This window comes from Bradyrhizobium sp. CSS354, assembly GCF_029051725.1.
Lineage (GTDB): Bacteria > Pseudomonadota > Alphaproteobacteria > Rhizobiales > Xanthobacteraceae > Bradyrhizobium.
Window position 1 is genome coordinate 1 of sequence record NZ_JAACFU010000005.1, and the last position, 111,639, is coordinate 111,639.

Annotated in this window: 109 protein-coding genes and 5 pseudogenes (1 of these 114 only partly in view); 52 read left to right on the forward strand and 62 right to left on the reverse strand. The window is 62.2% G+C overall.

From position 1 onward, the window contains the following. Nucleotides 1–114, reverse strand: a pseudogene (locus GWG67_RS12910) (dodecin domain-containing protein); the annotation flags it as partial. 468 nt (nucleotides 115–582) lie between these two features. Next, nucleotides 583–705, reverse strand: coding sequence for a hypothetical protein (locus GWG67_RS12915; protein WP_275169710.1), 123 nt, complete (start codon nucleotides 703–705; stop codon nucleotides 583–585). 309 nt (nucleotides 706–1,014) lie between these two features. Here GWG67_RS12915 and GWG67_RS12920 point away from each other — a divergent pair, with 309 nt between their 5' ends. Beyond that, nucleotides 1,015–2,790: an adenylate/guanylate cyclase domain-containing protein gene (locus GWG67_RS12920; RefSeq protein WP_275169711.1), complete on the forward strand. Its 1,776-nt coding sequence runs from the start codon at nucleotides 1,015–1,017 to the stop codon at nucleotides 2,788–2,790. A 209-nt stretch (nucleotides 2,791–2,999) separates the two neighbouring features. On the opposite strand, the gene GWG67_RS12925 is transcribed toward GWG67_RS12920, so the two are convergent. From GWG67_RS12925 to GWG67_RS12970, 9 genes and pseudogenes are all read right to left on the reverse strand, one after another. Then, nucleotides 3,000–3,764: an outer membrane protein gene (locus GWG67_RS12925; protein WP_275169712.1), complete on the reverse strand. Its 765-nt coding sequence runs from the start codon at nucleotides 3,762–3,764 to the stop codon at nucleotides 3,000–3,002. A gap of 3,036 nt (nucleotides 3,765–6,800) precedes the next feature. Further along, nucleotides 6,801–7,016, reverse strand: coding sequence for a hypothetical protein (locus GWG67_RS12930; protein WP_275169713.1), 216 nt, complete (start codon nucleotides 7,014–7,016; stop codon nucleotides 6,801–6,803). Between the two features lie 953 nt (nucleotides 7,017–7,969). Beyond that, on the reverse strand, nucleotides 7,970–8,665 hold the full coding sequence (locus GWG67_RS12940; RefSeq protein ID WP_275169714.1) for a GDSL-type esterase/lipase family protein: 696 nt from the start codon (nucleotides 8,663–8,665) through the stop codon (nucleotides 7,970–7,972). Between the two features lie 301 nt (nucleotides 8,666–8,966). Then, nucleotides 8,967–10,478 carry a tetratricopeptide repeat protein gene (locus GWG67_RS12945; protein WP_275169715.1) on the reverse strand — a complete coding sequence of 504 codons (1,512 nt, stop codon included), beginning with the start codon at nucleotides 10,476–10,478 and terminating at the stop codon, nucleotides 8,967–8,969. Nucleotides 10,479–10,883: 405 nt separating this feature from the next. Then, complete coding sequence (locus tag GWG67_RS12950) at nucleotides 10,884–11,354, reverse strand: hypothetical protein (protein ID WP_275169716.1); 471 nt, start codon at nucleotides 11,352–11,354, stop codon at nucleotides 10,884–10,886. Between the two features lie 820 nt (nucleotides 11,355–12,174). Next, nucleotides 12,175–12,888, reverse strand: a complete 714-nt coding sequence (locus GWG67_RS12955) for an FkbM family methyltransferase (protein WP_275169717.1) — start codon at nucleotides 12,886–12,888, stop codon at nucleotides 12,175–12,177. A 328-nt stretch (nucleotides 12,889–13,216) separates the two neighbouring features. Then, nucleotides 13,217–13,456 (reverse strand): hypothetical protein, encoded by a 240-nt coding sequence (locus GWG67_RS12960; protein WP_275169718.1) that lies wholly within the window; start codon nucleotides 13,454–13,456, stop codon nucleotides 13,217–13,219. Between the two features lie 598 nt (nucleotides 13,457–14,054). Beyond that, nucleotides 14,055–14,310 (reverse strand): annotated as a pseudogene (locus tag GWG67_RS12965) (hypothetical protein); the annotation flags it as partial. A 1,433-nt stretch (nucleotides 14,311–15,743) separates the two neighbouring features. Then, nucleotides 15,744–15,980, reverse strand: coding sequence for a PilZ domain-containing protein (locus tag GWG67_RS12970; RefSeq protein ID WP_275169719.1), 237 nt, complete (start codon nucleotides 15,978–15,980; stop codon nucleotides 15,744–15,746). A gap of 258 nt (nucleotides 15,981–16,238) precedes the next feature. Between GWG67_RS12970 and GWG67_RS12975 the strand changes: the two genes are divergently transcribed. Further along, nucleotides 16,239–16,376: a hypothetical protein gene (locus GWG67_RS12975; RefSeq protein ID WP_342761033.1), complete on the forward strand. Its 138-nt coding sequence runs from the start codon at nucleotides 16,239–16,241 to the stop codon at nucleotides 16,374–16,376. A 267-nt stretch (nucleotides 16,377–16,643) separates the two neighbouring features. Here the strand turns inward: GWG67_RS12975 and GWG67_RS12980 are convergent, their stop codons facing one another. The 3 genes from GWG67_RS12980 to GWG67_RS38945 all read right to left on the reverse strand — a co-directional run bounded on the left by GWG67_RS12980 (nucleotide 16,644) and on the right by GWG67_RS38945 (nucleotide 19,040). Beyond that, a complete protein-coding gene (locus tag GWG67_RS12980) occupies nucleotides 16,644–16,976 on the reverse strand; it encodes a hypothetical protein (RefSeq protein ID WP_275169721.1) in 333 nt (110 codons plus the stop codon). A 142-nt stretch (nucleotides 16,977–17,118) separates the two neighbouring features. Further along, nucleotides 17,119–17,736 carry an NYN domain-containing protein gene (locus GWG67_RS12985; RefSeq protein ID WP_275169722.1) on the reverse strand — a complete coding sequence of 206 codons (618 nt, stop codon included), beginning with the start codon at nucleotides 17,734–17,736 and terminating at the stop codon, nucleotides 17,119–17,121. Between the two features lie 569 nt (nucleotides 17,737–18,305). Beyond that, the gene (locus GWG67_RS38945) at nucleotides 18,306–19,040 is read right to left on the reverse strand and encodes a hypothetical protein (RefSeq protein ID WP_342761034.1); all 735 of its coding nucleotides are present in this window, start codon (nucleotides 19,038–19,040) and stop codon (nucleotides 18,306–18,308) included. A gap of 184 nt (nucleotides 19,041–19,224) precedes the next feature. Here GWG67_RS38945 and GWG67_RS12995 point away from each other — a divergent pair, with 184 nt between their 5' ends. Continuing rightward, the gene (locus tag GWG67_RS12995; protein ID WP_275169723.1) at nucleotides 19,225–19,359 is read left to right on the forward strand and encodes a hypothetical protein; all 135 of its coding nucleotides are present in this window, start codon (nucleotides 19,225–19,227) and stop codon (nucleotides 19,357–19,359) included. A gap of 123 nt (nucleotides 19,360–19,482) precedes the next feature. Here GWG67_RS12995 and GWG67_RS13000 read toward each other — a convergent pair. After that, nucleotides 19,483–19,907, reverse strand: a pseudogene (locus GWG67_RS13000) (hypothetical protein). 881 nt (nucleotides 19,908–20,788) lie between these two features. Between GWG67_RS13000 and GWG67_RS13005 the strand changes: the two are divergent. The 5 genes from GWG67_RS13005 to GWG67_RS13025 all read left to right on the forward strand — a co-directional run bounded on the left by GWG67_RS13005 (nucleotide 20,789) and on the right by GWG67_RS13025 (nucleotide 23,181). Further along, the gene (locus GWG67_RS13005) at nucleotides 20,789–21,118 is read left to right on the forward strand and encodes a PilZ domain-containing protein (RefSeq protein ID WP_275169725.1); all 330 of its coding nucleotides are present in this window, start codon (nucleotides 20,789–20,791) and stop codon (nucleotides 21,116–21,118) included. Between the two features lie 410 nt (nucleotides 21,119–21,528). Then, nucleotides 21,529–21,831: a hypothetical protein gene (locus GWG67_RS13010; protein ID WP_275169726.1), complete on the forward strand. Its 303-nt coding sequence runs from the start codon at nucleotides 21,529–21,531 to the stop codon at nucleotides 21,829–21,831. Between the two features lie 433 nt (nucleotides 21,832–22,264). Continuing rightward, nucleotides 22,265–22,642, forward strand: coding sequence for a hypothetical protein (locus GWG67_RS13015; protein ID WP_275169727.1), 378 nt, complete (start codon nucleotides 22,265–22,267; stop codon nucleotides 22,640–22,642). 51 nt (nucleotides 22,643–22,693) lie between these two features. After that, the gene (locus tag GWG67_RS13020) at nucleotides 22,694–22,957 is read left to right on the forward strand and encodes a hypothetical protein (RefSeq protein ID WP_275169728.1); all 264 of its coding nucleotides are present in this window, start codon (nucleotides 22,694–22,696) and stop codon (nucleotides 22,955–22,957) included. 41 nt (nucleotides 22,958–22,998) lie between these two features. Next, nucleotides 22,999–23,181, forward strand: a complete 183-nt coding sequence (locus GWG67_RS13025; protein WP_247503627.1) for a hypothetical protein — start codon at nucleotides 22,999–23,001, stop codon at nucleotides 23,179–23,181. Nucleotides 23,182–23,959: 778 nt separating this feature from the next. On the opposite strand, the gene GWG67_RS13030 is transcribed toward GWG67_RS13025, so the two are convergent. Beyond that, entirely contained in the window at nucleotides 23,960–24,178 is a 219-nt protein-coding gene (locus tag GWG67_RS13030) for a hypothetical protein (protein ID WP_275169729.1), read from the reverse strand. A gap of 227 nt (nucleotides 24,179–24,405) precedes the next feature. On the opposite strand from GWG67_RS13030, the gene GWG67_RS13035 reads away from it, so the two are divergent. From GWG67_RS13035 to uraD, 4 genes are all read left to right on the forward strand, one after another. Continuing rightward, nucleotides 24,406–24,684: a hypothetical protein gene (locus GWG67_RS13035; protein WP_275169730.1), complete on the forward strand. Its 279-nt coding sequence runs from the start codon at nucleotides 24,406–24,408 to the stop codon at nucleotides 24,682–24,684. Nucleotides 24,685–24,773: 89 nt separating this feature from the next. Next, nucleotides 24,774–25,187, forward strand: coding sequence for a DUF3830 family protein (locus GWG67_RS13040; RefSeq protein WP_007601448.1), 414 nt, complete (start codon nucleotides 24,774–24,776; stop codon nucleotides 25,185–25,187). Further along, nucleotides 25,188–26,123: an allantoinase PuuE gene (gene puuE, locus GWG67_RS13045; RefSeq protein ID WP_275169732.1), complete on the forward strand. Its 936-nt coding sequence runs from the start codon at nucleotides 25,188–25,190 to the stop codon at nucleotides 26,121–26,123. A 7-nt stretch (nucleotides 26,124–26,130) separates the two neighbouring features. Next, nucleotides 26,131–27,018: a 2-oxo-4-hydroxy-4-carboxy-5-ureidoimidazoline decarboxylase gene (gene uraD, locus GWG67_RS13050; protein ID WP_275169734.1), complete on the forward strand. Its 888-nt coding sequence runs from the start codon at nucleotides 26,131–26,133 to the stop codon at nucleotides 27,016–27,018. On the opposite strand, the gene GWG67_RS13055 is transcribed toward uraD, so the two are convergent. Genes GWG67_RS13055 through GWG67_RS13065 form a run of 3 tightly spaced genes read right to left on the reverse strand, consistent with a single transcriptional unit; the run spans nucleotide 27,015 to nucleotide 31,955 of the window. Further along, a complete protein-coding gene (locus tag GWG67_RS13055; protein ID WP_275169735.1) occupies nucleotides 27,015–28,385 on the reverse strand; it encodes a nucleobase:cation symporter-2 family protein in 1,371 nt (456 codons plus the stop codon). The two genes, uraD and GWG67_RS13055, sit on opposite strands and share 4 nt — an antisense overlap. 22 nt (nucleotides 28,386–28,407) lie before the next feature. Then, nucleotides 28,408–31,131 (reverse strand): molybdopterin-dependent oxidoreductase, encoded by a 2,724-nt coding sequence (locus tag GWG67_RS13060; protein ID WP_275169737.1) that lies wholly within the window; start codon nucleotides 31,129–31,131, stop codon nucleotides 28,408–28,410. Then, nucleotides 31,128–31,955, reverse strand: a complete 828-nt coding sequence (locus tag GWG67_RS13065) for an FAD binding domain-containing protein (RefSeq protein WP_275169738.1) — start codon at nucleotides 31,953–31,955, stop codon at nucleotides 31,128–31,130. The genes GWG67_RS13060 and GWG67_RS13065 overlap by 4 nt, the downstream gene beginning before the upstream one ends. Before the next feature lie 153 nt (nucleotides 31,956–32,108). Between GWG67_RS13065 and GWG67_RS13070 the strand changes: the two genes are divergently transcribed. Beyond that, a complete protein-coding gene (locus GWG67_RS13070) occupies nucleotides 32,109–33,458 on the forward strand; it encodes an 8-oxoguanine deaminase (protein WP_275169739.1) in 1,350 nt (449 codons plus the stop codon). Nucleotides 33,459–33,575: 117 nt separating this feature from the next. Here the strand turns inward: GWG67_RS13070 and GWG67_RS13075 are convergent, their stop codons facing one another. The 4 genes from GWG67_RS13075 to GWG67_RS13090 form a co-directional block, all read right to left on the reverse strand. After that, the gene (locus GWG67_RS13075) at nucleotides 33,576–34,652 is read right to left on the reverse strand and encodes a BMP family ABC transporter substrate-binding protein (protein ID WP_275170189.1); all 1,077 of its coding nucleotides are present in this window, start codon (nucleotides 34,650–34,652) and stop codon (nucleotides 33,576–33,578) included. 78 nt (nucleotides 34,653–34,730) lie between these two features. Next, nucleotides 34,731–35,648, reverse strand: coding sequence for an ABC transporter permease (locus GWG67_RS13080; RefSeq protein WP_275169741.1), 918 nt, complete (start codon nucleotides 35,646–35,648; stop codon nucleotides 34,731–34,733). Next, nucleotides 35,635–36,726 (reverse strand): ABC transporter permease, encoded by a 1,092-nt coding sequence (locus GWG67_RS13085; RefSeq protein ID WP_275169743.1) that lies wholly within the window; start codon nucleotides 36,724–36,726, stop codon nucleotides 35,635–35,637. The genes GWG67_RS13080 and GWG67_RS13085 overlap by 14 nt, the downstream gene beginning before the upstream one ends. Further along, a complete protein-coding gene (locus GWG67_RS13090; protein WP_275169745.1) occupies nucleotides 36,710–38,281 on the reverse strand; it encodes an ABC transporter ATP-binding protein in 1,572 nt (523 codons plus the stop codon). The genes GWG67_RS13085 and GWG67_RS13090 overlap by 17 nt, the downstream gene beginning before the upstream one ends. A 571-nt stretch (nucleotides 38,282–38,852) precedes the next feature. Between GWG67_RS13090 and GWG67_RS13095 the strand changes: the two genes are divergently transcribed. Next, the gene (locus GWG67_RS13095; RefSeq protein WP_275169747.1) at nucleotides 38,853–39,962 is read left to right on the forward strand and encodes a hypothetical protein; all 1,110 of its coding nucleotides are present in this window, start codon (nucleotides 38,853–38,855) and stop codon (nucleotides 39,960–39,962) included. 124 nt (nucleotides 39,963–40,086) lie between these two features. Here the strand turns inward: GWG67_RS13095 and GWG67_RS13100 are convergent, their stop codons facing one another. The 6 genes from GWG67_RS13100 to GWG67_RS13125 are packed head-to-tail and all read right to left on the reverse strand — an operon-like array spanning nucleotide 40,087 to nucleotide 45,958. After that, nucleotides 40,087–40,572: a nucleoside deaminase gene (locus GWG67_RS13100; protein ID WP_275169749.1), complete on the reverse strand. Its 486-nt coding sequence runs from the start codon at nucleotides 40,570–40,572 to the stop codon at nucleotides 40,087–40,089. 13 nt (nucleotides 40,573–40,585) lie between these two features. Continuing rightward, on the reverse strand, nucleotides 40,586–42,118 hold the full coding sequence (locus GWG67_RS13105) for an ABC transporter ATP-binding protein (RefSeq protein ID WP_275169750.1): 1,533 nt from the start codon (nucleotides 42,116–42,118) through the stop codon (nucleotides 40,586–40,588). Then, entirely contained in the window at nucleotides 42,115–42,798 is a 684-nt protein-coding gene (locus GWG67_RS13110; RefSeq protein WP_275169751.1) for a cysteine hydrolase family protein, read from the reverse strand. The genes GWG67_RS13105 and GWG67_RS13110 overlap by 4 nt, the downstream gene beginning before the upstream one ends. Before the next feature lie 10 nt (nucleotides 42,799–42,808). Further along, on the reverse strand, nucleotides 42,809–43,735 hold the full coding sequence (locus tag GWG67_RS13115) for an ABC transporter permease (protein WP_007601468.1): 927 nt from the start codon (nucleotides 43,733–43,735) through the stop codon (nucleotides 42,809–42,811). Nucleotide 43,736: 1 nt separating this feature from the next. Beyond that, nucleotides 43,737–44,849, reverse strand: a complete 1,113-nt coding sequence (locus tag GWG67_RS13120; protein WP_275169752.1) for an ABC transporter permease — start codon at nucleotides 44,847–44,849, stop codon at nucleotides 43,737–43,739. Further along, nucleotides 44,846–45,958, reverse strand: coding sequence for a BMP family ABC transporter substrate-binding protein (locus tag GWG67_RS13125; protein WP_275169753.1), 1,113 nt, complete (start codon nucleotides 45,956–45,958; stop codon nucleotides 44,846–44,848). The genes GWG67_RS13120 and GWG67_RS13125 overlap by 4 nt, the downstream gene beginning before the upstream one ends. A 404-nt stretch (nucleotides 45,959–46,362) precedes the next feature. On the opposite strand from GWG67_RS13125, the gene GWG67_RS13130 reads away from it, so the two are divergent. Both GWG67_RS13130 and GWG67_RS13135 read left to right on the forward strand, forming a co-directional pair. Then, the gene (locus GWG67_RS13130) at nucleotides 46,363–47,622 is read left to right on the forward strand and encodes an allantoate amidohydrolase (RefSeq protein WP_275169754.1); all 1,260 of its coding nucleotides are present in this window, start codon (nucleotides 46,363–46,365) and stop codon (nucleotides 47,620–47,622) included. A 96-nt stretch (nucleotides 47,623–47,718) separates the two neighbouring features. Beyond that, nucleotides 47,719–49,092 carry a hypothetical protein gene (locus GWG67_RS13135; protein ID WP_275169755.1) on the forward strand — a complete coding sequence of 458 codons (1,374 nt, stop codon included), beginning with the start codon at nucleotides 47,719–47,721 and terminating at the stop codon, nucleotides 49,090–49,092. A 9-nt stretch (nucleotides 49,093–49,101) separates the two neighbouring features. On the opposite strand, the gene GWG67_RS13140 is transcribed toward GWG67_RS13135, so the two are convergent. Both GWG67_RS13140 and GWG67_RS13145 read right to left on the reverse strand, forming a co-directional pair. After that, nucleotides 49,102–50,421: a dicarboxylate/amino acid:cation symporter gene (locus tag GWG67_RS13140; protein WP_275169756.1), complete on the reverse strand. Its 1,320-nt coding sequence runs from the start codon at nucleotides 50,419–50,421 to the stop codon at nucleotides 49,102–49,104. A gap of 203 nt (nucleotides 50,422–50,624) precedes the next feature. Continuing rightward, nucleotides 50,625–50,846, reverse strand: coding sequence for a hypothetical protein (locus GWG67_RS13145; protein ID WP_275169757.1), 222 nt, complete (start codon nucleotides 50,844–50,846; stop codon nucleotides 50,625–50,627). 351 nt (nucleotides 50,847–51,197) lie between these two features. Between GWG67_RS13145 and GWG67_RS13150 the strand changes: the two genes are divergently transcribed. Then, nucleotides 51,198–51,380: a hypothetical protein gene (locus GWG67_RS13150; RefSeq protein WP_275169758.1), complete on the forward strand. Its 183-nt coding sequence runs from the start codon at nucleotides 51,198–51,200 to the stop codon at nucleotides 51,378–51,380. Between the two features lie 19 nt (nucleotides 51,381–51,399). On the opposite strand, the gene GWG67_RS13155 is transcribed toward GWG67_RS13150, so the two are convergent. From GWG67_RS13155 to GWG67_RS13165, 3 genes are all read right to left on the reverse strand, one after another. Next, nucleotides 51,400–52,776, reverse strand: coding sequence for a VWA domain-containing protein (locus GWG67_RS13155; protein WP_275169759.1), 1,377 nt, complete (start codon nucleotides 52,774–52,776; stop codon nucleotides 51,400–51,402). A gap of 5 nt (nucleotides 52,777–52,781) precedes the next feature. Next, nucleotides 52,782–53,729, reverse strand: a complete 948-nt coding sequence (locus tag GWG67_RS13160) for a MoxR family ATPase (protein ID WP_007601482.1) — start codon at nucleotides 53,727–53,729, stop codon at nucleotides 52,782–52,784. A 147-nt stretch (nucleotides 53,730–53,876) separates the two neighbouring features. Next, entirely contained in the window at nucleotides 53,877–54,077 is a 201-nt protein-coding gene (locus GWG67_RS13165) for a hypothetical protein (protein ID WP_007612817.1), read from the reverse strand. Between the two features lie 224 nt (nucleotides 54,078–54,301). On the opposite strand from GWG67_RS13165, the gene GWG67_RS13170 reads away from it, so the two are divergent. Then, complete coding sequence (locus GWG67_RS13170; protein WP_275169760.1) at nucleotides 54,302–55,276, forward strand: quinone oxidoreductase; 975 nt, start codon at nucleotides 54,302–54,304, stop codon at nucleotides 55,274–55,276. A gap of 40 nt (nucleotides 55,277–55,316) precedes the next feature. Here GWG67_RS13170 and GWG67_RS13175 read toward each other — a convergent pair whose 3' ends face one another. Next, nucleotides 55,317–55,592: a hypothetical protein gene (locus GWG67_RS13175; protein WP_275169761.1), complete on the reverse strand. Its 276-nt coding sequence runs from the start codon at nucleotides 55,590–55,592 to the stop codon at nucleotides 55,317–55,319. Nucleotides 55,593–55,689: 97 nt separating this feature from the next. Further along, complete coding sequence (locus GWG67_RS13180; RefSeq protein WP_007601486.1) at nucleotides 55,690–56,298, reverse strand: S24 family peptidase; 609 nt, start codon at nucleotides 56,296–56,298, stop codon at nucleotides 55,690–55,692. Nucleotides 56,299–56,463: 165 nt separating this feature from the next. Between GWG67_RS13180 and GWG67_RS13185 the strand changes: the two genes are divergently transcribed. Both GWG67_RS13185 and GWG67_RS13190 read left to right on the forward strand, forming a co-directional pair. Next, a complete protein-coding gene (locus GWG67_RS13185) occupies nucleotides 56,464–56,988 on the forward strand; it encodes a GcrA family cell cycle regulator (RefSeq protein WP_275169762.1) in 525 nt (174 codons plus the stop codon). A 46-nt stretch (nucleotides 56,989–57,034) separates the two neighbouring features. Continuing rightward, nucleotides 57,035–57,610, forward strand: coding sequence for a hypothetical protein (locus GWG67_RS13190; protein WP_275169763.1), 576 nt, complete (start codon nucleotides 57,035–57,037; stop codon nucleotides 57,608–57,610). A gap of 46 nt (nucleotides 57,611–57,656) precedes the next feature. Here the strand turns inward: GWG67_RS13190 and GWG67_RS13195 are convergent, their stop codons facing one another. Then, complete coding sequence (locus GWG67_RS13195) at nucleotides 57,657–58,013, reverse strand: hypothetical protein (protein ID WP_007612800.1); 357 nt, start codon at nucleotides 58,011–58,013, stop codon at nucleotides 57,657–57,659. A gap of 641 nt (nucleotides 58,014–58,654) precedes the next feature. On the opposite strand from GWG67_RS13195, the gene GWG67_RS13200 reads away from it, so the two are divergent. Together GWG67_RS13200 and GWG67_RS13205 are read left to right on the forward strand one after the other, a co-directional pair. Continuing rightward, nucleotides 58,655–58,840 (forward strand): hypothetical protein, encoded by a 186-nt coding sequence (locus tag GWG67_RS13200; RefSeq protein ID WP_007612798.1) that lies wholly within the window; start codon nucleotides 58,655–58,657, stop codon nucleotides 58,838–58,840. 141 nt (nucleotides 58,841–58,981) lie between these two features. Further along, nucleotides 58,982–59,323 carry a phasin gene (locus GWG67_RS13205; protein WP_007601491.1) on the forward strand — a complete coding sequence of 114 codons (342 nt, stop codon included), beginning with the start codon at nucleotides 58,982–58,984 and terminating at the stop codon, nucleotides 59,321–59,323. 195 nt (nucleotides 59,324–59,518) lie between these two features. On the opposite strand, the gene GWG67_RS13210 is transcribed toward GWG67_RS13205, so the two are convergent. From GWG67_RS13210 to GWG67_RS13220, 3 genes are all read right to left on the reverse strand, one after another. Beyond that, complete coding sequence (locus GWG67_RS13210; RefSeq protein ID WP_275169764.1) at nucleotides 59,519–59,836, reverse strand: cytochrome c; 318 nt, start codon at nucleotides 59,834–59,836, stop codon at nucleotides 59,519–59,521. Nucleotides 59,837–60,127: 291 nt separating this feature from the next. Next, on the reverse strand, nucleotides 60,128–60,958 hold the full coding sequence (locus tag GWG67_RS13215; protein ID WP_085384826.1) for an alpha/beta fold hydrolase: 831 nt from the start codon (nucleotides 60,956–60,958) through the stop codon (nucleotides 60,128–60,130). Between the two features lie 157 nt (nucleotides 60,959–61,115). Continuing rightward, nucleotides 61,116–62,912 (reverse strand): ShlB/FhaC/HecB family hemolysin secretion/activation protein, encoded by a 1,797-nt coding sequence (locus tag GWG67_RS13220; protein ID WP_275169765.1) that lies wholly within the window; start codon nucleotides 62,910–62,912, stop codon nucleotides 61,116–61,118. 130 nt (nucleotides 62,913–63,042) lie between these two features. On the opposite strand from GWG67_RS13220, the gene GWG67_RS13225 reads away from it, so the two are divergent. Further along, complete coding sequence (locus GWG67_RS13225; protein ID WP_275169766.1) at nucleotides 63,043–64,293, forward strand: FecR family protein; 1,251 nt, start codon at nucleotides 63,043–63,045, stop codon at nucleotides 64,291–64,293. Nucleotides 64,294–64,353: 60 nt separating this feature from the next. Then, entirely contained in the window at nucleotides 64,354–67,095 is a 2,742-nt protein-coding gene (locus tag GWG67_RS13230; RefSeq protein WP_275169767.1) for an EAL domain-containing protein, read from the forward strand. 17 nt (nucleotides 67,096–67,112) lie between these two features. On the opposite strand, the gene GWG67_RS13235 is transcribed toward GWG67_RS13230, so the two are convergent. Further along, the gene (locus tag GWG67_RS13235) at nucleotides 67,113–67,373 is read right to left on the reverse strand and encodes a hypothetical protein (protein WP_275169768.1); all 261 of its coding nucleotides are present in this window, start codon (nucleotides 67,371–67,373) and stop codon (nucleotides 67,113–67,115) included. 269 nt (nucleotides 67,374–67,642) lie between these two features. Here GWG67_RS13235 and rocF point away from each other — a divergent pair, with 269 nt between their 5' ends. The 4 genes from rocF (at nucleotide 67,643) to GWG67_RS13255 (ending at nucleotide 70,977) form a co-directional block, all read left to right on the forward strand. Further along, nucleotides 67,643–68,620 (forward strand): arginase, encoded by a 978-nt coding sequence (rocF, locus tag GWG67_RS13240; RefSeq protein ID WP_275169769.1) that lies wholly within the window; start codon nucleotides 67,643–67,645, stop codon nucleotides 68,618–68,620. A 157-nt stretch (nucleotides 68,621–68,777) separates the two neighbouring features. After that, nucleotides 68,778–70,049, forward strand: a complete 1,272-nt coding sequence (soxC, locus tag GWG67_RS13245) for a sulfite dehydrogenase (RefSeq protein WP_275169770.1) — start codon at nucleotides 68,778–68,780, stop codon at nucleotides 70,047–70,049. After that, nucleotides 70,036–70,578 carry a c-type cytochrome gene (locus tag GWG67_RS13250; protein WP_275169771.1) on the forward strand — a complete coding sequence of 181 codons (543 nt, stop codon included), beginning with the start codon at nucleotides 70,036–70,038 and terminating at the stop codon, nucleotides 70,576–70,578. Before soxC ends, GWG67_RS13250 begins: the two co-directional genes overlap by 14 nt. A gap of 102 nt (nucleotides 70,579–70,680) precedes the next feature. Further along, nucleotides 70,681–70,977, forward strand: a complete 297-nt coding sequence (locus GWG67_RS13255) for a hypothetical protein (protein WP_275169772.1) — start codon at nucleotides 70,681–70,683, stop codon at nucleotides 70,975–70,977. Between the two features lie 6 nt (nucleotides 70,978–70,983). Here GWG67_RS13255 and GWG67_RS13260 read toward each other — a convergent pair whose 3' ends face one another. Further along, nucleotides 70,984–72,198 carry a mandelate racemase/muconate lactonizing enzyme family protein gene (locus GWG67_RS13260; RefSeq protein WP_275169773.1) on the reverse strand — a complete coding sequence of 405 codons (1,215 nt, stop codon included), beginning with the start codon at nucleotides 72,196–72,198 and terminating at the stop codon, nucleotides 70,984–70,986. Between the two features lie 168 nt (nucleotides 72,199–72,366). On the opposite strand from GWG67_RS13260, the gene GWG67_RS13265 reads away from it, so the two are divergent. Further along, the gene (locus GWG67_RS13265; protein WP_275169774.1) at nucleotides 72,367–72,555 is read left to right on the forward strand and encodes a hypothetical protein; all 189 of its coding nucleotides are present in this window, start codon (nucleotides 72,367–72,369) and stop codon (nucleotides 72,553–72,555) included. Nucleotides 72,556–72,697: 142 nt separating this feature from the next. On the opposite strand, the gene GWG67_RS13270 is transcribed toward GWG67_RS13265, so the two are convergent. Continuing rightward, nucleotides 72,698–73,984, reverse strand: a complete 1,287-nt coding sequence (locus GWG67_RS13270) for an NRAMP family divalent metal transporter (RefSeq protein ID WP_275169775.1) — start codon at nucleotides 73,982–73,984, stop codon at nucleotides 72,698–72,700. 272 nt (nucleotides 73,985–74,256) lie between these two features. Beyond that, a complete protein-coding gene (locus tag GWG67_RS13275) occupies nucleotides 74,257–74,442 on the reverse strand; it encodes a hypothetical protein (protein ID WP_275169777.1) in 186 nt (61 codons plus the stop codon). Nucleotides 74,443–74,699: 257 nt separating this feature from the next. Between GWG67_RS13275 and GWG67_RS13280 the strand changes: the two genes are divergently transcribed. Both GWG67_RS13280 and GWG67_RS13285 read left to right on the forward strand, forming a co-directional pair. After that, entirely contained in the window at nucleotides 74,700–74,993 is a 294-nt protein-coding gene (locus tag GWG67_RS13280; protein ID WP_275169779.1) for a hypothetical protein, read from the forward strand. Nucleotides 74,994–75,418: 425 nt separating this feature from the next. Next, entirely contained in the window at nucleotides 75,419–75,610 is a 192-nt protein-coding gene (locus GWG67_RS13285; protein ID WP_275169780.1) for a hypothetical protein, read from the forward strand. A gap of 21 nt (nucleotides 75,611–75,631) precedes the next feature. Here GWG67_RS13285 and GWG67_RS13290 read toward each other — a convergent pair whose 3' ends face one another. Further along, nucleotides 75,632–76,402, reverse strand: a complete 771-nt coding sequence (locus tag GWG67_RS13290; RefSeq protein WP_275169781.1) for an EAL domain-containing protein — start codon at nucleotides 76,400–76,402, stop codon at nucleotides 75,632–75,634. A 634-nt stretch (nucleotides 76,403–77,036) separates the two neighbouring features. Between GWG67_RS13290 and GWG67_RS13295 the strand changes: the two genes are divergently transcribed. After that, nucleotides 77,037–77,285: a hypothetical protein gene (locus GWG67_RS13295; RefSeq protein WP_007612758.1), complete on the forward strand. Its 249-nt coding sequence runs from the start codon at nucleotides 77,037–77,039 to the stop codon at nucleotides 77,283–77,285. Between the two features lie 115 nt (nucleotides 77,286–77,400). Here the strand turns inward: GWG67_RS13295 and GWG67_RS13300 are convergent, their stop codons facing one another. Further along, complete coding sequence (locus GWG67_RS13300) at nucleotides 77,401–77,958, reverse strand: hypothetical protein (protein ID WP_275169782.1); 558 nt, start codon at nucleotides 77,956–77,958, stop codon at nucleotides 77,401–77,403. Nucleotides 77,959–78,288: 330 nt separating this feature from the next. Between GWG67_RS13300 and GWG67_RS13305 the strand changes: the two genes are divergently transcribed. Next, a complete protein-coding gene (locus GWG67_RS13305) occupies nucleotides 78,289–78,558 on the forward strand; it encodes a hypothetical protein (RefSeq protein ID WP_275169783.1) in 270 nt (89 codons plus the stop codon). On the opposite strand, the gene GWG67_RS13310 is transcribed toward GWG67_RS13305, so the two are convergent. The 3 genes and pseudogenes from GWG67_RS13310 to GWG67_RS13320 all read right to left on the reverse strand — a co-directional run. Continuing rightward, nucleotides 78,552–78,758 carry a hypothetical protein gene (locus tag GWG67_RS13310; RefSeq protein ID WP_275169784.1) on the reverse strand — a complete coding sequence of 69 codons (207 nt, stop codon included), beginning with the start codon at nucleotides 78,756–78,758 and terminating at the stop codon, nucleotides 78,552–78,554. The two genes, GWG67_RS13305 and GWG67_RS13310, sit on opposite strands and share 7 nt — an antisense overlap. Next, nucleotides 78,755–78,955 carry a hypothetical protein gene (locus tag GWG67_RS13315; protein WP_275169785.1) on the reverse strand — a complete coding sequence of 67 codons (201 nt, stop codon included), beginning with the start codon at nucleotides 78,953–78,955 and terminating at the stop codon, nucleotides 78,755–78,757. The genes GWG67_RS13310 and GWG67_RS13315 overlap by 4 nt, the downstream gene beginning before the upstream one ends. A 184-nt stretch (nucleotides 78,956–79,139) precedes the next feature. Then, nucleotides 79,140–79,409, reverse strand: a pseudogene (locus GWG67_RS13320) (type II toxin-antitoxin system HicB family antitoxin); the annotation flags it as partial. 135 nt (nucleotides 79,410–79,544) lie between these two features. Between GWG67_RS13320 and GWG67_RS13325 the strand changes: the two are divergent. Continuing rightward, complete coding sequence (locus GWG67_RS13325; RefSeq protein ID WP_275169786.1) at nucleotides 79,545–80,321, forward strand: DUF4261 domain-containing protein; 777 nt, start codon at nucleotides 79,545–79,547, stop codon at nucleotides 80,319–80,321. Here the strand turns inward: GWG67_RS13325 and GWG67_RS13330 are convergent. From GWG67_RS13330 to GWG67_RS13345, 4 genes and pseudogenes are all read right to left on the reverse strand, one after another. Beyond that, nucleotides 80,322–80,543 (reverse strand): annotated as a pseudogene (locus GWG67_RS13330) (hypothetical protein); the annotation flags it as partial. Nucleotides 80,544–80,546: 3 nt separating this feature from the next. Further along, nucleotides 80,547–82,097, reverse strand: coding sequence for an FAD-dependent monooxygenase (locus tag GWG67_RS13335; protein WP_275169788.1), 1,551 nt, complete (start codon nucleotides 82,095–82,097; stop codon nucleotides 80,547–80,549). A gap of 258 nt (nucleotides 82,098–82,355) precedes the next feature. Beyond that, nucleotides 82,356–82,700, reverse strand: coding sequence for a response regulator (locus GWG67_RS13340; RefSeq protein ID WP_275169789.1), 345 nt, complete (start codon nucleotides 82,698–82,700; stop codon nucleotides 82,356–82,358). 108 nt (nucleotides 82,701–82,808) lie between these two features. Continuing rightward, nucleotides 82,809–83,009 (reverse strand): hypothetical protein, encoded by a 201-nt coding sequence (locus GWG67_RS13345; protein WP_275169790.1) that lies wholly within the window; start codon nucleotides 83,007–83,009, stop codon nucleotides 82,809–82,811. Between the two features lie 493 nt (nucleotides 83,010–83,502). Between GWG67_RS13345 and GWG67_RS13350 the strand changes: the two genes are divergently transcribed. The 5 genes from GWG67_RS13350 (at nucleotide 83,503) to GWG67_RS13370 (ending at nucleotide 87,768) form a co-directional block, all read left to right on the forward strand. Further along, complete coding sequence (locus GWG67_RS13350; RefSeq protein ID WP_275169791.1) at nucleotides 83,503–83,802, forward strand: hypothetical protein; 300 nt, start codon at nucleotides 83,503–83,505, stop codon at nucleotides 83,800–83,802. 62 nt (nucleotides 83,803–83,864) lie between these two features. Further along, nucleotides 83,865–84,293, forward strand: a complete 429-nt coding sequence (locus tag GWG67_RS13355; protein WP_275169792.1) for a GNAT family N-acetyltransferase — start codon at nucleotides 83,865–83,867, stop codon at nucleotides 84,291–84,293. Between the two features lie 237 nt (nucleotides 84,294–84,530). Then, on the forward strand, nucleotides 84,531–85,799 hold the full coding sequence (locus GWG67_RS13360; RefSeq protein ID WP_275169793.1) for a CaiB/BaiF CoA-transferase family protein: 1,269 nt from the start codon (nucleotides 84,531–84,533) through the stop codon (nucleotides 85,797–85,799). Between the two features lie 175 nt (nucleotides 85,800–85,974). Continuing rightward, complete coding sequence (locus GWG67_RS13365; RefSeq protein ID WP_275169794.1) at nucleotides 85,975–87,204, forward strand: acyl-CoA dehydrogenase family protein; 1,230 nt, start codon at nucleotides 85,975–85,977, stop codon at nucleotides 87,202–87,204. Between the two features lie 9 nt (nucleotides 87,205–87,213). Beyond that, complete coding sequence (locus tag GWG67_RS13370; protein WP_275169795.1) at nucleotides 87,214–87,768, forward strand: flavin reductase family protein; 555 nt, start codon at nucleotides 87,214–87,216, stop codon at nucleotides 87,766–87,768. A gap of 16 nt (nucleotides 87,769–87,784) precedes the next feature. Here the strand turns inward: GWG67_RS13370 and GWG67_RS13375 are convergent, their stop codons facing one another. Continuing rightward, nucleotides 87,785–88,756, reverse strand: coding sequence for an NAD(P)-dependent oxidoreductase (locus GWG67_RS13375; RefSeq protein WP_275170190.1), 972 nt, complete (start codon nucleotides 88,754–88,756; stop codon nucleotides 87,785–87,787). 121 nt (nucleotides 88,757–88,877) lie between these two features. Between GWG67_RS13375 and GWG67_RS13380 the strand changes: the two genes are divergently transcribed. The 6 genes from GWG67_RS13380 (at nucleotide 88,878) to GWG67_RS13405 (ending at nucleotide 95,232) form a co-directional block, all read left to right on the forward strand. Continuing rightward, complete coding sequence (locus GWG67_RS13380; protein ID WP_275170191.1) at nucleotides 88,878–89,861, forward strand: ABC transporter substrate-binding protein; 984 nt, start codon at nucleotides 88,878–88,880, stop codon at nucleotides 89,859–89,861. 78 nt (nucleotides 89,862–89,939) lie between these two features. Beyond that, on the forward strand, nucleotides 89,940–91,634 hold the full coding sequence (gene ilvD / locus GWG67_RS13385; RefSeq protein WP_275169796.1) for a dihydroxy-acid dehydratase: 1,695 nt from the start codon (nucleotides 89,940–89,942) through the stop codon (nucleotides 91,632–91,634). A 122-nt stretch (nucleotides 91,635–91,756) separates the two neighbouring features. After that, the gene (locus GWG67_RS13390) at nucleotides 91,757–92,602 is read left to right on the forward strand and encodes an ABC transporter ATP-binding protein (protein ID WP_275169797.1); all 846 of its coding nucleotides are present in this window, start codon (nucleotides 91,757–91,759) and stop codon (nucleotides 92,600–92,602) included. Continuing rightward, entirely contained in the window at nucleotides 92,599–93,384 is a 786-nt protein-coding gene (locus GWG67_RS13395) for an ABC transporter permease (RefSeq protein WP_275169798.1), read from the forward strand. The genes GWG67_RS13390 and GWG67_RS13395 overlap by 4 nt, the downstream gene beginning before the upstream one ends. Next, nucleotides 93,381–94,148: an ABC transporter permease gene (locus GWG67_RS13400; protein WP_275169799.1), complete on the forward strand. Its 768-nt coding sequence runs from the start codon at nucleotides 93,381–93,383 to the stop codon at nucleotides 94,146–94,148. The genes GWG67_RS13395 and GWG67_RS13400 overlap by 4 nt, the downstream gene beginning before the upstream one ends. Before the next feature lie 37 nt (nucleotides 94,149–94,185). Beyond that, nucleotides 94,186–95,232 carry a peptidase M29 gene (locus GWG67_RS13405; RefSeq protein ID WP_275169800.1) on the forward strand — a complete coding sequence of 349 codons (1,047 nt, stop codon included), beginning with the start codon at nucleotides 94,186–94,188 and terminating at the stop codon, nucleotides 95,230–95,232. Here the strand turns inward: GWG67_RS13405 and GWG67_RS13410 are convergent. The 5 genes from GWG67_RS13410 to GWG67_RS13430 are packed head-to-tail and all read right to left on the reverse strand — an operon-like array spanning nucleotide 95,229 to nucleotide 100,935. Then, nucleotides 95,229–96,221 carry a 3-hydroxybutyryl-CoA dehydrogenase gene (locus tag GWG67_RS13410; RefSeq protein ID WP_275169801.1) on the reverse strand — a complete coding sequence of 331 codons (993 nt, stop codon included), beginning with the start codon at nucleotides 96,219–96,221 and terminating at the stop codon, nucleotides 95,229–95,231. The two genes, GWG67_RS13405 and GWG67_RS13410, sit on opposite strands and share 4 nt — an antisense overlap. Before the next feature lie 3 nt (nucleotides 96,222–96,224). After that, entirely contained in the window at nucleotides 96,225–97,313 is a 1,089-nt protein-coding gene (locus GWG67_RS13415; RefSeq protein ID WP_275169802.1) for an NAD/NADP-dependent octopine/nopaline dehydrogenase family protein, read from the reverse strand. Beyond that, the gene (locus GWG67_RS13420; protein WP_275169803.1) at nucleotides 97,310–98,833 is read right to left on the reverse strand and encodes a class I adenylate-forming enzyme family protein; all 1,524 of its coding nucleotides are present in this window, start codon (nucleotides 98,831–98,833) and stop codon (nucleotides 97,310–97,312) included. Before GWG67_RS13420 ends, GWG67_RS13415 begins: the two co-directional genes overlap by 4 nt. A 2-nt stretch (nucleotides 98,834–98,835) precedes the next feature. After that, nucleotides 98,836–100,125: an acyl-CoA dehydrogenase family protein gene (locus tag GWG67_RS13425; RefSeq protein WP_275169804.1), complete on the reverse strand. Its 1,290-nt coding sequence runs from the start codon at nucleotides 100,123–100,125 to the stop codon at nucleotides 98,836–98,838. A 12-nt stretch (nucleotides 100,126–100,137) separates the two neighbouring features. After that, complete coding sequence (locus GWG67_RS13430; protein ID WP_275169805.1) at nucleotides 100,138–100,935, reverse strand: alpha/beta fold hydrolase; 798 nt, start codon at nucleotides 100,933–100,935, stop codon at nucleotides 100,138–100,140. A gap of 212 nt (nucleotides 100,936–101,147) precedes the next feature. Here GWG67_RS13430 and GWG67_RS13435 point away from each other — a divergent pair, with 212 nt between their 5' ends. The 4 genes from GWG67_RS13435 (at nucleotide 101,148) to GWG67_RS13450 (ending at nucleotide 106,541) form a co-directional block, all read left to right on the forward strand. Next, the gene (locus GWG67_RS13435) at nucleotides 101,148–101,909 is read left to right on the forward strand and encodes an SDR family NAD(P)-dependent oxidoreductase (RefSeq protein WP_275169806.1); all 762 of its coding nucleotides are present in this window, start codon (nucleotides 101,148–101,150) and stop codon (nucleotides 101,907–101,909) included. Between the two features lie 43 nt (nucleotides 101,910–101,952). Then, a complete protein-coding gene (locus tag GWG67_RS13440) occupies nucleotides 101,953–102,789 on the forward strand; it encodes an enoyl-CoA hydratase family protein (protein ID WP_275169807.1) in 837 nt (278 codons plus the stop codon). 94 nt (nucleotides 102,790–102,883) lie between these two features. Then, the gene (locus GWG67_RS13445; RefSeq protein ID WP_275169808.1) at nucleotides 102,884–105,235 is read left to right on the forward strand and encodes a bifunctional salicylyl-CoA 5-hydroxylase/oxidoreductase; all 2,352 of its coding nucleotides are present in this window, start codon (nucleotides 102,884–102,886) and stop codon (nucleotides 105,233–105,235) included. 55 nt (nucleotides 105,236–105,290) lie between these two features. Further along, nucleotides 105,291–106,541, forward strand: a complete 1,251-nt coding sequence (locus GWG67_RS13450) for a flavin-dependent oxidoreductase (RefSeq protein WP_275169809.1) — start codon at nucleotides 105,291–105,293, stop codon at nucleotides 106,539–106,541. Between the two features lie 2 nt (nucleotides 106,542–106,543). Here GWG67_RS13450 and GWG67_RS13455 read toward each other — a convergent pair whose 3' ends face one another. Beyond that, nucleotides 106,544–106,999 carry a cupin domain-containing protein gene (locus GWG67_RS13455; protein WP_275169810.1) on the reverse strand — a complete coding sequence of 152 codons (456 nt, stop codon included), beginning with the start codon at nucleotides 106,997–106,999 and terminating at the stop codon, nucleotides 106,544–106,546. Nucleotides 107,000–107,027: 28 nt separating this feature from the next. After that, the gene (locus tag GWG67_RS13460; RefSeq protein WP_275170192.1) at nucleotides 107,028–108,203 is read right to left on the reverse strand and encodes an ABC transporter substrate-binding protein; all 1,176 of its coding nucleotides are present in this window, start codon (nucleotides 108,201–108,203) and stop codon (nucleotides 107,028–107,030) included. Nucleotides 108,204–108,451: 248 nt separating this feature from the next. Here GWG67_RS13460 and GWG67_RS13465 point away from each other — a divergent pair, with 248 nt between their 5' ends. The 3 genes from GWG67_RS13465 (at nucleotide 108,452) to GWG67_RS13475 (ending at nucleotide 111,288) form a co-directional block, all read left to right on the forward strand. Continuing rightward, complete coding sequence (locus GWG67_RS13465) at nucleotides 108,452–108,970, forward strand: MarR family winged helix-turn-helix transcriptional regulator (RefSeq protein ID WP_275169811.1); 519 nt, start codon at nucleotides 108,452–108,454, stop codon at nucleotides 108,968–108,970. 146 nt (nucleotides 108,971–109,116) lie between these two features. Continuing rightward, on the forward strand, nucleotides 109,117–110,808 hold the full coding sequence (locus tag GWG67_RS13470) for a benzoate-CoA ligase family protein (RefSeq protein WP_275169812.1): 1,692 nt from the start codon (nucleotides 109,117–109,119) through the stop codon (nucleotides 110,806–110,808). A 15-nt stretch (nucleotides 110,809–110,823) separates the two neighbouring features. After that, nucleotides 110,824–111,288: a RidA family protein gene (locus tag GWG67_RS13475; RefSeq protein WP_275169813.1), complete on the forward strand. Its 465-nt coding sequence runs from the start codon at nucleotides 110,824–110,826 to the stop codon at nucleotides 111,286–111,288. Nucleotides 111,289–111,334: 46 nt separating this feature from the next. Here the strand turns inward: GWG67_RS13475 and GWG67_RS13480 are convergent, their stop codons facing one another. Next, nucleotides 111,335–111,639, reverse strand: the 3' portion of a protein-coding gene (locus GWG67_RS13480) for a CBS domain-containing protein (protein WP_275169814.1). 424 nt of this gene lie beyond the right edge of the window; only the last 305 of its 729 coding nucleotides appear in the window; its start codon lies beyond the right edge, outside the window; its stop codon occupies nucleotides 111,335–111,337.

The following is a 111,639-nucleotide window of genomic DNA, read 5'->3' on the forward strand; positions in this document are numbered from 1 at the left end:
GTTGAGCTTGGTGCGATAGGCCTCGACTTTTCCCTTGTCGTCCAGTTGCATATCGAGCTTGACCACCTCTGCAATGCGAAGATCCCGGAGGGATTTAGCGGCTTGCTCGACCGCATTGGCAGCCGCCGGGACGAGATCCGGTCGAGGTGCCGGCCATCTTGCCGCAGTACGAAAAAATGCGACGTGTCCGGACTGACGTCATTCAGGCGGAGGCACGAAAAAACGGACTGCGTTTCGATACGCACGGTACCGCCAAGACCGGCGCAAAAGTCGGCAACGAGCGTTCCTGAGCCGATCTGAGCTGGCTGAGCCAGTTCGCCGGACAGGAATTTGGATCGAAGGAGACTGAAGCTTGGCTCTGATGCAATGGTGGAGGTCTGCAACGGGCCAAAAGCACCGGTTTGGCGCGGATGCAAACTTCAGCAAGCGTTTAAGTGACCCAAAAGAGCGCTTCGCCTAATGGTTGTCCTCGTGGCGCGGCGGATTGCATGCAAACAGCGCGACGACAGATGAGACACTGTCATGAGATGTCTACTGGCGTATCCCGGGCGCAGTGTTTTCACCAGCCAGGGTCACAAGCGGTCATGGATCGGCTCCGGCGGCTTCGATGAGGTTCTTGGCCGCTTCGTACCGATTGGTCTTGGGATTTTCCATGATGCTGTTGAGAGATTTTGGTGTGTATTGCCCTGTCATACAAAAATGCATGATGACTTCCTCCTCTCGAGGAATGTTCGAAAATTAAGGGTTTGCTAACGCGACATGCCGCGACCATCCTAAGCGGGTTTCTTCGTTCGGGCCGCGGGGCGCGGCCGCGGTTGCAGATGTCAACGGCCTGCCAAATAGAGCTGATAGCTGGAGCTCCATGAGCGCGCGTCATGTCGGCCGTAGGGCAAACCGGACGCCGATCTAACTTGGCGTCTGCCGCAGCTTTTGACCCAGTTCGGACGTTGAGCCTAGCCGAAGAAGGTGCGGCATGCTTTGATCTGCGGAGCTGAACTCGTCTGAGGTTCCTACGTGACAAAGGAGCACCTGCAGCGTCGACTTGCGGCTATTCTGGCGGCGGACGTCGCCGGGTACAGTCGCTTGATGGGTTCAGATGAGGAAGGCACGCTGACCCAGATTAAATCGCTCAGGAAGAACCTTATTGATCCAACTATCACCGCCCATCGCGGACGGATGGTAAAAACCACGGGCGATGGCATGTTGGTCGAATTCGCAAGCTTGGTTGACGCCGCGAGGGGGGCCGCTGAAATTCAGCGAGCCATGGCGGCGCAAAACATCAGTGTGCCGCAGCACAAGCGGATCGAATTTCGTATCGGCATTCACGTTGGCGACATCATCATCGACGAGAACGACATTTTCGGCGACGGCGTCAATATCGCGGCCCGTCTCGAAGGGATTGCCGAACCGGGGGGCATCTGCGTCTCAGATGACGCGCAACGCCAAATTCGCGGCAAAGCCGGGCTGGCGTTCGACGAAATGGGCCTGCAGTCGCTGAAGAACATTGCCGAGCCGATGCTCACTTGGCGGCTCCTGATCGACGACAAGCTTTCGTCGATATCCAAGCACGCTGAGACCCCGCTAAGGCCTGACCTGCCCGATAAACCCTCGATCGCTGTGTTGCCGTTCCAGAATATGTCTGGAGATCCAGAACAGGAATATTTTGCCGATGGCATAGTCGAGGAGATCATTACCGCACTCTCCCGCTTCGAGTCGCTTTTCGTGATCGCCCGCAACTCGAGTTTCACCTACAAGGGCAAAGCTGTCGATATCAAACAGCTGGGGCGTGAACTTGGGGTCCGTTACGTCGTCGAGGGTAGTGTGCGCAAGGGGGCGGGGACGCTTCGCATCACAGGCCAGTTGATCGATGCGACGACGGGTGCACACCTCTGGGCGGATCGTTTCGAGGGTAGACTAGACGACGTCTTCGCTCTGCAGGACATGATCACCGAAGGCGTAGTCTCCGCTATTGAGCCGACCGTACAGAAGGCCGAGATCGAGCTGGCGGCGCGGCGTCGACCAGCCAACCTCAGTGCGTACGACCTCTGCCTCCGCGCGCAGCCACATTTCCACTCAATGACCCATGAAGGGCTCGCCGAAGCGCTCCGGCTGAGCGAACGCGCATTGGAGATCGACCCCAACTATGGGTTTGCCGCCCATCTGGCGGGTAGCTGCCACGCGCTCAGAATAGCGCAGGGTTGGGCCAATGACTTGAACCGCGAGATGGCGGAAACGACACGGCTTTTTTCGTTGGCGCTCAGTATCGACGAACATGATCCCGACTTCCTGGCCAGCGTCGGTTTTGTGACCTCTTATCTGACAGAGGACTTTCCCACTGCGGCGGAAATGGTGGACCGTGCGGTCGTTCTCAATCCGAATTCGGCTCTTGCATGGAACATGCGAGGGTATGCCTACCTGTTTGGGGGAAAGGCCGCGGAGGCCGTTCGAAGTTTTGAAAAGACGGTTCGCTTGAATCCGCTCGACCCTATGCTTTTCCTGGCGCTTGCGCCCATGGGAATTGCGTTGATCGAGCTTCGGCGCTTCGACGATGCGGTCGCTGTTGCGAGGAAAGCCGCTCGTCAAAACCAGACCTATGCGACGACCTATCGCTGCCTTGCATCGGCCTTGGCTCATCTGGAATGTGAGGCCGAAGTGAAGCAGGCGGTTGCCCACCTATTGGCGATCGAACCGAATTTTCGAGTTTCGGAATGGTTGAAACGTGGCGCCCAGTGGCACCGGCATAACCGTTTGACGATCGAGGGCATCCGCAAGGCGGGACTGCCGGAATGACTCACGTCGGGGGGCTATCATCTCCTCCGAGCAGAACAAGTGGCTTTTTGGCCCTAAGCCGAAGAGCGGTTGAACACCTGTCACGTCGGCTGTCAGAGGCAAACCGGACGCCGGTCCCGCTTTTGAGTCCACCGCCGCTTGCGACCCAACTCAGACACAACAAAAAAGCCCCGGCATGCCGGGGCTTTGGTTTGCCAAGGTGGGGGCGATCAGTATCTGGCCGCGACCGGGGCGCCGTATCCACCGAAACGGTAATTCAACCGAAGCGTGACCATGTCCACATCCTGACTGATCCCACCGCCGGTGAGGACAAGCCCTCCGGGAGTGACTACGCCTGCGAAGCCGGCGTTGTCACGCCCCATCCAGAGATGGTCGTATTCGATACCGAACGACCAATTGGGCGTGAAGCCGTACTCCCAGCCAACACCAAGGGCCCCGCCCCACCGGGTGTGGCCAGCCGATGCCAGGCCGACCCCGGTGACGTTGTTGAATATATCGAATCGGTTGCGGGTCACGGCGGCGCCGCCCTTCACGTAGAACAGCGAGGCGTTCCACGCCCAACCGAGTTGTGCCGTGAAGAGACCGATTGCGTCAATTTTGCCTGTGGTCGAAATTAATGGATCGATCAGACTGACGCGCGTGTTCTTGATCTCGGCCCAATCTCCTTGCGCTTCCAGGCCGAGCACAAATTGATTGGTTTGCCAGCGATACCCAATCTGGCCGCCCACAAGACCCCCGGAGCGATCCGCGCAACCACCTGCGACTGTCCCTGCGGGCGTCACGAAATCCACACAACCGTGGCTTTGCCCCCAACCGCCGTTTGCGCCGATGTAGAATCCGGTCCAATCATAGATCGGCGCGACCACCGGGGGCGGGGCCTTGACGTAAGGTTTAGCAGCCAGATCAGCCGCTGAGGCGGGGGCCGCCATGCTTACTGCCAGCAAGGCCATGCCGCTTAACATCAACTTCTTCATATTTCGCTCCATCCACGTTTCACCCGAACGACACCGGTTCTTTTCTGGTGTCCGGCATTCCCGGCTCGAATCTAGCTGATCCGACCGGCATGCGACGTGCCCAGCCCGCCACACTCGGGAAATTTCGGCAATACGCGCGCTCCGGTTGCGTCAATGTTATTGACTGATCGACTATATCGCCCGGAGCTGGACGGCGCAGGCCCACCAGCTTGCCTGACAGTCATCGTCAAGGATGAAGCTAGATGAATAAGCTCGCCTCAAGGACGCCGTTGCGAGAAAATACGCGCGAAGGGGTAGGCGGATACGTCAGTTAGCCGAGGTTTGCACCCAGCCACGCGCCGTTCCTGTGGCGTTACCAGCGCCACCCTCATCCGAAACGCGCCACGCCGCCAAGCCGAAACATAGCATTAGCATCAAGTTGGCCAGCAAGAGCAGACCGAGACAAAGTGGCTCACACGCGCCTCCGGAACAGAACGTTACTCCAGTACGGAGACAATAAATGATTCGAAAATGCAGCTGTGCTGACCTAGTCGCTTTTCAGAGGTTGTAGAAATTTGCTGGATCAACAGCTTCGAACTGGGGAGCGCAGCCCTCGAGCGGTTCGGTGCGGCGCCGAGGACTTCGCGCCGCGCTGATCGTAGCTAAGAGGCACGGCAGGAGCTATTATCTCGTCCTTCTCGCTCGGGATCAGTCGCTTTCAGGAGTCTGGCAGTGATAAAAATCTTACAAGGAATGCTCCTCGCGACCACGGTTCTCGCTGCTGCTGCTAGTGGGGCACACGCCGCGGGTGGCTGTGGCGAGGGCTGTCATAGGACAAGCGGTGGCGCATGTGTCGTCGACGGCTGGGGCACGGGAGCCAAGGTTCGGAACGAATGCCCGGCGACCTCTCGCCCCCGTCCACCCTGCGGCGGCGGGGATTTCATCTGGGACCGCACCAAACAGGCGTGCTTCCAAAATAACCGCAGCTGGTTCTGATCTTAGTGCGTTGCCCCAGCGCGGGTGCGAACGAGTTCAGACAGGAGCAGCTTGGCCGTCATTTCTGGCGGCACCCCTCCCACGTGGGTTGCCTTACTTCCAAGCGCCGATTGCAGGTACACGATGGAGTTCTGGACAAAATATGTCCCGTGATGCGCAACACCGTCGATTGTGACCGTTAGGGTCCGAACTACAGCAGGCCTTCCCATGTGAAGCCTCGCTCATGGCAGTCCTTCAAAGCTCACGCACTAAGTGCATGATTCGGGCTGGCGTAAAAACTTAAACCAGCGTCACTCTCTGAGGCGTTGCCCGCGGCAGGCCCAGCGCACCTTGGCAGTCCTGCGTGGACTCGAGAAACGATACGAGCGGCCATCAGTGGGCGGCTCTTTCGCCGGTTCACGCTGGTGGGCCTAGCACTCCCGGCGCTCTAATCCGCAATTGGATCGGCTGCCGGGAGCATTGGGGGCTGGAAAGCCAGCCGTGCCATGTTCGCTCTGAAGTGACGAGGCGCCACCGGTAGTTGTACGGAGTCCATTTTCGGAACGGGGTGTTCTACTGTCGGAACACCGGCGAGATTTGAGTACCAAGCTATTTGCAGTTGCCCGGGATGGCCGCAGTGGGGCTGGAACCACGCTGCGGCCTTTCCCCTGAGTGAACCCAATTCTTTGTTGAGCCGTATCTGGCGGCGCAAATGTTTTCCTGCTGGGGGATTAGTGAGCATCCAAAGCATAGTGGCTGCAATATTGGAGCGCGAGCTGGCTGCGCGTGGCGTGCACTCGTTGAGGCATTCTGACTGCATGGAGATCGTTGAAAATCTACTCGTTCGCTTGAAGGAGCTGGACCAGGAATTGGCCGCACGAAACATCGAGCAAAGCTAGACACTCCTTCATCGAAGGAGACACGGCCCCGGCTTGGAGGGTCCTTTGGGGATCAGGCCGAGGGCCGCTCCGCCAGCTTGGGCGAGCTAGTGCGAATTCAAATGCCCGCGCGCCTTTCCGTTCCTCCAAAGCCTCAACTCGCGGCCCACTTCTTTGCCAGCTGTGTGCAAATGCGAAATGGCTTCGCCTTGCAATTGTGTCGGTCTTCTGGCGTACTGCTCAGATTGTCGAGATGTTTTTGCGGTCTTTATTATTTTGAGGTCGTGATGAGTATTTCTGATCGTATCCCGTATGCCGCTATCGCCTTGCATCAACGTTTCGCATTTCTAGAACATCAGATTGCCGAATTGGGCGTGTTGCGACACCGATTAATGCAAGCTGAGTTGCGACGCTACCTGTCGAGGTCGTGTCGGCGAGCTTCCGAAAAATCGCGCACACGCCGTCACAGTAGATAACCTTCCGCGCTCAACCGACAAAGAGTTGCCGGCTCCCGCTTGTAAGCCCAAGCTGTGGGAACACGTGAGTCGGGGGATTCATGGAACGGAAGCCGTTTGAGAGCATGTCGGTTGAAGAGCTGTGGCAACTCCACGCGGTCGTAAATGACGTTCTTGCCGTGAGGCTCGTGGCCAAAAAGCAAGAGCTGGAGCGACGGCTTGGCCTGCTCAACCGAGAAGACAAGACTCCTCGCAACTAGGCATTAAGAGAGATAAGAAAGGTGCCCTCAATTGCGCCTTTCCGCCGGCGGCTTCTTTTTTTGCCGACGATGAAGAGGCTAAAGATCGTCAGAGAAATTCTAGATGCTCAGCGGCCCGTCTCCACCATCAGAGCGGCTATCAGGCGAATTTCGTCCCGGCTATCCTGCACACGAGCCGGAGCTTGATTCGTCATGCTGGAAACCGTTCTCATGTTGCTGGGGTCGGGGCCATGGCCCTCCCGCTAATTGCGTTCTGGGGATTGCACAGACACGGATAAGTCGCTTGTAGAATCGCTCTATGCTGGCTCAGCCAAACCTTACGGGGAAAGCAGGGAATGGTTAGGCCCGGCGCGTCTTACCGGACAAGGACGCGTCGGGCCGCGAGTGCGTAATCGCGCATTACGCAGGCTGGCGGCGCCATGCGCTTGGCAAAATAATTGAGGCCGCTTGCTGGCGCACTGCCGGGGGGCTTGCAAAGTCGGCTTTGGGCTAGGCGTCTTGGCAGGGAATACTGAAGTTGTCACAAACGAGAACGAATGCCTCTTTTGCTTTTGTATCCTCGAAGCAGAAGCGAGTGCCGACCTCCGCCTGATCGATCCACCAATCGACGTTGCTGCCTTTAGCGATGCGGGAGGCTTCGCCGCGTAACAGGTCCAGTTGTCTTCCCGCAGCACGAACGATCAGGCAATTTTTCTCTTTGGACATAATACCTTCTCCAATGGCACAGGACGCCGAAGTCATTGGTACTAAGAGCCGTGAACACGAAGGCCGCAGCAGGAGGACTGCTGCTGCGGCCCGCGCGGTCAAAAATTCCGGGTGAAAAACGACTAGGTGAAATATGCGGCCAGCCCCGGTGCGATGATCGTACCGCAGCATCTCTGGCTCGCAATATGATCAATTTCACAATCGGCAGAAGGCTTAACATGCATCAGTGCGCCGGCTCTAAGGTCCATGAGGATCGGGAACAATCGGCAATCTGGGTGCGTTCGCCTCCAGCTCCGGGCGATGTCTCGGAGCGGACGCGTAGAACTTCCGGCCTCAGGGATCAACATCTGAGGCCGGCTTTTTGCAGTACCGCCTCGGCGCCAGTTTGATTTAGCGGTCGCCTATGCCATTTGGCAGATGAAAGGGTGGGGGTCGGAACGCACCGGGACATTGTGGCAATTCAGCGGAAGCTGGCGCACTGAGAGACGACCCCGGCGTGGGGGCCTGAGGGTTGATGCCGGGGCCGCTCCGCCAGCTGGAAGAAGAGAGCTAGCAAAACCTCCAATTTTTCCTCTGCGCGTTCGTTCCTCTAACGAGCGCTCGATCTCGCAAACTGCGGCGGCTTGCCGGTGCTAAAATCCGGTCTGACCTGAGCCCCTCGGTTGCCGCATCCGGCGCATACCAAACGCGGCTCGATATCAGACAGGCGAACATCGTCCAACCAACGATCGGCGCTGAGTGCAACGTTGTGGCCGCAAGGCAGTAGACCAGGACGTCGCGCAAACCCGTCTCGCGCATCTCGCTGAAAGTGAGTGGCTTCCCGGCCCTCGTCCACTCTCTCAGGGTGAGCACACGGTGCGGGAATCCTGGTGTCCGCTAAGGACGGTTATCGGATGTCAGAACCAGCTGATGAGTATGTCCGCTAAGGGCCCAGAAGCGGAAATGAAGCTGCACTAGAGCATCAACGGGTCTCCGAGGCTCACGCGGTCTATGAGAGCCTCGACTTTGGGCAGTATGCGCGTGACGACCTCTTTGAGCCCAGTCGGATTGGGATGCAGGCCGCCCAGAGCCTTAAGCTGAGGATCGTCGACAAAGGCGTCGTCAAAAGCTTCGTAGAGCAGCACATTGTACTCGCCGGCAAGTCCGGCGAACATCGCAGCAAAGGCTTTCTCGTATTCATGCCCGAAGTTGGTGTGAGGTCGCGCTCCGCAAAGGAGGACGACAATTCGCCGGGATTGGAGGTTTTGCAGAATCGCCGCGAGCGCTGCGCGAGTGACGTTTGGATCGGTGCCTCTCAACATATCAGTTCCGCCCAGCTGCAAAATTACCGCATCGGTCCCGTCCGGGACCGCTCGATCCAATCTGGCAAGGCCGTTTGCAGCTGTATCATGAACAACACCGGCATTGAAAATTACAACTGCTTTTCCCTTGGCGCTCAATGCAAATTCAAGTTGGTCCGTAAAGCGGTAGCCAACAGCGATACCGCTACCGGCAGTGTGAGAATCCCCAAGCACGACAATTCTGACCGCCTTGTCTTCGGCACGACAGTTCTGGCTCGCCAGGCAAGACAACACTAAGAAAACTGCCGTGGAAACAATCATGGCAGGGCGAGAGACCATAGCGCGGAGGCCTTCCGATTGCGAGTCCATCGTGCTCTCCTAGTCGGTGAGCAAGCGTCTGCACGTTCAGTTCTAAATGCGACCAGCGGCTCTGGTCTTGTACCCCCGACGGACGGAGGACGCCAAAGAAACGGTTGAAATTAAGTAAGACAAGCGACTCACCTGATGGGCCGCTTTGGGTCAAAACCAGCGGTGGACGCCAAGTGGGATCGACGTCCGGTTTGCCCCTGACAGCCGACATGACACGCGCTCAATTGACCTTCGGCTAAGGGCCAATCAGTGACATTCGAGATGTAAGAGGCCGACGTCAGCAAGCGAATAGCCCTGCTTCTTATTGCTCCCGAACCCCTCCCTTCCTCAGCCCATCGAGAATGTCGTCGATCTCTCGACGAAACAGCGGGTTCGTTGACATTGAGTAAACAAGATCACGGTACCAGTGGACCGTGAAGTTTGGCCGCAGCTTGTTCAATTCAGTCAAGCTCCGCTTTGCCTGTTCCAATTGCCCCGTGGCTCCATAAGCCGATGTCAGATCTACATAAGCGTACATGTGCGAGTTGTTCAGATTGACCGAGCGCCCGCATTCCTCGATGGCTTCTCCATATTGATGCAAGTGCAAGTGTGCATGGCAGAGCCAGAAGTGCCATTGGAAAGCAAAAGGATCTCTGGGACTGAGACGGAGAGCCAACTGGACCGGCGAGAAGGCTTCACGCGCGCGCCCGGAGGCGACGAGTGCAATTGCTTTAGCAGCGTAGGCAGCTGGATTATTTGGATCAATTTCAAGCGCCGCATCGTATTCAGCCAATGCCTCCTCAGGACGTCCAAATAGAAGAATGGTTCCCTTGGTCGTATGAGCACTCGCGCTTGCCGGGGTTTTGGACAGAACTCTGTCGATGAGGTAGATCGCTTGCTTTTTGTCTTCAACAACGGACGAAGACCATCGATTGTTCACACCAGCCGCCAGACACCGCGCTTTGCCAATAATGGCTTCAACGTTGTCCGGATCGAGGCGTAGCGCGTTATCGAATAGGTCCATTGCCTGACCGTTTTGGATCTTCGACTGCGGCCCATAGAGTTTTGCCCAGCCGCGCATCGTGAAATCCGTGGCGTCGGGATTTCTCGAACGGTCCACTTCGCTGCGACGGCTTTCGGCTTGGATCAGTTCAATGTTAAGCGAGCGAGCGAGCCGCGCTGTGATCTGGTCCTGTAAGGCGGCGAGGTTCGTACGGTCGCCGTCGAAACGATCGGACCAGACGTCCCGACCGCTCGCGATATCCGTAAGTGATACGTTGACCCGAACCTGATCGCCGTTGCGCCGCACCGCGCCCTGGACCGCCCAGCGGATGCCAAGGTCCTTGCCGAGCGTCCTGAAGTCGATCTGCTTGTTCTTGTATGTAAACGCCGTTCCGCGTCCGATAACGAACGCGCCGGGCATTTGCGCGAGGTCGGTCGTCAGGTCGGTCGTGATGCCATCGGCGAAATAGTCCTGCTCCAGATCATTGCTGACGTTTGCGAACGGCAGAATGACAAGTGACAAGCGGGGAGCAATGTCGGGCCGGGCAGTGGCCTCCCTCTGCGTCTGTTGCTTGTCCGGAAACACGTCGGTGCGGAGCGTCTTCCACACAGTCCAATAGCCGACGAGGCCACCCGCGATCGCACCGATAGCCGCAATCGAAGCGAGCGCCCCGCCGATCATTTGCATTCGCACCCGGAAGCGACCCTTGAAGTTGCGAGTCGATGCCGATTGGTCCGGAGGTTCGTCGTCAGATGGCGTTTTGTTGAGTGGGTCACCATCGGATGCTGGTTTATTCGGTCGGTCGCTGGAGACTTCAGAGTCTGTCACCATTGCCTCCCCGCACGGGCCACACGCCCGGACGGTCGAACCTAGCAGAGTTTTGTGGCTTTGCGTTGGTCAAGGTTGCTGACTAGGTTCACGGCCCTTACAAGTTGTTGCGGTGATGTTGGAATGGACGTCCGCTTCGGGCCCAAAAGCCGACTCCGGCAGGGGTAGGGCGTTGCTCTCCTGGAGTCCGCTAAGGGCTCTTATCGGACTCCAGAAATTCGCGGCTAAGGCGTAGAGATGGGAGCTGGCAGTTGGGGTGCGTTCCCACATTGACGTGCGAGCGCCTCCCAGCCCACGCACTTCCCAGTCTGATTGCGATAGCCCGGACCACCATTGTCACCACAAGCCGCGAATGCAGACGCGCTGAATAGGGTCGCGCAGAATGTTTTGCGCATCGTTGCTTCGACATCAATTTGGGCGCTCGACCCGAGAGCCGACGAACTGGATAATTTCCTGGGCAGAATAGACGCCTTGAGGCGGCGGACCAGGAGTCAGCTTCAGCACGCGTACATAGACGTCCTGTCCCGGCTTGATCACTGTGTCGACGCTGCCCGGCGAGGTGGTCGTGAAAGCTTGATTGCCCACAAACGTAGTGTTGCTCGTCCCGGGAGTCACGATTGTCGAGGCCCGACTTGCGTCGGCTGCGCTGATAATCTGGAAGTGCGTGCCGCCGGCGGCTTGAGTAGTTTCCGCGGCCTTCAACAGAACGTAGTCCTGCACGGTGGCCGAGTTCGTATAGGCATTGCCTCGCGACTGAATGCGCCATGTGTCCGCAGTCATCTGCTGCGCGGCGACGCCGCCTGAAAATCCCATTTCTTGATATTTCGTGCCGCAGCCGCCCAGCGCCAGGCATAGCCCGGCGATCGCAATCCAACGCATTCTCGCCCCCGTTGGCGCTATCCAAGCGCAACTAGGGGGAGAGATCAATGCGACGTTCGCTGAATCGGTAAAAATACGGACGCCAGCTAAGACGTCAGTTGCTCGGCCTCGCTCGCCAACCGTTTTCCTGATGCGGAATAGTGGCAGTGATGTCGGTGTCTTTGCCCGAGGACTGGCGCCATGCCGCAACGCCGAAGCAGACGGTCAACGTCGGAGCCAGTGCTAACAGCAATACGGACAAGAACTGGCTCACGCCCGCACTCCGCAACGGTCCAACGTGGCGAGCACGTCCAGGTGATTCGGAAATGCTGTCGTCTTCCCCAGGGGCAGTTTTCCCAGGTTGTAAAACGGTGGATTAGCGGCTTCGACCTTGGGACCCGCCGCAGCTCAGGAGCTAATGGACCGGAGAGCTAGTGCGAGGGATGAGGCTAGAAGGTTGGCAAGTTTATTTTTTCAGAATAAGGCCCATTGCGCGTGCCATTCTCCTCACGGAGCCGGCATGCCGACCGAGTAGCGCCGCTATCTCCGACACGACACGGCGACGCGCGAGCCACGCAAGCCGCCTTCGCTCAGCCTCAGTCCATTCCTTTGGCTTAGACGATCTCATTCCGAAATGATCGAATGAGCTCGATGCGAGCGATATTGGGAAATTTACGGGTGGCGGCGAGCGATAAGTCGCGCCAGGGCGCCCGAAAAAGGGCTGCATTAGCATTAGTGGGGTTCGAGCCGCCCGCTTAAAGCCGCCCGCGACCCAAAATCCCATCCACCAAGGATGAACAAGAGCATCGGCGGACCCCAGGAGCGCCCTTCCGCAGCGCAACTATTTATCTGGAGCTCTCGCGGGCATGGCCCACATCTCTCGCTCCGCGATTGGCTGCAGCAGGAAGTTGTGGCGTTTGAGAATGGCGGGCGCTTCTGCGAGAGTTTGATCATGCAGTGCGAGGAAGATCGCCGTTCTCTGCTCTGAGAGCAGACGGGAGGCTCCAACGAACGCGCGTGTTTCGGCTCCTTCTATATCCATTTTGATTAGATCCGGGACAGGAAAGTCGTCCAGCACAACGGTCTGAACAGGGATTCCCGTTTCGGCGAGCGTCCCCATGTAGCCGTATTTCCCGAGGTGCGCATTGATCTCGAAGAAGGCCATCCCGCTTTGGTCGGAGACGGCGGCTTCGATCAGATCGACGTTTTTGACGCGGTTGATGTGCAGGTGCCGGCGAAGCTTCTTTGCATTTTCCGGATTAGCTTCGAAGGCAAACACCCGGCCTTGATGCCCAACAAGCCGAGAGAGCATCAGCGTGTAGTATCCTGCGTGCGCACCGACGTCGAATACCGTCATTCCCGGTTTCACCCGTGCAGCGATCGATTTTGCGATGACGCGTTCGTATGTGCCGAGCCAGCAACTATGATTACCAGCCCCGACAACCCATTTCAGGCCACGGTTCGGTCCCATCAGGATTCGCGCCACAGCGGTTGGCGAGACGATCTGCAATGGCAACCGCAGGAGCCATCCTAACGGCTCGTTCGGGGCAAGCATCCGGCGCGCCCTCCATGTTTCGACTGAGCCACAGCTTGTCGCAACAAGAGAGCGCATCCTGCCACCGCGACCCCGGTGGAGCAACCGCGACCGCGAACGGAGCTCGCCGAGCGGGGGACGGGTGATCCCTTTCCGGAAGCGGCGAGAGCCCTAATGCAAGACCCGACTGGCCTCTGCGAGCCGGACCCTTTCTCTCAGCTCATCGAGCTCCTCGATCTCGTCCAGCAATTTCACTAGCTCGCGGGCGATATGTGTCAAACTGGGCTTCGGGCGTCGTAAGATACGCTGTCGCTGTCCCATCGATGCACGCCTCCATGCTCTGGGAGGTTCAATTGGCAAAGAGCGTGCCACCCCATGAAGGAATAGATTTTTTAAGCAACCGTCGGAGCTTGATGCTTCCGCGCAACAATCTCAGGCCCGCCGGTTCGGGCTGGCGGCCTTCCAGCCTGTCCAAGGCCTCCGCGAGGCGCCCCGATTTGCGCAGCGTCCGCTGAGCCAAGGTCCGGTAGCTCCGTTCCATCGTTTCAAGATGGTGGCGCGTGAAGGCGTTCTTGGCCGTTTCCAGCACCTTCCAGTATCGCTCCGCCCGTTTGAGAGTATTCGTCTGGGGTCATCGTTGGAAACCGTTGGAACAAGTGTACAATATGGCACTTAGACTCGCTCAATGGTTTGGTGATAGTAGTGGACCGCGATTTTAAGAACGAAGTGCTTTCGAGCTTTGACCCTAGCCCGGTGAGGCCCTGCGGCGAGTGTGGCAGGAAGCCCGGCTCCGTGTTGAAGATGCTAAACCCGCAAAACGGTAAAATCGTGCGAATGTTCAAGTGCCAATGCGGCGCGCAGACTTAGACCGAGACCAAAGAGTAAGGCCGCCTCAGTGGGCGGCCTAATCCCCATGACTGAAGTGCACAGACCATTCAAGCCGTCGCGTGATTTAAGTTTGTGAGCATACCGAGCGGTCCTAGAGGGAGGACGCTGTTGCGCTTGATAGGGGCTCGGGCGGACCCTCTCCGAGCTCCGCCCTTGAGGAGTAAGGCAAGGCCGCCCGGCTCAGAGACGGCCCCGGCTTCAGTGGGGCTGGAAGGATGGGCCGGGGCCGCTCCGCCGGCTCCATTGGGCGCGAGCCAGCGCGGACTCAAGCAGACTGTGCCTGGGCCGGCTCCTAACGCTAAGAGGTCCTGCCCGGGCGTCAGCAGCCGCACATAGGTGCCGCTCTCATGCAGCTCGAGCTAGCCCTTTTCGACAGCGCACCTGACGCCGGCGCCGAACTCCGCGCCGCTTCCCTTGAGCGTGGAGAGGAAAGGGTAGTTGATCTTCTCGATGTGGATACGGCCGTCCTGGACTGGCTCTATGCCCGGCGAGCTCGAGCAGCTTGCGGGCTGCGGCTTGTGGATCGGCAAAAGGGCGTTCGGTAACGTGCTTCATCGCTGGAATCAAAACCTCAAGCGCCCATGCTTGGCCTGACTTGCCCGCGACTGTCATGCCAGTTCGGGACGATATGCACAGATCCTGCGGCGCCGCATGCTGAGCAGACCATGCGCAAGCCGACGCGCGACCAAGGCTGATCTTGCGGGAGTGTGTCGAGCCGCACGTCGACCCTGCGATCGCAGCGGCCGTTCAGGCACTGGATGCTGCAGGTCACATGGCCGTCAGCCAGCCATTCAGCGGGGCTGCGGGGCGGATAGTGACCGGCCCATTTTTGTGTATCGACGGCGAGCGTGCATGCCGCCATCAAAGCGGCATCGTAAGTACCTCACAAATTATCGATTCCTAGTAGGTCGAGGCGCGCGCGAGCTACTGCGCGTCGTAGGTAGGGGAAAAGTCGCTTGAGGCTCCGCCGACCTGCCAGGTGTCCCCTGAGCCGACGAGCGAAAATGAAGCCGCCGGGCAAACATTGAGAGCGATTGCCGAGGCAGGGCCACTATTAGTGATTTGATCAACTGCAGGTAGAGAGCGCGCAGAATGATTAGGCCGAATTTATTTGCTTCCATTGCTCTGGCTTTGGTCGGAGGCGCTGTACAGGCTCAGCAGGGCACGCCTCGCAACCCTCAGAAATTGGAAAGCGCCAGCGGCTCGCTACCGAACGTGGTTATTCGAGTGCGGGCGGAAGGGAAAGGGACAAGGTCGCGCAAAGCGGCAGTTCGTGATCGCCTGTATGCATGGGAAGCAAAACTGACCAGGCGCTTTGTCGAACGGCCATCTTCGGAGACCCACCGGTTCACGCTTGCCGCCATATGGCGAAGGCCGCAGCGGGAGGTTAAATCGCCGCGGCCCTCGCGTGGTCAAATGAAGCCGGGTTCAAAGGACCAAGTGAAATATGCAACCAGCCCCGGTGAGGAAAATTCTGGCCTAGCTTCGTCTCGTTTGCAAATACAAATTCGGCAGAACAGAAGTCCATGCAGTGGGCATTTCGTTCCAAGAGCGGAACGATTTTGCTAATCTCCCCTGCGAACCCGGAGCTTGGCGCGTGCGAAACCGCAAACCAACGTTTGGCTCGACCGCGGGTGAAATCGCAACCGAGCTTGGAAGGTATATTGCGTCCGTTAACGTGTGGCCCGAGACATGGGACTTTTGCTCCGAACCGAGAGGAGCGGTGCACAGAGACGAAGACGTATAAGTCGCTTGTAGAATCGCTCTATGCTGGGTCAGCCAAACCTTACGGGGAAAGCAGGGAATGGTCAGGCCCGGCGCGTCTTACCGGACAACGACGCGTCGGGCCGCGAGTCCGTAATCGCGCATACGTAGGCTGGCGGCGCCTTGCCCTTGGCAAAATACGCGTTGGCTAACGAGCGCTCGAGGTTGCAAATTGAGGCGGCTTGCCGCTGCTGAATCCTGCATCCGCATGAGTTGGCGGCGTATCAATAGAATGCGACGGCGATACGTTTTTCTTTACGCCAGACGACTGAACAGCGACGTGGGTCACCGTCCGGAATGACAGTCAGCGCGAATTCGTCGGGAATCTTTTCATTTCCTGCAATATCAAGGGCGGCACCGTATACAGAGATGCTGCGGATCAAGCAATTTGCTTTTGAACGGCCGAAGCTGATTGAGCCGGACTTTGGGTTGCGTGTCGAATGAGAACTGTTCTGCTCCATAGCTTTTCTCCGAGAAAAGGGTTCGCCCCGCAGAGCGCACGTCGATTGTCGTCGCACCTGCTGCTTCAAAAGAGTTCGTTAGAATCTCTGTAGCCGATCCAACCCGGCGTGGCTTAAATAAATACCACATTAAATTGGACTGTTACATTAAATCCGCTTTTTAAATAGAATTTAATCTGAAAATTAGCTAAAATGAGGTCCTTAGGTTGTGGGAGTTACGCGAGACTGAGAGACCGCCAGTCGCTTGAGGATCTAAGGATGCACCGCCAGCGCCTGGCGGTCGACCTGAAAGCCTGGGAGAGCTTTGATTGCAGGTTGGCGATTGCCCAGATAGAGCGAGACATCGCGGCGATAGACACGGGGCTGGAGGCGTTTTTCGGGTCTGAGGCCAATTAGGCTAGCGGGCCAACCCGGTGGCGGCGAGCGCGCAAGCGAGGGCAAGTGCTGCGATCTTTCGTCACGGCTGCCTCGCACTGGTTTGGGGATCCTCGTCCGCGCTCAGCCTGACGTCGGAGGAGATGATCTAAGCTTCGCGCCGCCGGCTATTCGCATATCCAGGAACTACCAGCCGGAAAGATAAAGACCTACAAGGCCGTCAAGGAAGGCACCGCGCGCTCGCTAATCGTGGACAGTACTGGTCACATTGCAGAGGTGGCGAGGTAGCTAGACCGGCAGACGAAGCCAGACGTCTTTACTGGACAGTGTGCCGGTTGGCGTCGCAATCTCCATATCGACGACGCGAAACGACCCATGACTTTCGTAAACGTAGCGAAGGTGCCAGACCGGACCGAGCTCCGGCGAAATTGCGAAGTCGTCCAACGCGCGTGTGATGTTGTGAACGGCATCGCGTCGCCCGATCGGTGCGGAGAACATCGTCTCTATCAGCGCGGCCAGGCTCATGCCGCCGACCAGCATGGCTCGTGCAGCTTCGTCGCCGTGAGAAAGCCGGAGGGCGGTCACGATGACGGCAATGGCGTCGGGGTTCTTCAGAGCCACAGCAGGTTCGCTTCGCCAGCAAAAACATGATGCCGGATGCCGCCCGTTTCATGCAAGCGACATCGAGCAGTCGCCAATATCTCAAGTGACAAATGCTAACGGCCCATCCGCACTGGTGGAATGCGGGCGCCGCCTTCAGGGTCTAGTCTTGTGGGTCGTTTCCCTTCGGTTCCTGCAAGAATTTTGGCATGTGTCCACGCGCATCGCGATCGCGCAGGGCGGAGCGTTCGGACGGGTCGCGGCCGAGCTTGGACTGCAGCTCGACGAGGTCGGTGAAGACGTCGGCCTGGCGGCGCAGCTCGTCGGCGATCATCGGCGGCTGGCTTGCGATTGTGGAAATCACGGTGACCCGCACGCCGCGGCGCTGAACGGCTTCGACCAGGGAGCGGAAGTCGCCGTCACCCGAGAACAGCACCATCTGATCGATGTGCTCGGCGAGCTCCATCGCGTTCACGGCGAGCTCGATGTCCATGTTGCCCTTGACCTTGCGGCGGCCGGAGGCGTCGATGAACTCCTTGGTCGCCTTGGTGACCACGGTGTAGCCGTTGTAGTCGAGCCAGTCGATCAGCGGGCGGATCGAGGAGTACTCCTGATCCTCGATGATCGCGGTGTAGTAGAACGCCCGAAGCAGCGTCCCGCGGCTCTGAAACTCCTTCAGCAGGCGCTTGTAATCGATGTCGAAGCCCAGAGTTTTCGCCGTCGCGTAGAGATTGGCTCCATCGATAAAGAGCGCGATCTTGTCGGTAGAGGAAGGTGACATTCAGTTCACGCTTTCCGTGAAACAGCGTAGATTGAGCTGGAAAGATTGGCGGACCGCGACACGAATATGTCGGTCGCATTCTAGATAGATCGCTAGCGAACATCCTAGAGTACAGACGGATGCTTTAAGCTTCAACTATTTTCAAATGGTACCAGGGCTCGAAACTCCGACGTTAGCCGAAAGTTGGTCTGTCGGATCTGTAACGTCTCCTGTCCAAAAGGACGTCGCCGAGTACAAGAAGGCATTGAACACTAAGGATGCTACCGGTGAGTATGCCTCCAGCCAGATAAATACGTTGCAAGCATCTAGAAGCCGCAAACTCGCTGCAAGCCGGTAGTAATCCGACGCCCGAATTGCGCTTTGAGGATCACGGCAACACAACTTGGATGGCGGGCCCATTCGCCGATAGGACCGAATCCGGACGCAAGAGTTGCCTCGAATCCTCAGCCCAGCGCCGAGGTTAAGCTTTTCGGCGGGTTGTTTTTGACTGTGCGCGGTTGAGCGCGTTCACTCCACGGCGGGGATGGAGACGAACTTGATCACTTGGCTGCTAGTCATCATCATCGCAGTCAGCGCTGCAATCCTGATCGCCCACGCGATTGACGCCATACGCTCCTGAGGCGCAACGGAGTGGCGCGAGAAGTTGGAGGTTCGGCAGCGGTACGCGCGAGTTCATCCGGGAATGTGACGCTCTGTAGGTCCAAGCACTCGCAACACGAACACGCTGCGAAATGCGGATGCGGCGTTTCGCTAGATCGGCATGGCGTTCCAACAATAAGCAGCCTCGCAGCTCGGATGCCGGGGTCAGGCGGGGCGTGCACTCGGTCTTTTCCAGATCCCCGCCGACGGTGGGTAGTCTTGCTGGCCTTGTCGCAGATCGGGCAGCGGATGAAGTGGCGCTCGCTTTCCGGCGCAGGGCCTTCTGCCTTGCCCTCCCGGAACATCACGCTGCGGCGCCCTTCAGCGGCAGCGTGAGCTGTATGTCCAAGCGCCTGCTCGCGTTGGCGCTGATGAAACCCTCGAGGGCGGGCAGGCTCCTCGTCGTTGTCGACCGTGCGCCGGGCCAGCGCGTCGGCGACGTCGGAGGTGGCGTCGCGCGACCATCCCTCTATCGCGTTGAAGCAGACGATCCGGACTTGATAGGCGTACTGGCCGGAGAGGAGGCCTTGCAGCACGGCTTCGAGATCGGTGTCCGCTTTGTCCGTCTCGTCATGCGCAGCCGGCACGCGCGCCGAAGTCTTCGAGCACAAGGTAGATGTCGGGTCGAGGCGATCGGCCGGCACGATCGCGGGCGAAGTACGCATACGGTTACTCCATACAATCGACCGGGCGGAGACACGGCCCCGGCTCTTGAGGGTGGCCGGGGCCGCTCCGCCAGCGAGCCAGCGGAGGTTTAACTTTCAACCAAATTCCATGTTCCTTTCCGGGAAAAACGGCTGCATAATTTCACGTATTTCAGCGTTCCGTTTTTCTGATGAGGTCTTTGCCATGACCAATGCAGTTGAAGATCTGCAGATGCTGCGCCTGATCACAGCCTTCCAGAAGATCACAGACAAGGACGCGCGACGTCTTATCCTGATGTTCGTCGAGGAGCAGCTTGAGAAGCCGCCGGGTAAGGCCTAACAGGTAGATCACATTGCACAAAGCGATCGCCGGGTTGAGGCTACCTGTAGCCGCGGAGGTAAACGCCGCCTCCGCCGCTAGGGGCTGCCGCTGTCGCAAGCGGTGGCCCCGCCCATGAGAGGCCTAGTAAGCGCGCCGCGCTACTCGGGGCAGAGAGGGCAGTCTCGGAGAAAACCGGTGGGCAAGCGCGAGCACCGCGGCTTCGTCGGTTTCGAGCGCGATCTTCTGGGCGAGCATCACGTCGCCAGCTAGCAGAGCCCGTTCGGGAACGAAACACCAGCCGATCTTAGGCTGCTTTTCTTCATCAAGCTGCAAAACATTGCTCATGGTGCCCTGATGAATTCGATATCGTCGGCCGGTGTGAGAGCCGGTGTCTTCGAAAAAACCTCGGCATCATATTGCGCACGCTGCTGTGGAGATAACCAATCGCGCAGAAGACGTTGCGCACGCGCTTCCGGGCCATTTTGCTTGATGAAGCTTTGATAGAGCGCACGCAGGGCGCGCAAACGCACACTACTGCCGATGCTACCGCGTCTAAACAAGAACATTTGTTGCGCCCGACGGGTCTAGCCGCCGACCAACCGCGGATAGAACAGCGACCTCTCCGAATGGAGGTCCGACTACGACTCTCCGAGCGAGAAGGGGGGGTCCGTTCATGACTTAACCCGAAGAGCGCTTCAGCGGCGTGATGTCCGCTGACAAAGGTAAACCGACGCCGAGCTGCACTTGCCGCGACCGCCGCTTTTGACCCAAAGCCGAACAAGTCAACGCGGGCGCTTTTTTCGGCCAGAGCGATCTCTGATGAAGGCTTTTCGTGGCTGCGAGCCTACGGCACGTTCGTCGCCACGGTTTGCGGCTAGAAAACAAAACGCCGCTGTCGCCGCAATCGGCGACGCATCGCCGAGACACCTGTGACTTTTGAACGTTTGCCGACTTTTCGTTCCTCGGCTTGCTCAACCCGGCTGCGAAGGTTCTGAAGCTCTGTCAGCTGAGATCTTAGAAACCAAACGCGTTCGTGCAGAACCGTCATGCGGTTGTGCCCCTGACCACGCCTACTCATCAACACCCCTTATTATGACTATTTAAAAACCACCGTCGTCAGGCCGAGACATACAATGATCCATTAAGTTCAACTAATAGTAGCTCAGGTTTGTGAAAGTGCTGTGAAATACTTCACTTTCGCGGAAAAAGACCTGTCCTTGAGCGGTTTCATTTGCTTGTAAGGCGGGCACCAACGTCGGCGGATTAACCACGCGGTCTGGTTTAATTTTAATAAGACAATAATACTGCTTGTTAGCCTAGGCCGTGCAGATCAACGTGCAGATATTGCCGTTTTCCGGGCTCGGCGGGATCGGAAGACGTAGAGGTGCAATCGCGATCGCTGCGATCGCTCGATTGGAAGTTACCTCCTCATTTGGAGAATCTCGCCATGGTCGAACGTCGGGCGATGGAGCGGATACCGATCAACCGGGCGGCGCGGCTGTCGTTTGGTGGATTGAGTGGGACCCATCCGTGCGTGGTGCGCGACATCAGCACCCTGGGAGCCTGCATCTCCACGCCGTACTACATATTCGCCAGCGAATTTGCGCTATCGTTCGACGAACATTCCGAAACCTTCACCTGCCGCGTCATGTGGAGGAAGCGGACACTTTGCGGCGTGTGCTTCGTCCTGCGCCGCAGCTCGCCGAAATTGGCGAATGATTGCAGCAACACCACAACGTGGTGCGGCTTGACTACCAATCATGTGCTGCCGCTCTGAGCTCCTTAGCTCATGTTTCGACATAATTCTCGCGTGCGCTGAGAAGCGATCCGATAGGGCGGCCGTTTTGGGTGTTGGCCAATCGGCAAAGTCGCGCCCCTCCACGAGGCCCGCTCACCGAGGCATGACGGACCAGATTTGCTCACGTTGAGTTTTTCGCATTCTGACCCATTGCGGACTCCAATGCATCGCGCTCACCCTGGAGCGAAAAATTGATCCAGATCAAAGCTGTCTGCCGCCGGACGGATGGTGTGACGCCATGATTGATAAGCCGCCGGACAAGCCAGAAAGGGCAACCCCGCGAGAGCGACGAGGCCCGGAGGGCGCATCATCGAAGATTATGCCGCAGACCTCCGCGAATTGATTAGGAAGCTCCGCTAGAAAGGAAGGCGCTGCATCAAACGACAGTAATGTTGGCTGTTTATTCCGGCGACGCCGCACCGCAGTTCGCGGTATCGTTTCCGTTCCGTTTTTCAACAGCGGATTTGATTGCCATGCACCACATCCAGAGTACGCATATTGCCGCGATTCTCAAACTGACCGCCCAGCAGCTTGAAGCACTTCGCATCCACCCAGAGATCCAAAAGGAATATTCCGAAATCCTCGTTTTGAGAGAGAAGATAAAACTGGCGACCGATCTGAAGAAGGCTCGCCGGCTTTCGTCCCATCTGGGAACAACTCCGCACGCACTAATCGGCCTCCCCGCAGTGTAGCAAGTATTGTGCCGTGTCGGATGTATGGTGGATGAACGAGAGATCGTTCAGCTCGGCCTATGGATCACTCCCCAAGTGCAGCCGCGCAGGCCGCCTGCCATATCGTCCGTGCTATGTTGCTTTCCGGGCATCGAACGACGGCAGGATGCTTGATAGGTCGAGATAGCGATACGGCATACTGTGCGTTACTTGTGATCCGCGAGAAAGCCAGCAACGAAGGTCCGGTTCTGGCCCTTTGCTGACCTGCGGCACGCAGCCGGTCGAGGACCGCTTCTGACCCAAAGCAGACTCAAATTAGCGCTCACTTCGTGCCCGGTTCATCGGATCTGAAGCTTTTACGCAATCGCCGCAACCAAAGCTAAACCAAACACGTAAGCGAGAAATTCACCCGCTACTTCTACCCAAGGTCGCGGGAAAGGCGGGAGAAGTCGGCGTGGGTTGGAAGCTCTTTGCACTGCTAATTGTCGTGCTCACGGGTTGGAGTTTTGCGGACTCAGAACCTTACACTTCGACAGGACTCATCCACCTGATGATGAGCGCGCTATCGGCGGCCGGTCTTGTACTTATGGCATTTGAGATTGACTTTTTGCCGCGCAAATTCTGGCGCGCATTTTCCGTGGCATATGCAGCGTATAGCGTTGGCCTGATGGCCTTTTCCAGTCAGAACCTTTACAAGCAATATGCCGTTGATGGGCGGTCTCTGTCGGCAGTCGTCAGCGCATTCCTCATAATGGCCACCCTCCAGATCGCCATCAACATCGGACTTTGGGTAAACGCCTCTTCGCGTTTTTCAGCGCGAGGCAATGCCTGAGGCAATGCCTGATGTACTTCCTCACTGCCTGCTTGATCGTAGGAGCCCTGAGTGCCCACGTATCGTCTCGTGGTCCTGGAACTTGTTGCAGGACTTTCGGGTGGCCAGCGCTACTCAGCGGCTCGCGGCGCGGCGGCGTGCGCTTTGCCGGTGCTCTGCTTGGGATTTTTTCTGCTGCTGATGCTTCTATTAGGTCGCGTTCTAGGTTCGCAATTTACTGCCGTCACAGCGGACTGTTTGGTATTACTCGTTTCGATTTTTGCCGGGTTGTTTATCGGCGTATTTGGTGTCATCGCCGCGACGGACCGTCGTTGATATGATCCCGCAAAATCGCGCAGGCGAATGAAAGCTCATTAATGGGCACCATTTACGCGATGCTGGTGATCACTACGTTCGTTCTAGGGTTTGTCGCAACCGTCCTGTGGGGGCCAGATTTCGAATGGCTTGGGCGGGATGTCGAGGATGCCTACATCTTCAAGATGGTTGGCATCGGACTGGTCGTGTTCTTCTTAATCGCAATCACCTTCCACCTCATCTGAGGTCCTACAAACTGGACGGTGTTGCGCCTCAACGTCAGCTTCTGGCCGATTTCGTTGCAAAAGTCGGCTGTGAGCGATGGATGGTTCGGCGATTCGCTAAGGACGACCGGCTTGATGCGCCGGCCCTGACGCTCTCTACGCAACTGGAACGCTACGCAGTGCACAGAGCCCGAGCGGGTGGCGGACGAGCGCCCAGCGACGCCAGCCGCCGCAGGTTCTGGGCGATGCTGCCTTGGAAACCTCAGGAAGCAGACCTCGCGACACTCTGAGCCAATGGAGGACTCCGCACGGTTTTCCCATGCTGACCGACACGACATAGGTTCAGGCGGCTCCTCGGCTAGGCGATCAAATAGAAGGTGGTTGCCAGCGCCGCGGCGAGGACCGCGAGGACGCGAAGGCGTGTCTGAATCTCAAAAATGCGACTGGAAGATTGGCGCTACTCCCTCATACTCCGTCATTGCGAGCGCAGCGGAAGCAATCCAGTCTGCCGCCGCGCGGGGATTCTGGATTGCTTCCGCCTTCGCTAAAGCTTCGGCGGACAAGTCGCTGCGCTCGCAATGACGACGTGGAGAGAACGTGCCTCACGCTCCGCTCTCGTGCCCCGGACGCAGCGCAGCGTCCCTTCGACGGTGCGCTGCAGAGCCGGGGCCCATCTCGCCGCATTACGCCGTGTCGCCCCTGGGTCCCGGCTCTGCGCAGCAACGCTGCGCGCTGCAGCGCGTCCGGGACACGATTGGCTCACGATGACCAGGAGCAACCGAACTCTAAGCTTTCAATATCACCGTCCCGCGGGTGCAGACATCGCGCAGTTGGAATAGCGCGACCAGTCGGGCCCGGTCGGCTGCGACGGCCAGAGCGCGGCGTTGGAGTCGCGCACCGACTGGGTGATGGGATGGGGCTGCGCCTTGCGGACATGACGGCGGTCGTTCGCCGCGGCGGTCTGGATGGTGGCGGCGGCAATCAGCGTCGCGCCGAGAATGATGAAAGTCCTTTGCATTGTTTCTTTCTCCCGTGACGACGCCCGGCCGTGAGATGTGTGTTTTGTGTGGTCGCCGTCGCGGCTGACATGGCGACGCGCCCAGCCGATATCAGCGCTCGCGACATCACATTGGGGCGAGCCAATTTTCTAGCCTCGGCTAAATATTCGGCAATCGCGCCCGTAGCCCCGATGGACTTGACCTGCGCAATCCGGTTCAATGGACCAGATCTGGTTTTCAGGCGACAATGATGTCGAAATATCTGCTGGTCTTTCTGCTGATCGCCTCGCCGGCCGTGGCGCAGGTCAAGCTGACCCCAAAAACATCGGCGGCGCATCCGGACCCCTGCGCGCCGATCGGGCGGACCGCGGACGGCAAGCTGGTCTACTCCATGAAATGCGAAAATCTGCCGGTGCCGCCTCCGCCGCCGCAGGCGGAACTGAGGGAGGCGCCGCAGCCCGCCGCCGAGCCGGAGCCGGAGACGCGGCGGAGTGGCGTTTTCGGCTGGTCCTACGACCGCAGGTAAGGGGCCGCGCCCCTTGCGCGAAGCCCGACGGAGTGCTCTTTGCCTGAAAATTCCCCGTGGGGCCACCACCCCCGATCCAGAGAGATGAGATGACCAAACTCGTTATCCGCGCCGGCGACTTCACCTTCGATGCCCGTTTCGAGGAGCAAGCGGCGCCCAAGACTGTCGCCGCGTTCCGCAAGGCGCTGCCGTTCGAAAGCCACATCATCCACGTGCGCTGGAGCGGCGAGGGCGTGTGGATGCCGCTCGGCGACCTCGATTTCGGCGTCGGCTACGAGAACCACACCAGCTATCCCGCACCCGGCCAGATCATCCTCTATCCCGGCGGCATCAGCGAGACCGAGATCCTGATGGCCTATGGCGGCGTGCACTTCGCGAGCAAGATGGGCCAGCTCGCCGGCAACCATTTCATCACGCTGACCTCCGGCCTGGAGAATCTGGCAACGCTCGGCAAGAGCGTGCTGTGGAAGGGCGCGCTGCCGATCCGCTTCGAGGAAGTCTGAGTGACTGGTACCCGCTACCCGCGCGATCTCCGCGGTTACGGCCGCAACCCGCCGCACCCGCAATGGCCCGGCGACGCGCGGGTCGCGGTGCAGTTCGTCGTCAATTTCGAGGAGGGCAGCGAAAACAACATCCTGCATGGCGACCCTGCCTCGGAAGCGTTCCTGTCCGACGTGCTCGGCGCACAGCCTTGGCCCGGCCAGCGCCACGCCAATATCGAATCGATGTTCGAATATGGCTCGCGCGCCGGTTTCTGGCGGCTGTGGCGGATGTTCGGCGAGCGGAAGTGGCCGACCAGCGTGTTCGGTGTCGCCACAGCGCTGAAGCGCAATCCGGAAATCGTTGCCGCCATGAAGGAGGCGGGCTGGGACATCGCCAGCCACAGCCTGAAGTGGATCGAGCACAAGGACATGACCGAGGCGCAGGAGCGCGCGGAAATCGCGGAAGCGATCCGCGTCCACACCGCAGCGACCGGCTCGCGGCCGCTCGGCTGGTATACCGGACGCTCCTCGATCAACACCAACCGTCTGTTGATGGAGGAGGGCGGCTTCCTCTATCTCAGCGATTCCTATGCCGATGATCTGCCCTATTGGGTCAAGGGCGCGAGCAGCAAGCAGCTCGTCATTCCCTATACGCTCGACGCCAACGACATGCGCTTCATCAATCCGCAAGGCTTTGCCGAAGGCCAGCAGTTCTTCACCTATCTGAAGGATGCCTTCGACGTGCTCTATGCCGAAGGCGAGAACGCGCCGAAGATGATGTCGGTCGGCCTGCACTGTCGTCTCGCCGGCCGCCCCGGCCGCGCGGCGGGCCTGATCCGCTTCCTCGACTACATCGGCAAGCACGAGCGCGTCTGGGTGCCGACGCGGTTGCAGATCGCACAGCATTGGCACGACAAGCACGCGGGCCTTGCCGACGATGCATTCGAGATCGGATAGGGAAGCAATGTCACAGATCGCCTTGTCTGATCTCAATGCCGCGAGCTTCGATGATTTCGTGGCCGTACTTGAAAACGTGGTCGAGTACTCGCCTTGGATTGCCCAAGAAGCCGCGGCGCGCCGTCCGTTTGCCGGCATCAATTCACTGCTCGACGCGATCAAGGCGGCGATCGCGAGCGCTGAGCCCGAGGTGCAGCTGGCGTTGATACGCGCGCATCCCGACCTCGCGAACAAGACCCAGCGCGCAGCGGGACTCACGCCTGACTCGACTGCTGAGCAGAGCAGCGCTGGTCTAGACCGTCTGTCGGACACCGAATATGCGGCCTTCGAGCAGGCGAACGATGCGTATCGCGAAAAATTTGGTATCCCCTATATCGTCTGCGCGCGCCGGCACACCAAGGATTCCATTCTGCGTGACTTCGAGTCGCGACTGCAGAACATTGCCAAAACCGAGACACGCCGTGCGCTCGAGGAAATCTCCCGCATCGCTGCGCTGCGGCTGGACCAGCTCGTCAGTGCTGACGACAAGCTGAAAGTGCACGGTTGGCTCTCGACGCATGTGCTGGACAATCACGCCGGCAAGCCCGCGCCGGGCATTCGTGTCGAACTCGTCGAGCTCGCCAAGCTTGGCGAAAGCCGCGTGATCGCGCGCGCCGTCACCAACGCGGATGGCCGTACCGACCAGCCGCTGATCGGCGGCCGGCCGCTGCCGATCGGCCGCTACGAGCTCCGGTTTAGCGTCGCCAAATATTACGCCGAGCGCAACGTACCGCTGTCAGATCCGCCGTTCCTCGACGAGATCCCGCTGCGCTTCGCGATCAGCGAGCCGGAAAGCCACTACCACGTGCCGCTGCTGGTCACGCCCTGGAGCTATTCGACCTACCGCGGCAGCTAAACATGTTGCGCGGATGAGGCGACTGCTGCTGCATCCGCTTCCGCCGCAGCTCCTCCGCTCAACCCGTTGAAGAAAGCATTGAGCAGCACGGAGACGATCGCACAGAGCAGGATGCCGGACTCCAGCAGCGGCTGGAGATCGTGCGGCAAATTCCTGAAGAAGCCGGGTGCGGCGAGCGGGATCAGCCCGAAGCCGATCGAGATCGCGACGATGAAGAGATTGTAACGATTGTTGCGGAAGTCGACCGAGGTGAGGATGCGGGCGCCTGTCGCGGCGACCATGCCGAATATCACGAGGCCGGCGCCGCCGAGCACGACCAGCGGCACGGCCTCGACCAGCGCGGCGAGCTTCGGCAACAGGCCGAGCACGAGCATGATGCAGCCGCCCGTGACCGTCACCCAGCGCGAGCGCACGCCGGTGACCGAGACGAGGCCGACATTCTGCGAGAACGACGTGTACGGGAAGGTGTTGAAGATGCCGCCGAGCAGCGTACCGACGCCGTCGGCGCGCAGGCCTCGGCTCAGGGCTTCGCGGTCGACCGTCTTGCCGGTGATGTCGCCGAGCGCCAGGAACATGCCCAGTGATTCGATCATCACCACGACCATGACGACGCACATGGTGATAACTGGTACCAGATGGAATTGCGGCATGCCGAAGCGGAACGGGATCACGAGCGCGCCCCAGGACGCCGCAGCGAACTTGTCGAAATGCATCACGCCCAGGATGGTCGCGAGCACGGCGCCGGCGATGATGCCAAGCAGCACGGAGACGTTGGCGAGGAAGCCGGTGCCCCATTTGATCAGGCCAAGACCTAGCCCCTGCAACTGTCCGTAGGCCGGATTGGGAAAACTACCGACGACGCCGTCGACCACCTTCGTCAGCGTCGGCAGGCCGCCGCCGGCCCAGTTGATGCCGACCCGCATCAAGGAGATTCCAATGACGAGAATGATGCTGCCGGTGACGACGGGCGGGAACAGCGGCAGCAGCCGGCTGACGAACGGCGCCGCGACGATGCCGAACAGGCCGGCCGCGATCACCGAACCGTAGATGCCGAGCAATCCGATATCCGGCGCACTCGCCATCGACAGCATCGGACCCACGGATGCGAAGGTCACGCCCATCATCACGGGCAGGCGGATGCCGACGCCAGCAAAACCGAGGCATTGCACCAGCGTCGCAAGTCCGCAGGCGAACAGGTCGGCGCTGATCAGGAAAGCGACATCCTCCGGCGGCAGCTTCAGCGCGCGCCCGATGATCAGTGGCACCGCGACCGCGCCGGCATACATCACCAGCACATGCTGGAGCCCGAGCGCGAGCAGACGTGGAACCGGCAGGACTTCGTCGACGGGATGCACCTCGCTGGTCATGAATCAATCTCCCGAAATAGGCCTATCCAAATTTGTCGTGCAGCGCAGGAAACAGCCGGTCTGGCTTGAATGGCGGCGCAGTGAAGCGGATGCCGGTGGCATCGGCAATCGCGTTGCCGAGGGCGGCGGCGACCGGATTGTACGGACTCTCGCTCATCGACTTCGCGCCCAACGGTCCGATCGTGTCGGATGTCTCGGCGAAGAAGACCTCGGTGCGGGGCACGTCGGCGAAAGAGGGCAGGTGGTAGTCGCGGAATTTGGGGTTGGTGACGCGGCCGTCAGCGTCGATCACCATCTCCTCGTAGAGCGCGGCACCGAGCGCCTGCGCGACCCCGCCTTCGACCTGACCGCGGCACTGCATGGGATTGGCGACGACGCCGGCATCCGCCGCATGCACGCTCCTGAGAATCCGGAGCTCGCCGGTGCCCTTGTTTACGGCGACGCGAAAGCCTTGCACGTTGAAGCCGACCGAACGCGGCGTGCCGCCGGAATTGCCGGCGCCTGCGAACGGCTGTCCGCGTTCGCGCGCGAGCTTTGCCAGCTCCACAAAGGACATCCGCCGCACGCCACTGACGACGGCTTCGCCCTCGAGCGTGCAGCTGCCGACGTCGCAGAGCCATGCGCCGGCGGCGGCCGCCTTCAGCTCGGCCGCAAGCTGCATGGCTGCGGCATGCGTCGCCTTGCCGGCGACGAACATGCCGGCGCTGCCATAGGCGCCGGTGTCGTGGCCGCCATGGGCGGTATCGGACTGGCGCAGGCGGATGCGGTCGACGGTGGTCGCAAGCGTGGTTGCCGCGATCTGCCGGTGCACGGTGCTGGTGCCGTTGCCGAATTCGGCGGTGCCGACGGTGAGGTCGAAGCCGGCGTCGTCGTTGAGCGCGATCCTCGCATCTGCAAGATGGCCCGCCGGGGGCACCGTATCGATCATGGTCAGCGCGACGCCATCGCCGATCAGCCACTCCGGCGACAGGTCCGGCTGCGGGCCATCAGCCTGCATCGCGTGCTCGACGAGGTCGAGACACTGGTCGAGCCCGTAGGAGCCGTATTGCACGTCGTGAAATTCCGACGGCGGCGGCGACAGCATGGGATCGCCGGGCTTGACGACGTTGCGCCGGCGTATCTCGTAAGGGCTGATGCCGAGCTGCTTGGCCAGTTCGTCGATCGCGGCCTCGACAGCGATCAGTGTTTGCGGCAAGCCATAGCCGCGAAACGCGCCTGCCGGCACCGTGTTGGTGTAGACCGCGGTGCCGTCGACCCGCTTGTTCGGGCAATTGTAGACGGCGATGGACTCGGCCAGCGAGTGGAACATCACCGGGCCGGCGTGATTGCCGTAGGCACCGGTGTTGGAGAGCACGTCGAGCTGAAGCGCGGTAAGCTTGCCGTCCGCGTCTGCACCGGCCTTGACGTGGACCCGCATCGGATGCCGCGTCGAGGTCGCGATGAACTGCTCCTCGCGGGTGAGCTCCAGCTTCACCGGCCGTCCGGTCTTGAGCGCGGCGAGCGCCAGAATATCCTCGACGAACATCTCCTGCTTGCCGCCAAAGCCGCCACCGACGCGCTCGCAGAAGACGCGGACCTTGTCCATGGGAAGCTCGAAGATATCAGACAGCGCGCGCCGGGTCAGGAACGGCACTTGCGTCGAGGTGCGAACGTTGAGTACGCCGGAAGCATCGAGCCAGGCGAGGCCGCCATGGGTTTCCAGCGCGGCATGCTGCACACGGTGACTATGGAAGGTGCCCTCGAAGGTGACGGCGGATGTCGCGAGCGCAGCCGCCACGTCGCCGAATTCGCCATGCGTCTCCGCAGCGAGATTGCGCTGGGCGTCGGCGACGCGATTGGCGGTGGTGCGATCGGGATGAATAATGGGCGCGCCCGGCGCCATCGCCTGCTCCGGATCGATCAGCGCGGGCAAAATCTCGTAGCTGACCTTCAGCCGGCGGCACCCGTCCTCGGCGGCGGCTTCGCTGTCTGCGACCACGGCGGCGACCTTCTGGCCGATGAAGCGGACGATTTCGTCGAGGACACGGGTGTCCTCGGGATCCATCCAGTCCTTCTCATGCCGCGCGGTCGACATCAGAGTGGTTGGCGCATCCTCATGCGTCAGCACCGCGTGCACGCCGGGAACGCTCAGCGCTTCCGACGTGTCGATCGCGACGATCCTCGCGTGGGCGTGCGGTGAACGGAGCAGCTTGATATGCAGCAAGCCGTCAATCTGCGTGTCGAACGTGTAGCGCGCCTTGCCGCGCACGACATCGGGGCCTGCTGGCGCCGGCAGGCTGCGGCCGAATGCGGCGCCGGCCTCGACGCTCTCCTCAATATTGGACTTGCCGAGTAACGCATCCTCGATCGAACGATACCCGGTGCAGCGGCAGATATTGCCCTTCAGCGCCACGACGAGATCGGTGCGCTGCGCCTGGTTCAGCGAGGCGCAGGTCAGGATCATGCCGGGGGTGCAAAAGCCGCATTGAAAGCCCTGCGCATCGAGGAAAGCCCGCTGCATCGGATGCGCGCCGGCGTCTCCGCCCAGACCTTCGATCGTGGTGATGGCGCGGCCTTCGACGCGGAAGGCCGGGATCAGGCAGCTATGCACCGGCTCGCCGTCCAGCAGCACGGTGCAGGCGCCGCAATCGCCGGCGTCGCAGCCCTTCTTGACGCCGAAATGACCGAGCTCGCGCAGGAACGTGCGCAGGCACTGGCCGGCGCGCGGGCTCTGCGAAAACGGCTTGCCGTTGACCTCGAAGCTCATGACGGCGGCGCTCCGAGGAGTTCGTCACGGATCTCTTCGGCAAGCCGCTGTGTCATGTGCTTGCGCCAGAGCGGCTTGCCGTGGATGTCGGTGTGGTACAGATCGTCCGTGATCTGCTGCGCGATGGCGTCGCGAAGCGCTTTGGCGTCAGGTGGTTTGGGAAAGGACAATCGGATCGGCCTTACCGTCGATGCGGTGACCGTGAGCGTCAGCGTGCCATCGACATCCAGACTGCCGATCAGGAGCGCCGCCGAACGGCCGACCGGCGCCAGCGAGATCTGGCGAAAGACCGTACGACGCTTCAGCGCGGCGATCGGAATATCGATCTGCCGGAGCAGGTCCCCCGGCAGCAGAAGGTTGCGCTGGTTGCCGGTGACGAAGTCGACCACTGGCATCATCTGTTCGCCGCCGCCGGCCTTCCAGATGGTGCAGACGCCCTCCAGCGCAGCGGTGAGCGAGATCATCGGTCCCGCCGGCAGCGACATGCAGAGATTGCCGCCGACGGTCGCCGTCTTCCAGATCTTGAACGAAGCAAGGAAGGCGCGGCAGCACTGGTTGATCAGCGGCGCCGCGAGCCAGTCGGGTGGGCAGACGAATCCATCGAGCTGCGCAACGGTGCAGGTGGCCGCGATGCTGAAATGGCTCTCGGTGACCGTCAGTGCCGGCCACTTGAGGTCGGTGAGATCGATCAGCCGAGTCAGGTGAACTTGCGGCTCCGAGAACAACCAGGTGCCGCCCGCGAGCCAAGCATCACCTGGCGTCCAAACGGGCAGCTGCGTGCGCGTTTGCGGATGGGCGACCGCTGTGATGGTATTCAAGTCCATGGCGACGCCAACGCTTCCAATGAGTGAATCGAGCCAGGAGAAAGTCTTGCAAGACGAGCGCCAAGTCGCAACAACAAGTCGCAGCAAAAGCGCCATCAGGCCGGTACCTGCCTTGCAGGCCTGTCGTCAGCGGATGTGAGGAGGAGCAGGTTCATGAACGACGCAAAGCCGATCTGGATCAGGGATCCCCTGGCTATCCTCGCCGATGGCGCCGAGCGCGGGATCGTGGTGAAAGGCGGCCAGATCATCGAGCTGGTGCCGGCCGGCGCTGCGCCCGCAACCGCTGACGTCGCGGTGTTCGATGCCGGCGACCACGTCGTGCTGCCGGGCCTCATCAACACCCACCACCATTTCTACCAGACGCTGACGCGGGCGCTGCCGGCGGCGATGGACCGCGAGCTGTTTCCCTGGCTCCAGGCGCTCTATCCGGTGTGGGCGAAGCTGACGCCAGATGCGCTCGATCTCGGTGTCACGGTGGCGATGTCTGAACTGCTGCTGTCGGGCTGCACCACCACGACGGATCATCACTACGTATTTCCGGCAGGGCTCGAAGACGCCGTCGATATCGAGGTGGCGGTGGCCAGGCGGCTCGGCGTGCGCGTGCTGCTCACGCGCGGCTCGATGAACCTATCGCAGCGCGACGGCGGTTTGCCGCCCGATAGCGTCGTGCAGGATGAGGACACCATACTCGCGGACAGCGCGCGCGTGGTCGGCAAGCACCACCAGCGCGGCGCGGATGCGATGGTGCAGATCGCGCTCGCACCTTGCTCGCCCTTCTCGGTGTCGACGTCCCTGATGCGCGCCACCGCCGATCTCGCCGACAAGCTCGACGTGCGCCTGCATACACATCTTGCCGAGACCGAGGACGAGAACAGGTTCTGCCAAGAGATGTTTGGCTGCCGTCCGCTCGACTATCTCGAACAATGCGGCTGGCTCAATGCGCGGACTTGGCTCGCCCATGGCATCTTCTTCAATGCAGACGAGATGAAGCGGCTCGGCAAGGCGAAGACGACGATCAGTCATTGCGCCTGCAGCAACCAACTTCTGGCCAGCGGCTGCTGCCCCGTCTGCGAGATGGAGGAGGCCGGTGTGGGCATCGGCATCGGCGTCGATGGCTCGGCCTCGAACGACGGATCGAACCTGATGCAGGAGGTGCGGGCCGCGTTCCTGCTGCAACGGGCGCGCTACGGCGTCACGAAGGTCAGTCACAAGGATGCGCTGCGCTGGGCCACCAAGGGCTCGGCGGCCTGCGTCGGCCGGCCGGAACTCGGCGAGATCGCCGTCGGCAAGGCGGCCGATCTCGCGCTGTTCAGGCTGGACGAGCTGCGCTTCTCCGGTCACGGCGATCCCCTGGCCGCACTGGTGCTGTGCGGGGCGCATCGGGCCGACAGGGTGATGGTGGCAGGAAAATGGGCCGTAATCGACGGCGCGATCCCCGGCCTTGATGTGGCAGACGTCATCCAGCGCCACAGTTCGGCGGCGCGGGCCATGCAGGCCGGATAATATCCACGCAAAATAAAAATAAAAAGAGGGGGCGACCACAAGTGCCGGGTGCTTCTGGCCACCCCCTCCGAACCTGTTCCGGGAGGAGCAGGTGATCTAGGCAATGCAAGAAGCGTGCTACTTGCCCGGCAGCTTGTCGTCGATGCCTTTGACATAGAAATTCATGCCGAGGATCTGGCCGTCGTCGAGATTGGCGCCGCCCTTGCACTCGACAGGTTTGCCGTCCTGCCCAAGGACTGGGCACTTGAACGGATGCAGCTTGCCCGCGGTGATCGCGGCCTGGGCATCCTCGGCGATCTTCTTCACGTCGTCAGGCATGTTGGTGTAGGGCGCCATCGCGAACATGTGGCTGTCGAGGCCGCCCCAGCTGTCCTCGGATTTCCAGGTTCCGTCGAGCTCGGCCTTGACGCGGGCGATGTAATAGGGACCCCAGGTGTCGAGGATCGAGGTCAGCTGGGTCTTCGGCCCGAACTTGATCATCTCGGAATCCTGGCCGAAGGCGAGCTTGCCGCGTTCGCTGGCGATCTGCATTGCCGCCGGCGAATCCGTGTGCTGCATGATGACGTCGGCACCCTGGTCGATCAGCGCCTTGGCGGCGTCGGCCTCCTTGCCCGGGTCGAACCAGGTGTTGGCCCAGATGATCTTGACCTTGATGTTCGGGTTGATGGTCTGCGCGGCGAGGATCGTTGCGTTGATGCCGGAGACGACCTCGGGAATCGGGAACGAGCCGATATAGCCGAGCACGCCCGACTTCGACATCTTGGCCGCGATCAGGCCCTGGATGTAGCGGCCCTGGTACCATTTGGCCGAATAGGTCGACATGTTCGGGTTGCGCTTGTATCCGGTCGCGTGCTCGAAATGCACGTTCGGATATTTCTTCGCGACCTTCAGCGTCGGATCCATGTATCCGAACGAGGTGGTGAAGATCAGCTTGTTGCCGGCGCGGACGAGCTGCTCGATGGAGCGCTCGGCGTCCGGGCCTTCAGGCACGTTTTCGAGAAAGGTGGTCTCGATCTTGTCGCCGAGCTCCTTCACCAGCGCCTGTCGTGCCTGCTCATGCTGATAGGTCCAGCCGAGGTCGCCGACCGGGCCGAGGTAGATAAAACCGACTTTCAGCTTGTCGGCGGCGGAGGCTGCACTGACGCTCCCGGCAAGCAAGAGCCCGGCAGCCAGCGCAAGAAGTGATTTCCTCATCATCAATCTCCAAACATCAGGGGAAAGCCACGATCCGCAACGTGTGCGCCCCATCGCACACGGCGCGGAAATGAAACGTTAGCGGTCAGGCACGAACACGGTGCCGAGCGCAGCCGGTGCGGTCGATCCGCCCGTGCGCGCACGGGAGAGCAGGACCAGAACGATGACGGTCGCAAGGTAAGGCAGCGCCGACATCAACTGCGAGGGAATGCCGACGCCCCAGCCCTGCGCGTGCAGCTGCAGGATCGTCACCGCGCCGAACAGGTAGGCGCCGACCACGAGGCGGCCTGGCCGCCAGGACGAAAACACCACCAGCGCCAGTGCGATCCAGCCGCGACCCGCGGTCATGCCCGGAATGAAGAAGGGCGTATAGGCGAGCGGCAGATAAGCGCCGGCAAGCCCGGCGCAGGCGCCGCCGAACATCACGGCGATGGTTCGGATCCGCAGTACGGGGTAGCCGAGTGCATGCGCAGAAACGTGGTTGTCGCCGCAGGCGCGCAGGATCAATCCTGGCCGCGTGCGGTACAGGAACCACCAGACGCCGACGACCAGCGCCAGCGAGAAATAGACGAAGGCGTCCTCGCCGAACAGCACGCGGCCGATAAGCGGAATATCCGTGAGACCGGGAATGTTGAGATGCATCGCCGGCGTGATGCGTTCGCCGACGAAACCGGCGCCGATCAGGCCCGAGAGTCCGACGCCCAGGATGGTCAGCGCCAGCCCTGTCGCAACCTGGTTGACTGCAAGCCCGAGCGCCATCAACGCGAAGACCAGTGACATCAACGTGCCGGCGACGATGCCGAACAGTGCGCCGATGAAGATCGAGCCGGTCAGCCACGCACCTGCAAAGCCAGACGCGGCGCCGATGATCATCATGCCCTCGACGCCGAGATTGAGCACGCCGGAGCGCTCGGTTACGAGCTCGCCGGTCGCCGCAATCAGGAGCGGCGTCGAGGCGGCGAGCACTGCGAGAATGATCGCTTCAATGAGTTCCACGAGCCACCTGTCGGTTCGGGAAGACCAGCTTGAAGCGATAGAGAATGAGGGAATCGCAGGCGAGCACGTAGAACAGCAGGATGCCTTGAAATACCTTGGTGACGTCCAACGGAATCTTCATCGCGATCTGCGCCTGCTCGCCGCCGATAAAGGTCAACGCGAGAAAAAGGCCTGCAATTAATATCCCAAGGGGGTTCAGCCGGCCGAGAAAGGCGACGATGATCGCCGTAAAACCGTAACCCGGCGAGATGCCGGGCTGGAGATGCCCGACCGGACCCGCGACCTCGATGATGCCGGCGAGGCCCGCCAGCGCGCCCGAGACGGCGAAGGTCAGGATGATCAACTGGTTGGAATTGAAGCCGCCGAACCGCGCGGCGCGGGGCGCCGCACCGACCACGCGAATCTCGAATCCCTTGATGGTGCGCCCGAGCAGGATCGCCACCGCGGCGACGACGAGAAGGGCGATGATGGAGCCGAGATGCAGCCGGCCGCCTTCGATCAGCAGCGGCACCGTTGCGACCGGATCGAATTCGGCCGTGGTCGGGAAGTTGAAACCGTGCGGATCGCGCCAGGGGCCGCGCACGAGATAGTCGAGGAAGAGATCGGCGACATAGACCAGCATCAGGCTGGTCAGGATCTCGCTGGCGCCGAACTTGACCTTGCAGATTGCCGGGATCAGCGCATAGAGCGCGCCTGCGGCGGCGGCGAGCACAAGCATGACCGGCAGCACCCACGCGCCGGCGTCGGTGCCCTGCGTCTTCACCGCAATCCAGCTTCCGGCGACTGCACCGATCAGGAACTGCCCTTCGGCGCCGATGTTCCAGGCATTGGCGAGATAGCAGAGCGACAACCCGATCGCGATCATCACCAGCGGTGTCGCCTTCACCGCGATTTCCTGGAGCGAATAGCTGTCGGTCAAAGGCGCAATGAAATACGCCTGCAGGGCGAGCAGCGGATTCTTGCCGAGAATCGCGAACAGGATGACCATGGTCACGATCGTGAGGCCGATCGCGATCAACGGAGAGATCAGTGCGATCGTGTTGGAGCGCTCGGCGCGCTTCTCAAGCACCAACTGCATGCGCGGCCTCCTTCGGTTCCAGCGTGCTGCCGCCCATCAACAAGCCTAGTCTTTCGCGCGTCGCCTCGCTGGTGGCGAGCGGCGCAGACAGATGGCCATGGAACATCACGGCGATGCGGTCGGCGATTTCCGCGAGTTCGTCGAGGTCCTGGCTGGTCACGAGCACGGCGGCGCCTGCCGTTGCGAGATCAAGCAGCGCCTGGCGGATGACGGCGGCCGCGCCGGCGTCGACGCCCCAAGTCGGCTGGCTCACCACCAGCACCGCGGGATTGCGCAGGATCTCGCGTCCCACGATGAATTTTTGCAAATTGCCGCCGGAGAGGGATGCTGCTTCCGGATCGCGCTTGGCCTTGCGGACGTCAAACGTCTTGGTTGCGCGGTCGACAGTCTTCAGAGTGGCCGCAGTATCGATGAAGCCGTGGTGGACCATGCCGCTGGCGGCGTGCCCGGTGAGCAGCGCATTCTCGGAAAGCTTCATGCGCGGCGCCGTGCCGTGGCCGAGCCGCTCCTCCGGAACGAAGGCCGCGCCGAGCTTGCGGCGCTGCGTGATCGAGAGATGGCCGGCAGCAAGGCCTTCGATCACGATCGTGCCGGGATCCTTCGAGAGGCGTTCGCCGGACAGCGCGGCGAACAGTTCGTCCTGGCCGTTGCCGGCGACCCCGGCGATGCCGAGGATCTCGCCGCCTTTCAGCTCGAACGAGATGTGCTCGAGCCGCACGCCATGCGCCTCGCCCGGGGCGAGCGAGAGGTCGTTGACGACGAGGCGCGGCACGGTGGTCTGCCGGCCGGCGGCCGCCTTCACCTCCTTGATCTCGCCGCCGACCATCATGCGCGCGAGCGACGCGGCGGTCTCAAGCCTTGGATTGCAGGTCTCCACCTTCTTGCCGCCGCGCAGGATCGTTGCCGTGTCGCACAGGCGCTTCACCTCTTCGAGCTTGTGGCTGATGTAGAGGATGGCGCGACCTTCGGCCTTGAGCCGCTCCAGCACGACGAAGAGCTGGTCGGCTTCCTGTGGCGTCAGCACTGCGGTGGGCTCGTCAAGGATCAGGAATTGCGGATCCTGCATCAGCGCGCGAACTATTTCGATGCGCTGGCGCTCGCCGACCGACAATTGCCAGACCTCGCGTTTGGGATCGAGCGGCAATCCATAAGTCTTCGACACCTGCTCAAGCCGCGCCGACATGTCCTTGAAGGATTCTTTCCCGTCGAGGCCGAGTGCGACGTTCTCGGCGACGGTGAGATTGTCGAACAGCGAGAAATGCTGGAACACCATGCTGATGCCGCGGCTGCGCGCTTCCGAGGGACCGGACTGCACGATCGGCTGGCCCCGCCAGCAAATCTGGCCGGCGCTGGGCTGGATCAGCCCGTAGATCGCCTTGACCAGCGTCGACTTGCCGGCGCCGTTCTCGCCGAGCAGCGCGTGGATTTCCGTTGGCCAGATGTCGATGTCGATGGAATCGTTGGCGAGGAAATCGCCATAGCGCTTGGTGAGCCCGATCGTCCTGAAGAGCGGGGACTCGCCGGAATGCAGGCTGTTAGCCGTGGGATCCAACATTCGCTGATGCGCTTGCATGGGATGAAGTGCCTCAATACTGGGCTAGTTTGAACCGTCGCGTAAGGTGTGAAAAAGCGTCATCCCTTGCTCAACGCTTCGGCAGCCAGGTGGTGTCGGCGAGTCGCGGCTCTCGCCGGGCGGCGATCGTCCTCAAATGCCTCCCGAACAGCCTTTGCAGTCCCGGCTTGCGCGTGCCGCCTGTTGCAAATTTGTGACGGATCAAACCAAATCGGAACCCGCTATGCAGGCTTGATGTGAAGTTGAGCAGAGACGCGCCATCACGCGTATGCATTTGCGAACACCGCGACAGTCGCTTCCGCCGCTCCTGTCTGCCTTGCCCGCTCGACATGAAAAGGGAGCGAAATCAAATGGAATTATCCGGCAGTGGCCGCTCTCGCCTGACCGCGTGGTGGTGAGGTTGGCCTTCCGAATCCGCCGGTGAAGCGCAGTGCTCTGTGCAAACAAGCGGCATGCCTTGAAACAAGTTGAGGCTTCTCACTCCTGGAGATCGGCGCAAGTGTCGCACCCAAGGGACGTTCATTTTTACGTGTCCAAACTTGGGGGTATTCGGATGTCGTTTCGTATGAAGGCAATTGCGGCGGCGGCGCTGTCACTTGCTACGCTCGCTACCGGTGGCCTGGCTCAGGCAGCCGACTTGCCGGTCAAGGCTGCCAAGAAGGCGGCGGACCTTCCGTTCTTCCTGGTGATCGACGACCGCGTCACCTTCTCCTATATCTTCAATGCGTCGCAGCCCGGTGCGTTCACCAACACCAACGGCGTGATCAACGCCAAGACGACGAAGCAGGTCTACTCGTTCACCCACTTCGATGCCTGGACCTACGGCACCAACTTCTTCACCATCTCGATGTTCAAGTCGGACCACAACGATCCGGCCGGCCCCTGTACCGCCACAGGCGTGGTCGTTTCGCCGGCTGCGGGCTTCGCAGCGACGCCGACGAGCTGTGCCGGCGCGACAGAAATCTATGGCCTGTTCCGCTCGACCTTCGGCTGGAACGAGATCTTCAACACCAAGGCCTTCACCCAGGGGCCGCTGCATAACATCTCGTTCGAGGTTGGCATGGATGCCAACACGGAGAACCGGTATTTCGGCGCCGCCAAGCGCGACGTTGTCGCCGGTCTGCAGTTTGCCTTCGATCTTCCCTACAAGGGCTACTTCAACGTCGCGCCGCTGGTGTACTGGGAGTTCGCCAACCACAACTCCTTCTCGCAGTGCGGCGCCGGTTGGTCCGCGCCGTGTATTGCCGACGGCAACACGTCGTTCAAGCCGACCTGGGCGATCGAAACCAACTACTATATGGACCTCGGCTTCCTGCCGCAGAACATGCAGTATTTCTCGATCAGCGGCCGCGCGGCGTGGTACGGCAAGAAGGGCACAGACACCGAGCCGCTTCCCGCCAGCGTTGCCAACAACGTCTACCCGACCAAGGTCGAGTTCAATTCCGAGCCGATCCGCCTGACCCTCGATGCCTCGAAGGCGATTTGGGGTGAGAAGTACTCGCACTTCGTGGACGTCTGGGTCGCCTATCGCTACTGGCAGAACAAGTTCGGCCTCGATCACAACAATGCCTTTGCGTGCACCACTTTCGTCGGTGGTACGAAGGTGAGCACCGGATCCTGCACCGAGTCCTCGCTCTACTCGGGTATCACTGTGAAGTTCTAACCACCTGACATTCTTCAGGTGAATGACGATGACGCCGCGTCAAACCTCCGCGGCGTCATCTTCGTTTGTGGGATGGGCTGGGTACCTTCAGGCGGCCCTTCGGTGAGCGCGGGGCGGAGGCCACCTACTTCGTCCACACGCCGTCGTGCAGCGCTTCGGCCTCGTCTTCGAGCAGCGGCCCCGCAACGTCTGTCGGCCGCTGGCCCCTGGTAAAGACCTCGCGACAGGGCAGGTTGAGCGTCGGGTTCTCCGGATGATCGCCGGTGATGTCGCGCAGGCGGTGCTCGCTGAGGCCATAGACGACACGGCCGATGCCGGCCCAGTAGATCGCGCCCGCGCACATCGCGCAAGGCTCGGCGGAGGAATAGAGCGTGGCCTTCGCCAGAACCTCGCGGCCGAGCGTGCGGCAGGCCTGAGTCGCGGCGAGGCGCTCGGCATGCGCGGTGCCGTCGTGATCCGGCATGTAGCCGTTCTCGGCTTCGATCAGGACCTTGCCTTCGGCATCGACGACGATGCAGCCGAAGGGATGGTTGCCGTGGGTGAGGGAACGGCGGGCGACCGCGAAGGAGAGGCGGAGGAAGTGCTCGTCGCGCTCGGACCCGCCGCTCATCGCTCCCCCCTGGTCAATGCCCCGCCATATGCCGGCCGACCACGGTGAGATCGGCTTCGCTGGTCCGTGCTTCATACACGAATTCGCCGTGGAACATCACCACCAGCCGATCGGAGAGTTCAAGGAGTTCGTCGAGGTCCTCGCTGACCAGCAGCACTGCGGCGCCGCGGTTGCGTGCTGCCATGATCTCGGCATGGATTCGCGCTACCGCGGCGAAATCGAGCCCGAAACAGGGATTGGCCGCGATCAGCACCTCGACGCCGCCGCCGAGCTCGCGGGCCAGCACGGCGCGCTGGACGTTGCCGCCCGACAGCGCCGAGATCGGCGTGTCGGGCGTGCGGGTCTTGATCTTGTACTGGGCGATCTTCTTCCTGGCGTCGACGCGGAAGGCGCCGCGGTTGAGCCACCAGCCGAGGCTTGCAAAGGGCGCGCGGTCGAACTCGCGGAAGGCGATGTTGTCGGCGACGCTCATGCCGCCGACACAAGCGTTCTTCAGCGGCTCCTCCGGCAGGAGTGACATATTGTGCCGCCGCATCTCCTCGCGGCTGGCGTGATAGGGGGCGCCGGCGACGCGAATCTCGCCACTTTCAGCTTCGCGCTGCCCGGCCAGCACCTCGACGAGCTGGCGCTGGCCGTTGCCGGAGACGCCGGCGATGCCGACGATCTCGCCGGCACGAACCGTGAGGGAGACGTCATGCACGGCGATAGCGCCGGCGTCGTCGAGCGCGCGCATCTTCGCCAGCTCCAGCCTCGCCTTGCCGGCCTCTCCGGTGCGCGGCGGCTGTACCGTCAGCTCCTCGGCGCCGATCATGGTGCGCGCCATCGCGTCCGGCGTCAGTTCGGAAACCTTGCCGGCGCCGGCGAGCTTGCCGCGACGCAGGATCGTGACGTCGTCGGCGAAGGCCATGACCTCGCGGAACTTGTGCGTGATCATCAGGATGGTCAGCTCGCCCTTAACGACCATGTCACGGAGCATGCCGAGTACCTCGTCGGCTTCCGCCGGCGTCAGCACTGATGTCGGTTCGTCCAGGATCAGGAAGCGGCGCTTCAGGTAGAGTTGCTTGAGGATCTCGCACTTCTGGCGCTCGCCTGCGGAGATGTCGGAGACCTTTGCGCTGAGCGGCACCTTGAATGGCATCCGCGCGAGAAAGGCCTCGAGGTCCTTCATCTCGCGGGACCAATTCACCATGGCCGGCACGTCATCGCGGGCCAGCACCAGATTCTCGGCGACTGTCATCGCCGGCACTAGCGTAAAGTGCTGGTAGACCATGCCGAGGCCGAGCGCGTGGGCGTCCTTCGGATTGCCGATCGCCTGCTCGCGCCCGCCGACCAGAATGTCGCCTTCGGTGGCGTGATAGTAGCCCATGATGCATTTGACGAGGGTCGACTTGCCGGCGCCGTTCTCGCCCAGCAGCGCATGGAACGAACCCGGCCGCACTTTCAGCGCGACATTGTCCAGCGCCAGGAAATCACCGAAGCGCATGGTCATGGCGATAGCATCGACGCCGAAGGCGCCCGATGGCGGCGGCGTTTCGCCGACGATCATGAAATCGCTCCGATGAAAGCGTCGGAGGTCGAGACCGCGCCAAACACGCCGCCCTGCATCTTGATCATCTTCAGCGCGTGCTCGTGGTTGCTCTTGTCGGTCGCACCGCAGCAATCGTGCAGCAGTACGCATTCGAAGCCGCGGTCGTTGGCCTCCCGCATGGTGGTGTGAACGCAGACGTCGGTGGTGATGCCTGTGAGCACGACGTTCTCGATGCCGCGGACGCGCAGGATCAGCTCCAGATCGGTGGCGCAGAACGAGCCCTTGCCGGGCTTGTCGATGATGGGTTCGCCGGGCTGCGGTGCGAGCTCCGGGATGATGTCCCACCCGGGCTCGCCGCGCACCAGGATGCGACCGCACGGGCCGGGATCGCCGATGCCGGCGCCGATCTGCCGCGAACGCCAGCGTTTGTTGGCGGGCAAATCCGAGAGATCGGGACGGTGGCCCTCGCGGGTGTGGATGATGTGAAAGCCTTGGCTCCGCATGGCCGTCAGCAGTTTTTTGATCGGCTCGATCGGCGCCCGCGTTAGGGACAGGTCATAGCCCATCTTGTCGACATAGCCGCCGACGCCGCAAAAATCGGTCTGCATGTCGATGATGATGAGCGCGGTATTCTCGGGACGGAGGTCGCCGTTGTAGGGCCAGGCATAGGGCTCGGACTTGATGGTGCGCTCGGGCATGATTCGCTTCCTAGCGGGTGATCGACAATTCGGCCGGGGCTCCGGTCAGCGTGCGCTTCGGCGAGCAGGTGATGATCATGATCGCCAGGGTCAGGATGTAGGGTGCGGCGTTGAAGAGGTGGTAGCCGGAGGTGACGCCGACCGATTGCAGCGCCGGGCCCAGCGCCGCGGCGCCGCCGAAGGCGAGCGAGGCCCACAGGCACAGCAAGGGATCCCAGCGCGCGAAGATCACGAGCGCCACGGCCGTGATTCCCTGGCCCGATGACAGGCCCTCGTTCCAGCTTCCGGGATAGAACAGCGACAGGAATGAACCGCCGATGCCGGCGAGGAAGCCGCCGACCATGGTCGCGCGCAGGCGGATCAGCAGCACGGAGTGGCCCATCGCACGCGCGGCATCCGAACTCTCGCCGGCCGTGCGGATCAGGAGGCCCCAGCGCGTAGTCCGGAAGGCCCAGTAGAGAATTGGCGCGAGTGCGACGCCGATCAGGAAGAGCACGTTGACCCGTAGTGCCGCGCGCACCTGCGGAATGTCGCTCCACCAGCCGAAATCGATCGCGGGCAGCCGCGGTGCTGTCGGCTCGATCAGCGGCTTGCCGAGATAGAACGCAAGCCCGGTGCCGAACAGCATCAAGGCGATGCCGACCGCAATGTCGTTGACGCGCGGCAACGAGCAGATGCCGGCATGCAGGGCGCCTAGAAGCGCGCCGGTGATGCCAGCGGCGAGCACGCCCAGCCACGGCGATCCCGTGAGGTAGGAAATGCCGTAGGCGCTCATCGCGCCCATCACCAGCGTGCCTTCGAGGCCGAGATTGATGCGGCCGGAGCGCTCGGTGATGCATTCGCCGAGGCTCACGAACAGGAACGGCGTCGAGACGCGAATGGCGCCGCCGAGCACGGCGAGCGGGACGGTCCAGAGTCCGATCGAGCCGTCTGCCATCTCAGGACTTTCCCTTCAGAAACCCGATGCGGCCGTAGAGCGCATCGCTCGCCAGCACGAAGACAAAGATGATGCCTTGCAGCACCAGCACGGATGCATCCGGCAATCCGAGGCGGCGCTGCAACAGCCCCCCGCTGGCGCTGATACCACCGAGCAGGATCGCGACGGGGATAATGGCGAGCGGATTGTGCCGCGCGAGGAAGGCGACGAGTATCCCGGTAAAGCCGTAGCCCGCGGCGAGGTTGGCATTGGTGCGCCCCTGCACGGCGGCGACCTCGACCATGCCGGCAAGGCCGGCGGCGCCGCCTGCGAGGAAGCAAACGGTCAGGATCAGCTTGCTGACATTGAGGCCGACGATCTTCGCAGCGCGGATGTTGCCGCCGGCAACGCGCGCGGCGAAGCCAAACACGGTATGATAGATCAGGATATAGGCGGCGATCGCGGCGATCAGACCGAACACGAGACCCCAATGCACGTCGGTGCCGGGAATCGATCCGAACATGTTGGCGGCGCCGATCTCGCGGGTCGACGGCTTGTTGAGGCTGGCGGGGTCGCGCATCGCGCCTTCGACGAGATGGTTGAGGACAGCGAGCGCGATGTAGACGAGCAGCAGGCTCGAGATCGTCTCGTTGACGCCGCGATATTGCCGCAGCGCGCCCGAAAGCATGACCCACAGGCCGCCGCCGATCACGCCGGCGATGACCATGGCGATTTGCACGATGAGCGGCGGCATGCCCTGAAGCAACAACGCCGCGCTGGTTGCCGACAGCGCGCCGATCAGGAGTGCGCCTTCGCCGCCGATGATGACCATGCCGAGCTGCGCGGGCAGCGCCGTGCAGAGTGCGGTGAGGATCAGCGGCGCCGCGCGCGTCAGCGTGTTCTGCCACGAGAACCAGGTGCCGAACGCGCCGTAGTACATGTAGAAATAAAGGTCGAGCGGGCTCTTGCCGAACATTGCGACGAAGATGCCGAAAACCCCGAGCGCGCCGACCAGCGCCACGCCCGGGATCAGGACATATTCGATCGCTCCGCCGTGACGTTGCAGGAATCCCGCGTCGGCTGCCGGGGCAACCGTCCCGACCGCTTCAACGGGATCCGCAGCTTCCGTCGTCACGAAGTCGCCCCGACCACGCCCTCCACAAGATAGTCCATCTTCTCGAGCTCGGGATCCTTCTGGCCGCGATCGGTGCCGGCCGCGATCACCGTCTTGCCCTTGTTGTCGACCAGCCCTCCCTTGAAGATGGCGTAGCCGTCACCGGACAAGAACTTGGCTTTGACGTCGTCGGCGTGCTTGCGCGCCTCGGCGGAAACTGCTTCGCCATAGGGTGAGGTCTTGACGATCTCTTCCTTGAGGCCGCCGCGATAGAAATTCGGAATGCTCTCGCCGGCGGCGATCATCTTGACGAACTTGGGGTACAGCGCTTCCCAGTTCCACTCGGCTCCCGTGAGATACGCCTTCGGCGCGAGGGGCGACTGGTTGACGTGATAGCCGCACACCATGGCGCCCCGACGCGCGGCGTTCTCGACCATGGTCTTCGGGCCGTCGACGTGACAGGTCAGCACGTCGACGCCCTGGTCGATCAGGCTGTTGGTCGCCTCGGCTTCCTTGACCGGCATCGACCAGTCGCCGGTGAAGATGACCTGCGTGGTGGCCTTGGGATTGGCAAGCCTCGCGCCGAGTGCGAATGCGTTGATGTTGCGCAGCACCTGCGGGATCGGTTTTGCCGCGACGAAGCCGAGCTTGCCGCTCTTGGAGCTATAGCCGGCGACGATGCCCGAGATGTATTGGGCTTCATCGATATAGCCGAAATAGCTGCCAGCGTTCTTGGGGTCCTTGTCGCTCCAGAGGCCGCCGCAGTGCTCGAAGTGCAGCTTCGGGAATTTCTTGGCCATCTTGACCATGTGCGGATTGTAGTAACCGAACGAGGTCGGGAAGAGCAGGGTGGCGCCGTCGAGATTGATCATGGACTCGATCGTCTTCTCGACCGCGTCGGTCTCTGGCACCTTCTCTTCTTCCACGACCTTGAGGCCGGGAATCTTCTTCAGCGCCGCGGCGCCCTGCGCATGCGCCTGGTTGTAGCCATAGTCGTCGCGCGAGCCGACATAGATGAAGCCAATGGTCGTCTCGGCCGCGAAGGACGGGCGGGCGCCGGTCGCCGCGCCGAGGGTGAGGGCCGCACCACCCTGCAACAAATGACGTCGTGAGATCCTGCCAAATTCCATTGCTTGCTCCCCTTGGCGGATGCACCGCCTCATCTCGCGCTGCGCCGGTCTGGCGGAGCCCGGGATGGATTGTCGCAAGCTTCGTGCCAGAGGTTGCCGAGAGAGCACTTCCAAATAACGCATTGAAAATAAGAATGTATTTTGCGAGTTCTGATCCTGACCAGGAAATCAGCAGATGAAATTGTAGGCAGTATTTTGTAATTGTATGCAATGGAGTTAAGCAGTCTTAACCAGCGCGGACGTGTGCATGGACGAGGGCGGGTGGTCTGCCGGCGACCCGCATTCATGCTAACCACGCGCTGATTGGAACGGTGGCTTCAGCGTGTTTCGCTGGCACCGAACTTGAATCGATTATCGCCCGGATTGCCGTCCCTGCGGTCCCAAGAGATGGAAAGCTCGCCGAGATGGCTGCTGGTAACGCCGTTCAGAATGGATCGCTCGGCGAAGAGATCGTGCGAGGGATCAATGAGCTCGCGGCGATCTCGGAAGAAGGCGACAAGCTCACCCGCATCTTTCTGACCAGCGAGCTGCGCAAGGCTGCGGACCTCATCCTGAGCTGGATGCGCGACGCCGGCATGAGTGCGCGTCTCGACGCGATCGGCAACGTCTGTGGGCGTTACGAAGGGGAGGGGCCGGGCGCGCCTTGCCTGATGCTCGGCTCGCACTACGACACCGTGCGCCATGCCGGCAAATGGGACGGGCCGTTGGGCGTGATCACGGCGATCGCCTGCGTCGCCGATCTCAACCGCCGCGGCAAGCGCCTCCCGTTCGCGATCGAAATCGTCGGTTTTGCGGACGAGGAAGGGGTGCGCTTTGCCTCGACCTTGCTCGGCAGCCGCGCGGTGGCCGGCACCTTTGACGAGAGCGTCCTCAACACACGTGACCGCGATGGCGTGTCCATGCGCGATGCGCTGGTGCAGTTCGGGCTCGACCCCGATCATATCGGCGCGGCCGCGCGGGCCCGGCGCGAGCTGCTTGCCTATCTCGAGCTGCATATCGAGCAAGGTCCTGTGCTGGAAGCGCAAAACCTGCCCGTCGGCGTGGTCACCGCGATCGCGGGCGCGACACGGCTTGCCGCGCGGCTGACCGGCATGGCGGGGCACGCGGGCACGGTGCCCATGGCGCTCCGGCGCGATGCGTTGGCGGGCGCGGCCGAATGCATCGGCGCAATCGAGCAGTTTTGCCGCACCGACGAGGATGGGCTGGTCGGCACCGTCGGCTACATCCAGGCGAGGCCCGGCGCGACCAATGTCATCCCGGGCCAGGTGTCGTTCACCATCGACATGCGGGCACCGACCGACATGCACCGCAAGCGCGCGGTTGCCGATGTCGTCAGGCAGATCGAAGCCATCGCAAAGCGTCGTCAATTGACGCTCCAGCTTGACGTCACCCACGAGAACCGCACCGCGCCTTGCGCGCCCTGGCTGAAGGACCAGATCGCGCAGGCAATTCAAGCGGAAGATTTCCCCGTGTTCGAGCTGCCGAGCGGGGCCGGGCATGACGGCATGGCCATGATCGACATTGCCGATGTTGGCATGATCTTCGTCCGCTGCCGCGGCGGCATCAGCCATCATCCGGACGAGCATGTCGAACTCGCCGATGCCGACGCCGGCGCGCGGGTGTTGCTGCGGCTGATCGAGAATTTTCGGCCGCGGGAAGGCTAAACTGACCCGCAAGTCACGGGATAGAGACACGAATCAGACAGGTCTAGAGCCGCGACGGCCTCCCGCCGAACCACGAGACACCATTCGACGGCGCCTATGAACAGCGGCATCTCTTTTCCATCCCATCGCGAAAACCGGTTTTACCAGGGTGTGGCGGCGACCTTCGTCGCCAACGCGATTCAGGCTGTGAATTTTCTCGGTGATCGACTCCTGAGGCAGTCACATCATCCGCTCACGGCCATGGAGGACCTCTACCGGCACTCGATGGACAGCGCCTTTTCGGTAACCGAGTCCTTCCTCGTCACCGGCGCGCCGCACGCCTCTGCGTACTATCCGCGCGACTTCGCCTGGTTCTATCCCGACGTCCTCGACCCCGACACCATCATGGATTCGCAGGATGCGGTGCGGCGGGCTCGTCTGCTCGAAAAGAGCGTCCGCCTGCTGCTGGAAGCGGTTCGCGCCAATGTCGTCACGACGACCATCGTCCCGGCGGGGCGCTTTCGGTATCTCGGCGTGAACTATTTCTCGCGCCCCTCGGATACGCTGCTCGGCATTCTGGCCGGCCTGCAGCAGATGATCTCTGCCGAGGAGAGAGCGTCATCCTTCCTGGCGATGTCGCAATGCGCGCATGCCGGTCGCCTGCTGCTGGCCGAATATGGCGGTGATCTGAAGCGCGCGATCCTCCAGCTCGCAAGCGAGCTAGAGCCGTTCAATGAGGGCGACACGAGGTGTTTGCTGTGCGATGCCAGTGCTCCGCGCTCCGCGGCAACCGACACGCGCGCCGAGCGCAGGCGTTTCGTCACCAATGCCTGCGTCTACACGACGTTCGTGTGGGGCGTGCAGCTCGGAATCGTCGACGAGAACGAGCTGAAGCGGCTGCTCGGACGCGACCTGGCGCAGTACAAGAGGGACCTGCTCGGCCTGTTCGGCAAGGGTGGCTATATCAGGCATTCCCTGGATGGCCCCACGGGCTCGCCGGTGTTCTCGGTCGCGCTGGATTTCGTCAGCGTGCATCTGGGCTTCTGGGATATGAGCGAGCCGGCCGAGCGCGCGCTGTTCGCGGCCACGGCGGATCTGATCATTGGGGAGCCACGCTTTCGCATCCCCGGCACATTCCACTTCCTGGTGTCCGCGGATAATCCGCGGAACAAGATGATCCACAAGATCGCGGCTCCCGCCTACCAGGGGCGTTCTTCCTGGCCGACGTTCAACGTCGAGTTCGCGGATCGCATGCTGGACTATGACGAATTCTCGGGGAGCGATACCTACCGCGCCTGCGCGCAAGGAATATTGAAGGACATTCGCACCGCGACCGAAGTCCACGGCGGCTATCAGGAACTGATCTCGGAACAGGGCCTGAAATATCGCACCTGGGCCTACGAGGGCGCCGTGGCCCACTCCTGGTTTCCGCGTTTCCTCTCCGTCTGGAGGAGGGCGCACGGAACGCCGCTCCTCCAGTGGAATGACTGAGCGGAGGGGTTATCCCGCCGTCACGTCCACAAGCTCGCCGCCGTCGAGGACCTTGGCCGCCTTGGCGCGGTCGAGGTCGCCTTCCCAGGCGGCCACCACCACGGTCGCAACGCAGTTGCCGGTGAGGTTGCCGACCGCGCGAGCCATGCCGATGAACCAGTCGACCGACAAGACCAGCACGAGGCCGATCGCTGGGATGCTCGGCACCGCGTTCAGCGTCGCCGCCAGAATCACGATCGCGGAGCCCGGCACGCCATGCGCGCCCTTCGAGGTGATCAGGGAGACGCCGAGCACGAGCAGGAGGTCGCCGAAGGACAGCGGCGTGTTGGTTGCCTGCGCGATGAAGACGACTGCGAGCGTGAGGTAGATCGAGAAGGCGTCGAGGTTGAAGGAATATCCGGTCGGGATCACGAGGCCGACGACGGAATCCTTCACGCCCATCCGCTCCAGCTTCTTCATGATCTGCGGCAGTACGGCGTCGGACGAGGCGGTCGCGAGCACGATGGTCAATTCCTCGCGCAGGTAGGCGAGGAATTTGAGGATGCTGATGCCGGCGAGCGCCATCACGCCGCCGAGCACGCCCAACACGAAGATGCCGACCGAGACGTAGAACAGCGCCACCAGTGAGACCAGCTGCTTGAGCGAGCCGACCCCGTATTTGCCGACGGTGTAGGCGACTGCGCCGAGCACGCCGAGTGGAGCAACGCGAACAATAAGCCCCATGACGCGGAACAGCACGGTCGAGGCGGCATCGATCATCGACGTGACGAGCTTGCCTTTCTCACCGCCGACCAGCGCGAGACCCACGCCGAACAGCACGGCGAAAAATAAGACCTGGAGCACGTCGTTGCGCGATAAGGCGTCGAACGAGGTGCTCGGGATCACGTTGAGGAGGAAGGAGCCGATGCCGCCGCCCTGCAGCTTGTGGGCGTTGTCGGCGTAGGTATTGAGCGCCTTGGCATCGAGCGTCGAGGGGTCGATGTTCATGCCGTGGCCGGGGCCGAAAGTGTAGGCGAGGATGAGACCTACCACGAGCGCGACTGTGGTCATCACCTCGAAATAAATCAACGCTTTGACACCGACCCGTCCGACCTTCTTGAGGTCGCCCGCGCCGGCAATGCCGTGCACTACGACGCAGAACACGATCGGCGCCACGATCATCGAAATCAGCTTCAGGAAGGCGTCGCTGAGAATCTTGAGGGAAATGGCAAAATCCGGGACGGCCACGCCGAGGATGATGCCGAGGATCAACGCGGCGAGGACCTGGACGAACAGCGATGTGTAGAGCGGTTTTCGCTCGGCGGCCGGGGCCGCGGCAATGGTCGACATGGTGACTCCCCCGTTTTGACGACGTCTCGATCGTCGAAAGGAGCAACTAGCGTGCCAGATTGTCGCGGTTTCGCTGAGGCGGAGGTCTATTTGGTCGCTTTTGCGGTGCGACCGGACACCCGCACCGGCCCCGGGGGCCGTTCGAGGTGCCGTCGGTCACGTGGACGGGCGATTTTGCGGTCGTTCCGCACGCGGGTGGCGCGTCACGCCGCGAGATCCAGCAGCCGACACGATCCGCGTACCAGCACCTTGCGTCCATTCGGCGTCATGACCGGCACGCCGTCGCTGACGACGACAAGACCAAGCTTGACGAGGCTCTCGATGAGATAGGCCTTCGCAAGACGACCGTTCGACACCGGGTTGCGAAGCGCCTTCAGAACCTCCCATTGGTCCGGCGTAAGATCGAAGTCGATGTCGTTGCTCATTGTTGCCTCAAGCCGTGGTGCCGTTCGTGCGCCTCTGTTAGAGGCGCTGCATGAAGACCGTGCGACGACAATGAGTCGGGAATTCGGTGAGGCGTTTAGAACTTCTCTTCACAAATTGCTGCATGCCATTGCGTCACAAGAGTTAAGATCGCTCGATCATGATTATAGTCCCGGGCCTCGATCACATATTGATGATGTGCGTTTGATGCTGGTCCGCGAACTACCGCGCTGCACGGGCAGCGCTGCTGTCTCATTCCGCGTCGCAATATGCACAGAAATCATGAGACGAAGGGTTCGAGATTCTGTTACGCTGATCGCGCGGAATGGCTTCACACGCCAGGAGTGGAGTGCATGAACAGGCTGGTCGAAATTCGCAGTCAAGAATCCCTGTGCCGGGAGCGCGCCGCGCTTGATTTCCAGCGCCGGGTTTTCTGGCTTGCGCAAGCTCAAGAATGGGAGCAGCGCGCGCTTGACGAGATCGCCTATCATTTCCGGGAGTGCAATGTGGCTCACGCGGAGCTGGCGCGAAACTGACGCCGGCTGTGGGTAGGGCCTACTGATAAGTCGCCACGATATCGGACACCGCGCGCTCAAGCTGCTGCGCGGTGGAGCACTGACGCACCACGCTGCAGAAGGTCGCATAGCGCGGCATCTCGGAATCGCCAAAGCCCCAGGCGAGACGTCCTTCGGGATTGAGCCAGACCAGCCGCTTCGAACGCTCGGAGATGCGGCGCAGGATGTCGGCGCGCGGATCGAGATTGTTGCTGCGGGCATCGCCCAGCACGATCACCGTGGTCTGCGGCGTCAGCGCGCTCATGAACTCCTTCTCGAAATCGGCCAGCGACGAGCCGTAGTCGGAGGAGCCGAAGCCGACCTTGGACATGATCTCGGCCATCGCCTCTTCCGGTGGTTTCGATTCCAGGATGTCGCTGACTTCGATCAGATGCGAGGAGAAGGCGAAGGAATGGACGTCGTCGACCACCTCGTGCAGCGAGTGGATCAGGAGCAGGAAGAAATCCGAGACCTGCGCGACCGAGCCGGAGACGTCGCAGAGCGCCACGATCTTCGGCCGGTCGCGATGCTTGCGCTTCCACGCCGTGAGAAAGGGGATGCCGCCCCAGGCGGCGTTGCGGCGCAGCGTGCGGCGGACGTCGAGATGACCGCGCCGTTGGCGCTTGCGTGGTTTCGAATAGCGCTCGCGCAGGCGTCGCGCGATCTGGCGGATGAGGGCGCGCATTTCCGCGACATGGCGCCGCTCGATGCGGGCAAGCGGCGCGTTGCGCAGAATCTCATTGCGGAGGTTTTCGGCCTCCTCGCGGGCATAGAGCGCAAGCCCCTGCGCGACGGTGTCGCGAACGGCTTCGCGCAAGGCATCGAGCGCGGCGCGAAGCCGCTCGGCCAGCGCCGGGTTGGTCGCGGTCAGCTCGTCGAGATCGTCGCGTAGTCGCTGGAGCCCCATGGCGTCGAGGATGCGGCTGGAAAAGATGCCGCGCTGGGTGGAGTAGCGGATGTCGGACAGCGAGGCCGCACCTGAGGCGCTGGCGATCGCGGCGCTGATCGCGTTGCGATCCTGCGACAGCAGCATTTGCGCGAGGGGGCCCAATTCTGCGGGAGGCGAACCGCCGCTCGCATCGCTGGCCTCGCCGGACGACGGAGATTGATCCGCGTCCTCCGAAACATCGTTGCTGTTGGCTTCAGATTGTTCCTGCCGCGGCTCGGGCTGACTGAAGAACAGATCGAAACAGTCACCCAGCGCGAGCTTTTCGTCCTGCGACTTGGCGAGCGTCAGAAGGAGCGCATCGCGCAGGATGGTCCGGTCGGAAACGCCGACCTGCGCGACCGCGCGCATCGCGTCGATGCTTTCGGCAGGCGAGACATGGACGCCGGCGCCCCGTGCCGCACGGAAGAAACGATGAATATTCTCGCGCATCGGCGTCAACCGAAGACGTTAGATCGTGCTGCCTTGGCAATGAAGGTCGTGATCTGAGGCTGAGCCGCCTCGATGTCGGCCTCGTATTTCAGGAGCACGTTGAGCGTGTCCTTGACGATCTCGGTGTCGAGCTCCGAGGCCTGCAAGAGCACCAGCACGCGCGCCCAGTCGATGGTCTCGCTGACCGAAGGCAGCTTCTTCAGGTCGAGCGAGCGGATTTCGTGGATGAAACCGACCATCTGCCGCCGCAGCGTCTGCGAAATGTTGGGGACGCGGCTCTCGACGATGCGCTCCTCGAGCCGCTGCTCGGGGAAGCCGATGTGCAGATGCAGGCAGCGCCGCTTCAGGGCGTCGCCGAGATCGCGCTCGCTGTTGGAGGTGAGGATCACAGTTGGCGGCGTGATCGCGGAGACGGTGCCGAGTTCTGGGATCGTGACCTGGAAATCGGAGAGAATTTCCAGCAGCAACGACTCGAATTCCGCATCCGACTTGTCGATCTCGTCGATCAGGAGCACGCAGCCGCCCGGCTGCTCCAGCGCTTGCAGCAGCGGCCGCGGCTCGACGAACTCCTTGGAGAAGAACACGTCACCGAAATCGTGGAGTTGATTAAGTGCAGCGTGCAAAGTCTGCGCGCCGCCAAGGACTTCGCCGAGCTTGTCCTTGAGGATCTGCGTGTAGAGAAGCTGCTTGGCGTATTTCCATTCATAGAGCGCCTTGGCCTCGTCGAGGCCTTCGTAGCACTGCAGGCGGATCATCTTCAGGCCGCGCCAGGCCGCGATCGCCTTGGCAAGCTCGGTCTTGCCGACGCCCGCCGGGCCTTCGACCAGGATCGGTTTCTCGATCTGCTGCGATAAATAGACGGCGGTCGCGATCTGCCGGCTCGCGATGTAGCCTTGCGCGGCGAGGCCGCTCTCCACTGCCTCGATCGCTGTCGAAGGCTTCTGTTCAGCCACGAAAAGGCGCTCCCAAAGGTCTTGTTTGAGGCTTGTTCTGCCTGCGTTCACGGCAAAGAACAAGCCTCGTTTGGGAGAGGCCAGACCCGCGCGAGTGGGCGTTTTTTCCGCTCAGCGCAAATAATCGGGTGGCCACCGGCCGCGCGATCAGTGCCGCAGCAACTCCGGCTTGCGGATCGTCTGTCTGACCTCGGCGCCGCAATCGGCGCATTCGTAGACGAAGTCGATCTTGGCAAGACTCCAATGCGGTTCGACCTCGCGCACATACATTGGAAGGAACCCCATGCATGCAGGGCAAATCACAGGCGCGATTTCGATATCCTGATGATGCTGTACATAAGCTGGCATCTCGGCTCTCCTTCGCAGACGACCTCCATACCCGCGCCAAGGCTACTGCCGGCAGGCGCAAGGCCGACATCAACTCTTTCGAACAGAGGCGGAACGGCTGAGGTTTGTCGTTCGCTGTGACATTCTTGTTACGTCTCTGTACTGTGACGGGGCGACCAAATACCTATCTGGAAAGCCCGATCCGGTATTCGGATTTTGACCTCAACGATAAGGGAGCAACGCCCATGACGCATGCCATTCGCTTTCACAAGACTGGTGGTCCGGAAGTGCTGGTCTGGGAGGAGGTCAGTGTCGGCAAGCCCGGACCGGGCGAGGCACGAATCCGCCATACCGCCGTCGGTCTCAACTTCGTCGACATCTACAACCGTTCGGGCCTTTACCCGGCACAACTGCCGAGCGGGCTCGGTAGCGAGGCTGCTGGCGTCGTCGAGGAGGTCGGGGCGGGTGTCACCGATCTGAAACCGGGCGATCGCGTCGCCTACGGCGCCTCGCCGCTCGGGGCCTATTCCGAGGCGCGGCTGATCCCGGCCGACCGACTGCTGAAGCTGCCGGACGGTATCGATGACAAGACCGCGGCGGCGATGATGCTGAAGGGGCTCACCACGCAATATCTGATCCGGCAGACCTATCGCGTGAAGGCCGGCGACACCATCCTGCTCCATGCGGCCGCCGGTGGCGTCGGCCTGATTCTCTCCCAGTGGGCCAAGCATCTCGGCGCGACCGTGATCGGCACCGTCAGCAACGACGAGAAGGCCAAGCTCGCCAAGGCGCACGGCTGCGACCATGTCATCATCTACAGCCGCGAGGATTTCGTGAAGCGCGTGGACGAGATCACAGGCGGCAAGAAGGTGCCGGTGGTCTACGATTCCGTCGGCAAGGATACGTTCCTGAAGTCGCTCGACTGTCTCGCGCCGCTCGGCGTCGCCGCGCTGTTCGGTGCGTCCTCCGGCGCCGTCGAGCCGCTCAATCTCGGTTTGCTCGCGCAGAAGGGCTCGCTCTACGTCACCCGGCCGACGCTGTTCACCTACGCCGCGAAGCGTGAGAGCCTGGTCGCGATGGCAGGCGAGCTGTTCGACGTCGTCAAGTCCGGCGCGGTCAAGATCGAGGTGCACCAGACCTATCCACTGAAGGACGCGGCCAAGGCGCATGCCGATCTCGCTGGGCGCAAGACCACGGGATCGACCGTTCTCACGGTGTGAACTCCGGACGGGGGCGTGGTGCGGGTCGCTTGGGCCTGCGTCACGTCCGCTCGTGCTTGCGCAGATCGCGGGCGTGATCGAGGCGCACGGCCTGGACGTCGACTTCTTCGGGCGGGATCCGGGGCAGGGCAGCCTCAGCGAGGATCGTCTCGGTCACGTCTTCAACCGAATTCTCCACGATCTCCTGGATGAACGAGATGTTCCGATATTCACCTGAGGCGACGCGGGAAATGACCTCGCGCCTGGTGATTTCAGGGTCGACGACCGCCTCGCGGCCGCGGCGCCCATAGTCGATCATCACGACGAAATACTGCATGAAAGAATCCTGCCGTGCCCCATGGTCGGGCACGGCGGAGTATTTCCGAAAAACGGAATCAAGTCAAGGTCAATTTCGAAAAAACGGAAATTGCTGCCTACTTGCTCCTCTTGCGAGGGCGCGCCGACTTGGCGCGCAGCCGCTCCAGCTGGCCCTTGGGCATGGACAGGCAGATCTCGCCGACCCACTCCAGTTTCACGCCGACGATCTGCTTGGCATTGAAGCTGGTGAGATTGACGACGGAGGGGGATTTGCCCCGCTCGATGGTCTTCAGATAGCGCTCGCCGGTCTTGAGCCGGACCACGGCCTCCTCGCCGTAGAAGCTCGACAGCGGATGGCGCTGGTCCTTGTAGACCACGATTACGTCGCCGCTCTCGTATTTGGGCAGCATCGAATCGCCCACGATCTCGAATGCGATGGTCTCCTCCATGATCGGAAAGGGCAACGCGATGTCGCCAAGGCCTTCGGGGGGAACCTGCTCATAATCCGGCTCGATCACGGCACCGGCCCCGACGCGGCCCATGATCGGCGCGAGATTGAGCTCGAGATATTCCATGATCGGAATGATTTCCGAAGCCTTCACCAGGCGTTCGCCGCCCAGGATCTCCGAGACAGCGCCGGGGCGAACGCCCATGGCAGCCGCCAGACCGCCCTTGCTCTTGCCCGTCTTTTCCAAGCCCCGTTCGATCATTGCCGCGTCCAACATGTGATTCCCTCGATTGTCCGTCGTTCCGCCTCTTGTAATCCGAAATTCGGAATTGATGCAATTATGAATATCAGAATTATCGCTTGACTTGGGCTTCGGAATACCGGAATGTTAGCTCCGCCTCGCGATCGTGCGATCGGAGGAGGCGCATCACAGGACAGCAGCATGGAACCGGGCCATTGGCCGTCGGAGCACTCCGACGCGCTTCGCGACTATTTTCTCAAGGGAATGTCTTATGCGGAGATCGGAAGACAGATTAACGCAAGGTTTGGAACGGCTTACACGCGCAACGCGGTGGTCGGCCGCGCCAAGCGGCTCGGGCTGATCGCGCCGGTGCGGACGACGAGCCCGTCGATCGTGCCGGTGCTACCGTCTGGAGCCTGTTTCCTCCCGCACCGTCCCGCGTTACTGAATCTGCCGCCGAAATCCGCGATGAAGCCTGCCGCGCCGGTCAAATTGCGCTGCGTCGGCGTCCAGCCGCGCCTGGTCCCGTTGGTCAAACTCGCCAGCGAGGACTGTCGCTATCCCTATGGCGGCGACAAGGACGGGGAGGAGATTACCTTCTGCGGCCATCCGCGTGAGCCGGGCTCGAGCTATTGCACGCCGCATGCGCGCCTGACGCGTCGCGCCGGAGCTGGCTCCGCGCGCGTCGCCGGCCCCGTCGTGCTGAGGCTGGTCTCCGCCGCCTGATCCCACGACCGCCCGTTCAATCGTCAATTTCGCAAGGAGTATCCGAGTGGCACGTGTCCGACGCAACAGATCCTACAAATTGGCGAGTGTCTACGACCGACGCTCACGCGAGATACCGTTCAATGCGGAGGTGGCGGAAGTCGAGGTGGACAATCCGCTGGCGCTCGACCCCGGCGAAAAGATCATGGCCGTGCGGTCGATCCGCAGCGATCCGCTCGGCCGGCTGCACGCGCACCGTCAGATCGACGAGGCGCAATATCGCGGCGGGCGCGCCTTCCAGAACGATTGGGAGAGGGCCGAGCGAGGCCTTCAGGCAATCGACGCAACCCGCGAATATGTTGATGGCGCGCGCACGCGCGAGCCGGTCACCGAGAGCCAGCGCCAGGCGGTGCTGCGGCTGAACCGGGTCGAGCGCGAACTCGGCACCGACGGCGCCGCGCTAGTGCACGACGTGTTGGTGCTGGGCCTGACCATGGACGAGATCGGCCAGCGTCGCGCCGTCCGTACGCAGCGCTGGACCGACTATTTTGCCCGACGTTTTCGTGAATGCCTGGATCGTCTGGCGCTGATCTATGGCTTTGCGACGGAAACGGGGACACGGCGTGCAGGGCAAGGCAGATGACAATGGCGCTCCCGCGACCGCGGCCGCGGGAGCGCCGGTCTGCTGCTTAGGGATGCGGGAGGATCTGGTAGGTCGTGGTATAGGGCTCCACGCGCAGCGAGGCGTTGGCCAAAAGCCCTATTCTGGCGGTCGGCGCTTGCTGTAATTCGCCGTTCGGACCGCGATGCACGTTGTATTGCCAGACGGTGAGATCGCCCTTCTGTGCCAGAGCATGTGCAACGGCGCTGGCATCGTTGCCGCCGAGCGCCTGAAGCTCCTCTGTCGACAATCCGACGACGATTTCGTCCTTGATGGTGACGATCTTGAACAGGTTCATCCTGGTCTCCTGCGCCCATGCGCCTTGTATCGAGAAGGTGAGAAGCGCGACTGCGGCGCCCTTGATGAGATCGCAGCGGGAAAGCATGCCGTCGTCCTTTGGTGCTGGGGCGCCGGAATCGATCAATGCATCGGCCATGGCGCCCGTAATCTGCGTGACTGTTTCGCCATCGCTTTGTCGTTTGCTCCTCGAAAACGGTTCACGGCCAGAAACAAATGCGGCCGCGCCGTGGTTGCCGATCCATGGCGCGAAATCGACGTTTATTTCGTCGACGATACAACCGCCGATGCCGGACTCAACAATTACGTGTATACGCTGATGAAGCGCAATTTCGCGTTCACCAATGTCCATTCACATCCGAAAGAAGACGAAACGCAGCGTCGATTGACGGCGATCGAGACTGTATGCCTGATCGATGACGCTTCTTGACGCAGGTGGGTGACGGCGGCCTATATTCCTGTTATCCGGAATTGCCGTGGCGCGATGCAGACGAAGCATCGCTGCGCCAACCGTTAGGCTTGCCGGATGAGTTGTTTCTTGACATAATTGCAACCTGTTCAGGTGTGCCCGCTTGCACACGTAGCTCGGCGTGCGAACCCACCGGGCTCCCCCGGCCGAAAGTGCGCCATCGCCATAACATCCGATTATGGCATCCGGTTGTGGCGTTCGGTTCTTAGTCGGGACCTCGATGTTGGATCACGAAGTTCGATGCTTGTCATAGGTGCGAGATGAAGAACCTCAATTTCGCAGCTGAGCTGCACCTCAAGCTCGGCGCGCCTGCAAGCGGCACTGTCGAAAGCCTGCGCCTGCTGCGTGCGTTTTTGAAGCTCGCGCCCCGGCAGCGTTTCGAGGTCATCAAGCTCGTCGAAGACCTAGCCACCGAAGAAACCCTTCCCGAACACCCCCTGTCCTGAGCCGGCCTGCGCGCCGGCCTTACGCCTTGCCCCTCGTTTGCCTGCCAGAGTCGGCCGCCGGGCATGTCTTCCCCCGGCTGGACGCTGGCAGGCGATCCGGCAAGTGTGGTATTCAGTTCAGAAAACGGGAGGAGTGCGACCATGATCGAACCGAAGCTCGAAGTTCCGGCCGAACTGCGCGACTTGGCCGAGAAGACGATTGACCAGGCGGAAAAGGCATTCGGAATGTTTTTCGAAGCCGCCACCAAATCGATGACCACCGTTCCGGGCGCGGGGGCGGACGTGTCGAAGCAGGCGCTCGCTTTCACCGAGCAGAACATGAAGTCGGCGTTTGAGCATGCTCGCAAGCTCGTCCATGCCACCGACCTTCAGGAGGCGATGCGAATCCAATCGGATTTCCTGCGCAGCCAGTTCACCAGTGCCGGGGACCACATGCGGCAGATGACCGGCAGCCTCATGCAGCCGGGGAAGGGCAAGTCCTGACTGTCGGTGTGTTTACGGCGCGTCCACAGATTGGACCTGCGCCGCGTGGATATCCGCACGTCGCTACGGGTACCGGTCCATGATGGGCCGGCGAATGGACCTCATTCACAGCCCATCATCCTTCTGCCGATCCCTGTCGGTTCTCCGGCAGGGATTTGCATTTGTCGCAAGTGTCTCGACCGCTCGGCCGCTCTGCTAACGCAGCGATGCGATGTAGGCCGCGATGTCGCCGGCTTCAGTCCGGCTCAAGGGGAAATTCGGCATCTTCGGGTGCGGATCTAGCAAGAAAAAGGCGAGCCTTTCCGAACTGAAGTCGGGCCTGCGCGCAACCGATGCGAAAGAGGGGACGTCGGCGCTCGCCTGGGTCTGGCCGTTCGCCACGACATGGCAGCTGGCGCACCAGCGCCTCGCAAGGTCGGCGCCGTGATCTGCATCGGCGGCGAGAGCGGACGACGTGCCCATGCTCGAGGCCACTGCAACCAGCAGGCAAATTCGTCTTAAATGCCGGTGCATGGGGAACCCTGTGTGTTGTTGGATCGCGACGCCGTCCTCATCCGCAACACGAACCCGGAAACTGCGAGAGGTCGATGCGGGCGATGATCGACCGCAGCAGCTTTCGGGCCGAACGATAGAGATGCCGGGCGAATCTCGGCGTCCTTCCCGCGGGCAGGACAAAGCTTGTCGTATCGAGTCTTTTCGTATCAAGGCTTTCGATGGAGTGCGACACGTGCCTCTCCGAGATGGCGAGGCCCTTTGTATCGTGGCCGGCTCGCGGCAGCCTTGATCTGCCGCAAAGGGGCCGGACTAATAGTCGCCGGGGTTCATGATCATCGGGCTTCGTGTATCGGCCGGGGCGAGCGCGCTGCTGGCGCTGTCGCGCAGGAAGCGGTCGAGTGTTGCCTGGATCTTCTCCTTGACGGCATCGGGACCGCGATCGCTCATCTCGGTATGCTGTGCGCCAGTGTGGATAATGTCGATGCCGCGCGCTTTGGCCTCTTCCGGCGTCGGCAGCACGCCGGGATCTGTTACGAAATGCGGATCCTTCGAGCGGAACGACAGGATCTTCATGTTGTCGCTAAGCACGAAAGGCACCCGCAGATTGTCGAGCGTGATCACTTTCGACACCAGCTCCGGGTGCTGATGGGCGACATACATCGAAACGTCGCCACCGTTGGAATGCCCGACGAGCGTGATGTGGTCGTAGTCGGCGTTCTCTTGCCGCCGCTTCAACTCGCCCAAGGTGAAGAGGATGTTGGCCTCGCAGCGGATATAGACCTCGCGCCGGCCGACATATTGCTGGCCTGCCTTGGTCATCAGCGGCGGATCGCTCGGCAGATCCTGCTGGATGCTGGCGACGAGATAACCGCGTGCGGCGAGCACGTTGGCGAGGAAGGAATATTCGGTGGCCTTGACGGTATTGCCGTTGCTGATGATGGCGAGCGGGAGCTTCCAGAGGCCGAGATTGGCCTTGGTCTCGTAATCGCGCCGTACAGCGATTTCGACCGCGATCGGCCGCTGGCGCGCGGCGTCGAACAGGGTCAGAACCTCATGGCGGATCGCGAACCGGCTGACGACGAAATACTGGCCGACGCCGAGGACGCAGAGGAACGCCAGAACTGCAAACACCCTTTTCATGGTTCCGTCTCAAATCACTTTTGACTGAACATGGCCATTGGGAAATCCCGGATCGAGCGATCGTGAGCAGGTTACCGGATTAAATTTAGGTAAGTCTGTGAGCCACGCCCCAAAAAGGGCCGCATGTCGGGGGCCACAGCGCGAAGCACAAGGGGGGTTACAGACAACCGCCCTTGCCGCGTTCCGAGCACAGTCGCAACGCGCTTGACAGGGTAAACAGGAAGCGCGGGCTGCGGCGCTCGTTGTCGGGCGCCCGGTAGCTCAGGGGGACGGCCACGCCGAGATCGGCCTGGAAATCGTCCGGCAGGAAGAACCGCACGCCGGCTCCGGCCGAGGTCAGCGACAGGCCGTCGCTGAGGCGGTAACCGTCGTTCCAGACGGCGCCGGCGTCGCCGAAGGCATAGAGCTGATAGCCGGTCCAGTAGCGGAAATTGAGCTTTTGGTCGAAGCGCAGTTCGAGCGAGCCGGCAAGACCGTTGTCCCCGCTGATCTCTGCTGCGCCATAGCCGCGGCCGAAGGCAGCGCCGCCGAGATAGAATTGCTGCGAGGTGAACAGCGGCCGTGACGCCGTCTGGCTCGCAGCGGAGAGCTTGAGCGACCAGACGTCGTTGAGTGTCTGGTAGCGCGTGAACCAGAGGTTCAGCACTGAAAAGTTCGATGACGCGCCATCGCGCGACAACAGGTCGTCGTTGAAATGCGAGGCACCGAAGATGTCGAGGCCCTGGCGGTAGGTCAATGTCGCGAAATTGGTGCCGCCCAAATGATCCTGGAGCCGGTAATCGGCGGTCAAGCTCGCGGTCCTAATGTGGTCGTTGTACCAGGGGCCGTAAAGGTCATGCTCGGACACATTGCTGAAGGTCATCGCCGTAGTCAGGGTCAGCGAGGACAATTGCGACTGCAATGGGACGATGCTGGCACGCAGCTCGAACGCCTCGGTCGTGGTGATGTCGCTGTCGAGGCGGCGGGCATCGCCCGGCCTGACCGCGCTGTACAGGACGGACCCGCCGAGACGCACGCCGTCGACGCCGACGGGTGCATCGTAGGACAGCCGTGCGAAGCCGAGCTGGCGGGGGTCGTTGGCGATGGTCGACAGGTTGACGGCCAGCGTGTCGCCGGGCGTGAGATAGGAGTTGAACGCGCCGGTCGCGTAGGTCTGCCACGGACCGACTGATGATGAGCCGAGATTGTCCAGACCGAATGAGGAGAAGACGTGCCAGGTCTTCAAATAGACGATGAGGCGGAAGCGGCCGGATGCACCGCCGATCTCCTCGAGTGCGGTATCGGTGATCCGGACGCCAGGTCTGCCGTTGATGAGAAAGAGCTGGCGTTCCAGCGTTGCCAAGCGCGACGGTTGCTCGGCCAGAACCGGCCCAAGCATCGGTCTCACGCCGAACTGCTCGGCGCCGTCGCCTTTCAGCTCGGCCTGCACGATGGCGCCTTCGACCACCCGGATCCGGAGCAGACCGTCGGCAATATCCTGCGGCGGCACGATCGCACGGCTCAGGTGGAAACCATCGGCGCGGTAGAGATCGCTGATCGCGCCGGCGATTGCGGCGAGATCCGCCTGCGAAACCTTCTTGCCGACATAGGGCTGGTAGACCGCGGCGATCCGATCGGGGGAAACGGCGCGGGCTCCGCTGACGTTGATGCCGCGCAGCACGAACTGAGGCTTGGTATCGCCGCCGGTGTTGGGCTGGTCGACTGTTGGTAGCCTGACCGGAGGACGGCTCAGCGATTCCCGCTCGGTTTGGTTTTCGAAATATTTTTCTGGTTGGCGCGGATCGAAGCCCGCCTGGTTCGCCTGTTGTGAGAAAGCCTGAGGAACTCCGGCGAAAAACGGTGCCAACAGCACCATTGTGGTAACGAGATGCCGCTTCTCAACGCGCGCGACGCGGCTGCCCCCGTAGTTTGACGGAGATGTGCCCCTCATGCGGTAAGAGTTCGTTAGCCCCATGATTTTTCATAGTTTTTTATGGTCAATGAACCGTTAACGCGACCACTCCGCTGGCCGCTACCCGCTAATCCTATGTTGAGTGATTTCGGATACCCCTCAGGACTGGCTGTAACGCGGACTGAGGATCGTCATGCTGAACAAGATTGGAATGCAGTGCGCCTTCGTGGCTGCGCTGATCCTGGGAACGGCTTCCGCCGCATTCGCCGCGGACGACGGCGTCTGGTCGGTCGGCAAGGCCACCGGCGAGGTCTGGGTCGCCACCAGCGGCGCGCAGCAGGTTTCGTTGAACCAGCAGGAGGCACTCAAGCCCGGCGACACCATTCGCACCGGACGTAACGGACGCGTGCTGCTCGTCCGCGGCGAGGAAACGATCCTGATCTCTCCCAACTCGGTGGTCGGCCTGCCGACCGAGAAAAAGGACGGTCTCTCGACCACCATCATCCAGCAGGCAGGCTCGATCCTGCTCGAGGTCGAGAAGCGCAACGTCAAGCATTTCGAGGTCGAGACGCCCTATCTCGCCGCCGTCGTCAAGGGAACGCAGTTCAGCGTCACCGTGAATGCGGGCAGCACCAGGGTCGGCGTGCTCCGCGGCCAGGTCGAGGTCTCCGACTTCAAGACCGGGCAGATCGCCCAGGTCCTGCCCGGGCAGGCCGCCACCGTGTTCGAGCATGGCAAGCCAGGCCTCTCTTTGAGCGGCTCCGGAACGTTCAATCCGATCGAGCACGGCAAGCCGCGCGCCTCGAGCATCGAGCGCGTCCCCGTGCCGAAATCGGGCCTGGCCGCCCCGCGGAACGCAGCGAACGGCCATGCGATCCATGCGCTCGGTCCGATTGACAAGGGCACCAAGGCGGCCGCCACGCCCAAGCAATCGCATCAGGCGGCCGGAGCTCACGCGCCCAAGGGCGGTGCTGCAAAGCCCGGCGTCGTGCGCATCTCGAGCTCGCTCGGCGAGGTCAAGCTGAACGTCCACAAGGTCACGCGCGGGCTCGCTCACGGGGGCGTTGCTCCCGGGCAGGTGCGCAACGCGCATGCCAGCACCGAGACAGTCTGGAGTAACTCTAAAGCGAGCACGACGGCATCCAACAGCACCGTCCAGACTGCGGTGACGACAAGTGGTGCCGTAACGGCTGGCAGCAGCAGTTCGTCAAATCCAGGCGCCGCGATCGCCGCAGCGGCCGCCAACGGAAACGCTGGCGGCAACGGCAACTCCGGCAACGGCAACTCCAGCAACGGCAACTCCGGTAACGGCAATTCCGGCAATGGCAACGGTAATGGCAACGCCGGCGCCACCGGTAACGGCAGGGGCAACAACGGCAACGGCAATGGCGGCGGCAACGGCAGCAATGGCCACGGCAATGCCTTTGGCCACAACAAGCACTGAGGCGATTTCTTAGGGGATGAGGGGGCGTACCAGCAGAAGCCGGTGCGCGGGAGGATCGGAGTGAAGCGCTATCGTCCGCATATTCTAGTCGTGATCGCGCTTGCGATCGTGCTGTCCACGGGGTGGCATGGCGCGGTTCGCAACGCGCTGACCGACCTGCGGTTCGCCTGGCAATCGCGTGCCGCGAGCGGCAATGTCGTCGTGGTGGCCATCGACGCGCCCTCGATCGAGCAGATCGGGGTATGGCCCTGGCCGCGCCGGCTGCACGCGGAACTGTTGCACAGGTTAGAGGCCGCGGGGGCGCAGGACGTTGCGTTCGATGTCGATTTCAGCTCGCCATCCGATCCGGCGTCCGACGAGGCCTTCGTCAACGCACTGCGTGAGGTCGGCGGCTCGACGATCCTGCCGTCCTTCAAGCAGCCGACGCCGAATGGCGGAGCAGCTCACATCAATCGGCCCCTGAAGCCGTTCAGCAACCAGTCGTGGCCGGCGCTGGTCAATGTCGCGATCGAATCCGACGGGCTCGTTCGCCGCTATCCATTCGGCGAGAAGCTCGGCGACGCCTTGATGCCGTCGATGGCCGTCGTGCTGGCCGGACAGGACGCCAATCGGCGGCCGCCTTTCCTGATCGATTTCAGCATTCGGGCGGGCTCCGTTCCGAGTGTCTCGTATGTCGACGTGCTCCGCGGCGAACCGGCTACTCTCGACAAGCTGAGAGACAAGAAGGTCATCATTGGTGCGACGGCGCTCGAGCTTGGCGACCGCTTCAGCGTTCCAAATGGCCGCATCATCTCCGGACCCGTCCTCCAGGCGCTGGCAGCGGAATCGATCCTCCAGAGCCGGATGCTGCGCTGGACTTCCGATACCGGCATGATCCTGGGTCTCGCCGTGATCTGCCTGCTGATGGTGTTTTCGTGGCGCCGCTTCGGACCGGGAATTCGCGTCGCACTCCTGATCTCAGCCGGAGCGATCTTCGAACTGGTTGCGGTCCTCGTGCAGGCAAGATGGCCCTTCATCATCGACACATCGCTGTTCCACATCGCGATTGTGGCTTATCTGACGGCGATCGCACTCGACGAAATCGACTTCCGCGGTCTGTTGGGGCGCATCGCCGAAAGCCGCTTTCATCGTATCGCGATGTCGCTCGGCGATGGCCTCGTCTGCACCGACGAAGGTCAGCTGATCACCGTGTGGAATCCCGGCGCCAGTGCGATCTTCGGCTATATGCCCGCCGAGATCATCGGCCGCCCGTTCGAAACGCTGTGCGCCGTGTCGGTGGACGGTGACGCGAGGCCGTCCATGCGCGACGCCGCGCGCCAGGCACTCCTGGTCCCCGGCGGAGCGGTCGTCGTTGAATTCGAAGGGCGGCGCAAGAACGGTGAAATTTTCTCGGTCGAGGCGAGCTTCTCGGGTTGGCAGGGAACGGACGGCTTTCAGTACGGAGCTATCCTGCGCGATATCTCGGTCCGCAAGCGCGAGGCCGAACGCGTCAGATATCTCGCCGAGTACGACGCGCTGACCGGTCTTGCCAACCGCAACACGCTGCATGCAGGATTGGTCGGCATGATCGCGGATGCGGGGCAGCGCCCTTGCGAGGTCGCGCTACTCGTCATCGGGCTCGACGGTTTCCAGAGCATCAACGACATGCTCGGTCATGCCGCCGGAGATCTCGTGCTGCAGGCGGTCGCTGGCCGCTTGAAGGACCAGGCGGACGACGGCGCTATCGTTGCCCGGCTCAGCGGAGACGAATTCGCCATTGCGCGCAAAGGCGCCGATGGCGACGAGCCGATCGCGGACTTCGCCGAGCGCATTGCGCGCGCGTTCGAAGCGCCGCTTGCGACCGGCACGCGGCAGCATCGCGTCAGGATCAGCATCGGCGTCGCCGTCCATCCAGAAGGCGGGCACAACGCCGACGATCTCCTGAGCAACGGTCATCTTGCGCTGACCAAGGCAAAGCTGACGCGGCGCGGCGGTTATGTGGTCTTCGAGAGCGCGATCCGAGAGGAGCTGGAGAACCGGCTAACGCTGGAGGGTGAATTGGCGCTCGCCGCGGATCGCGGCGAGTTCGAACTGTTCTACCAGCCCCAGGTTCGCCTGATCGACGCGAGCCTGGTCGGGGCCGAAGCTCTCATCCGCTGGCGGCATCCCGTGCGCGGCTACGTTTCGCCGGGAGAGTTCATGCCGGTGGTCAACAGCTCAGCCCTATCCGAGCGGATCGGAAACTGGGTGATGGAGACCGCCTGCCGGCAAGCACGCGCCTGGGAATTGTCCGGCGACAGAGTGCGGGTGGCGATCAACCTGTCGCCCTCGCAGCTCCACTCCGGCGATCTCGCACATTCAGTTGCGGGGATGCTCGAAGCGACAGGGCTCACGCCGTCGCTGCTCGAACTCGAGGTCACCGAAGACATCCTGCTTCACGACGAAGCCCGCGTGCTCGACATGTTCAAGCGCATCCAGCAGCTCGGCGTCCGCGTCCTGTTCGACGATTTCGGCACTGGCTATGCAAGCCTGAGCTATTTGAAGAAGTTTCCGCTCGATGGACTCAAGATCGACCGGTCGTTCGTGCTCGGTCTGCTCGCGAACTCCGACGATGCCGCGATCGTCGGGTCGACCATCGGCCTCAGCAAACGGCTCGGACTGACGGTCGTGGCCGAGGGCATCGAGAACCGCGCTACGGCCGATTTCCTGGTGAGCATGGGATGCGAGGAAGGCCAGGGCTATTTCTTCGGCCGTCCGATGCCGGCGGAAGCATTCGAGCACCAATTCCTCGCGGTCGAGTGCGCCGCCGTTAGTGCCGCCTGAACGGGTCCGCTCGATCTCTAGCGCCGACGCGCTACCGCGACGCCGAACAGGAAAGCCACGAACAGGCTGGCAAGCGGTGCTTCGCGCGTGATCGCGGCGACGGTCGCGAGGGGCTTGCCCGGCTTTCGAGCTTCGTCGATAGCGGAGGTCACGCGGTCGACAGCTGCATGCAGGCCACCTGCGACTTCACCGATGGTGCGGGATACGTCCGTCGCGGCATCGATGGCGCGCTCGGCCATGCCGGGATGTGAGGTGGACTGCGGGATCTCCGTGCTCAAGTGCGCAACCTCCAGGTGATCATGTGTTGGCGGAGGCCGATACCTTTGGCTATCCGCGCGAGCGCTCGTTCTGAACAGCGGGTCGGACGACCTTTGGCTATCCGCGACAGGCGCCGTGGTCTTTACGGCGGGTACCGGCCTTGGATGAGCAATTCGGCGCGCGGGCTTTTGTTCCGAGAGGATGCGCCCCTGCGCGGACCTTCCCCGTGAAACGACGGATGCGAATCTCTGTTAGGCTGGCTCAAGCTTGCTGATCTCAGGAGACAGCTGTGACCGATCGAACCACGACGGATCGAGCCCGGCGCATCGCCTTGCTCGGCGCTCCCATCGACATGGGGGCTTCGCAGCGCGGTACCCTGATGGGTCCTGCGGCGCTCCGCACCGCCGGCCTTGCGACACTGCTCGAGAGCCTAGATTTCGAGGTCGTCGATTACGGCGATCTCTCCGTGGCCGAGCTCCGGGACCTCGCAGACGTGCCTCCCGACAAAGCCAATCACTACCGCGAAATCCAGCGCTGGACGCGCGTGCTGAGCCATAGAGGCTACGAGATCGCGAAAACCGGCGCGCTGCCGATTTTCCTCGGTGGCGATCACACGCTGTCGATGGGATCGGTGAATGCCATGGCCCGTCACTGGCAGGAGCGCGGACGCGAGCTGTTCGTGCTCTGGCTCGATGCCCATGCCGACTACAACACGCCCGAAACGACGATCACCGCCAACATGCACGGCATGTCGGCGGCATTCCTGTGCGGCGAACCTGGCCTCGACGGATTGCTCGGCGATGATCCGCGCGCCTCGATCGATCCTGACAGGCTCGACCTGTTCGGCGCGCGCTCAATCGACAAGCTCGAAAAGGAGTTGATGCGCACGCGCCGGATCAGGGTTGTCGACATGCGCCAGATCGACGAGTTCGGCGTCGCCGTACTGATTCGCCGCGTCATCGAGCGCGTCAGGGCGAGCAACGGCGTACTGCATGTCAGCTTCGACGTCGATTTTCTCGACCCCTGCGTCGCACCCGGCGTGGGCACGACGGTGCCGGGCGGAGCGACCTATCGTGAGGCGCATCTGATCATGGAGCTTTTGCACGATTCCGGCGTGGTCGGATCAGTCGACATCGTCGAGCTCAATCCTTTTCTTGACGAGCGTGGCCGCACCGCACGCACCGCGGTCGAACTGATCGGCAGCCTGTTCGGCCAGCAGATCGCCGACCGGCCGACCCCGAGCAATGCGATCGCGCCGGGCGAGTGACCGACGAGCCGTTTGTGCATTGCGAAGAGAATTGCCGTCGCGGCCGCCAATTTAGATCAGTCGCGGTCGAAATCGCTCATTTTTGAAACAGCTGCGAATTGCAAATGCTCGTCGCTGAATGTTTCATGCGGGTCGCGCTTCAGCCGAGGACCCGCAAATGAGCAGCACGTTTGATGCCGACGACAAATCGGCCGACACGACCCGCCGTCACTTTCTGCGCGCCAGCGCGGCGGCTGCGGGTGGCACTGTCCTGGGCGCCGGCGCATCGGCTGCCGCCGGGACCGACAACCTTCCACCCAACATTCCCGAATGGATGAAGGCGCCGGGCGAGCCGACGGGGGGCCAGCTCTATGGCGCGCCATCGCCGTTCGAGAAGAGAGTCGTCAAGAACATCTCGACGACTCTCAAGCAGTACATCTCGGCCTCGAGCCGGACGCCGTTGCAGGAGCTCGATGGCATCATCACCCCGAACGGCCTGTTTTACGAGCGTCATCATGGCGGCGTTCCGACCATCGATCCGGTCCAGCACCGGTTGATGCTGCACGGACTGGTCGAGCGCCCGCTGATCTTCACAATGGATGATCTCAGGCGTTTCCCGTCGCAATCGCGCGTCCACTTTCTCGAATGCTCCGGCAACCCCGGCTACAGCAAGCCTTATGGCAAGACAGCGTCCGACCTCGTAGGTCTGGTGAGTTGTGCAGAATGGACCGGGGTCAGCCTCAAGCTGGTGCTGCAGGAGGCCGGGCTGAAGCCAGAAGCCAAATGGGTCGTCGCCGAGGGTGCCGACGCGGCTGCGCTGACGCGCAGCATCCCGATCGAGAAATGCCTCGAGGACGCCATGCTGGTCTACAGCCAGAACGGGGAGCGGCTGCGTCCACAGCAGGGCTATCCGCTGCGGCTATTGCTGCCGGGCTTCGAGGGCAACATGAGTGTGAAGTGGCTGCGGCGCCTGCATGTAACTGCGGAGCCGGTTTATTCGCGCGAGGAGACCTCGAAATACACCGACCTGCTGCCGGATGGCACCGCGCGTGAATTTTCGTTCTACATGGAGGCGAAGTCGATCATCACGCGGCCCTCTGGCGGCCAGCGTCTGGGCGCGCCCGGCTTCCACGAGATCACGGGCATCGCCTGGAGCGGGCATGGCAAGATCGCGCGCGTCGAAGTGTCCGTCGACGAGGGAAAGAGTTGGCAAACCGCGCAATTGCAGGAGCCGGTGCTGACGCGTGCGTTGACACGCTTTCGCTTGCCCTGGCAGTGGGACGGCAAGCCTGCCGTGATCCAGAGCCGCGCCATCGACGAGACCGGCTATGTGCAGCCGACGCTCTCCGAGTTGCTCGCGGTGCGCGGCGAGAACTATTTCTACCACAACAACGCGATCTGGCCTTGGCGCATCGCGGCCGACGGCGAGGTGACCAATGCGCTGGCGTGAGACTTGCGGCATTGCTATCGTCATCGTGCTGTGTGCGTTCGCGAGCGGAGCGCAAGCACAAAGCCTGTACGGCATCGGACGCCCCGCGACGGCTGCGGAGATCGCGGGCTGGAATATCGACGTCGGAGGCGACGGCAGCAATCTGCCGAAGGGAAGTGGCTCGGTCAGCCATGGGCGCGAGGTGTTCGTCCAGCAATGCGCATCATGCCATGGCGACAAGGGCGAGGGCGGGCTCGGTGACCGGCTCGTCGGTGGGCAGGGCACGATCGCAACGCCAAAGCCGATCCGCACGGTCGGCAGCTATTGGCCGTATGCGCCGACGCTGTTCGACTACATCCGCCGCGCGATGCCGCAGAACGCGCCGCAATCGTTGAGCGATGAGGAGGTTTATGCGGTGTCCGCGTACATCCTGAACCTGAATGGACTGGTAGGAGGGGATGCGACGCTCGATGCCAAATCGCTTGCAGCGGTCAAAATGCCGAACCGCCACCGGTTCGTGGGCGATGCGCGGCCGGATGTGAAACACTGACCCCTTGTACCGTCAGGTTCCACGCATTGGCTGGGAACTTCCCCTGGGCCAGGAGCGGAACTCGCGGGACCGAATTGAATTAACCTGCGATAGGAAAAACGTATGGGTCCTTCGATGGCAATGGATCGCTTCGCAAATTCCATGTCTTCGGCGCTTCGCCATCCCGGCGTGATCGCGTTGATTGTGGCCGCGGTGACGATCGCCGCGATGCTCGTCGTCGATCATGGGCCATGGAATCGCGCCAAGACGCAGCCTGCTCACGTTGCGATGTATGCAACCACGGGAGAAGCTGCGCGCGCCGTAGGTGCCAAGATTCTCCCGACCGAACCGAAATCACCGATCGAGCCGGCGCGGCCGGGGCCAAAGACGTCCCCGACCGTCAATCCGGTAACGCCGTGAGACGCTTTAATTCTTGCGACCGTAGTTGAGGAGCCCGCCGGTGGTCTTCGGCGGATGCGCGCGAAGGGCTTCTTCGTTTGGCTCGGTGCCCCAGCCGGGCCGGTCCGGAATGAGCAGATGGCCGTTCTGAATTTCGGGCTCATGCGTGAACAGCGCGCCGTCCCACGCCAGGCGATCGATGTCGATCTCCATGATGCGCAGGTTCGGCACAGCGGCGCAAAAATGCGCGTTCATCATCGAGCAGAGATGACCGTAGAAATTATGCGGCGCAACGTTGACTTCGAACGCTTCCGCAGCGGCTGCGATCTTCATCGACTGCCAAACGCCGTTCCAGGGCGTGTCGATGATCGCGACGTCCATAGCCTGCTCGCGAAAATAGGGCAGGAATTCCCGCAAGCCCAATAGCGTCTCGCAGGACGAGATCGGGTGCGGGCTTTGCCTGCGGATGTAACCGAGCGCTTCCGGATTGAAACTGTCGATCTCGATCCAGAACATGTCGAGGTCCGCGATGGTGCGCAGGATCTCCAAATAGCCCTCGGTCTTGGCGTTGAAGTTGCAGTCAAGCAGGATGTCGACGTCGGGGCCTGCACCGTCCCGGATCGCTTCCAGATGCATGCGCAAGTCGCGCAGGATTTTGCGATCGACGTTGATCTCGGGGGCGAAGGGCGAGCCGAAGCCCGGCCGCCAGCCGGTCGGCTTGCCGTCATCGTAGGAGAAGATGTTGGTCTTGAGCGCGGTGAACTTCTTCTCGCGCACCTCGCGTCCCATCGCCTTGACATCGTCGAGGTTCTCGATCGGCGGCTTGTACCAGGACGGATGATTGATCCGCCACGTTGCGCAATGCGACCAATAGACCCTGACACGGTCGCGGATCTTGCCACCGAGCAGTTCATAGCAGGGCACACCGAGACACTTCGCCTTGGCATCGAGCAGCGCATTCTCGATCGCGCCGAGCGCCTGCGCCACCACGCCGCCGGCGGCGGGACGTGTGGCCGCGAACAGTTCGGCGTAGATGCGCTCGTGCCGGAAAACGTTCTGCCCGACGACGCGGGCAGACAGGCGCTGGATCGCAGCGCCGACGCCGGGCGAGCCGAAGCCTTCGTCGAACTCGCTCCAGCCGACGATGCCGTCTTCGGTCGTCAGCTTGACGAAGTGGTAGTTTCTCCAACCGGCATCGCAGGCGAGAATTTCGAGACTTGTTGCTTTTGATGATTTGCTCATGTCGCTCCCTGTTGCCCGGCTGGGCTTTTTCTTGGCCGGCCCGCAAGCCCGGCTCCAGCCACAATTGTTAGGCTAACGACCCTGCGCAGTGAAGTCCGGCGAGGTGCGCAGGCAAGCCCGTTCCGGCCGTTCTAGCGGAAAACTCCGTGGAATCTGGTGGGGACAGCCATGATCTTTCCCGGCATCGTCGTGAAAAGGGACCATGCTGTGACGTTTTTGGCCGCAATCGGGATCGACCCTCCGGCCATGAAATTTCTGGCTGTGATTTCGATCCTGGCGCTGCTCACGATGGGTGGCGCCGCCATTTCCGATCAGTTTCTGACGGCCGATCAGCACGCCGCGCACGGGGTGGAATAGCGCGGCGGGCGGAGACGTTTTTGTCTTGGGGGAGACAGCGATGCTTTCGATCGACCAGTTCTTGCGCTTCATCAGCGTGCCGGCCGTGTTCGCGGCCCTCATCATCGCCTCGCAGATCTCGGCGGCCCTGTCGCAAAGTTAGTCAGCCGATCGCGGACGAGCCGAGCAGAGCGAGCACGGCCAGCGCCATCAGCGCGGTGCCGAGCCAGCCCAGCGCGATGAGCCATGAGCGGCCCTTGAAGCGGCCCATGATCGCCTTGCTCGAGACGATCAGCATCATCATGGCCATGATCGGAACGGCGACGATGCCGTTGAGCACCGCGCTCCAGACCAGCATGTGGATCGAGTCGATGCCGGTGAACCCGAGACCGAAACCGATCGCGGTCGCCGCGGCGATGATGGTGTAGAAGCCGACCGCCTCGTCGGGCTTCGCTTCCAGCGTCGCGCGCCAGCCGAAGATCTCCGCCACGCCGTAGGCGGCCGAGCCCGCCAGCACCGGGATGGCGAGCAGGCCGGTGCCGATGATGCCGGTGGCGAACAGGGCGAAGGTGAAGTCGCCGGCGAGCGGCCGCAGCGCTTCGGCTGCCTCGGTCGCCGAGTTGATGTTGGTGACGCCATTCGCGTGCAGCACCGACGCGGTGGTGAGGATGATGAAGAAGGCGATGCCGTTGGAGAGCAGCATGCCGGAGAGGGTGTCGGCCCGGATGCGCGCCAGCTCCGGACTGCCGCCGCGCTTCAGTTCGCGCAGCGGCTTGTCGCGCTTGCCCTGGTTCATCTCCTCGACCTCCTGCGAGGCCTGCCAGAAGAACAGATACGGGCTGATCGTGGTGCCGAGCACGGCGACCACCATCATGAAATAGTCGGCGCTGACATTCGTCTGCGGCCACACCGCCGCGAGCAGCGCCGTGCTCCACGGGATCTTGACGGTGAAGGCGGTCGCGACATAGGCGAACAGCGCCAAGGTGAGAAATTTCAGCACCGGCGAATAGCGCCGATAGGGCAGGAACACCTGCAGCAGCGTCGAGCCCGCCGCGAAGATCAGCGCGTGCTCGTGGTTGAGGCCGCCGATCACCAGCGAGAGCGCCTCCGCCATCGCGGCGATGTCGGCGGCGATGTTGAAGGTGTTGGCGGCGACGAGCATGCCGACGAGCGACAGCACCGCCCAGCGCGGCGCGATCTGCATGACGTTGGCGGCCAGCCCCTTGCCGGTGACGCGGCCGATCCGGGCGCTGACGAGCTGGATCGCGATCATGAACGGCGTGGTCAGAAACACCGTCCAGAGCAGTCCATAACCGAATTGCGCGCCGGCCTGCGAATAGGTGGCGATGCCGGACGGATCGTCGTCGGCCGCCCCGGTGACGAGACCCGGCCCCAGCCTCTGCAACAGTGTCGGCGCGGATTTCGTGGGGGTGAGGGCACTGTCGGTCATGGCGGGAGGGACCTCGGTCGGGGCGCGTCCTTCACAAATGCTAAGGAGGGAACAAGGTTCCCGGACCACGCGTAACGCGCTCCTCGCTCGTTTCTGATAAAGCGAATCTTCGTTTGACCCGTCGGGCAAAACACCTGTATAAGTACATCATCGAAGAATACGCTGTCCGCTTTTGCGCGCATCCCGAGTGCAACCGGGCGGCCGTCGCGCAGTTCGCAACCCGCGCACGGACACCGGCGAGACGCTTGTCTCCTGAGCGAGTGCCGTCGGAACTATTTGATGCTGACGAACATGCCCCAGGCGCCGGCCAGCGCGGCGCCGGCAAAGACGATCAGCGGGTTATCGCAGAACGCACTTCCATAGGTGCACATGGTGACGCCGAACGAGCCGATCTCGTGATGGCTCGCGGAGTAGAACAGTCCCGACAGCACCAGCAACGCGGCGGCGACGACATACATCGACGGTCTCTCCGAGCTATCCCCGTTGCCTCCGTCGCAAGGGATGTTCCAGCATGGCGCAAACCCATTGCATCCTGCCGAATCCGCCCTGCTGCATTTGAACTAAAGTCGATCTTTCCCGCGAGATGCTGTCGTTGTCAGCTGCAGTTCGTGCGCAATCTCGACGTGTGATCGGAACCGGACCATCTGCGCGGAACTCCTGGACGTGCTCTTCATTAAGGAACAAGAACAGTTGGACCAACTGAGGGGAGTGGCCCATGGGAGCCGAGCGGATGCACCCTCCGCGGTACTGGCGGATGCGGGCGGAAGAATTCCGCACCAAGGCGGACAATTGCGAATATCCCGAGACGCGGGACGTGCTGCGCAAGGTGGCGCAAAATTACGACGAACTGGCCCGCCGCGCCGCGCGCATCTGCACACTCGAGAGCCTGGACGAATTGCGGGGGGGGGGGGACCCGCCAACAGCAAGCCGGTTTGATCGTTCAGGACAAACCCGCTTGATCGTTCAGGATGAAGCCGATAATCGGCGCGCGCGATCATGGGGCGTCTAGGCCCTCTCTTCCATTCGAAGCGCCACCCGGGTGATTGGAACGAATGTGCACTTTGGCACTTAGGAACTCAGTCCTCCAACGAGGAATGAGATGAGCAGCGAACAGCAAGCAGGCCCGGCAACGAGGCCGGATCATTACAAGCCAAGGCCGGCTTGCCCGAAATGCGAGAGGGACACGCGCTGCCTGACGTCGATCTTCGATGTGAGGCGCGATTGCTCGATCCTGATCTATCGGTGCGATTCGTGCCGCGAGGAAGTCTGGATCTGAGCGAGCACTGTCGCAGGCCCCGGTCCATCCGCGGGAGGCCCGCTGCAGATCGCGCTGCAGATCGCGCCGCAGATCTCATGGCAATGTCGGATAGGAACTTCGCCTGCTTCGCGCGCTTGTCGCCTGCATCGACCACGCAGGCGAGACCGCTTCCGACCATGCAATCACGCTACCCGTTGTTGAAGAAGTGGACAGCGGAAGAGCACGAGCGGCTGAAGGCGCTGGCCGAAGCCGGCTGGCGGCCGGACGAGATCGCCGGCGAGCTTGGTCGCAGCGAAGCGGCGGTGAGGGTGCGCGCCTGGCAGCACGGCATCGCGCTGCGCCTCGTCACGCAGAAGCGCAGATCCTGAAAAAGCAACTTGCGGCTTTCGTCAGCCGGCGACGGCGACATCCATCTGCTGAAATCCGCGGACCTGCGGCAGCGACATGAACCCCGGTTTTGCGAAATAGTAACCCTGGAACAGCGCGATGCCGGCGGCCCGCAAGGAAGTGAGCTCGGCCTCGCTCTCGACGCCTTCGGCCAGCACGGTGATGTCGAGCTCGCGCGCGATCGCGGCCACCGCGGAAACGATCACCTGCTTGGGGTGGCTAAGCTGGATGTCTCTCACCAGCTCCATGTCGATCTTGATCAGGTTCGGCTGCAACCGGGCCAGCAGGCTGAGGCCGGCATAGCCCGCGCCGAAATCGTCCAGTGCGGTCCAGAACCCGAATGCCTTGTAGGTGCGGACGATGTTTTCGATATGCGCGGGATCGGCGATCCGCTCGTTCTCGGTGAACTCGAACATCAAATTCGATGTCGGAAAGCTCGCGCGGCGCGCGGCCTCCAGCGATTTCTGGATGCAAGCGCGCGGCTCGTACACCGCATTCGGCAGGAAGTTGATCGAGAGCCGCGCCTCGGGGTCGTCGAACAGCGCGCCTGCGGTTTCGATCGCCAGCACGCGTGCGGCCTGGTCGAAGCGGTAGAGCTGATTGGGGGTGAGCTGGCTGAGGACGCTGTGCGCGCTTTCGCCGTTCGGACCGCGCACCAGGGCCTCATAGCCCCAGATGCGGTGTTCGACGACGTTGACGATCGGCTGAAACGCCATCTTGAACTGGAACGGGAGCTCGGTCCCGTCGGCACATCCCGCACACTTCACAGCCATCACGCGAACCCCACGCCCTCTCAAACGCCGCGGGAAAAATTAGGTCGCAGGCGTTAAAGAACAGCGAAAAGCAATAGAAACCTATTCCGCTGTGCCGCGTTTGCGCGCATGGCAAACCGAGATACCAGGCTGCGGCCGATGTGTGCCGCGTGCAACAAGCCCATGACATTCATCGATGCGGTCAGCTCACCCGAGGGGGCGATTGCCATCTTTCGGTGCTCCGGCTGCAACAAGCTGTCCTGGGAGAAACCCAGCCGAGACCAGAACCAGGCGCGCTCGGGTTGAATTTGCGCGGGCGGAGAAACGGCCCCAGCCCGGGGGGCGAGCTGAGGCCGTTGGGAGGTGTCGGTCGTGCATCCGGACCGACGCTCGAATAACTTCTTCATCCCAAAAGCAGTTCCTAATTTGCTGGCCCGCCATGGCGCGCCCCGACGAAACACGCCTGAAACAGTGCTGAAACCAGATTGTCTCGAACGCCCCGCCGGCTGTGCCAGACCAACCTAGCGAAAAGGAGATCATCATGATCCAGGTTGGTTCGAAGGAAGAAGTTGCGTTTTTGCTGGCGCTGTTCGGCACCCACACCCAGCCGGTCAAGCGGCCGGCGAAATCGCGGCAGGCGTGAGGCGCTGATCCCATGCCAGGTTTGGCCGAATGCCAGAGCCTCTTGCGGCTTCTGATCGCAAGGGGTGACCCGAAGGCCATCCCGCTCGCAAAGGGCGCCATCGATCAATATCTGAACACGGCCCCGGCCTGCATGCGCGGCCGCGGCCTGCGCGTGCTCCAGCGCGATGCGCTCGACCAGCATGGGACCGCGGTCGGTGTCCAGCGCTCGTTCGCCGAAACGGTGGATGCCTATATCGTCGGGAAGCTTGCGGAGGAGTGAGGGTGCGCCGAATGTCGGTGCGCCCTTGTCGCTTTCACCCCCGAAACACGAACGCGGCAGGCGATGCTGCCGCGTTCGATTTGTCATCGTATCCAGCGCGCGGGCTTCCGCGCGATTACTGGGTCGGCGGCAGCACGGCCTGCGTGGTCTGCTGCGGCAGGTTGGTGTAGGTCGCACTTTCCTTGGTGCAGATATCCCTGAACACCACGACACCGGCCTGAGGATATTCCTTCACGAGGCAGTTGCAGTTGTTGTTGACCACCGGGGCGGGCGCAGCCGCCGCGACCGGTGCCGCAACCACGGCGGGGCGCTGCACGACGACCGTCTTTTCCACCACCTGCGGCGTCGGAACGTACACCGGCCTGTTCACGACAACCGGATACTGCACCGGCCGGACCACGACCTGCGGCGGGATATAGACCGGCGGCGCGGGCCGCGGATAGACATTGACCTGGGGCATCGGCCGGGGGCCGGGATAGACGACCGGGCGCTGGCCGCCGTTGCCGCCATAGCCGTTGAAATGGGGACCGAATTGAGGGTGGGCCTGCGGCGTGTTGCCATACTGTCCATTCTGGCCCCAGCCGGCCTGCGCCGAGCTGCTCGCAACGCCTGCCGCAACACTGGCCAACACGATCGCTGCCGCCATCTTCGTGATCATCAAGGTCTTCGTCATGGTCCACCTGTCTGGTTGTTTGTTTTGTTCCAAGCCGTCGTCGTGGGATGAGTGATAGGCCGACCTGGCGCGCGCTTCCGTGATGCCGCGCACACAGCGGGCGAAATCCTCCTTCGATGGAATGAGACATGACGGGCGAGACGCGGCGGCCGGCGCTTGTTCGCCGATGGGATTCGAGGCTGGCACCGGGCGCACACAGGCCTAGGGCAGGCGCAGCACCGCCAAAACGGAAAAGTAGAGTTCCCGGAACCTATTGATTCCAACAGTTTTTTTCGAGCCGCTCGAAACCCTTTGGCCGTTTCGGACCTATACCGGCAAAGGATACTGCGAATGCCCCGATATTATTTCGACCTGCGCGACGACACCGGTGTAGCGCTCGACGAGGAAGGGCTGGAGCTGGCCAGCTCGCGCGCCGTTCAGGCGGAGGCCGCCAAGTCGGTCGCGGACATGGCGCGCGATGCCATCCTCTCCGCGCCTGCTGCGGGCGGCAGGCAGACCATGGCGATCGACGTTCGCGATGCCCAAGGTCCCGTGATGCAGGTCAAGTTCTCGTTCGCGTTCGAGACCTTCAGGACGCCCGCGACATCACGCGATCATTGACGCGTGAGGAATTCCGGCGCGGATGACTCGGGCTCGAGCACGGCGATCTTGCGGCCGAGCTGCCAAACCTCGACCTTGCCGTGCCGCGTGAACTGCTGCGCGAAGGTGAGGGCGTTCGCGTCCGACGCGGCCTCGAACGCTTCGGCGGAGCGGAACACGCCGTTGTCGCCGACGAGGTAGGCGCGATATTGCTGCATCATGACGGTGCCCTCAGCCCTGGCGATTGCAGCCAGGCGTCGATGTGCATGGCGGTCTCGTCCTGCCGCGCCTTGCGCAGCAGCATCTCGCGGCGGCGCCCCGGCGCGAGCGTGCGCGCTTCCTCGCGAAGCCGTGCGGCCTCCTCGGCGAGCCGTTCGGTGAGTGTCGTGGTCTGCTTGAAACGTCGGCGCTTCTGCATGGCATGTCCATCGTGCGAGCAGGCGGGAGCGCAACCCCGGCGTTGTCGTTGCCGATCGATGCCGAGTGAGGCGCGGTGATGGATCAAGCCTAGGCCGCCGGTTTCGAACCGTCTTTGTCATTTGCTAGTTTGTTGAGAAGAATCTTTCGGGCGTGCCGGTGGCCGGTTTTGCGGAATTTACTCATTTTGCGGTGCGGGGGATTTCAATGTTCACTTGGATGGCAACGCCGGTACGGTTGTTCCGATCTGACATGACCTCTTCGAGGGCAGAGGGTTCGGGGATGGCTTTGCCATCCTCTGTCATACCCTCGATGTGGAGAGCCAGGGCCTCATCCGCCATACTACGAGCGTCATCCAGGGTGGTGCCGGCAGTAACGACGCCGGGGAAATCCGGAAATGAAACGCCGAAATGGCTATCGGCATCCTTATGGATAAGACCAATATAGTTACGCATGGCTCTTACCTCAACTGTCAGGCGGACGGCTTCTCAATGCTCTTCAGGGTCCCAACAGGAATATCCCGTTCAGGATGACGATGCTACATCTTCCTTTCCGCGCGTCGGGCTCACCGCATTTCTGCGGGGCGGTCGATGAGTAACTCGATTCTCTCTCTGGTCTTATTGGATAATCCTGTGACGCCGGACATGTCGGCGGTTGCCAAGGCCCTTCGCGCGCGACATCCGGAGCTGGCAACTCACGTTGCGGAGAACGGAGACGCGCAACCGCCTCAGGCAAACTCGCCGCTCATTCGCTGTGGCAACGAGTTTGTTGCCGTCATGTCGATGCCGGCGCCCATTCCTGACGATCCCGGCTTGTGGTCGCGCGCCTCCACGACATGGCCGCAGGCTAAGACGGTCGCGGCGCGGCACCGTGGGCATCTGATCGTCTCGGTGCTTGGTCAAAACCAGCGGCCGCTGCCCGCCGCTCGTCTGACGACCGCTGTCATCGGCGCATTGATCGCGACGGTGCCGGAATGTTGCGCTGTTGTATGGAATGGCAAGGTCGCACGTTCCGCCGATCTATGGTTGGACATGTCCAGCCAATCGTTTGCGCCGTATCCGGACTATCCTTCCTCGCTGTGGGTGGACATATTACCGTTCCGATCAAAGACAGGCATCGGAGCAGTAACGATGGGGCTGTCAGCATTTGCTGAGCGTGAAATCGAGTTCGAGACCCAAAAGCTGACACTCCCAACGCTGATCAACAAGGTGGACGGTCTTGCCGTCTATCTGGTTGAGCACGGGCTTGTGGTCAAAGACGGCGATACATTTGGTCGCGATTCGCGCGAGCGCTTCTCGGCTCGTTACAAGGACTCCGATCGAATTGAAGGCTTGCCCGTTCTTTTCTGTACCGATGGTTCGGCATAATCAGCGTTGGCCCGGCTCGCCCGAACATAGGACTGTAGCAGCGGTGAATACATCTTCCTTCTCGATGCCGCGCGCAACAATCTTCAAGCTTTCGTCCGGCAGCGGCCGTTGCAGTGCCTTGGCTTCATCCCACGGCGCCCTCAGCCAAACCTCTCGCTCTGCCGCTGTGGTCAGGATCACCGGCATTGCCTTTGGATGTATCGGCTCCACGACAGCATTCGGAAACTAGTCTGAAGCCGGTCCGAACCACCTCGTCATCGCGTCCGCCAGTCCGTCTTGGCTCTCGTCTCCCACCCACGCCACATGCCCGTCGGGGCGTACCAGCACGGCTTTGGGCGCAGCGACCTGTCCAATGGACGGGAGCTCCCATGCACCGTGATAGTCCGCTTCGACGAGATCGATGCGATCTGCCCAGGGCGTCATGTCGATGTTGCCGGCCTTGCCAAAATCGAGCAGCAAGCCGCGCGCGCCGTGCAGCAGCGTGAACAGTCGCAGCGGACGCCCGTCGACCGTTAGATCGAGATCGGGCATGCGGCGCCCGAGCAGCGCGTGTCCTTGGCCGAGATCGTAGTGCACGTCGAGCCCGCTCATCATCGCGCCAAAACGTTGGCGCGGCGCGTCCATCGCGAGCAGTTCGGAGACGATTTCGCGCGCGGCCTTGAGGCCGTCCTCGCCGCGGCGGAGCAGGGCGATTTGCGCCATGGTGTTGCGCAAGGTCCGCGCGCCGACGGGATGTCGCTCGGCGTGGTAGGTGTCGAGCAGGGTTTCGGGCGACAGGCCCTTGACCACTCGCGCGAGCTTCCAGCCGAGATTGACGGCGTCCTGCACGCCAATGTTGAGGCCTTGTCCGCCGACGGAGTGATGGATATGCGCGGCATCGCCGGCGAGCAACACGCGACCGCTGCGATAGGACCCCGCCTGCCGTGCCGCATCGGTGAAGCGGGAGATCCAGGACGGGTTGTGGAGGCCGAAGTCGGTGCCGTAAACGGCGACGAGGGCGTCGCTGAGATCGCGAGGGCCGGGCGCGCCGGTGCGATCGAGGGTCGCTTCCGTCACGACCACCAGCACGCGCCCGCTCTCGGTCTTGCTGAGGCCGTGAAAGCCGAGCGCGTCGTGGCGCAGGCCCCATGCCGGCTCGTCGCGCATCTCGACTTCGGCCATGAGGTTGCTCAGCGTCGGATCTGTGCCCGCGAAATCGACGCCCGCGGCCTTGCGCACCAGGCTGCGGCCACCGTCGCAGCCGACCAGATAGTTTGCGCGCAAGGTCTCGCCGCCGGAGAGCGTCACGTCGATGCCGGTCTCGTCCTGCGCGAAACCCGTCACCTCGCGGCTTCGATAGATCGGCACCGCGAGCTCGCTGACCCAGTCGGCCAGGATGCGCTCAATGTGGCTCTGCCGCAGTGCCAGCCCGTAAGCGTGCCGGGTGGGGAGGTCGCTGATGTCGAGCCTGGTCCAGGCGAAGCCCGCGAGCTGGGTGATCTGCCCTTCACGCATGAAACGATCCGCGACGCCACGCTGGTCGAGGATCTCGATGCTGCGTGCGTGCAAGCCGCCGGCGCGCGTACCGACCAGTTCCTGATGGGCGCGCCGTTCGACCACGGCGACGTCGACATGCGCGAGCGCGAGCTCCGCGGCCAGCATCAAGCCGGTCGGGCCGCCGCCGGCGATCACCACGGCATGGTCTTGTGCGTGATCTTTTGCGTGATCTTGCGCGTGGCGGGCGCCGGCCGCTTTGGCGTGACCGCGCGTCCGGGACGTCGGAAGCAGTACAGGCATGGGATGACCCCTCGGGTTTGGATGGTGTTCGGGTCGAGGGTTCTACGGCAGGGTCGGGGGCTTGAAGCAAGCCCGTTGCACACCACATATCTGAGTGGGAGAGGCAATCCTTTGTCCGCGTTCGCCGCGTTGACACGTCGGGCAAAACACCGGCATGATGCCATCATCGAAAAGAGTTTGGTTCAACCCGCGCGGAGGCGATCCGCCGCGGGTTTTGTTTGGGTTCTTGCGCTTTCCGACGTTTTGGGCTTGCGGCCTTCAGCAGATGCCGGTGGTCCGCTGCATGGTGCTGGCGAGTTCCTCGAACGAGAACGGCTTTCTGATCATGGGAAGGCCGTCGCGCCGGGGCTCACGTCCCGACAATTGCAGGATCTTCAGTTCCGGGCGGCGTCGTCTGGCCAACTCTGCCAGTTCATAACCGTCCATCCCAGGCATGTTGATGTCGGTGATGAGGATGGAAATGTTCTGGTTCTGCCTGAGCCGGTCGAGCGCATCCGGGCCGCTCCGGGCGCTGATGACTTCGCAACCGAGATCTTCCAGCATGTCGACGATGACGTCGAGCACGCCGGGATCGTCGTCAACAACCAGTACGGTATGGCTCATCGCACAATGTTCCTCCTGAAGGAAAGAACGCGGCCGCCTTGGCGTAAGTTCCGGCACGGCGTGGTCGAATGAGCGATGTTTTACGCGTCGCGCCGCTCGCGAAGCAGCCTAATCGTCCTTCGACAAATCGCCGGGCCTGGTGGGAAGGTCGATGGTGCCGCCCTCGCCATGCACGAGATCGCGGTCGCTGTCCTCCGTAACGCCGGCGTCTTCAACGATGGTCTCTTGCGTGTCGCGGTCCTTGTCGACACGCGGCTTTCGTCCTGGAAGATTTCGCGATGTGTTTTGTGAATTCGTCTTGAGCGTCATCTGCCGGCTCTCCTGATCGCCTAACGCAGCCTGCGCGAATTCGTTCGTTTGACACGTCGGGCAAAACACCGGCATAATGCCATCATCGAAACGAGTTTGGTTGACCCGCGCGGAAAGCATCCGCCGCGGGTTTTTTCGTCTCGATGTCGAGAGCGACTGTGGTCGCGCATCCGGTCAAACCTGGAGCGCCGATCGGCGCGCCGCCGTCCGTACCATTGCTGGCCCTGCACGCCGAAGCGAGCCGGCCCGCGGCGCCGGGCTCTTCGCTCGCGCCGCTGCGGTCTCCGGGAGCGGAGATCGGCACTGGTGGAGCGAGACAAATTGACGGGCTATTGCGTCGCGCTCTACCTGGCAAGCTTCCTGGTCTGGGCCGGGTCCTCGGCTTTGGTTCCGCGGGCGCTCTCGCTGGATTTGCGGCGATCACAGCCAATCTCTTGTCTCCTTCTACTTCGCCAAGGGCGGCTTTTGAGAATGTTGCGGGGATCATCCAGCGGTGAAGATGCCAGATGACGAAATCAGGGCGATCGTTGCCGAGACGCTGGCCGAGCAACACAGGCTTCAGCAGGCGAGTATCGATGCCATCGTATTGAGGACGGTGGCATCGGTGCTGGCGTCTTTCGGAATCGAAGATGACGACCGAAAGGAGCTGAGGGCTGATCTTCAGCACTTGCGCCGATGGCGAACGAGCGTGGAGCAGGCGCAGAGCTACACGCTCAAGGCCGTGATTACGGTGATCGCCACCGGCCTGATGGGTGTGGTCGGGCTAAGCGTCAAGGTCGTGCTCGGCAAGTGAGCCTTAGCCGCGACGACATTGCTGCATTCCACTCCCGTCGTCCTTCGCCAATGGACCGTCTCATGTACAGAATTCGCATTGTCGATGCATCCGATGACGACATCGCCGACACATTGGCCGATCGGCATCAGTCGACGTTCTTCGATGCGGCTGCCTTGCCACAATTCGAGTTAGGGGCGTGGTGGCTTGCCTACCACGGCGGTGAGCCGGTAGCATTCGCAGGTGTCGTACCGTCAACGCACATTCGAAATGGCGGCTATTTCTACAGGGTCGGTGTGTTGCAGCGGCACTGGGGACGTGACCTCCAGTGCAGGCTGATGCGGGTGATCGAGGCGAGAGGACGGCGTATTGGATGGGACAGCATCGTCTCGGATACGACGGACAATCCGGTGTCTGCCAATAATTTCATCCGGGCGGGCTATCGGCTCTTCGAACCCCTTGTGCCCTGGGCTTGGGCGCACACGCTTTACTGGCGAAAGCGGCTTCGCTGAGCGAATGGAGCCAGGTTTCCCGTGGTGCGGAACGCGATTCCCGCAACGGAAAATGGTTCGCGCGAGATGGAGCGCAACACGGAACGTCCAAGGGCCCGGCAGCTTGACAGCTGCCGGTCCCTTTTTGCGTATTGAAGCGATGCGGGCGAAGGACTTGCGAAGTCAGCGGTGCCGGGCTTTAAGTTTGCTCCTGCGGGAAATTCGGCAACCATAAGCCGATGTAAGGGAGCGCCGTCGATGCCCACCAAGCCTCAATTGCCGGAACGTTCGTCGCGGGCGACGGGCGCGCCTACCGCGCTCGATGGTCTGCTGGTCGTCGATTTCACGCGTGTGGTTGCTGGCCCGGCCTGTACGCAGACGCTTGCTGATTTCGGTGCGCACGTCATCAAGATCGAAAATCCAGACGGGGGCGATGACACGCGTGCGTATGAACATGCCGAGATCGGCGGAGAGAGTGCTGCCTATCTCAGCCTGAATCGCAACAAGCGCGGCATCGCGCTCGACCTTACCGTGCCGGAGGCTCGTGAGATCGCGCTGGATTTGATTCGCAAGGCCGACGTGGTCGTCGAGAACTTTTCCAGCGGGGTCATGAAGAAATTTGGCCTGGACTATGAAACTGTTGCGCCGCTCAATCCGCGGCTGGTCTATTGCTCGATCTCCGCCTACGGGCGCACCGGACCATTTGCCTCGCGTCCCGGCTTTGATCCGATCACGCAAGCGGAAAGCGGCTTCATGTCGCTCAACGGATTTGCCGATGGCCCGGCGGTTCGCACCGGCCCGCCCATCGTGGACATGGCGACGGGGATGTCTGCCTGCAACGCCATCCTGATGGCGCTGTTGGCTCGGGATCGGCTCGGTCGCGGTCAGCATGTCGAGGTCGCCCTGTTCGACGTCGCGATGGGCATGACCGGCTTCTATGGCATGGCTTATCTGATCAACGGCGAGAACCCTGGGCGGTTCGGTAATTCACCGAGCGGGTCTCCCACCGTCGGCGTTTACGAGGCCTCCGATGGGCCGCTCTACATCGCGTGTGCCAATGACCGGCTCTATCGCAGATTGGTCGTCGAGGTGCTGAACAGGCCTGATCTCATCACTGATCCGCAGTTTGCGACGCGCAAAGCCCGCTCCGAGCACAAGGAGCTCTTGCGAGCGGCCATTGCGGAGGTCTTTGCGAGCGACACCCTCGAGAACTGGATGACCAAGATGAAGCTGGCCAATATCCCGGTCGGCTATCTCCGGACTGTCGAGGAGGGATTCAATGCACCGGAGGCGCGAGAGCGCCATCGCTTGAACCGGATTCCACATCGTACGGCGGAGTGGGTCCCGAACATCGAGCCGCCGATTGCCATGAGCTTGACCGGCCCGATTGATCCTGTGGCTGCTCCGTTGCTGGGCGAGCACACGGAGCAGGTCTTGCGTGATACGCTCGGTTACGACGAGCGCCGGATATCGCAGTTCACCCAAAAAGGCGTGTTCGGCTCGGGCAAACCCTCGCCGTCGGGCTGAGCGAGGGGTTAAGTCCTGCAGGCCAGGCCTCTTGCGGATCGGCTTGGCGATGCCACCTTCGCGGCATCGCCCTTCCCGGGCAGCCGGGTTCAGGGCGACCATACCCGGACAGCGCTGCCTCGGCTTGATTTGGCAAAGGTCTCGCCGCATAAATGCGTGAAAGCGAGGGATACGAATGGCGCCTGGTCAAGAGCCGAGCGTGGGCCGGCCCGCGGCGGCGCAATCCGATGAACCTGCCCATGCGGCAATGGTCGCAAAGGCCCGGGCCCTTCTGCCGCGGCTGCGAGAGCGGGCGGCGCGAACGGAAGAGTTGCGGCATCTGCCGCCGGAAACCGAGAAGGATCTGCACGACGCCGGCCTGTTCCGGATGCTTCAGCCGAAGCGCATTGGCGGCGCAGAACTCGATTATGTCGCCTTGATCGATTGCGCGGACCTGCTCGGACAAGCAGACGCGTCGGTGGCGTGGAATCTGGCCAATCTGGCGAGCCATCACTGGATGCTCGGCATGTTCGAGCCGACGGCGCAGGATCTGGTCTGGAGTCGTGATCCGGACGCGCTGATCGCGTCCTCGTTCATTTTTCCCGCCGGGCGTGCCACGAGAGTCGAGGGCGGATACCGGCTCCATGGCAGCTGGCCGTTCTCCTCGGGCGTCGCCTCTTGCGCATGGAACATGCTTGCAAGCGTGGTCTACTCCGACGATGAGGCAGACGGCATCGAGTATCGGATATTTCTGCTCCCGAAAGCCGACTACAAAGTCCTCGACACCTGGAATGTCGCGGGGCTGCGCGGGACAGGGTCTTGCGACGTGGAGGTCAGGGACGCTTTCGTGCCCGACGACATGACGGTCGCGGTCGGCGATCTTGACGGTGGGCCGACTCCGGGAAGCAAACTCAATCCCAACCCGCTGTATGCGCTCCCGGTGTTCTCGCTGTTTCCCTACGTCCTCTCAGGCGTCGCGCTGGGAAACGCGCAGGCGTGTCTCAACGATTATGCGGAGGTCGTCCGTCATCGCATTTCCACCTACAACCACGCCAAGCTGAGCGACTTTCAAAGCACCCAGATCAAGATCGCCGAGGCCTCGGCGAAGATCGACGCTGCCCGCCTGATCATGCGCTCGGCCTGTCTGAATGCCATGGAGGATGCAAGGCAGGGTCATATCCCTGATATGGCGACCAAGACCAGATATCGGCGCGACGGCGCCTTTTCAGTAAACTTCTGCACGGATGCGGTGTCGATGCTGTTTGCCGCGAGCGGAGCACGGGGCCTGTTCACTACGGGCGCGTTGCAGCGGCAATTCCGCGATGCGCACGCGATCAATTCGCATCTCGCGTTTAATTTCGATGCAGCCGGGACCAATTATGGACGCGTGGCGCTGGGCCTGCCGTCTGAGAATCTCACGCTGTGAGGCCGGCCGATGAATGATCTGCCGAAGCAGCCTGCCGTTCCCGATCCGGCCAACGAGTTCGCGAGCGACAATTCAGCGATCGATCCCCGCGATTTTCGCAGCGCGCTTGGCACCTACGCCACAGGGGTGACGATCATCACAGCCGCTGCTCCTGACGGCAAGCCCTATGGCCTGACGTGCAATTCGTTCGCCTCGGTCTCGCTGAATCCTCCGCTGGTTCTTTGGAGCCTGGTCGTCTATTCCTCTAGTCTAACCATCTTCCAGAACGCCAGTCATTTCACGGTCAACGTTCTTGGTGTTTCGCAACAGGCGCTTGCGAGCAAATTCGCCAAATCGTCTGATGACAAGTTCACCGGTGTCGACTGGACGCCGGGCCTCGGCAACGCGCCGGTGCTCGCTGAGAGCGTCGCCAATTTTCAATGCCGCTCGGTCAATCGCTATTACGGCGGCGACCACGTGATCTTTCTCGGTGCGGTCGAGGCCTATACTTACAATGCGAAGGAACCGCTGCTCTTCGCGCGGGGTGCGTTTGGCCGATTTCTCGCCGACGATGAGCGCAAGTAGTCACTCGACGTGTGCTTCAGCTTGCGGTCGTCGGTTCAGCGCACCCTGCCGAAAGCTTGTAGATTTCGAGCGCATCCGCGTCCGCGCCGCGCGCGGCTTTGGCGAGCCTGAAAAGTTGTCCTGCGAGAGAGGCCATGGGCACCGGCGTCGACGTCGTCTGCGCGACGTCGGCGACCGTATCGAGGTCCTTGAGCATTGTGGCAATGTGACCTAGCGGGGGTGAATGAATGCCCTGGACCATCCGCGGCACGAACAGCTGCAACGGAATGGAGTCTGCGAAGCCGCCGGCGAGTGCTTCGGGCAAGCGGTTGGCATCGATTCCGGCGTTCACGGCAAGGCGTGTTGCCTCCGCAAGAACAGCCATCGCGCATCCGACGATCACCTGGTTGCATAGCTTTGTGGTCTGGCCGGCGCCGGTCGGGCCCATGTGGGTGAGCCTGCGTGCCATAGCCAGCACGTAGGGGCGGACCCGCTCGATATCGCTGGATTTTCCGCCGGCCATGATGGCAAGCGTGCCTTCCTCGGCGCCCTTGGTACCGCCGGAGACCGGCGCATCGATCCAGCCCGCGCCGTTCGCGGCTAACAATCGTGTTGCAAGATCCCGTGCGGCATCAGGATGGATGGACGAGAAGTCGACCACGAGCTTACCTGCGCCGGGCGCAGTTGAGATGCCCTCGGCCCCGAAGATCACCTCTTCCACGGCAGCCGCATCCGTCACGCACATGAAGACGATGTCCGAGCTCTCCATCAAGTCACGGGGGGTGGCTGCGCGCCTGGCACCAGCCTCGACGAGCGCGGCCATCTTCCCTTCCGAACGGTTCCAGACAGTGACCTGATGGCCGGCCTTGAGCAGCCGCCGGGTCATCGGGGTCCCCATCAATCCAAGGCCGATATAGCCGAGCCGCTCGACGCCTTGCGGGTTTCTCTTTCTCCCCTCAGCCATAGATTGTCTCCATCTGTCGCTCCGCGACGCTGCACTACCATACATGGCGTATTCCACGACGAAAGCGCCCGGCCTGCATGGCTTGCTTGATTGTTTGAACCATGAAACATTTGGCGCGGTCGGGTTGGATGGCGCCGGTCGGCGCCTGGGCAGCGGAGTGGGCATGATGCGAACCGTTTCGAAGTGGATCCTGGCTTTGGGGGCGGCAGCGGCCGTGAGCGCGAGCGCAGGCTCGTCATGGGCGCAGCAGACAATTCGCGTCGGCTGGACGATTCCGGCCGAGGAATCCAAATACTGGATGATGCGCCGGCCGGCTGAGTTTCCCAATATCGGCAAGGCCTACAACATCGAATGGACCCAGTTTCAGGGCACCGCTCCGATGACGCAGGCGTTGGCGGCGGGCGCGCTGGATTGCGCGACCCAGGCGCCGCTGTCGCTCGCCAACGGCGTGGTTGGCGGCAACCTCAAGGCCTACATCGTGGCGCAGCATGTCTTCGAGAAGGCCGGCGGTTTCTCGGTCTATTGGGCTGTCATGGACGACTCCCCGATCAAGACGATCGCCGATCTCAAAGGCAAGACGGTCGGGATCTCCGTGATCGGCGGCGGCACCCAGGGCCCGTTCAATCTGTTGCTGAAGCAGAATGGCATCGATCCGGCCAAGGACATCAAGCTGGTCGAGGTCGGCTTTGCCGTCTCTGAGGATGCGTTGCGGCAGGGCCGCGTCGATGCGGTCAACATGAACCAGCCGTTTGCCGCGCGCGCGGAGGCAAAGGGCGGCACGCGCAAACTGTTCTCGCTGTCGCAGGCGATGCCGAACATCGTGCACATCCTGGAAGCCTGCCGTGCCGATTTCGTCGACAAGAACCCGGAACTGGTCAAGGCTTACGTGCGTGACATTACCTCTGGCATGAAGAAAGCGCTGGCCAACCGCGAAGAGGCGTTGAAGGTCGTCAACGAAGTCCTGAAGGCACCTATTCCGGTTCTCGAGACCTATCTGCTCAAGGACAATGATTTCGGCCGCGATCCGGGCGCGGCACCGAATTTCCCCGCGATCCAGAAGATGCTGGACATCTACGCCGAGACAGGGATGCTGCCAAAATTGGATGTCGCGCAATTCAAGCATTCGGCGATCGTCGCTCCGCTGCAATAGGCGATCGGACGAATGAACCGAGCGGGAAGGATGCGGCGTCCAGGATGATCCGGGACGTTGCATGAAGAAGATGCACGTATGAAGAAGCTCCGATCTAGGATCACGACGGATGGTCTCGACCGAGCTCCGCACCGTGCGTTTATGCGCGCCATGGGGCTCGACGACGCTGCGATTGCCAAGCCGATGGTCGGCGTCGTCAGCATGAAGGGCGAACAGACGCCCTGCAACATGACGCACGACTTCCAGGTCGCAGCGGCCAAGACCGGAATCGAAGAGGCTGGCGGCACGCCGCGCGAGTTTTCGACCGTATCGGTTTCCGACGGTATCAGCATGAATCATGAGGGGATGAAGTTCTCCCTGTTTTCGCGGGAGCTGATTGCCGACTCGATCGAAGCCGTCGTCCATGGGCTCGCCTACGATGCATTGATCGGTTACGGCGGATGCGACAAGACGCTTCCCGGCGTGATGATGGGCATGGTCCGGTGTAACGTGCCAGCCATTTTCATCTATGGCGGCAGTTCGCTACCGGGCCGCGCAGACGGGCGGACCCTGACCGTGCTCGACTCCTATGAGGCTGTCGGCAGCTTCATGACGGGAGAGATCGATGGCGCCACGCTCGAGCGGATCGAGCGGGCCTGCCTGCCGACCATCGGTGCGTGCGCCGGCCAATTCACTGCCAACACCATGGGAATGGTCTCGGAGGCGATGGGCCTCACCATTCCCAACGTGTCGATGGTGCCGGGTGTCTATGCCGAGCGCGCGCAGATATCCAGGCGAGCCGGGCGCCTCATCATGGAGATGCTGGAGCGCGGCGGGCCTTTGCCGCGCGACATCGTGACGCGGAAATCCCTGGAAAACGGGGCGGCGATCGTGGCTGCCACGGGCGGTTCGACCAATGCTGCCCTGCATCTGCCGGCGATCGCGAACGAGGCCGGGATCGCATTCACGATCGATGATGTCGGCGAGGTTTTTGCCAGGACGCCCTTGATCGGAAATCTGCGGCCGGGAGGCAAATATACGGCAAAGGATGTCTACGATATCGGCGGCGCCGCCGTGGTGATCCGGGAGCTAATCCAGAGCGGGCATATTGATGGCAGCTGCTTGTCTGTCACAGGCCGTACACTTGCCGAAGAATATGGCGCCGCCAATGCACCTGACGGAGAGGTCGTTTACGCGGCTCGCGCGCCGATCATGCCAGATGGCGGCGTCGCGGTGCTGAAGGGAAACCTCTGTCCCGACGGCGCGGTCATCAAGGTCGCGGGTCTGAAGAGCCAGTTCTTTGAAGGCGTGGCGCGCGTTTTCGAAGACGAGGAGGCCTGCGTCGCGGCGGTTCGTGATCGCACCTATCAGGCGGGCGAGGTTCTCGTGATCCGCAACGAGGGGCCGGTGGGCGGCCCCGGCATGCGCGAGATGCTCGGCGTCACCGCGCTGATCTATGGACAGGGCATGGGCGAGAAGGTCGCCCTGATCACGGATGGACGGTTCTCCGGCGCCACGCGCGGAATGTGCATCGGCTATGTGTCCCCCGAGGCCTTCGTCGGCGGTCCCCTGGCGCTGGTACGCGATGGCGACAGGATCCGGATCGATGCCGCGAACCGGCGGATGGATATGCTGGTCGACGAGGAGGAACTCACTGCTCGCCGACGCGATTGGAAGCCGCGTCCGCCTCGTCATCGTGCCGGCGCCCTCGCCAAATATGCGCGATTGGTTGGCCAGGCACCGGGCGGAGCCGTCACGCATGAGGGCCCCGCAGAATGGCCCTGGTTCGGATGACGCGGCGCACTTGCCGAAAACAGCCCGTGGTCTGGCAAGTTTCTTGCTAAGCTGGTGCCGCTGACGGAGGACATTCAGCTAATCTGTTGCGCAAGGTTCGCGCGCGAATGAAGTGAGACGGGATGAAGGTAGTGCCTTCGAGATCGAGCGAATGGGTGAGACCGGTGACGCCGCAAAAACCGGCTTCTGCAATCATCGAGATCGAGAGCGTCTCGCAGGTATTTCAGACCTCGGCGCGCAAGGATCATGTGGCGCTGTCGGACATCTCGCTGGCGATCGACGAGGGAGCCTTCGTCTCCATCCTTGGTCCGTCCGGCTGCGGCAAGTCGACATTGCTTTACGTCGTCGGCGGCTTTGTCAGCCCGACCAGCGGCTCAGCGAAGATCAGGGGACGGACGATCATGGGACCAGGGCCGGATCGCGGTCCGGTGTTCCAGGAGTTCGCGTTGTTTCCGTGGAAGACCGTGCTGGGCAATGTGATGTATGGCCCTCGCCAGCAGGGCGTGCGCACCACCGAGGCGGAAGCACAGAGCCGGGCCTTGATCGAGATGGTCGGGCTCAAGGGCTACGAGAATTTCTATCCCAAGGAGCTGTCCGGCGGCATGAAGCAGCGCGTGGCACTGGCTCGAACGTTGGCTTACCATCCTGAGGTTCTGTTGATGGACGAGCCGTTCGGCGCGCTCGATGCTCACACGCGAACGCGCCTGCAGAACGATCTGTTGAATATCTGGGAGCGTGATCGCAAGACGGTGTTGTTCGTCACGCATTCGGTGGACGAAGCGGTTTTCCTGTCAGACAAGGTCGTGATGATGTCGAAGTCTCCCGGCCGCATCCGCGAGGTCATCGACATCGATCTGCCGCGGCCGCGCCGACGCAGCGAGCTGCTGCTCGACCCTCGCTATCAGAAATACGTTGTCGATATCGAGCGGATGTTCGACGAGACCGACCCTGTCGGGTCTCCGTCATGATATCGCCCGCCGGCTTGGCGAGACGTGCTGCCCCGGTGCTTGCCTGCATCGGATTGCTGGCGATGTGGCAGGCGGCGTCCCTCGCGTTGAAGAATGATAGCTTTCCAACGGCGATCGAGGCGATCCGTGCAATCCCGGACATTCTTGGCGACAAGGAATCGTTGATCAACATCCTGGCCTCGCTCCGCCGCATGGCGATCGGATTTGGCATAGCGGTATCGGTTTCGATCCCGCTCGGCCTGTTGATGGGCCGCAGCCGGGCCGTCGCGGCCTTCTTCAATCCGCTCCTGATGGTGATCTACCCGGTCCCGAAGGCAGCCTTGATGCCGATCATCATGCTGTGGCTGGGCGTCGGCGACGTCACGAAGACGCTGGTGATCTTTCTCGGCGTCAGCCTGCCCGTAATCTATCACAGCTTCGAAGGCGCCAAGGCGGTGGAGGAGAAGATGCTGTGGTCGGGCGCGGCGATGGGGCTTTCGCCTGCGCAACGGCTGGTCCGGATCGTACTGCCGGCGGCGCTTCCGGAAATTCTGACCGGTTGCCGCACTGGACTCGTGCTGGCGCTGATCACGATGATTACCAGCGAGATGATCGCCCGTCAGTCCGGCGCCGGCAACATCTTGTTCAACGCACTCGACATGGGCCAATACGATACCGTCTTTGCGATGATCATCATCGTCGGCGCGATGGGAATCTGCCTCGATGCGATCTTCGAGCGGGTCCGCGCAAGGCTGGTGCGCTGGTCCGAACCGCAGTTCGACATGCCGCTGAGCTTCTCATGATGCCACAGCTTCGCTCCACCAGCATTATCCTCGGGCTCGGGCCGATCGTGCTGGTGATCGCTCTGTGGCAAGGCCTTGTGTCATTTGGCTTCGCGCCTGCAGTGTTGCTGCCGCCGCCGGGATACGTCTTCGTTCGGTTGCTTCAGCAACTCGTGACGTGGACGTTCCAGCAGGAGATTGCGGCGACCCTGATCCGGTTGTTTGCCGGCTTCGCGATTGCGGTCGTGCTCGGTGTCAGCATCGGCATCGCCGCCGCCGCCAGTCCGGCTATCAACGCCGTGGTCCGGCCGATCGTTCGCGTACTCGCGCCCTTGCCTAAGGTCGCGCTCTATCCAGCATTGCTGCTGCTGCTTGGCTTCGGGCATGGATCGAAGATCACGCTGGTGGCGGCGGATGCACTCTTTCCCATTCTGTTGTCTACCTATTACGGCGCGTCGACGGTGGAGCAGAAACTGATCTGGTCGGCCATGGCGGCGGGAACGCCGCGATATGAGATCCTGTTCAAGGTGGTGCTGCCGGCGGCGATGCCGTCGATCCTGACCGGTTGCCGGATCGGCCTTGTCATTTCCTGCATCGTGGTGTTTCTGGCGGAGATGATCACGTCGAGCGACGGGCTCGGACATGTCCTCGTGACGGCGGCCCGGACTTTTCAGGCCGTCGATATGTTCGTTCCGCTGATCACGATCTCGCTGCTGGGCCTGATCCTGAATGGCCTGCTCGGGGCAGTGCGCGCGTACCTGCTGCGGGGGTTCCCCGAAGCATGAACGACGAAGAAGAAACAGGAAGACCGGGGAGTAGACCATGCTGGCTGATCGCATCGAGGCAAAATGGATCGACGCATTTTGCGAGATTTTTGAGCGATGCGCCGTCAAGGCCGGCGATACCGCGGCGATCCTCTCGGAAACCCAGTCACGTGCGTTGAATGTTCATCTGGCGGAGCTCGCGCTGCTGCGGATGGGCGCGCGATCGTTTCACGTGGTCATGCCGACCCCGCGTAACCGGAATATCGTTCCGGTTCGCTCGACAGGTGCAAGCGACGCGATCCAGCGGCTCGGTCCGGTCATCACTGCGCTTCAACAGGCCGGCTTCGTGGTGGATTGCACCATCGAGGGCCTGATGCATGCGGTCGAGACACCAGAGATCCTTAAGGCGGGCGCGCGTATCCTCGTGATCTCCAACGAGCATCCCGAGGCTCTGGAGCGAATGGTGCCGGATCTGGCGCTCGAGAAGCGCGTTCGCGCAGCGGCGAAGATGCTGCGCGGGACCAAGCGGATGCGGGTGACGTCAAAGGCCGGCACGGCGCTCGACGTCGATATGGTCGGCGCGTCCACGGTCGGCGTGTGGGGCTGGACGGACAAGCCCGGTACGCTGGCGCATTGGCCCGGCGGCATCGTTGTCAGCTTCCCCAAGAGCGGAACGATCAATGGCACGCTGGTGATGGCGCCCGGCGACATCAATCTCACGTTCAAGCGCTACCTGACATCGCCGGTGAAGATGACGCTGAAGGACGATTATGTCGTCGAGCTGGAAGGCGAGGGCACCGATGCCGCAATGATGCGTGCCTATCTTGCCGCCTGGGGCGATCGGGAAGCCTATGCGGTATCGCATGTCGGCTTCGGCATGAATCCGGCCGCGCGCTACGAGGCGCTGTCGATGTATGATCAGCGCGACACCAACGGCACGGAAATTCGTGCCGTCTCCGGCAACTTCCTGTTCTCGACCGGTGCCAACGAATTCGCCGGCCGTTACACGGCGGGCCATTTCGATCTGCCGATGATGGGGACGACGATCGAGCTCGACGGTGTCGCGGTGGTGCGTGAAGGGGTGCTGCAGGACGTCTTCGGCTAGTTCCGATCGAGCACCGGTGGCCTCGCAAGGTCAAAGTGCCGGAGCAGGTCGACCATGGCCTGAAGCCGTTTTGCCCGATAAGCGTCGACGTCCATGCCTGAATAATCGAGAAAGCCTGCGCCCGTTCGCAGGCCGATCCGGCCCTCGTGCATGTTCCGCGAAATGACCTCCGGCGCACGATAGCGGTCGCTGCCGAGTGCGCCTTCGAGATAACGGCTCGCGTAATAGAGGATGTCTCCGCCGCCCCAGTCGATGAATTCGAGCAGCCCAAGCACGGCGTAACGGAAGCCGAAGCCGTACCGGATCGCCTTGTCAATGTCTTCTGCGCTGGCGACGCCTTCCTCGACCATGCGCGCGGCCTCGTTCATCGCCAGCGCCTGGATGCGCGGAACGATGAAGCCGGGCGTCGCCGCGCAGACCACCGGCACCTTGCCGATGCCTTCGAGCAGCGCCTTGACCTCGTCGATGACAGCGGGATCGGTGGCCTTACCGGGCGAAACCTCGACCAGCGGAATCAGATAGGCCGGATTGAGCCAGTGCACGTTGAGGAAGCGGCGAGGGTTCACGATCGCGCCCGAGAGATCGTCGACAAGAATGGTCGAGGTCGTCGATGCGATGATCGTATCGGGGCCGACTTGTTTTGAGGCCGCCCCCAGCACATCTCGCTTGAGCTCGACGACTTCGGGAACCCCTTCAAAGACTATTCCAACATTGGACAGTGCCGCACCGCTCTGGCTGGCCGGCACCACCGAGACCCGTGCGATCAGCGGATCGACATCCGTCTCGGTCAGTAGCCCCAGCTTCGACAGGCTGGCAAAGGTCGTCCTGACTTCGCCGAGCGCATCTGCCTCCAGCCTGGCGAAATCTTCCACTGAACGGGCCTTGATGTCGATCATCGTGACCGTATGCCCCGCGTAGGCAAACGCGACGGCGATGCCGCGCCCCATGCGGCCGGCCCCGAGACAGGCAATGATGGCTCGGCTGGTCATCGGTCAAAATCCCCCGCGAAGAAGCGTCTGCAAATCGGCCTTGCCGAGATTGCCGAGCCCCAGCGTGTCGAGGGTTCGGCCGCCTTGCGCAAAATCCTCACCGCAGATTGCGCCACCGATGGCCAGGAATGCCTTGGCCAGCGGCGTAGCCACGCCCGCTAGGCCGGCGACGGAGACCAGCAGCGATAGCCCAAGCCGCAAATCTTCTCTCATGTAGCGGTGCTCGGTCAGCACAATCCGCTCGCGCCAGTCACCGGAATCGGTCAGCCGGTCATGCGAGCCGCGGCCATACATCCACATCTCGCCTTCCTTGGCATAATGATGGGCGAGCGGAAAATGCGGTGCGCCATATCCGAGCGCCTCACGGACAGCGATCCGTTCAGCGTCGAGCGCGTCGGTGACCCGGCGAATCGCGGCTTGCGTTCCTTCCTTGTGAATGTCCCACTTCTCGAAATGCTCGATCGGGCCTGCATTCATCACGATCAGCGGCGGATGGATGATCGGACCTGCGTTCATCAACGCGCCTGAGAGAGCATCTCCGCACGGCTCGACCGCGTCGGGGAAAGCCTGCCCGATCACCTCAAGTGCGCGCGGCGCCTGATCGAGCGGGAAAACGCCGACCGGCAGTCGCTTGGCGCGGATGGTGATCGCGACCTCGAACGGCCCGTGCTTGCGGGTCAGCCAGGGCAAGGTCCCGGTTTCGGCAAAGCTCGCCTTGGCGTGGTTGCCGGAATCCCGTGCAGCCCGGGCGAAGATCATCGAGCCGAACGTGGCCGGCGGCAGAAACACGACCTGTCCATCTCGCAGATGTGGAGCAAGCAGGCGCGCAATATCCGGCTGTGCGAAGGCGGGGGCAGGGCACAGGATCAGCTCGACGCCGCTGACGGCTTCGGCGATGCCGGTCGTGACCAGCGCGAGCTTGACGTCGTGAGAGCCGTTATGATCCTTCACCAGGATACGCGAGCCGGCGGCGCGATGTGCTGCGACCTGATCCGCGTCGCGGCGCCAGAGCCGGACCTCATGTCCCGACAGCGCAAAATCGCCCGCGGCCGCGAAAGAGCCGTTTCCCCCACCCAGAACCGCAATCTTCAAGATGCTTCTCCTTGCGCGCGCGATTGCGCATCAAGCTGCTTCAGCAGGAAATGCTGGACCTTGCCCAGCGCCGTGCGCGGCAGGTCGGTGACGAAAACGATGTCACGCGGAACCTTGTAGCGGGCGAGTTGTCCCTGGAGATGCACTTTCAACGCGTCTGCTTCCAGTCGAGCGCCGGATCGCCGGATCACGTAGGCGATGGGCACCTCGTCCCAACGTGGATCGGGCCGGCCGATCACCGCGCATTCGCTGACATCCGGGTGTTCGAGCAGGACGCGTTCGACCTCCGCCGGATAGACGTTCTCGCCGCCGGAAATGATCATGTTCTTCTTGCGGTCGCGCACCCAGAAATAGCCGTCCGCGTCGCACAGGCCGATATCGCCGGTACGATACCAGCCGTCGTGCAGCGCATCGCGCGTGGCGTCCGCATTGCCCCAATATTCGAAGAACACGTTGGGCCCGCGCACCGCGATCTCTCCCGGCGCGCCCGCCGGCACCTCGCTGCCGGCCGGATCAATCACTTTCGCTTCGCAGCACAGGCCGGCAAGTCCAGTCGATCCCGCACGAGAGAGATCGCCACCAAGCCGGGTGTAGACCGCAATCGGGCAAGTTTCCGTCGAGCCGTAGACCTGAAGCACCGGGACGCCACGCGCGACGAAGCGGTCGATCAGATGCGGCGGCACGATGGTCGAGCCGGTCGCGACGGCTTTGAGCGACGAAAGGTCGGTCGTGGTCCAGGCGGGATGCTCGCTTACGGCTTGGATGATTGCCGGCACCATCACGGTCAAGGTTGGCCGCTCCCGTTCGATGGCTGCAAGCGCGGTGTCCGGCGTGAAGCGTGCGTGAACCGTGACCATCGCGCCCAGCTGGAGCGCCGCCGTGGTCTGGATGTTGAGGCCACCGACGTGGAAGAACGGCAGCAGCGTCAACACGTGGTCGTCGGACGTCATGTTGTGCATGTGCTGGCTCATGACGCCGTTCCAGAACAATGCCTCCTGGCGCAGCACCGCGCCTTTGGGCCGGCCGGTCGTTCCTGACGTGTAGACAATGAGGAGCGGGCAGGAGAGATCAGTGTGCGGGTTGCGGCCGGTGCCCTCGCTACGGGCCAACAGACTTTCGAGCGTCATGCCGCGGGGCGGCTCGAAATCGAGCCCGACAACAGCAGTCCCGTGAAGCTCGGCGAGGATCCCCTCGAATGCCTGCTCGAGTACCAAAACCTTGGCGCCGGCATCGGTGAGAATGAAAAGCTGCTCGGCGATAGCCAGCCGCCAGTTCAGGGGCACCAGCATCGCGCCGAGCCGCGCGCAGGCATAGAGCAGAACCAGATAGTCCGGCCGGTTCAGACTGAGGATCGCAACGCGGTCGCCCCGGCCGACGCCGAGCTCCTGCTTCAATGTCGCCGCCGTGCGTTCGATGCGCGCAGCGAACGCCGCATAGCTCAACCGTTCGCCTTCGAAGGCAATGGCTGTCTTGTCTGGCGCGAACGCCGCGTTGCGATCGATCAGACTACAGAGGTCCACCGTCAGTCGTCCGTTTCGCCGGCCTCGTACAGCGCCTCGCGCCCGATCCGGTCGAGGCAGAGCTCGGCTGTCCAGGGCAACATCAGCGAGCCGCAGCGGCTGTCGCGATAGATGCGCTCGAGCGGCAGCGAGCGGAGCATGGCCTGACCGCCGCAGGTGCGGATCGCGAGCGCGGCGAGCTCATTGGCGCCTTCCATCACCGAATATTGCGCGGCATAGGCGCGCAGCACCTGCTCCTTACTAGGATTGGCGCGCGCCTCGGTGACCGCCTGGAACCAGATCGCCTTGATCTGCTCGAGCTTGATCTGCATCTGCGCGACCGCAATCTGCTTGGTCGGATACATCCTGCGCTTGACCGGCGGCATGCCCGGTACTTCGCCGCGCAGATAGCGCACGGTGAAGTCATAGGCGGCTTGCGCAAGGCCCATATAGGTCGGCGACAGCGTCAGGAACATGTGCGGCCAGCGCATGGCGGCCTGGAAATAGACGCCCCGCGGCATCAGCGCCGAATCTGCCGGCACGAACACGTCCTTGAACAGCAGCGTGCGCGAGACCGTTCCGCGCATGCCGAGCGGATCCCAATCACCGACGACCGAGACGCCTTCCGATTTTGCAGGGATGGCGAGGTAAAGCGTATTGCGGCGCGAAGCCTTCTCGCCTTCCTCGATCTCGGTGCAGAGAACGCCGTAATAGTCCGCATGGCCGGAGAGTGATGCAAAGATCTTTTTGCCGTTCACGATCCAGCCGCCGGCGACCGGCCTTGCTTCCGTGCCGAAAGCGACGCCGCCTGCCGCTGCCGCACCGCCCTCCGAGAACGGCTGCGAATAGATCGCGCCGTCCTCGACGATACGCTTGTAGTGGACTGCACGTCGCCCCTCGTGCTCGGCGCGGGTCTCTGCATCCATGTCGAGATCGTCGGCGAGCGGGCCCGACCACAGCGTCGAGCAGACGTGCATGTTCCAAGTGAGCGCAGTCGCGCCGCAATAGCGGCCGATTTCGGCTGCCGCCAGTGCGTAAGTTTGATAATTCGCCCCGAGCCCGCCATGCTTCTTGGGGACGGCAATGCCGAGCAAGCCGACGCGATGCAGGTCGCGATAATTCTCCGAGGGGAAGATCGCCTCGCGGTCGTAAGTCGCGGCGCGGCCAGCGAACACGCTCTGGCCGATCTCGCGCGCGCGCGCGATGATGCCGGCCTGCTCGTCGCTCAGTCGGAATGCAACGGGATCGAAGATCGGCGCATCCAGCGCGACCTTGTCAGTCGCGCCGATGTTCTTGCTGACTTGCATGGTCATTGCGCAGTCATCCTACGTTTTTGTCGCGACGGAATTCAGGAAGCGGCCGAGGACCTCGTCAAAGGCATCGGGGCGTTCGAGGTTGGCGAGATGGCCGACAGAGCCGAGTTCGACATATTCCGCGGAAGGAATGTAGGTCGCCGTCTTCGCCATCATTGGCGCTGGCGCGTTGTTGTCCTTGGAGCCGGACAGCAGCAGCGTCGGTATGGAAATATCCTTGAGGGTGCTGCGCTGGTCGAAGCCGATCAAGGCCAGCATCATGGCGCGATAGCTCGCCTCGGGCACGCTTGCCATGCACTCGCGTGCAAGCTCCATTCCCTTGGGATCAGGATCGTCGCCCACCAGTTCCTTCACCAGAGAGGGCGCCAGCGACTTCATCGTTTCGCCGCGATCGAGCGGCCCGAGCCGTGCGGCGATAAACGATTTCTGCCAATCGCCGTCGGCCTTGCCGAAGGCCGGGCTGGTCTGCGCCAGCACGACCGCGCGCGCCAGTTTCGGGGATTGCACCAGCCATTTCTGGACGATCATGCCGCCGATGGAATGGCCGACCAGAATGGGCTTGTTCGCACCAAGCTGCTCGATGAAGCGCTGAAGCGCATCCGCCAGGGCAGGGATGCTGACGCTGGGGAGCGGTGCCGATCCACCATAGCCCGGCATGTCCCATGCAATCGCGTGGAAGCGGTCGCCGAATGTGGCAAGCTGCTGCCGCCAGGCCCGTGCCGCACCGCCGATGCCATGCAGGAAAATCAGAGGTGTCCCGCCCGGATCGCCCGCGGCTTCATAGGCGAAGCGGCCGTCCTTTGTTATCATGGGCGCAGGCTGCGACACGCGACATCCTTTTGCTCGGCCCTTCGATGCTAACAGGCCTGTGAGGGATGGGAAGAGATAATTTTATACTTAAAGCAATTTTCAGGCCGTCTTCTGCCTACGGCGCTGCGGGTCGAAGTGGAGGCTTGTTTGCAAAAGGTTGAAGGTTAAAATATATCGAGAGAGCGATCAGCAGAATGCAAGGAAGCCAGCGCATGTCCGGATTACCGCATTCGCCGCACGCGCTGGTGACCGGTGGCGGTCGCGGCATTGGTCGCGCCATCGCAGCAGCGCTCGTCGAGGCCGGTGCCACGGTGACCGTCCTCGGGCGGAACGCTGCGACGCTTGAAGAGGCTGTCGGCGCAGGGGCAGCGCATTTTGCGGCCATCGCCGACGTCTCCGACGAAACCTCATTGAAAGTCGCCATCGCTCAAGCGAGTGCGCGGCAGCCGATCGATATTCTGATCGCCAACGCGGGAAGTGCCGAGTCGGCGCCGTTCGCCAAATCCGACAGCGCCCTGTTCGCGCGCATGATGGACGTCAATTTCATGGGCGTGGTCCATGCTGTCAGCGCTGTGCTGCCAGGGATGAAGGATCGTCCCTATGGCCGTATCGTCGCGATCGCGTCGACGGCGGGGCTCAAGGGATATGCCTATGTCAGCGCGTACACCGCGGCCAAGCACGCTGTGGTCGGTCTCGTGCGGTCCCTTGCACTCGAGATGGCTGGCAGCAACGTGACCATCAACGCAGTGTGTCCCGGTTTCACCGACACGGATCTCGTTGCCGGCAGTATCGAGAACATCATGAAAAAGACGGGGCGTAGCCGCGAGCAGGCCATTGCCGAGCTCGCGAAACATAATCCGCAAGGGCGATTGATCTCTCCACAACAGGTCGCGGATGCCGTGCTCTGGCTGTGCGGCGAGGGCGCCGGCGCAATCACCGGGCAGGCAATCGCTGTTGCCGGTGGTGAGATTTAGCGCGCATGGCAAAGGCGCGGAACGAGGAAGCCAAGGAGATCGCATGAGCAGACCAGCCAATCCCGTGACCTTACCGCTTGCGGACTATTCGCCGCAGCACTTCCTGCTGGCCGTCGTCGAGGGTGTTGCAACCGTGACGCTCAATCGTCCGGAACGGAAGAATCCGTTGACCTTCGAGAGCTATCGCGAACTCACCGATTTCTTTCGCGCCTGCGCGTTCGACGACGCGGTCAAGTGCATCGTCGTCACGGGTGCCGGTGCCAATTTCTCGTCCGGCGGCGATGTGTTCGAGATCATCGGTCCGCTCGTGAAGATGGACACCAAGGGGCTGACGGCGTTTACGCGGATGACCGGTGACCTCGTCAAGGCGATGCGGGCATGTCCGCAGCCGATCGTTGCTGCGGTCGAAGGCATTTGCGCCGGCGCGGGCGCGATCATCGCCATGGCGTCGGACATGCGGCTTGCTGCCAGCGGGGCCAAGGTTGCATTCCTCTTCAACAAGGTGGGCCTTGCCGGTTGTGACATGGGCGCCTGCGCGATCCTGCCGCGGATCATCGGACAGTCCCGCGCTTCCGAGTTGCTCTATACCGGCCGGTTCATGACCGCGGAGGAGGGCGAGCGCTGGGGCTTCTTCAGCCGCCTCGTCACGCCGGAGCAGGTGCTGCCCCAAGCGCAAGTGCTGGCCAGGCAAATCGCGGAAGGACCGACCTTCGCCAACACCATGACCAAGCGGATGCTGGCCATGGAATGGGCGATGTCGGTCGAGGAGGCGATCGAGGCGGAAGCCGTTGCTCAAGCGCTGTGCATGACGACGGCCGATTTCGAGCGGGCCTTCGAGGCCTTTGCCAACAAGGTCAAGCCGGTCTTCAGGGGCGACTAAGCCGGGCTTTGTCGGCAGCCCGCCGCAATCGGGACTTGCGCGCAATTATTTTAGGCTTAAAATAGTTTCGCCGGGTTGAATTGGCGAGGCTCCCATGAAAGTCGCGATCATCGGTGGCGGACCTGCGGGTCTCTACGCTGCAATCCTGCTTAAGAAGCAGCGGCCGGGCGCCGAGATCGCGGTGTACGAGCGCAACCGCGCCGACGACACCTTCGGCTTTGGCGTGGTGTTCTCGGACGCCACGCTCGATAATTTCGAGAAGCACGACCTTCCGAGCTATCGCCGCATCACCCAGGAATTCGCCTACTGGGACGACATCGCCGTGCACTTCCGCGGAACGGTCCATCGGGTCGGCGGCAATGGCTTTTGTGGCTGCTCGCGGCAGAAGCTGCTCCTGATCCTCCAGGCGCGCGCGCGAGAACTGGGCGTCGTCCTGAATTTTGAAGCGGACGTCGAGGACGAATCCCGCTTCGCCGACGCCGATCTGATCCTGGTCGCGGACGGCATCAACAGCCGCTTCCGCGACAAATACGTCGATCATTTCGCGCCGGAAGTCGACCTCCGTGCCAACAAGTTCGCCTGGATGGGCTCGACCAGGCCGCTGGATGCCTTCACCTTCATCTTCCAGGAGACGGAGTGGGGGCCGTTCATCGCCCATGCCTATCAATATGAAGCCGGGCACTCGACCTGGATTTTCGAGACCGATCCGGAGACGTTCGAACGCGCCGGGCTGACGGGCCTGAGCGAGATCCAGTCCGCTGCGCGAATGGCCGAGATCTTCGGCTGGTTCCTCGATGGGCATCAACTGCTCACCAATCGCTCGACGTGGCGCAATTTCCCGATGATCCGAAGCAAGCGCTGGGTCAAGGACAACATGGTTCTGCTCGGCGACGCCAAGGCGAGCGCGCATTTCTCGATCGGCTCGGGGACCAAGCTCGCGATGGAAGACGCGATCGCACTCGCCGAGGCGATGGAAAAGGCGCCCAGCATCAAGGCGGCGCTGGATCTCTATGAGCACGGCCGCCGCGAAGAGGTCGAGAAGACGCAGCACGCCGCCGACGTCTCGCTGGTCTGGTTCGAGCATGTCGACCGCTTCTGGGATTTCGATCCTGTGCAGTTCGCCTTCGGCGTGATGACGCGCTCGAAGGCGATCACCTATGACAATCTGAAGCTTCGCGCCCCCGACTTCGTGGCGGAGGTCGAAACATCGTTTGCCAAGCGTGTTCGTGACAGCGGTTTCGACGTCGACACCAAGAAGCCGATGGTGCCGCTGTTCCAGCCCTTCCGGCTACGCGAGATGGAGATCGCCAATCGCGCCGTGGTGTCGCCGATGTGCATGTATTCGGCGAAGGAGGGCGTGCCGACCGATTTCCACCTGGTGCATTACGGCTCGCGCGCGATCGGCGGCGCCGGCCTGATCTTCACGGAGATGACCTGCGTTGCCCGCGACGCCCGCATCACGCCGGGCTGCACAGGATTGTGGAACGACGAGCAGGAGGCGTCCTGGCGGCGCATCGTTGATTTCGTCCATGCCAATTCAGCCGCAAAAATCTGCCTGCAACTGGGGCACGCCGGGCGTAAGGGGGCGACCAAGCTGATGTGGGACGGCATGGACCGTCCGCTGGACGAAGGCGGCTGGGAGGTGTTTTCCGCATCGCCGCTGCCCTATTTCCCCGACAGCCAGGTTCCGCGCGAGCTCGATCGCGCCGGCATGAACGCAGTGAGAGATGCTTTCGTCGCGGCGGCCGAGCGCGGCGAGCGCTGCGGCTTCGACATGCTCGAACTGCACTGCGCCCACGGCTATCTGCTTGCGAGCTTCATCTCGCCGCTGACGAACACTCGCACGGATGACTATGGCGGCTCGTTGGTCAATCGCCTGCGCTTCCCGCTCGAAATCTTCGAGGCACTGCGGGCCGCGTGGCCGTCGCACAAGCCGATGTCTGTGCGCATTTCCGCGACCGACTGGGCCGAGGGCGGCATCGGCGGCGACGATGCGGTGGCGATCGCGCGCGCGTTTGCCGAAGCCGGCGTCGATCTCGTCGACGTCTCGACCGGACAGACCGTGCGCGATGCGCAGCCGATCTACGGGCGCATGTTCCAGACGCCGTTCTCCGACCAGGTCCGCAATGAGGCGCGCGTGGCCACGATGTGTGTCGGCAACATCACGACGGCTGACCAGGCCAACACCATCCTGGCTGCCGGCCGGGCGGACCTCGTCGCGCTCGGGCGGCCGCATCTGGTCGATCCCTCCTTCACCATGAGGGCGGCGGCCTGGTACGGGGCGGACGACACGTTCTGTCCTCCGCAATATCTTCCCGGAAAAGATCAGATTTTCCGCAACAGCGTGCGCGACCGGCAGGATCTCGAGGAGCTGAGAATTAAGGCTAAGCCCAAGACCCGGGCCGAGCTCAAGGCGGAGGCGACAAAGCCGCTTGCGGCGGAGTGACCGCCCGTGCGAATTTGGCCGCATTGCCTGGTGTGTACCGAGTGGAGTGAGGGCGATGAAGGCGATTATCGTCGGTGGCGGTATCGGTGGTCTCACCACCGCATTGATGCTGCGCTCGCGGGGCCTCGCTTGCGAGATTTTCGAGCAGTCTGACACCATCCGCGAGCTTGGCGTTGGCATCAACACGCTGCCGCATGCCATGCGCGAGCTGGCAGGTCTCGGTCTGCTCCAGCAGCTTGACGATGTCGCGATCCGCACCGACCAGCTCTATTACCTCAACCGCCACGGCCAGGAAGTCTGGCGCGAGGCCCGCGGCATCGACGCCGGCCACGATGTGCCGCAATTCTCGATCCACCGCGGCCGCCTTCAAGGCGTCATCCATCGGGCGGTCGAGGAGCGGCTCGGGCCGGAGGCCATCCACACCGGCTGCCGCCTCGGCGCCTTCACGCAGGACGAGGGCGGCGTCACCGCTTACTTCTTCGACCGCTCAGGCGCACACATCCATACTGCGCGCGGCGACATTCTGATTGGTGCCGACGGCATCCATTCGCGGGTCCGTGACACGCTATTCCCGAGCGAGGGGCCGCCATGCTGGAACGGCCTGATGCTGTGGCGCGGTGCGCGGGATTGGCCGCTGTTCCTCACCGGCAAATCGATGATCGTCGCCGGCGGCCTCAACGCCAAGGTGGTGATCTATCCCATTGCGGAGGGATCGAGCCCGGCGAGCCGTCTCACCAATTGGGCGGTGCTGGTGAAGGTCGGCGAGGGCAATGCCCCGCCGCCGCGCAAGGAAGACTGGTCGCGGCCGGGCCGGCGCGAGGAGCTGATGCCGCATGTGGCGCGCTTTTCGGTGCCTTACGTCGACGTGAAGAGCCTGATCTCGGCCACGCCCGAGTTCTACGAATATCCGACCTGCGACCGCGATCCGTTGCCCTATTGGTCGTCGGGCAGAGTCACGCTGCTCGGCGATGCCGCGCATCCGATGTATCCGGTTGGCTCCAATGGCGCCTCGCAGGCCATCCTCGATGCACGCTGCCTCGCCGACGCGCTGGTGCGCGCCGAGCATCCGCGCCAGGCGCTGCTTGAATACGAGAAGAAGCGCCTGCCCATGACCGCGGACATCATCCGGTCCAACCGGCGCGGCGGCCCCGAGGGCGTCATCGACGCTGTCGAGCAGCTCGCGCCTGATGGTTTCGATAATGTCGACAACGTGCTGAGCTATTCCCAGCGCGAAGCCATCGTGCGCGGCTATGCCACCAAGGCCGGCTTCGCCGCAGTGCCGGGACTTGCGGCGGTGCGGGCGTGAATCTAGCCGCCGGGAGGCGGCGGCAGGAAGTGGATGTTGAACTCGGCGGCCATCGCCACCACGTCCTCGGGCTTCTGCTCCTTCATGTTGTGAAGGCCCCAGAACAGGTCGAACAGCTTGCGGGTCGGTGACACCCAGAACAGCACCTTCGCGGTCTGCTCCGATTTGTTGAAGATGCCGTGCGGCATGCCCATGCCGAGCCGGATCAGGTCGCCCGCGGTCGCCTGCGACTCGGAATTGCCGAGCATGAAATCGAGCTTGCCCTCCAGCATATAGAGATATTCATCCTGGTCGGGATGAATGTGCGGCGGCACGAACGTGCCCGGCGGCAGCGTCGCATGCCAGGAAAAGCTGTGCTCGGTGTTGCTCTTCGGCACATAGGTCTGGCCGAGGATGTTCCAGGAGATGCCTTGGATGCCCTCATTGGCCCGCGTGATGCCGGTGATTTCGCTCTTCATTGTCTCCTCCCTCGACGCGACCTGCGGCTTAGTTCGCCGCCTTGCAGTCCTTGGCGTAGCGGTCGCCGTAATTCTCGAAGACTTTCTGGACGATCTCGGTCTGGAACTTGCCGTCTGCGCGCTTGGCGACCTTGGTCAGGTAGAAGTCCTGGATCGGATAACCGTTGGTGTTGAACTTGAAGGCGCCGCGCAGCGAGGTGAAGTCGGCCTTTTTCAGAGCGGCCGCGACCGCGTCCTTGTTAGAGAGGTCGCCCTTCACGGCCTTGACGGCGCTGTCGATCAGCATCGCGGCATCGTACGCCTGGAAGGCATAGGTGCCCGGCACGCCGTTATAGGCGGCCTCATAGGCCGCGACGAACTTCTTGTTTTGGGGATTGTCGAGATTGGGCGCCCAGTTCGCGCCGCCGAACATGCCGACCGCCGCGTCCTGCTGCGCCGGCAAGGTCGATTCATCCACCGTGAAAGCCGAGAGCACCGGAATGCTGTCGGCGAGGCCAGCCTGCCGGTATTGCTTGACGAGATTGACCCCGAGGCCGCCCGGCATGAACGTGAAGAGCGCATCGGGCTTCTGTGACGAAATCTTGGAAAGCTCCGGCTGGAAGTCCAGCGTGTTCAGCGGCATGTAGGATTCTTCGACGATCTCGCCCTTGTAGTCGAGCTTGAAGCCCGCAACCGAGTCCTTGCCGGCCTGATAGTTCGGCACCATCAGATACATGCGCTTGTAGCCGCGATCCTGCGCGACCTTGCCGAGGATTTCGTGCACCTGATCGTTCTGATACGAGGTCACATAGAAGAACGGGTTGCAGTCCTTGCCGGCAAACGTAGAGGGGCCGGCATTGGGGCTGATCAGGAAGGTTTTCGATTCCGTGACCGGCCGGTGGATCGCCTGGAGGATGTTGGAGAAGATCGGGCCGACCACGAAGTCGACCTTGTCGCGCTCCAGAAGGCCCTTGACCTTGGTGACCCCTGCGTCCGGCTTCAACTCGTCGTCGACCACGACGACCTCGACATCGCGGCCGCCCATCTTGCCGCCGAGATCCTTGACCCCGAGCGCAAAGCCGTCGCGAACCTGTTGGCCGAGCGCAGCGGCGGGTCCCGAGAGCGTCACGATCACACCCAGCTTGATTTTCTCCTGGGCGAGGGAAGGGCTCATCGTGGTGCCAAGCAGCAAGGCGGCTGCGGCCAATGTCATTTGCGTCTTCATGATCTGTCCCTCGTGGCGATCGGTCTTGCGCTGCAAGCCGCTACTCCACTCCAAGTTTATGCCGATGATTGCTGCCGCGGCAAGCTAAGCTCAAGTCGTCATCCTGCGGGCAGCGGTGCATGCAAGCGGCGCGCCAATTATTTGAAGCCTAAAGAAATCGACGTGCGGTTGATTGTTGCGGCTTTAGGCTTGCAGCCGGCTTCGATTTATTTGAAGCTCAAAACGTTGGGAATCCCTGCCGGGCGCCAATGTCGGCCGTGAGTGACTGCATCAACATGCTCGATTCCGAGACCAAGGCCGTCGAAACTCCGGAGGATCACGCCGAAGAGCTTCGGCTGTGGCTGCGCCTCCTGACCTGCACGACCCTGATCGAGGGTGAGGTCCGTGGCCGGTTGCGGCAACGTTTCGACGTCACATTGCCCCGTTTCGACCTGATGGCGCAGCTCGACAGGGCGCCCGATGGCATGACGCTGTCCGACGTCTCCAAGCGCATGATGGTCTCGAACGGCAACGTCACCGGTCTCGTCGAGCGCCTCGTGGAATCCGGTCATCTCGACCGCCGCACGTCGGAGACGGACCGCCGCGTCCAGGTGATCCGGCTGACCAAACTCGGTCGCGCCGAGTTTCGCAGAATGGCCGCGGAACACGAAACCTGGATCGCAGATCTTTTCGCCGATCTGACGCCGAAGGATGTGCGCGAATTGATGCGGCTGCTCGCCAAGACCAAGGCATCGGCGCAGAAATCGGCCGGTCGCCGCCGGGCCTAGGCCGCGGCTGAGGCGCCCACCAATCCCATTTGCCGCCGGAAAAAGCACGGGATGCCCAAAATCCGCTATTGCGCGAAATTGCTTTAAGCCTAAAATGTTTCCGAGTTAGTGCTGCCGGGTGCTTTCCATGCTGAAAGGAGCGTGCGATGGCCAACGCCGCCAAGGTTCAAGTTTCGGGCTCGCGTGACGACAGTGCCGCGACCGCCCATGTTGATACATTCGCGCGGCAGCATCTTCCGCCGCGAGAGTTGTGGCCGGAATTCATCTTCACACGACCTGAACTGCAGTATCCGCCCCGCCTGAACTGCGTCAGCTATTTCCTCGACCGCTGGGTCGAGCAGGAACACGGCGACGCTCCCTGCGTGATCAGCCCTGCCGTCAGCTACACCTATCGTGAGCTGCAAACGCTGGTGAACCGCATCGCCAATGTGCTGGTCGGCAAGCTTGGTCTCGTCACCGGCGGGCGCGTGCTGCTACGCTCGGCCAACAATCCGATGATGGTCGCGACCTATCTGGCGGTGATCAAGGCCGGCGGCATTGTCGTGGCGACCATGCCGCTGTTGCGCGCCAAGGAGCTGTCCTATCCGATCCAGAAGGCGGAGATCACACTCGCGCTCTGCGATGGCAAGCTCGCCGACGAAATGGAGAAGGCGAAAGCGGCAGCCCCCGGTCTCAAGCGCGTCGTCTATTGGGGCAACGGCGCCGGCGACTCGCTCGAGGCGCTGATGGGGGATGCAAGTCCGGAGTTCAAAGCCGTCGATACCGCCTCCGACGACGTCTGCCTGATCGCCTTCACGTCGGGCACGACCGGCGATCCCAAGGGCACCATGCATTTCCATCGTGACATGCTCGCGGTCTGCGATGGTTACGCCCGCAACATCTTGCGCGCGGAGCAGAAGGATCGCTTCGTCGGCTCTGCACCGCTCGCCTTCACGTTCGGCTTCGGCGGCGTGCTGTTTCCGATGCACATCGGCGCCTCCTTCGTCGTGCTGGAGAAGACGGCGCCCGACGACATTCTGAATGCGATCGAACAGTACAAGACCACAGTCTGTTTCACCGCGCCGACCGCGTACCGGGCGATGATTGGCAAGCTTCCGGGCCGCGATATCTCCTCGCTTCGCAAATGCGTGTCCGCCGGCGAGACGCTGCCCAAGTCGACATTCGATGCCTGGCTGAAGGCGACCGGCATCAAGCTGATGGACGGCATCGGCTCGACCGAGCTGCTGCACATCTTCATCAGCGCGACCGAGGACGAGATCCGTCCCGGTGCGACGGGCAAGCCGGTGCCGGGGTATGAAGCGAAGATCGTCGACGATTCCGGCAATGATTTGCCGCCGGGCACGATGGGACGGCTCGCGATACGCGGGCCGACCGGATGCCGCTATCTCGCCGACGAGCGGCAGCGCAAATACGTCCAGAACGGCTGGAACATCACGGGCGACACCTATCTGATGGATAGCGAGGGCTATTTCTGGTATCAGTCGCGCTCGGACGACATGATCGTGTCGGCCGGCTACAACATCGCTGGCACGGACGTTGAGGCGGCGCTGCTCACGCATCCCTCCGTCGTCGAGTGCGGGGTCGTCGGCGCGCCGGACGAGGCGCGCGGCATGATCGTGAAGGCCTATGTCATTGCCGCGCCGGGTGTAACGCCTGATGCCGAGCTCGTGGCCGCGTTGCAGGAGCATGTCAAACGCGAGATCGCGCCATACAAATATCCGCGCGCGATCGAGTTCGTGACGCAACTACCGAAGACCGAGACTGGCAAACTAAAGCGCTTTGCCTTGCGGCAACTGGCGCAGACCGCGGTGGCGTCCTCCGGCGTCGCGGCGGAATGAGAGAAGGATAGAGAATTGTCCGTGACGCCGCCGAAAGGCCCGCACCTCGCGGTGCTGCCGACAGCAGCCGAGGATGAAACCCGCTCCAGGGCGCAGGTGCTGCAGCCGTCCGGTTGGCCGGTGCCGAAAGGCTATGCCAATGGCATGGCGGCCGAGGGACGCATCGTCGTCACTGGCGGCGTCATCGGCTGGGATGCCGAGGAGCGTCTCGCGGAGGGTTTCGTCGCGCAGGTGCGCCAAACCCTAGGCAACATCGCCGCGATCCTCGCGGAAGCCGGTGCGCAGCCCGAGCATTTGGTGCGCCTGACCTGGTACGTCGTCGACATGGACGAGTACCTGACGAACCTGAAAGAGCTCGGCAAGGCCTACCGCACCATCTTCGGTGCGCACTATCCGGCGATGGCGCTGGTTCAGGTCGTCCGCCTCGTCGAGAAGGCGGCGCGCGTCGAAATCGAAGCCACCGCCGTCATTCCGCGCTGAACTGCGATCGACGCGCGCTCAGCTTGCCTTGGTCAGCTTGCCTTGGTCAGCTTGCTTTGGCGAGGTCATCGTCTTCGGGCGAGTTCAGATATATTCCTGACATGGTGTCGACCCAGCAGAGATGGTCATGCACCTTCTTCACGCCGCTGACGTTCTCCGCTGCGACGACCGCGGCCTGTCGCGTGCGCTCCTCGGTGATGACGCCGCTGAGATGAACGATGCCGTCGCGGACGATGACGTTCAGCCCGAACGGGCACCAGTCGTTCTTCTCCATGGTATCGATGATGCGGCTGCGAATGTGATCGTCGTCCGCGGTCGGGTCGGGTACGTCTCGGGCGAGGTCCGCCACCG

Bases quoted from the DNA above. Each gene is read 5' to 3' on its own strand.
- GWG67_RS12915 (WP_275169710.1), bottom strand. From the start codon at position 705: ATGCATTTTTGTATGACAGGGCAATACACACCAAAATCTCTCAACAGC.
- GWG67_RS12925 (WP_275169712.1), bottom strand. From the start codon at position 3,764: ATGAAGAAGTTGATGTTAAGCGGCATGGCCTTGCTGGCAGTAAGCATG.
- GWG67_RS12930 (WP_275169713.1), bottom strand. From the start codon at position 7,016: ATGTCCAAAGAGAAAAATTGCCTGATCGTTCGTGCTGCGGGAAGACAA.
- GWG67_RS12940 (WP_275169714.1), bottom strand. From the start codon at position 8,665: ATGGACTCGCAATCGGAAGGCCTCCGCGCTATGGTCTCTCGCCCTGCC.
- GWG67_RS12945 (WP_275169715.1), bottom strand. From the start codon at position 10,478: ATGGTGACAGACTCTGAAGTCTCCAGCGACCGACCGAATAAACCAGCA.
- GWG67_RS12950 (WP_275169716.1), bottom strand. From the start codon at position 11,354: ATGCGTTGGATTGCGATCGCCGGGCTATGCCTGGCGCTGGGCGGCTGC.
- GWG67_RS12955 (WP_275169717.1), bottom strand. From the start codon at position 12,888: ATGCTTGCCCCGAACGAGCCGTTAGGATGGCTCCTGCGGTTGCCATTG.
- GWG67_RS12970 (WP_275169719.1), bottom strand. From the start codon at position 15,980: ATGGAGCAGAACAGTTCTCATTCGACACGCAACCCAAAGTCCGGCTCA.
- GWG67_RS12975 (WP_342761033.1), top strand. From the start codon at position 16,239: ATGCACCGCCAGCGCCTGGCGGTCGACCTGAAAGCCTGGGAGAGCTTT.
- GWG67_RS12985 (WP_275169722.1), bottom strand. From the start codon at position 17,736: ATGTCACCTTCCTCTACCGACAAGATCGCGCTCTTTATCGATGGAGCC.
- GWG67_RS38945 (WP_342761034.1), bottom strand. From the start codon at position 19,040: ATGCGTACTTCGCCCGCGATCGTGCCGGCCGATCGCCTCGACCCGACA.
- GWG67_RS12995 (WP_275169723.1), top strand. From the start codon at position 19,225: ATGACCAATGCAGTTGAAGATCTGCAGATGCTGCGCCTGATCACAGCC.
- GWG67_RS13005 (WP_275169725.1), top strand. From the start codon at position 20,789: ATGGTCGAACGTCGGGCGATGGAGCGGATACCGATCAACCGGGCGGCG.
- GWG67_RS13010 (WP_275169726.1), top strand. From the start codon at position 21,529: ATGTTGGCTGTTTATTCCGGCGACGCCGCACCGCAGTTCGCGGTATCG.
- GWG67_RS13025 (WP_247503627.1), top strand. From the start codon at position 22,999: ATGGGCACCATTTACGCGATGCTGGTGATCACTACGTTCGTTCTAGGG.
- GWG67_RS13030 (WP_275169729.1), bottom strand. From the start codon at position 24,178: ATGCAAAGGACTTTCATCATTCTCGGCGCGACGCTGATTGCCGCCGCC.
- GWG67_RS13035 (WP_275169730.1), top strand. From the start codon at position 24,406: ATGATGTCGAAATATCTGCTGGTCTTTCTGCTGATCGCCTCGCCGGCC.
- GWG67_RS13040 (WP_007601448.1), top strand. From the start codon at position 24,774: ATGACCAAACTCGTTATCCGCGCCGGCGACTTCACCTTCGATGCCCGT.
- uraD (WP_275169734.1), top strand. From the start codon at position 26,131: ATGTCACAGATCGCCTTGTCTGATCTCAATGCCGCGAGCTTCGATGAT.
- GWG67_RS13055 (WP_275169735.1), bottom strand. From the start codon at position 28,385: ATGACCAGCGAGGTGCATCCCGTCGACGAAGTCCTGCCGGTTCCACGT.
- GWG67_RS13060 (WP_275169737.1), bottom strand. From the start codon at position 31,131: ATGAGCTTCGAGGTCAACGGCAAGCCGTTTTCGCAGAGCCCGCGCGCC.
- GWG67_RS13065 (WP_275169738.1), bottom strand. From the start codon at position 31,955: ATGGACTTGAATACCATCACAGCGGTCGCCCATCCGCAAACGCGCACG.
- GWG67_RS13070 (WP_275169739.1), top strand. From the start codon at position 32,109: ATGAACGACGCAAAGCCGATCTGGATCAGGGATCCCCTGGCTATCCTC.
- GWG67_RS13075 (WP_275170189.1), bottom strand. From the start codon at position 34,652: ATGAGGAAATCACTTCTTGCGCTGGCTGCCGGGCTCTTGCTTGCCGGG.
- GWG67_RS13085 (WP_275169743.1), bottom strand. From the start codon at position 36,726: ATGCAGTTGGTGCTTGAGAAGCGCGCCGAGCGCTCCAACACGATCGCA.
- GWG67_RS13090 (WP_275169745.1), bottom strand. From the start codon at position 38,281: ATGTTGGATCCCACGGCTAACAGCCTGCATTCCGGCGAGTCCCCGCTC.
- GWG67_RS13095 (WP_275169747.1), top strand. From the start codon at position 38,853: ATGTCGTTTCGTATGAAGGCAATTGCGGCGGCGGCGCTGTCACTTGCT.
- GWG67_RS13100 (WP_275169749.1), bottom strand. From the start codon at position 40,572: ATGAGCGGCGGGTCCGAGCGCGACGAGCACTTCCTCCGCCTCTCCTTC.
- GWG67_RS13105 (WP_275169750.1), bottom strand. From the start codon at position 42,118: ATGATCGTCGGCGAAACGCCGCCGCCATCGGGCGCCTTCGGCGTCGAT.
- GWG67_RS13110 (WP_275169751.1), bottom strand. From the start codon at position 42,798: ATGCCCGAGCGCACCATCAAGTCCGAGCCCTATGCCTGGCCCTACAAC.
- GWG67_RS13115 (WP_007601468.1), bottom strand. From the start codon at position 43,735: ATGGCAGACGGCTCGATCGGACTCTGGACCGTCCCGCTCGCCGTGCTC.
- GWG67_RS13125 (WP_275169753.1), bottom strand. From the start codon at position 45,958: ATGGAATTTGGCAGGATCTCACGACGTCATTTGTTGCAGGGTGGTGCG.
- GWG67_RS13130 (WP_275169754.1), top strand. From the start codon at position 46,363: ATGGCTGCTGGTAACGCCGTTCAGAATGGATCGCTCGGCGAAGAGATC.
- GWG67_RS13135 (WP_275169755.1), top strand. From the start codon at position 47,719: ATGAACAGCGGCATCTCTTTTCCATCCCATCGCGAAAACCGGTTTTAC.
- GWG67_RS13140 (WP_275169756.1), bottom strand. From the start codon at position 50,421: ATGTCGACCATTGCCGCGGCCCCGGCCGCCGAGCGAAAACCGCTCTAC.
- GWG67_RS13145 (WP_275169757.1), bottom strand. From the start codon at position 50,846: ATGAGCAACGACATCGACTTCGATCTTACGCCGGACCAATGGGAGGTT.
- GWG67_RS13150 (WP_275169758.1), top strand. From the start codon at position 51,198: ATGAACAGGCTGGTCGAAATTCGCAGTCAAGAATCCCTGTGCCGGGAG.
- GWG67_RS13155 (WP_275169759.1), bottom strand. From the start codon at position 52,776: ATGCGCGAGAATATTCATCGTTTCTTCCGTGCGGCACGGGGCGCCGGC.
- GWG67_RS13165 (WP_007612817.1), bottom strand. From the start codon at position 54,077: ATGCCAGCTTATGTACAGCATCATCAGGATATCGAAATCGCGCCTGTG.
- GWG67_RS13170 (WP_275169760.1), top strand. From the start codon at position 54,302: ATGACGCATGCCATTCGCTTTCACAAGACTGGTGGTCCGGAAGTGCTG.
- GWG67_RS13175 (WP_275169761.1), bottom strand. From the start codon at position 55,592: ATGCAGTATTTCGTCGTGATGATCGACTATGGGCGCCGCGGCCGCGAG.
- GWG67_RS13180 (WP_007601486.1), bottom strand. From the start codon at position 56,298: ATGTTGGACGCGGCAATGATCGAACGGGGCTTGGAAAAGACGGGCAAG.
- GWG67_RS13185 (WP_275169762.1), top strand. From the start codon at position 56,464: ATGGAACCGGGCCATTGGCCGTCGGAGCACTCCGACGCGCTTCGCGAC.
- GWG67_RS13195 (WP_007612800.1), bottom strand. From the start codon at position 58,013: ATGCTTTCCCGCTGCGATCTCATCAAGGGCGCCGCAGTCGCGCTTCTC.
- GWG67_RS13200 (WP_007612798.1), top strand. From the start codon at position 58,655: ATGAAGAACCTCAATTTCGCAGCTGAGCTGCACCTCAAGCTCGGCGCG.
- GWG67_RS13205 (WP_007601491.1), top strand. From the start codon at position 58,982: ATGATCGAACCGAAGCTCGAAGTTCCGGCCGAACTGCGCGACTTGGCC.
- GWG67_RS13210 (WP_275169764.1), bottom strand. From the start codon at position 59,836: ATGCACCGGCATTTAAGACGAATTTGCCTGCTGGTTGCAGTGGCCTCG.
- GWG67_RS13215 (WP_085384826.1), bottom strand. From the start codon at position 60,958: ATGAAAAGGGTGTTTGCAGTTCTGGCGTTCCTCTGCGTCCTCGGCGTC.
- GWG67_RS13220 (WP_275169765.1), bottom strand. From the start codon at position 62,912: ATGGGGCTAACGAACTCTTACCGCATGAGGGGCACATCTCCGTCAAAC.
- GWG67_RS13225 (WP_275169766.1), top strand. From the start codon at position 63,043: ATGCTGAACAAGATTGGAATGCAGTGCGCCTTCGTGGCTGCGCTGATC.
- soxC (WP_275169770.1), top strand. From the start codon at position 68,778: ATGAGCAGCACGTTTGATGCCGACGACAAATCGGCCGACACGACCCGC.
- GWG67_RS13250 (WP_275169771.1), top strand. From the start codon at position 70,036: ATGCGCTGGCGTGAGACTTGCGGCATTGCTATCGTCATCGTGCTGTGT.
- GWG67_RS13255 (WP_275169772.1), top strand. From the start codon at position 70,681: ATGGGTCCTTCGATGGCAATGGATCGCTTCGCAAATTCCATGTCTTCG.
- GWG67_RS13260 (WP_275169773.1), bottom strand. From the start codon at position 72,198: ATGAGCAAATCATCAAAAGCAACAAGTCTCGAAATTCTCGCCTGCGAT.
- GWG67_RS13265 (WP_275169774.1), top strand. From the start codon at position 72,367: ATGATCTTTCCCGGCATCGTCGTGAAAAGGGACCATGCTGTGACGTTT.
- GWG67_RS13270 (WP_275169775.1), bottom strand. From the start codon at position 73,984: ATGACCGACAGTGCCCTCACCCCCACGAAATCCGCGCCGACACTGTTG.
- GWG67_RS13275 (WP_275169777.1), bottom strand. From the start codon at position 74,442: ATGTATGTCGTCGCCGCCGCGTTGCTGGTGCTGTCGGGACTGTTCTAC.
- GWG67_RS13280 (WP_275169779.1), top strand. From the start codon at position 74,700: ATGGGAGCCGAGCGGATGCACCCTCCGCGGTACTGGCGGATGCGGGCG.
- GWG67_RS13285 (WP_275169780.1), top strand. From the start codon at position 75,419: ATGCAATCACGCTACCCGTTGTTGAAGAAGTGGACAGCGGAAGAGCAC.
- GWG67_RS13290 (WP_275169781.1), bottom strand. From the start codon at position 76,402: ATGGCTGTGAAGTGTGCGGGATGTGCCGACGGGACCGAGCTCCCGTTC.
- GWG67_RS13295 (WP_007612758.1), top strand. From the start codon at position 77,037: ATGCCAGGTTTGGCCGAATGCCAGAGCCTCTTGCGGCTTCTGATCGCA.
- GWG67_RS13300 (WP_275169782.1), bottom strand. From the start codon at position 77,958: ATGACGAAGACCTTGATGATCACGAAGATGGCGGCAGCGATCGTGTTG.
- GWG67_RS13305 (WP_275169783.1), top strand. From the start codon at position 78,289: ATGCCCCGATATTATTTCGACCTGCGCGACGACACCGGTGTAGCGCTC.
- GWG67_RS13310 (WP_275169784.1), bottom strand. From the start codon at position 78,758: ATGATGCAGCAATATCGCGCCTACCTCGTCGGCGACAACGGCGTGTTC.
- GWG67_RS13315 (WP_275169785.1), bottom strand. From the start codon at position 78,955: ATGCAGAAGCGCCGACGTTTCAAGCAGACCACGACACTCACCGAACGG.
- GWG67_RS13325 (WP_275169786.1), top strand. From the start codon at position 79,545: ATGAGTAACTCGATTCTCTCTCTGGTCTTATTGGATAATCCTGTGACG.
- GWG67_RS13335 (WP_275169788.1), bottom strand. From the start codon at position 82,097: ATGCCTGTACTGCTTCCGACGTCCCGGACGCGCGGTCACGCCAAAGCG.
- GWG67_RS13340 (WP_275169789.1), bottom strand. From the start codon at position 82,700: ATGAGCCATACCGTACTGGTTGTTGACGACGATCCCGGCGTGCTCGAC.
- GWG67_RS13345 (WP_275169790.1), bottom strand. From the start codon at position 83,009: ATGACGCTCAAGACGAATTCACAAAACACATCGCGAAATCTTCCAGGA.
- GWG67_RS13355 (WP_275169792.1), top strand. From the start codon at position 83,865: ATGTACAGAATTCGCATTGTCGATGCATCCGATGACGACATCGCCGAC.
- GWG67_RS13360 (WP_275169793.1), top strand. From the start codon at position 84,531: ATGCCCACCAAGCCTCAATTGCCGGAACGTTCGTCGCGGGCGACGGGC.
- GWG67_RS13365 (WP_275169794.1), top strand. From the start codon at position 85,975: ATGGCGCCTGGTCAAGAGCCGAGCGTGGGCCGGCCCGCGGCGGCGCAA.
- GWG67_RS13370 (WP_275169795.1), top strand. From the start codon at position 87,214: ATGAATGATCTGCCGAAGCAGCCTGCCGTTCCCGATCCGGCCAACGAG.
- GWG67_RS13375 (WP_275170190.1), bottom strand. From the start codon at position 88,756: ATGTATGGTAGTGCAGCGTCGCGGAGCGACAGATGGAGACAATCTATG.
- GWG67_RS13380 (WP_275170191.1), top strand. From the start codon at position 88,878: ATGCGAACCGTTTCGAAGTGGATCCTGGCTTTGGGGGCGGCAGCGGCC.
- ilvD (WP_275169796.1), top strand. From the start codon at position 89,940: ATGAAGAAGCTCCGATCTAGGATCACGACGGATGGTCTCGACCGAGCT.
- GWG67_RS13390 (WP_275169797.1), top strand. From the start codon at position 91,757: ATGAAGGTAGTGCCTTCGAGATCGAGCGAATGGGTGAGACCGGTGACG.
- GWG67_RS13395 (WP_275169798.1), top strand. From the start codon at position 92,599: ATGATATCGCCCGCCGGCTTGGCGAGACGTGCTGCCCCGGTGCTTGCC.
- GWG67_RS13400 (WP_275169799.1), top strand. From the start codon at position 93,381: ATGATGCCACAGCTTCGCTCCACCAGCATTATCCTCGGGCTCGGGCCG.
- GWG67_RS13405 (WP_275169800.1), top strand. From the start codon at position 94,186: ATGCTGGCTGATCGCATCGAGGCAAAATGGATCGACGCATTTTGCGAG.
- GWG67_RS13410 (WP_275169801.1), bottom strand. From the start codon at position 96,221: ATGACCAGCCGAGCCATCATTGCCTGTCTCGGGGCCGGCCGCATGGGG.
- GWG67_RS13425 (WP_275169804.1), bottom strand. From the start codon at position 100,125: ATGACCATGCAAGTCAGCAAGAACATCGGCGCGACTGACAAGGTCGCG.
- GWG67_RS13430 (WP_275169805.1), bottom strand. From the start codon at position 100,935: ATGATAACAAAGGACGGCCGCTTCGCCTATGAAGCCGCGGGCGATCCG.
- GWG67_RS13435 (WP_275169806.1), top strand. From the start codon at position 101,148: ATGTCCGGATTACCGCATTCGCCGCACGCGCTGGTGACCGGTGGCGGT.
- GWG67_RS13440 (WP_275169807.1), top strand. From the start codon at position 101,953: ATGAGCAGACCAGCCAATCCCGTGACCTTACCGCTTGCGGACTATTCG.
- GWG67_RS13445 (WP_275169808.1), top strand. From the start codon at position 102,884: ATGAAAGTCGCGATCATCGGTGGCGGACCTGCGGGTCTCTACGCTGCA.
- GWG67_RS13450 (WP_275169809.1), top strand. From the start codon at position 105,291: ATGAAGGCGATTATCGTCGGTGGCGGTATCGGTGGTCTCACCACCGCA.
- GWG67_RS13455 (WP_275169810.1), bottom strand. From the start codon at position 106,999: ATGAAGAGCGAAATCACCGGCATCACGCGGGCCAATGAGGGCATCCAA.
- GWG67_RS13460 (WP_275170192.1), bottom strand. From the start codon at position 108,203: ATGAAGACGCAAATGACATTGGCCGCAGCCGCCTTGCTGCTTGGCACC.
- GWG67_RS13465 (WP_275169811.1), top strand. From the start codon at position 108,452: ATGTCGGCCGTGAGTGACTGCATCAACATGCTCGATTCCGAGACCAAG.
- GWG67_RS13470 (WP_275169812.1), top strand. From the start codon at position 109,117: ATGGCCAACGCCGCCAAGGTTCAAGTTTCGGGCTCGCGTGACGACAGT.